96 protein-coding genes, 13 pseudogenes and 1 other annotated feature (2 of these 110 only partly in view) are annotated in these 115,343 nt (G+C 66.8%); of the genes and pseudogenes, 58 read left to right on the top strand and 51 right to left on the bottom strand.

Annotation, left to right across the window (positions count from 1 at the left end):
• Positions 1-1,016, bottom strand: the 5' portion of a protein-coding gene (locus MSM1_RS03650) for an alpha-keto acid decarboxylase family protein (protein ID WP_213440212.1). The gene continues 667 nt to the left of window position 1, outside the view; only the first 1,016 of its 1,683 coding nucleotides appear in the window; the start codon lies at positions 1,014-1,016; the stop codon falls past the left edge of the window.
• Between the two features lie 66 nt (positions 1,017-1,082).
• Between MSM1_RS03650 and MSM1_RS03645 the strand changes: the two genes are divergently transcribed.
• Positions 1,083-1,526, top strand: coding sequence for an SRPBCC family protein (locus tag MSM1_RS03645; protein ID WP_213440211.1), 444 nt, complete (start codon positions 1,083-1,085; stop codon positions 1,524-1,526).
• Here MSM1_RS03645 and MSM1_RS03640 read toward each other — a convergent pair.
• Together MSM1_RS03640 and MSM1_RS03635 are read right to left on the bottom strand one after the other, a co-directional pair.
• On the bottom strand, positions 1,523-3,139 hold the full coding sequence (locus MSM1_RS03640) for a HAMP domain-containing sensor histidine kinase (protein WP_213440210.1): 1,617 nt from the start codon (positions 3,137-3,139) through the stop codon (positions 1,523-1,525). The genes MSM1_RS03645 and MSM1_RS03640 overlap by 4 nt on opposite strands.
• Positions 3,136-3,852 (bottom strand): response regulator transcription factor, encoded by a 717-nt coding sequence (locus MSM1_RS03635; protein WP_307857333.1) that lies wholly within the window; start codon positions 3,850-3,852, stop codon positions 3,136-3,138. The genes MSM1_RS03640 and MSM1_RS03635 overlap by 4 nt, the downstream gene beginning before the upstream one ends.
• Before the next feature lie 197 nt (positions 3,853-4,049).
• On the opposite strand from MSM1_RS03635, the gene MSM1_RS03630 reads away from it, so the two are divergent.
• The 4 genes from MSM1_RS03630 (at position 4,050) to MSM1_RS03615 (ending at position 6,451) form a co-directional block, all read left to right on the top strand.
• The gene (locus MSM1_RS03630; protein ID WP_213440208.1) at positions 4,050-4,349 is read left to right on the top strand and encodes a PE family protein; all 300 of its coding nucleotides are present in this window, start codon (positions 4,050-4,052) and stop codon (positions 4,347-4,349) included.
• A gap of 50 nt (positions 4,350-4,399) precedes the next feature.
• Positions 4,400-5,716, top strand: coding sequence for a PPE family protein (locus tag MSM1_RS03625; RefSeq protein WP_213440207.1), 1,317 nt, complete (start codon positions 4,400-4,402; stop codon positions 5,714-5,716).
• Positions 5,717-5,831: 115 nt separating this feature from the next.
• On the top strand, positions 5,832-6,128 hold the full coding sequence (locus MSM1_RS03620) for a WXG100 family type VII secretion target (RefSeq protein ID WP_213440206.1): 297 nt from the start codon (positions 5,832-5,834) through the stop codon (positions 6,126-6,128).
• Positions 6,129-6,166: 38 nt separating this feature from the next.
• Entirely contained in the window at positions 6,167-6,451 is a 285-nt protein-coding gene (locus MSM1_RS03615; protein WP_213440205.1) for a WXG100 family type VII secretion target, read from the top strand.
• Positions 6,452-6,474: 23 nt separating this feature from the next.
• Here the strand turns inward: MSM1_RS03615 and MSM1_RS03610 are convergent, their stop codons facing one another.
• Positions 6,475-7,674, bottom strand: a complete 1,200-nt coding sequence (locus MSM1_RS03610; protein ID WP_213440204.1) for a pyridoxal phosphate-dependent aminotransferase — start codon at positions 7,672-7,674, stop codon at positions 6,475-6,477.
• 171 nt (positions 7,675-7,845) lie between these two features.
• Here MSM1_RS03610 and MSM1_RS03605 point away from each other — a divergent pair, with 171 nt between their 5' ends.
• Together MSM1_RS03605 and MSM1_RS03600 are read left to right on the top strand one after the other, a co-directional pair.
• Complete coding sequence (locus MSM1_RS03605) at positions 7,846-9,057, top strand: acetyl-CoA C-acetyltransferase (RefSeq protein ID WP_213440203.1); 1,212 nt, start codon at positions 7,846-7,848, stop codon at positions 9,055-9,057.
• A gap of 82 nt (positions 9,058-9,139) precedes the next feature.
• Entirely contained in the window at positions 9,140-11,275 is a 2,136-nt protein-coding gene (locus MSM1_RS03600) for a 3-hydroxyacyl-CoA dehydrogenase NAD-binding domain-containing protein (protein ID WP_213440202.1), read from the top strand.
• 61 nt (positions 11,276-11,336) lie between these two features.
• Here the strand turns inward: MSM1_RS03600 and MSM1_RS03595 are convergent, their stop codons facing one another.
• The gene (locus MSM1_RS03595; RefSeq protein ID WP_213440201.1) at positions 11,337-11,957 is read right to left on the bottom strand and encodes a class I SAM-dependent methyltransferase; all 621 of its coding nucleotides are present in this window, start codon (positions 11,955-11,957) and stop codon (positions 11,337-11,339) included.
• Between the two features lie 333 nt (positions 11,958-12,290).
• Between MSM1_RS03595 and MSM1_RS03590 the strand changes: the two genes are divergently transcribed.
• Entirely contained in the window at positions 12,291-13,280 is a 990-nt protein-coding gene (locus tag MSM1_RS03590; protein WP_213440200.1) for an LLM class F420-dependent oxidoreductase, read from the top strand.
• 188 nt (positions 13,281-13,468) lie between these two features.
• On the opposite strand, the gene MSM1_RS03585 is transcribed toward MSM1_RS03590, so the two are convergent.
• Together MSM1_RS03585 and MSM1_RS03580 are read right to left on the bottom strand one after the other, a co-directional pair.
• Complete coding sequence (locus MSM1_RS03585) at positions 13,469-15,121, bottom strand: DNA repair helicase XPB (RefSeq protein WP_213440199.1); 1,653 nt, start codon at positions 15,119-15,121, stop codon at positions 13,469-13,471.
• Positions 15,122-15,191: 70 nt separating this feature from the next.
• The gene (locus MSM1_RS03580; RefSeq protein ID WP_213440198.1) at positions 15,192-17,453 is read right to left on the bottom strand and encodes a helicase-associated domain-containing protein; all 2,262 of its coding nucleotides are present in this window, start codon (positions 17,451-17,453) and stop codon (positions 15,192-15,194) included.
• Between the two features lie 65 nt (positions 17,454-17,518).
• Between MSM1_RS03580 and MSM1_RS03575 the strand changes: the two genes are divergently transcribed.
• Genes MSM1_RS03575 through MSM1_RS03560 form a run of 4 tightly spaced genes read left to right on the top strand, consistent with a single transcriptional unit; the run spans position 17,519 to position 19,134 of the window.
• Positions 17,519-17,719: a hypothetical protein gene (locus tag MSM1_RS03575; RefSeq protein ID WP_213440197.1), complete on the top strand. Its 201-nt coding sequence runs from the start codon at positions 17,519-17,521 to the stop codon at positions 17,717-17,719.
• Between the two features lie 10 nt (positions 17,720-17,729).
• Positions 17,730-18,233, top strand: a complete 504-nt coding sequence (gene moaC / locus MSM1_RS03570) for a cyclic pyranopterin monophosphate synthase MoaC (RefSeq protein ID WP_213440196.1) — start codon at positions 17,730-17,732, stop codon at positions 18,231-18,233.
• Positions 18,230-18,712: a molybdenum cofactor biosynthesis protein B gene (locus tag MSM1_RS03565; RefSeq protein ID WP_213440195.1), complete on the top strand. Its 483-nt coding sequence runs from the start codon at positions 18,230-18,232 to the stop codon at positions 18,710-18,712. The genes moaC and MSM1_RS03565 overlap by 4 nt, the downstream gene beginning before the upstream one ends.
• Positions 18,709-19,134, top strand: coding sequence for a molybdenum cofactor biosynthesis protein MoaE (locus MSM1_RS03560; protein ID WP_213440194.1), 426 nt, complete (start codon positions 18,709-18,711; stop codon positions 19,132-19,134). The genes MSM1_RS03565 and MSM1_RS03560 overlap by 4 nt, the downstream gene beginning before the upstream one ends.
• Before the next feature lie 44 nt (positions 19,135-19,178).
• Here MSM1_RS03560 and MSM1_RS03555 read toward each other — a convergent pair whose 3' ends face one another.
• From MSM1_RS03555 to MSM1_RS03540, 4 genes are all read right to left on the bottom strand, one after another.
• A complete protein-coding gene (locus MSM1_RS03555; protein WP_213440193.1) occupies positions 19,179-19,874 on the bottom strand; it encodes a transglycosylase family protein in 696 nt (231 codons plus the stop codon).
• Between the two features lie 434 nt (positions 19,875-20,308).
• The gene (locus MSM1_RS03550; protein WP_213440192.1) at positions 20,309-20,569 is read right to left on the bottom strand and encodes a MoaD/ThiS family protein; all 261 of its coding nucleotides are present in this window, start codon (positions 20,567-20,569) and stop codon (positions 20,309-20,311) included.
• Position 20,570: 1 nt separating this feature from the next.
• A complete protein-coding gene (moaA, locus tag MSM1_RS03545; RefSeq protein WP_213440191.1) occupies positions 20,571-21,653 on the bottom strand; it encodes a GTP 3',8-cyclase MoaA in 1,083 nt (360 codons plus the stop codon).
• Positions 21,650-21,865: a hypothetical protein gene (locus MSM1_RS03540; RefSeq protein WP_213440190.1), complete on the bottom strand. Its 216-nt coding sequence runs from the start codon at positions 21,863-21,865 to the stop codon at positions 21,650-21,652. Before MSM1_RS03540 ends, moaA begins: the two co-directional genes overlap by 4 nt.
• Positions 21,866-22,028: 163 nt before the next feature.
• Between MSM1_RS03540 and MSM1_RS03535 the strand changes: the two genes are divergently transcribed.
• Together MSM1_RS03535 and MSM1_RS03530 are read left to right on the top strand one after the other, a co-directional pair.
• Positions 22,029-22,436: a cold-shock protein gene (locus tag MSM1_RS03535; RefSeq protein ID WP_213440189.1), complete on the top strand. Its 408-nt coding sequence runs from the start codon at positions 22,029-22,031 to the stop codon at positions 22,434-22,436.
• A gap of 127 nt (positions 22,437-22,563) precedes the next feature.
• Entirely contained in the window at positions 22,564-24,507 is a 1,944-nt protein-coding gene (locus MSM1_RS03530; RefSeq protein ID WP_213440188.1) for an acyl-CoA dehydrogenase family protein, read from the top strand.
• A gap of 98 nt (positions 24,508-24,605) precedes the next feature.
• Here the strand turns inward: MSM1_RS03530 and MSM1_RS03525 are convergent.
• Positions 24,606-24,985: pseudogene (locus MSM1_RS03525) on the bottom strand (ATP-binding protein); the annotation flags it as partial.
• A gap of 46 nt (positions 24,986-25,031) precedes the next feature.
• Between MSM1_RS03525 and MSM1_RS03520 the strand changes: the two are divergent.
• Both MSM1_RS03520 and MSM1_RS03515 read left to right on the top strand, forming a co-directional pair.
• Positions 25,032-25,322, top strand: a complete 291-nt coding sequence (locus MSM1_RS03520; RefSeq protein WP_213440187.1) for a transposase — start codon at positions 25,032-25,034, stop codon at positions 25,320-25,322.
• On the top strand, positions 25,319-26,212 hold the full coding sequence (locus MSM1_RS03515) for an IS3 family transposase (RefSeq protein ID WP_213440186.1): 894 nt from the start codon (positions 25,319-25,321) through the stop codon (positions 26,210-26,212). Before MSM1_RS03520 ends, MSM1_RS03515 begins: the two co-directional genes overlap by 4 nt.
• Positions 26,213-26,360: 148 nt before the next feature.
• Here the strand turns inward: MSM1_RS03515 and MSM1_RS03510 are convergent.
• A protein-coding gene (locus tag MSM1_RS03510; protein ID WP_213440185.1) for an IS3 family transposase occupies positions 26,361-27,631 on the bottom strand; the annotation gives its coding sequence in 2 pieces (ribosomal slippage) (positions 26,361-27,358 and positions 27,358-27,631; 1,272 coding nt in all).
• Positions 27,231-27,362: a sequence feature (AL1L pseudoknot), on the bottom strand. Its footprint overlaps the gene before it by 132 nt.
• Positions 27,632-27,756: 125 nt before the next feature.
• Between MSM1_RS03510 and MSM1_RS21480 the strand changes: the two genes are divergently transcribed.
• The 4 genes from MSM1_RS21480 to MSM1_RS21465 are packed head-to-tail and all read left to right on the top strand — an operon-like array spanning position 27,757 to position 29,291.
• A complete protein-coding gene (locus tag MSM1_RS21480) occupies positions 27,757-28,329 on the top strand; it encodes a site-specific integrase (protein WP_236054733.1) in 573 nt (190 codons plus the stop codon).
• Positions 28,316-28,510 carry a hypothetical protein gene (locus MSM1_RS21475; RefSeq protein ID WP_236054732.1) on the top strand — a complete coding sequence of 65 codons (195 nt, stop codon included), beginning with the start codon at positions 28,316-28,318 and terminating at the stop codon, positions 28,508-28,510. The genes MSM1_RS21480 and MSM1_RS21475 overlap by 14 nt, the downstream gene beginning before the upstream one ends.
• Positions 28,507-29,097: a hypothetical protein gene (locus MSM1_RS21470; protein ID WP_236054731.1), complete on the top strand. Its 591-nt coding sequence runs from the start codon at positions 28,507-28,509 to the stop codon at positions 29,095-29,097. The genes MSM1_RS21475 and MSM1_RS21470 overlap by 4 nt, the downstream gene beginning before the upstream one ends.
• 38 nt (positions 29,098-29,135) lie before the next feature.
• Positions 29,136-29,291, top strand: a complete 156-nt coding sequence (locus tag MSM1_RS21465; RefSeq protein WP_236054730.1) for a hypothetical protein — start codon at positions 29,136-29,138, stop codon at positions 29,289-29,291.
• A gap of 787 nt (positions 29,292-30,078) precedes the next feature.
• Here MSM1_RS21465 and MSM1_RS03495 read toward each other — a convergent pair.
• Positions 30,079-30,999, bottom strand: a complete 921-nt coding sequence (locus tag MSM1_RS03495; RefSeq protein ID WP_213440184.1) for a helix-turn-helix domain-containing protein — start codon at positions 30,997-30,999, stop codon at positions 30,079-30,081.
• 263 nt (positions 31,000-31,262) lie between these two features.
• On the opposite strand from MSM1_RS03495, the gene MSM1_RS03490 reads away from it, so the two are divergent.
• The 10 genes and pseudogenes from MSM1_RS03490 to MSM1_RS03450 form a co-directional block, all read left to right on the top strand.
• Positions 31,263-32,933 carry an NAD(P)/FAD-dependent oxidoreductase gene (locus tag MSM1_RS03490; RefSeq protein WP_213440183.1) on the top strand — a complete coding sequence of 557 codons (1,671 nt, stop codon included), beginning with the start codon at positions 31,263-31,265 and terminating at the stop codon, positions 32,931-32,933.
• On the top strand, positions 32,930-33,991 hold the full coding sequence (locus MSM1_RS03485; RefSeq protein ID WP_213440182.1) for an alpha/beta fold hydrolase: 1,062 nt from the start codon (positions 32,930-32,932) through the stop codon (positions 33,989-33,991). The genes MSM1_RS03490 and MSM1_RS03485 overlap by 4 nt, the downstream gene beginning before the upstream one ends.
• Positions 33,992-34,227: 236 nt before the next feature.
• A complete protein-coding gene (locus MSM1_RS03480) occupies positions 34,228-35,142 on the top strand; it encodes a transposase (RefSeq protein ID WP_213440181.1) in 915 nt (304 codons plus the stop codon).
• Complete coding sequence (locus MSM1_RS22860; RefSeq protein ID WP_213440180.1) at positions 35,025-35,474, top strand: transposase; 450 nt, start codon at positions 35,025-35,027, stop codon at positions 35,472-35,474. Before MSM1_RS03480 ends, MSM1_RS22860 begins: the two co-directional genes overlap by 118 nt.
• Positions 35,435-35,707, top strand: a pseudogene (locus tag MSM1_RS03470) (transposase); the annotation flags it as partial. The gene MSM1_RS22860 and the pseudogene MSM1_RS03470, both read left to right, overlap by 40 nt.
• A gap of 840 nt (positions 35,708-36,547) precedes the next feature.
• Positions 36,548-37,075, top strand: a pseudogene (locus MSM1_RS21455) (reverse transcriptase domain-containing protein); the annotation flags it as partial.
• Positions 37,061-37,522 carry a group II intron maturase-specific domain-containing protein gene (locus tag MSM1_RS21450; RefSeq protein WP_307857332.1) on the top strand — a complete coding sequence of 154 codons (462 nt, stop codon included), beginning with the start codon at positions 37,061-37,063 and terminating at the stop codon, positions 37,520-37,522. The pseudogene MSM1_RS21455 and the gene MSM1_RS21450, both read left to right, overlap by 15 nt.
• Before the next feature lie 214 nt (positions 37,523-37,736).
• Positions 37,737-38,573 (top strand): IS3 family transposase, encoded by an 837-nt coding sequence (locus MSM1_RS03460; protein ID WP_213440179.1) that lies wholly within the window; start codon positions 37,737-37,739, stop codon positions 38,571-38,573.
• An 8-nt stretch (positions 38,574-38,581) separates the two neighbouring features.
• Positions 38,582-39,673: an IS630 family transposase gene (locus MSM1_RS03455; RefSeq protein ID WP_213440178.1), complete on the top strand. Its 1,092-nt coding sequence runs from the start codon at positions 38,582-38,584 to the stop codon at positions 39,671-39,673.
• A 41-nt stretch (positions 39,674-39,714) separates the two neighbouring features.
• Positions 39,715-39,873 (top strand): annotated as a pseudogene (locus tag MSM1_RS03450) (ATP-binding protein); the annotation flags it as partial.
• Positions 39,874-39,900: 27 nt separating this feature from the next.
• Here MSM1_RS03450 and MSM1_RS03445 read toward each other — a convergent pair.
• Complete coding sequence (locus MSM1_RS03445; RefSeq protein ID WP_213440177.1) at positions 39,901-40,218, bottom strand: helix-turn-helix domain-containing protein; 318 nt, start codon at positions 40,216-40,218, stop codon at positions 39,901-39,903.
• A gap of 580 nt (positions 40,219-40,798) precedes the next feature.
• On the opposite strand from MSM1_RS03445, the gene MSM1_RS03440 reads away from it, so the two are divergent.
• A complete protein-coding gene (locus tag MSM1_RS03440; RefSeq protein ID WP_213440176.1) occupies positions 40,799-40,966 on the top strand; it encodes a hypothetical protein in 168 nt (55 codons plus the stop codon).
• A 113-nt stretch (positions 40,967-41,079) separates the two neighbouring features.
• Here the strand turns inward: MSM1_RS03440 and MSM1_RS03435 are convergent, their stop codons facing one another.
• The gene (locus MSM1_RS03435) at positions 41,080-41,373 is read right to left on the bottom strand and encodes a hypothetical protein (protein WP_213440175.1); all 294 of its coding nucleotides are present in this window, start codon (positions 41,371-41,373) and stop codon (positions 41,080-41,082) included.
• Between the two features lie 92 nt (positions 41,374-41,465).
• Here MSM1_RS03435 and MSM1_RS03430 point away from each other — a divergent pair, with 92 nt between their 5' ends.
• Positions 41,466-41,861 carry a hypothetical protein gene (locus tag MSM1_RS03430; RefSeq protein ID WP_213440174.1) on the top strand — a complete coding sequence of 132 codons (396 nt, stop codon included), beginning with the start codon at positions 41,466-41,468 and terminating at the stop codon, positions 41,859-41,861.
• 43 nt (positions 41,862-41,904) lie between these two features.
• On the opposite strand, the gene MSM1_RS21445 is transcribed toward MSM1_RS03430, so the two are convergent.
• The 12 genes and pseudogenes from MSM1_RS21445 to MSM1_RS03375 form a co-directional block, all read right to left on the bottom strand.
• Positions 41,905-42,321, bottom strand: coding sequence for a DDE-type integrase/transposase/recombinase (locus tag MSM1_RS21445; protein WP_307857271.1), 417 nt, complete (start codon positions 42,319-42,321; stop codon positions 41,905-41,907).
• A 3-nt stretch (positions 42,322-42,324) separates the two neighbouring features.
• Complete coding sequence (locus MSM1_RS21440) at positions 42,325-42,798, bottom strand: IS3 family transposase (protein WP_307857270.1); 474 nt, start codon at positions 42,796-42,798, stop codon at positions 42,325-42,327.
• Positions 42,795-43,085: a transposase gene (locus MSM1_RS03420; protein ID WP_213440173.1), complete on the bottom strand. Its 291-nt coding sequence runs from the start codon at positions 43,083-43,085 to the stop codon at positions 42,795-42,797. Before MSM1_RS03420 ends, MSM1_RS21440 begins: the two co-directional genes overlap by 4 nt.
• Before the next feature lie 117 nt (positions 43,086-43,202).
• Positions 43,203-43,388, bottom strand: a pseudogene (locus MSM1_RS03415) (ATP-binding protein); the annotation flags it as partial.
• A 30-nt stretch (positions 43,389-43,418) separates the two neighbouring features.
• Positions 43,419-43,946 (bottom strand): annotated as a pseudogene (locus MSM1_RS03410) (IS21 family transposase); the annotation flags it as partial.
• A gap of 43 nt (positions 43,947-43,989) precedes the next feature.
• The gene (locus MSM1_RS03405; RefSeq protein WP_307857269.1) at positions 43,990-46,263 is read right to left on the bottom strand and encodes a site-specific integrase; all 2,274 of its coding nucleotides are present in this window, start codon (positions 46,261-46,263) and stop codon (positions 43,990-43,992) included.
• Positions 46,264-46,409: 146 nt separating this feature from the next.
• Positions 46,410-47,582 carry a site-specific integrase gene (locus MSM1_RS03400; protein WP_307857268.1) on the bottom strand — a complete coding sequence of 391 codons (1,173 nt, stop codon included), beginning with the start codon at positions 47,580-47,582 and terminating at the stop codon, positions 46,410-46,412.
• A 237-nt stretch (positions 47,583-47,819) separates the two neighbouring features.
• A complete protein-coding gene (locus tag MSM1_RS03395) occupies positions 47,820-48,008 on the bottom strand; it encodes a hypothetical protein (protein ID WP_213441671.1) in 189 nt (62 codons plus the stop codon).
• Between the two features lie 24 nt (positions 48,009-48,032).
• A pseudogene (locus MSM1_RS03390) lies at positions 48,033-49,069 on the bottom strand (IS256 family transposase); the annotation flags it as partial.
• 177 nt (positions 49,070-49,246) lie between these two features.
• A pseudogene (locus MSM1_RS03385) lies at positions 49,247-49,732 on the bottom strand (DDE-type integrase/transposase/recombinase); the annotation flags it as partial.
• A gap of 46 nt (positions 49,733-49,778) precedes the next feature.
• Complete coding sequence (locus tag MSM1_RS03380) at positions 49,779-51,029, bottom strand: IS256 family transposase (protein WP_213441349.1); 1,251 nt, start codon at positions 51,027-51,029, stop codon at positions 49,779-49,781.
• 124 nt (positions 51,030-51,153) lie between these two features.
• Positions 51,154-51,630 (bottom strand): annotated as a pseudogene (locus tag MSM1_RS03375) (IS21 family transposase); the annotation flags it as partial.
• A gap of 199 nt (positions 51,631-51,829) precedes the next feature.
• Between MSM1_RS03375 and MSM1_RS03370 the strand changes: the two are divergent.
• Positions 51,830-51,913 (top strand): annotated as a pseudogene (locus tag MSM1_RS03370) (AAA family ATPase); the annotation flags it as partial.
• 123 nt (positions 51,914-52,036) lie between these two features.
• Here MSM1_RS03370 and MSM1_RS03365 read toward each other — a convergent pair.
• The 6 genes from MSM1_RS03365 to MSM1_RS03340 form a co-directional block, all read right to left on the bottom strand.
• On the bottom strand, positions 52,037-52,981 hold the full coding sequence (locus MSM1_RS03365) for an alpha/beta hydrolase (protein WP_213440170.1): 945 nt from the start codon (positions 52,979-52,981) through the stop codon (positions 52,037-52,039).
• Positions 52,982-52,992: 11 nt separating this feature from the next.
• Positions 52,993-54,651, bottom strand: coding sequence for an NAD(P)/FAD-dependent oxidoreductase (locus MSM1_RS03360; RefSeq protein WP_213441353.1), 1,659 nt, complete (start codon positions 54,649-54,651; stop codon positions 52,993-52,995).
• 98 nt (positions 54,652-54,749) lie between these two features.
• Positions 54,750-57,083: a LuxR C-terminal-related transcriptional regulator gene (locus MSM1_RS03355; protein WP_307857267.1), complete on the bottom strand. Its 2,334-nt coding sequence runs from the start codon at positions 57,081-57,083 to the stop codon at positions 54,750-54,752.
• Positions 57,084-57,466: 383 nt separating this feature from the next.
• On the bottom strand, positions 57,467-58,717 hold the full coding sequence (locus MSM1_RS03350) for an IS256 family transposase (protein WP_213441349.1): 1,251 nt from the start codon (positions 58,715-58,717) through the stop codon (positions 57,467-57,469).
• Positions 58,718-59,409: 692 nt separating this feature from the next.
• Positions 59,410-60,006, bottom strand: coding sequence for an IS3 family transposase (locus MSM1_RS03345; RefSeq protein ID WP_236054726.1), 597 nt, complete (start codon positions 60,004-60,006; stop codon positions 59,410-59,412).
• A gap of 164 nt (positions 60,007-60,170) precedes the next feature.
• Positions 60,171-60,470, bottom strand: coding sequence for a hypothetical protein (locus MSM1_RS03340; RefSeq protein ID WP_213441669.1), 300 nt, complete (start codon positions 60,468-60,470; stop codon positions 60,171-60,173).
• A gap of 347 nt (positions 60,471-60,817) precedes the next feature.
• Here MSM1_RS03340 and MSM1_RS03330 point away from each other — a divergent pair, with 347 nt between their 5' ends.
• The gene (locus MSM1_RS03330; protein ID WP_213440167.1) at positions 60,818-61,834 is read left to right on the top strand and encodes a glutathione S-transferase family protein; all 1,017 of its coding nucleotides are present in this window, start codon (positions 60,818-60,820) and stop codon (positions 61,832-61,834) included.
• A gap of 390 nt (positions 61,835-62,224) precedes the next feature.
• Here the strand turns inward: MSM1_RS03330 and MSM1_RS03325 are convergent.
• Positions 62,225-64,216: pseudogene (locus tag MSM1_RS03325) on the bottom strand (SEC-C metal-binding domain-containing protein); the annotation flags it as partial.
• A gap of 57 nt (positions 64,217-64,273) precedes the next feature.
• Positions 64,274-65,935, bottom strand: coding sequence for an MFS transporter (locus MSM1_RS03320; protein ID WP_374101687.1), 1,662 nt, complete (start codon positions 65,933-65,935; stop codon positions 64,274-64,276).
• Between the two features lie 142 nt (positions 65,936-66,077).
• Here MSM1_RS03320 and MSM1_RS03315 point away from each other — a divergent pair, with 142 nt between their 5' ends.
• Positions 66,078-66,854, top strand: a complete 777-nt coding sequence (locus MSM1_RS03315; RefSeq protein WP_213440164.1) for a DUF3027 domain-containing protein — start codon at positions 66,078-66,080, stop codon at positions 66,852-66,854.
• 39 nt (positions 66,855-66,893) lie between these two features.
• On the opposite strand, the gene MSM1_RS03310 is transcribed toward MSM1_RS03315, so the two are convergent.
• Together MSM1_RS03310 and MSM1_RS03305 are read right to left on the bottom strand one after the other, a co-directional pair.
• Positions 66,894-67,349: an SRPBCC family protein gene (locus MSM1_RS03310; protein WP_213440163.1), complete on the bottom strand. Its 456-nt coding sequence runs from the start codon at positions 67,347-67,349 to the stop codon at positions 66,894-66,896.
• Between the two features lie 52 nt (positions 67,350-67,401).
• Positions 67,402-67,677: a DUF2530 domain-containing protein gene (locus MSM1_RS03305; RefSeq protein ID WP_213440162.1), complete on the bottom strand. Its 276-nt coding sequence runs from the start codon at positions 67,675-67,677 to the stop codon at positions 67,402-67,404.
• Positions 67,678-67,832: 155 nt separating this feature from the next.
• Here MSM1_RS03305 and MSM1_RS03300 point away from each other — a divergent pair, with 155 nt between their 5' ends.
• Genes MSM1_RS03300 through MSM1_RS03290 form a run of 3 tightly spaced genes read left to right on the top strand, consistent with a single transcriptional unit; the run spans position 67,833 to position 69,437 of the window.
• Entirely contained in the window at positions 67,833-68,264 is a 432-nt protein-coding gene (locus tag MSM1_RS03300; RefSeq protein WP_213440161.1) for a MarR family winged helix-turn-helix transcriptional regulator, read from the top strand.
• Positions 68,261-69,148, top strand: a complete 888-nt coding sequence (locus tag MSM1_RS03295) for a TrmH family RNA methyltransferase (RefSeq protein ID WP_374101652.1) — start codon at positions 68,261-68,263, stop codon at positions 69,146-69,148. Before MSM1_RS03300 ends, MSM1_RS03295 begins: the two co-directional genes overlap by 4 nt.
• A 10-nt stretch (positions 69,149-69,158) precedes the next feature.
• Complete coding sequence (locus tag MSM1_RS03290) at positions 69,159-69,437, top strand: DUF2537 domain-containing protein (protein ID WP_213441667.1); 279 nt, start codon at positions 69,159-69,161, stop codon at positions 69,435-69,437.
• A gap of 48 nt (positions 69,438-69,485) precedes the next feature.
• Here MSM1_RS03290 and sepH read toward each other — a convergent pair whose 3' ends face one another.
• The 3 genes from sepH to serC form a co-directional block, all read right to left on the bottom strand.
• Entirely contained in the window at positions 69,486-70,253 is a 768-nt protein-coding gene (sepH, locus tag MSM1_RS03285; RefSeq protein WP_213440160.1) for a septation protein SepH, read from the bottom strand.
• A gap of 325 nt (positions 70,254-70,578) precedes the next feature.
• On the bottom strand, positions 70,579-70,920 hold the full coding sequence (locus tag MSM1_RS03280; protein WP_213440159.1) for a hypothetical protein: 342 nt from the start codon (positions 70,918-70,920) through the stop codon (positions 70,579-70,581).
• Positions 70,921-71,283: 363 nt separating this feature from the next.
• Positions 71,284-72,414 carry a phosphoserine transaminase gene (gene serC, locus MSM1_RS03275; protein WP_213440158.1) on the bottom strand — a complete coding sequence of 377 codons (1,131 nt, stop codon included), beginning with the start codon at positions 72,412-72,414 and terminating at the stop codon, positions 71,284-71,286.
• A 248-nt stretch (positions 72,415-72,662) separates the two neighbouring features.
• Here serC and MSM1_RS03270 point away from each other — a divergent pair, with 248 nt between their 5' ends.
• Together MSM1_RS03270 and MSM1_RS03265 are read left to right on the top strand one after the other, a co-directional pair.
• Positions 72,663-73,679, top strand: a complete 1,017-nt coding sequence (locus MSM1_RS03270; protein ID WP_213440157.1) for a diiron oxygenase — start codon at positions 72,663-72,665, stop codon at positions 73,677-73,679.
• A 44-nt stretch (positions 73,680-73,723) separates the two neighbouring features.
• Positions 73,724-75,415, top strand: coding sequence for an FAD-dependent oxidoreductase (locus tag MSM1_RS03265; RefSeq protein ID WP_213440156.1), 1,692 nt, complete (start codon positions 73,724-73,726; stop codon positions 75,413-75,415).
• Positions 75,416-75,591: 176 nt separating this feature from the next.
• On the opposite strand, the gene MSM1_RS03260 is transcribed toward MSM1_RS03265, so the two are convergent.
• The 3 genes from MSM1_RS03260 to MSM1_RS03250 all read right to left on the bottom strand — a co-directional run bounded on the left by MSM1_RS03260 (position 75,592) and on the right by MSM1_RS03250 (position 78,025).
• On the bottom strand, positions 75,592-76,041 hold the full coding sequence (locus MSM1_RS03260; RefSeq protein ID WP_213440155.1) for a VOC family protein: 450 nt from the start codon (positions 76,039-76,041) through the stop codon (positions 75,592-75,594).
• 118 nt (positions 76,042-76,159) lie between these two features.
• Positions 76,160-77,278 (bottom strand): citrate synthase 2, encoded by a 1,119-nt coding sequence (locus MSM1_RS03255; RefSeq protein WP_213440154.1) that lies wholly within the window; start codon positions 77,276-77,278, stop codon positions 76,160-76,162.
• A 123-nt stretch (positions 77,279-77,401) separates the two neighbouring features.
• Entirely contained in the window at positions 77,402-78,025 is a 624-nt protein-coding gene (locus tag MSM1_RS03250) for a transposase (protein ID WP_282100821.1), read from the bottom strand.
• Between the two features lie 273 nt (positions 78,026-78,298).
• On the opposite strand from MSM1_RS03250, the pseudogene MSM1_RS22855 reads away from it, so the two are divergent.
• The 4 genes and pseudogenes from MSM1_RS22855 to MSM1_RS03230 all read left to right on the top strand — a co-directional run.
• Positions 78,299-78,739 (top strand): annotated as a pseudogene (locus tag MSM1_RS22855) (transposase); the annotation flags it as partial.
• Between the two features lie 43 nt (positions 78,740-78,782).
• On the top strand, positions 78,783-78,938 hold the full coding sequence (locus MSM1_RS03240; protein WP_213440152.1) for a hypothetical protein: 156 nt from the start codon (positions 78,783-78,785) through the stop codon (positions 78,936-78,938).
• A gap of 46 nt (positions 78,939-78,984) precedes the next feature.
• Positions 78,985-79,608, top strand: a complete 624-nt coding sequence (pdxH, locus tag MSM1_RS03235; RefSeq protein WP_213441345.1) for a pyridoxamine 5'-phosphate oxidase — start codon at positions 78,985-78,987, stop codon at positions 79,606-79,608.
• Between the two features lie 339 nt (positions 79,609-79,947).
• Positions 79,948-81,249 (top strand): citrate synthase, encoded by a 1,302-nt coding sequence (locus MSM1_RS03230; RefSeq protein WP_213440151.1) that lies wholly within the window; start codon positions 79,948-79,950, stop codon positions 81,247-81,249.
• A 36-nt stretch (positions 81,250-81,285) separates the two neighbouring features.
• Here the strand turns inward: MSM1_RS03230 and MSM1_RS03225 are convergent, their stop codons facing one another.
• Together MSM1_RS03225 and MSM1_RS03220 are read right to left on the bottom strand one after the other, a co-directional pair.
• A complete protein-coding gene (locus MSM1_RS03225) occupies positions 81,286-82,863 on the bottom strand; it encodes an NAD(P)/FAD-dependent oxidoreductase (RefSeq protein ID WP_213440150.1) in 1,578 nt (525 codons plus the stop codon).
• Between the two features lie 14 nt (positions 82,864-82,877).
• On the bottom strand, positions 82,878-83,141 hold the full coding sequence (locus MSM1_RS03220; protein WP_213440149.1) for a DUF2630 family protein: 264 nt from the start codon (positions 83,139-83,141) through the stop codon (positions 82,878-82,880).
• 300 nt (positions 83,142-83,441) lie between these two features.
• On the opposite strand from MSM1_RS03220, the gene MSM1_RS03215 reads away from it, so the two are divergent.
• Complete coding sequence (locus tag MSM1_RS03215; protein ID WP_213440148.1) at positions 83,442-85,658, top strand: MMPL family transporter; 2,217 nt, start codon at positions 83,442-83,444, stop codon at positions 85,656-85,658.
• 140 nt (positions 85,659-85,798) lie between these two features.
• Complete coding sequence (locus MSM1_RS03210; RefSeq protein WP_213440147.1) at positions 85,799-88,261, top strand: PEP-utilizing enzyme; 2,463 nt, start codon at positions 85,799-85,801, stop codon at positions 88,259-88,261.
• Positions 88,262-88,288: 27 nt separating this feature from the next.
• On the opposite strand, the gene MSM1_RS03205 is transcribed toward MSM1_RS03210, so the two are convergent.
• The 4 genes from MSM1_RS03205 to prrA all read right to left on the bottom strand — a co-directional run bounded on the left by MSM1_RS03205 (position 88,289) and on the right by prrA (position 102,480).
• On the bottom strand, positions 88,289-94,744 hold the full coding sequence (locus tag MSM1_RS03205; RefSeq protein WP_213440146.1) for a type I polyketide synthase: 6,456 nt from the start codon (positions 94,742-94,744) through the stop codon (positions 88,289-88,291).
• A gap of 15 nt (positions 94,745-94,759) precedes the next feature.
• Positions 94,760-100,162: a type I polyketide synthase gene (locus MSM1_RS03200; RefSeq protein WP_213440145.1), complete on the bottom strand. Its 5,403-nt coding sequence runs from the start codon at positions 100,160-100,162 to the stop codon at positions 94,760-94,762.
• 248 nt (positions 100,163-100,410) lie between these two features.
• Positions 100,411-101,745: a HAMP domain-containing sensor histidine kinase gene (locus tag MSM1_RS03195; protein WP_213440144.1), complete on the bottom strand. Its 1,335-nt coding sequence runs from the start codon at positions 101,743-101,745 to the stop codon at positions 100,411-100,413.
• A gap of 24 nt (positions 101,746-101,769) precedes the next feature.
• A complete protein-coding gene (gene prrA, locus MSM1_RS03190) occupies positions 101,770-102,480 on the bottom strand; it encodes a two-component system response regulator PrrA (protein WP_213441342.1) in 711 nt (236 codons plus the stop codon).
• 189 nt (positions 102,481-102,669) lie between these two features.
• Here prrA and MSM1_RS03185 point away from each other — a divergent pair, with 189 nt between their 5' ends.
• The 12 genes and pseudogenes from MSM1_RS03185 (at position 102,670) to MSM1_RS03130 (ending at position 113,847) form a co-directional block, all read left to right on the top strand.
• Entirely contained in the window at positions 102,670-103,824 is a 1,155-nt protein-coding gene (locus MSM1_RS03185) for a glycosyltransferase family 4 protein (protein ID WP_213440143.1), read from the top strand.
• Entirely contained in the window at positions 103,821-105,950 is a 2,130-nt protein-coding gene (locus MSM1_RS03180; protein ID WP_213440142.1) for a glycogen debranching N-terminal domain-containing protein, read from the top strand. The genes MSM1_RS03185 and MSM1_RS03180 overlap by 4 nt, the downstream gene beginning before the upstream one ends.
• A gap of 25 nt (positions 105,951-105,975) precedes the next feature.
• Positions 105,976-106,707 carry an enoyl-CoA hydratase gene (locus MSM1_RS03175; RefSeq protein ID WP_213440141.1) on the top strand — a complete coding sequence of 244 codons (732 nt, stop codon included), beginning with the start codon at positions 105,976-105,978 and terminating at the stop codon, positions 106,705-106,707.
• Positions 106,708-106,712: 5 nt separating this feature from the next.
• Positions 106,713-107,825 (top strand): annotated as a pseudogene (locus MSM1_RS03170) (MBL fold metallo-hydrolase); the annotation flags it as partial.
• 366 nt (positions 107,826-108,191) lie between these two features.
• A complete protein-coding gene (locus MSM1_RS03165; RefSeq protein ID WP_213440139.1) occupies positions 108,192-108,629 on the top strand; it encodes an SRPBCC family protein in 438 nt (145 codons plus the stop codon).
• A 39-nt stretch (positions 108,630-108,668) separates the two neighbouring features.
• Positions 108,669-109,094 (top strand): hypothetical protein, encoded by a 426-nt coding sequence (locus MSM1_RS03160; protein ID WP_213440138.1) that lies wholly within the window; start codon positions 108,669-108,671, stop codon positions 109,092-109,094.
• 62 nt (positions 109,095-109,156) lie between these two features.
• Complete coding sequence (locus MSM1_RS03155) at positions 109,157-109,615, top strand: SRPBCC family protein (protein ID WP_213440137.1); 459 nt, start codon at positions 109,157-109,159, stop codon at positions 109,613-109,615.
• Between the two features lie 163 nt (positions 109,616-109,778).
• Positions 109,779-110,711: a DUF4129 domain-containing protein gene (locus MSM1_RS03150; protein WP_213441340.1), complete on the top strand. Its 933-nt coding sequence runs from the start codon at positions 109,779-109,781 to the stop codon at positions 110,709-110,711.
• Positions 110,708-111,190: a hypothetical protein gene (locus MSM1_RS03145; protein WP_213440136.1), complete on the top strand. Its 483-nt coding sequence runs from the start codon at positions 110,708-110,710 to the stop codon at positions 111,188-111,190. The genes MSM1_RS03150 and MSM1_RS03145 overlap by 4 nt, the downstream gene beginning before the upstream one ends.
• Entirely contained in the window at positions 111,187-112,155 is a 969-nt protein-coding gene (locus tag MSM1_RS03140) for a MoxR family ATPase (protein WP_213440135.1), read from the top strand. Before MSM1_RS03145 ends, MSM1_RS03140 begins: the two co-directional genes overlap by 4 nt.
• A 7-nt stretch (positions 112,156-112,162) precedes the next feature.
• On the top strand, positions 112,163-113,416 hold the full coding sequence (locus MSM1_RS03135) for a DUF58 domain-containing protein (protein WP_213441338.1): 1,254 nt from the start codon (positions 112,163-112,165) through the stop codon (positions 113,414-113,416).
• Positions 113,413-113,847: a hypothetical protein gene (locus MSM1_RS03130; protein WP_213440134.1), complete on the top strand. Its 435-nt coding sequence runs from the start codon at positions 113,413-113,415 to the stop codon at positions 113,845-113,847. Before MSM1_RS03135 ends, MSM1_RS03130 begins: the two co-directional genes overlap by 4 nt.
• Before the next feature lie 59 nt (positions 113,848-113,906).
• Here the strand turns inward: MSM1_RS03130 and nuoN are convergent, their stop codons facing one another.
• On the bottom strand, positions 113,907-115,343 hold the 3' portion of the coding sequence (gene nuoN / locus MSM1_RS03125) for an NADH-quinone oxidoreductase subunit NuoN (RefSeq protein ID WP_213440133.1). It continues 153 nt past the right edge of the window; only the last 1,437 of its 1,590 coding nucleotides appear in the window; its start codon lies beyond the right edge, outside the window — the gene reads right to left on this strand; the stop codon is at positions 113,907-113,909.

Raw genomic sequence — 115,343 nt, 5'->3', positions numbered from 1 at the left:
TTGAGGATGGTGGCCAAGGCATTCAGCGCGGCGGGCATCTCCAGCGGGGCAAACACCCGGCCGGCGACGGTGCTCTGGTACTGGCCGATGTCGATGGTCCGTGCCGGGTCGATGCGCTGGGTGAAGAACCCGCTGACCATATCGGTGAACACCACCCCCGCCGTCACCAGCACCGGGGCCTGCTCGATCGCTCGGCGCACCGGTTCGGCGCTGGACGCTCCCGCGTAGATGCCCAAAAAGTTGGGCGCGCTCTCATCGACCAGGCTTTTGCCCCACATCAGGGTGGCATAGGGAACCACGTCGGCCGCCAGTAACGCCTCGAGCTCCTTGACCGCATGCAGCCGATGGACCAGGAAGTCGGCCAGCACGGTCACCTGGTGGTCGGCGATGAGTTCGGTTGCGGCGTCGATGAACAACGACAGCGCCCGGGGGCTGGTGCCGCCGGGGTAGCGGGGAAGCGGGGCACTTGGCGGCTCGACCGGAAAACGCGCCACATCGGTGGCGATCAGCAGGTATCCCGGCCGCTTTTGCTCACGCACCTCACTGAGTACCCGGTCGATCTCTCTGGTAGCGGTAGCAGGCATGAGATTAGCTTGGGCACAGGTTATTTCACGGCTTATCCGCAGGAAATGATCGAAATCTCCGTCGCCGAGTGAATGGTGCAGGGCACGGCGCGTGGCCTGAGCGTCCTTGGACGGGCCGCCGACGATATGCACCACCGGCACGTGCTCGGCGTAGCTGCCCGCGATCGCATTGGCCACTGATAGTTCACCCACCCCGAATGTCGTGACCACGGCAGAGATTCCGCGCAGCCGCCCGTAGCCGTCGGCGGCGTAGCCGGCGTTCAGCTCGTTGACGTTGCCCACCCACCGGATGCGCGGGTGGGCCACGATGTGATCAAGAAATTCCAGGTTGTAGTCGCCGGGAACGCCGAAGACCTCCGAAACGCCGAGTTCCGCGAGGCGGTCGAGCAGGTAGTCACCGACGGTGTAGACGCGTTCGTTGGCATCAGTCACAACGACGACGGTACCGTCGGGCCGAAACCGCTCCGGGCAAGACGCGGCCTCGCTATGGTGCGGGCCATGGCAATCAGCGAATCGCGCGAAGTCGTCATCGAAGCCAGCCCGGAGGAGGTCCTGGACGTCATCGCCGATCTCGAGTCGCTGCCCGAGTGGTCCTCGGCGCACCAGAGCGCAGAGGTGATAGCGACGGGAGAAGACGGGAGGCCGACCGTGGCAAGGATGAAAGTCAAGGTCGCCGGTATCACCGACGAGCAGGTGGTGGCCTACACCTGGGGCGACAACACCGTGAGCTGGACGCTGGTCAGCGCCACCCGACAGCGTTCTCAGGACGCCGCCTACACCGTGACGCCCGAGGGCCAGGGCACCCGGGTGAGGTTCGATATCACCGTGGAGCCCTTGGTGCCGCTGCCCGGCTTCCTGCTCAAACGCGCCGTCAACGCCGTGATGGACACCGCGACCGCGGGCCTGCGTACGCGGGTCCTGGGCAGGAAAAGCAATCCCTAGGATCCCCTGGGGCGGCTGGTGGGGGGCGGTGGCGGCGTGAAGCCGCCCCGGCCGCGACGCCATTTGGGCGAAAGCGCATTTGACGGGCCCTCCGGCTCGCGGTCGCCGGCCGTGGCGGCAGCGGGTGTACGGGCTCCGCGAGACAGTGTCCGAGAAACTGTCCGAGGAATTGCCATGGACCCGCCGCCTCGAGGCGGCACCGCGGCCGGCGCCAACGGCAGGGTCAGTCGGAATTGTGCTCCGGTGGCCCGCGGAAGGCACTCCAGTGCACCGTGGTGCGCTCGAGCCAGCGCCCGCGCGATCGGCAGGCCGAGGCCGGCACCACCGGAATCGCGGCCCCGGGAGCCGTCGAGCCGGACCAGCCGGTCGAACACCCGCTCGCGGTCGGCGGGCGGAATACCGGGACCGGAGTCGGTGATCAGCACCTCGGCGTTGTGGTTGCGAACGGCGGTGCACACCGTGATTGCGCCGCCGGACGGGGTGTATCGGCGGGCGTTGTCCAGCACGTTGGACAGGATCTGCGAGACCCGGCTGGGGTCGGCGTAGATGGGCAACCGGTTACCGTCCCCGACGAGCCGCACGGTCAAGGCCGGGGCGAGCATGGCGGCTCGGTCCACTTCGGCCGCCACGATGTCCAACAGGTCAACCTCTTCGTCGGGCTGCACAATGCCCGCATCGATGCTGGCGATGTCGAGCATGTCAGACACCAGCCTGGCGGCTCGGCGGGCCTCGCGGTCCAGCAGCGCGGTGTAGCGGCGTCGTCGGGCGGTCGTCGCGTCGTCGGCGTCACCGGTTGCCTCGGTGGTGGCGGTCAGTTGCTGCACCACCGCCTGGATGCCGGCCACCGGGCTGCGCAGCTCATGCGCCGCGTCGGAGAGGAACTGGCGGGTCTTTGCCTCGGCTTGTTGAGCGTTCTCGGCGGCCCGGCGGGCGTTGATCTCGGCGTCCTCCAGGGCGTCGAGCATGTTGTCGAAGGCGGCGGCCGCGTGACCGAGTTCTGTTGTGGGCCGGTCCGGGTGAAGACGGCGCCCCCGGTCACCGTTGGTGATCCTTTCCGCTGTCGCGGTGATCCGCCGCAACGGCGCCAGCGCGCGCCCAACAGCGAGCCTGACCAGCAGCGTGACCACCACCAGCGCGGCGGTGCCGCCGACGAGCAAGTCGCGGCGCAACTCGGCCTGGCGGGCATGGATTCCGGTTGTGTTTGCCACCATGGTGAGTTTCGAGCCGTCCCGCAGAACGCGGGTCACCGTCTTGCTGGTGCGCTCACCCCGCGACGGTGGGGGCGGCGGCCCCACCCGCGGCAAGGGCGGTGACGAGACGGGCACCAGCGTGCGGTCACCGTAGCGGGTGCCGTCGCGACCGATCACCTGGACGCGAATCTGGTGGCCTTGCAATTGGGTGACCAGTTCGGCCGGCCCGACTCCGGCCTTCACCAGGTTGGCGGCGCGAACGATGTTGTCGCTCAGCCGGGCCTCCAGGTCGCGGTTGAGCTGCACGCCAACCACGTGGTCGATCGCCGCACCAAGCACGATCAGCAAGGTCGCGATCACACCGACCGTGGCGACCGTCACCCGTCGCCGCAGCGACGGAGTGGGTGTCGTCGCCGCGGTCATCGCTGACCTGCCGATAGCTGATAGCCAAGTCCCCGCACCGTGTGCAGTATCCGTGACCCGCGGGCCTCCAGCTTGCGCCGCAGCGCGCTGATGTAGACCTCGACGAGGTTGGTGTCATAGGCGTCGTATCCCCACACCGCCGTTAGGATCTGGTCCTTGCTCACCGTCCGGCCGCGCTGTTCAACGAGGTAACTGAGCAGCTTAAACTCGGTGGCGGTGAGATCCAGTACCACACCGGCACGGCTCACCACACCAGCCTCCACGTCTAAGACCAGGTCACCGACCTGCATGGCGGACGGCACTCGTCCTCGTCGGCGCAACACAGCGCCCACCCGGGAGATCAACTCGGCCACGTCGAACGGTTTGATCACATAGTCATCCGCGCCGGAGTCTAGCCCACGCACGCGATCCGGGAGCGCGTCTTTGGCGGTCAGCAAGACGATGCCGACGTCACCGTAGCCGCGCACCACGTCGATGAGGGCGAAACCGTCGCGGCCGGGCAGCATCACGTCAAGTACCACCAGGTCGGGGCGAAACGCGGCCAGCACGTCCTCCAGCCCCCGCCCGTCCGCCCGTCCGCCGCTGATGTAGCCGGCATCGGCAAGCGCCTCCACCACCATCTCGCGGATGGCGCCGTAGTCCTCCACCACCAGCACTCGGGGCGGGCGTATGTCCGGGTTCGGCCGATGCCGGGCGCCATGCACACCGCCTATTGTGCCGCCACCTTCCTGACGGGAGCCGCCACTTTCCTGAAGGGAGTCTGAGCAAAACGCCTCGTATCGCAGCTCTTTCAGCTCCGCTTCAGCCTCACCTCGCAGCGTTGGCGTCGAGCTCGCGACAACACCCCAGCGTCGGGGCCGCCACCACGTCCGACACCGCGAGTCTGACCCGGAGACAAGGAGGAACGCACGTGACATTCCTGACCATACAGCCGGAAATGCTGGCCGCCGCGGCCGGCAATTTGGAGGACATCGGCTCGGTGATCGCCACCGCCAACGCGGCTGCGGCACCACCCACCATCGACCTGGCGCCCGCCGCCGCCGACGAGGTCTCGGCGCTGACCGCGGCGCAGTTCGCCACGCACGCCGGCGTCTACCAGGCGGTCAGCGCCCAGGCAGCGGCGATTCATCAGCAGCTCGTGGCGGTCTTGGCGGCCAGTTCCCGGTCGTATGCCGCCACGGAGGCCGCCAACGCGATCGCGGCCGCCTAAAGACCGGCCGCCTAAAGACCGGGAGCCTAAAGACCGAGAGGAGTGTGGCGATGGATTTCGGTATGCTGCCGCCCGAGATCAATTCTGCCCGCATGTATGCCGGCGCGGGTGCGGGTCCGCTTTTGGCCGCCGCGGCCGCCTGGGAGGGGCTGGCCGCCGAGCTGCACTCCGCGGCGGCGTCGTATAGCGCGGTGATCGCGGGGCTGACCGCGGACTCGTGGCTGGGTCCGGCGTCGGTGTCGATGGCCGCCGCGGCCGCGCCCTACGCGGGATGGATGAGCACCACCGCCGCCCAGGCCGAGCAGACCGCCGTGCAGGCGCGCGCGGCGGCGGCCGCCTATGAGGCGGCGTTTGCGATGACGGTGCCGCCGCCGGTGATTGCGGCCAACCGCAGTTTGTTGATGTCGCTGATTGCGACGAATTTCCTCGGGCAAAACACCGCGGCGATCGCGGCCACCGAAGCCCAGTACGGCGAGATGTGGGCGCAGGATGCCGCGGCCATGTACGGCTACGCTGCGGCGTCGGCGGCCGCCTCGGCGGTGACGCCTTTTACGCCACCCCACCAGGCCACCAACCCGGCCGCACTGAGCGCCCAGGATGCGGCGGTCGCCCAGGCCACCGGAACATCGGCCACTGTGGGCACGCAGATGACGGTGTCTCAGGCGATGACGGCGACCCAGGCGATGTCGGCTTCCCAGGCGATGTCGGCGGTGCCACAGACGCTGCAGGGACTCTCCTCGCCCCTGTCAACGACGTCGTCCACGTCGTCTACGTCCTCGATGTCGTCCGATTCATCGCTTTCATCGCTTACGTCACCAATGAGCAGCCTGAAGTCCGCCATGTTCCCCATGTCGGAGCTATCGATGATGCCGATGCGGGGGATGTCGATGGCTAACATGTTCAAGTCTCTGCTGTCGACGACTGGCGCCGCCAAGGGGATTGCGCCGGTGGGATCGGCCCTGACGGGCGGGATGGGTTCAGGGGCAGACGCGTTGGGGTCCGTTAGCCCGGCAAGCCTGGGAATCGGCGGCAGTGGTGGAGCGGTGTCTGCGGGTTTAGGCCGGGCGACCTCGGTCGGCGCCCTCTCGGTGCCGCAGGCCTGGGGGGCGGCGGGTCGTGCGATCAACCCGGTGGCCGCCGAATTATCGCCCACCGGTCTCGGTATTGCCCCCTGGGTGGAGGCTGCCGCATCGCCCATGGCCCCGGTCAGGACGCTGGGCGGGCAGGGCATGCTGGGCAGCCTGAATCAGCTGCCCGAACAGCTCCATCGCGTGCTGGCGAGTTTGGCCGGACCCGGTGTGGGCGGTATTGCTCCGCGATACGGGTTCCGCCCCGAAGTGATCGCCCGCCCGCCGGCCGCCGGGTAGTCGAAGGGGGCCCATTCAGACTTCGCATTGACCGGTTGGGGCGCGCCACGCCCGCCGGGATGCCGGTGCTGACGACGGTGAGCACATAAGGCTTACCCAGGAAGGAGAGAGTCAAATGCCGACGCGTTTTATGACCGATCCGCATCAGATGCGGGCGATGGCGGGGCGTTTTGATGTGCACGCCCAAACGGTGGAGGACGAGGCCCGCAGGATGTGGGCGTCTAGCCAAAACATCGCCGGGGCGGGCTGGAGCGGGGCCGCGCAGGCCACCTCCTATGACACCATGGCCCAGATGCATCAGGCGTTTCGCAACATCGTGAACATGTTGCACGGGGTGCGTGACGGGCTGATCCGTGACGCCAACAACTATGAGGCCCAAGAGCAGGCCTCCCAGCACCTGCTGAGCAGCTAGCGGAGCCAAGACCTCTACACGACTTTCAGGAGAACACCATGACGATTAACTACCAGTTCGGGGATGTGGACGCCCACGGGGCCACGATTCGCGCCCAGGCGATGGCGCTGGCGGCCGAGCATCAGGCCATTGTTCGTGATGTGCTGGCCGCCGGGGACTTTTGGGGTGGGGCGGGCTCGACGGCCTGCCAGCAGTTCATCACCGAGTTGGGCCGCAACTTTCAGGTGATCTACGAGCAGGCCAACGCCCATGGCGCCAAGGTGCAAACCGCCGGCGCCAACATGGCCGACACCGACGCCGCCGTCGGCTCCAGCTGGGCCTGACCGCGATCCCCCGGCAGCTCCCGTCAGCCGGAGGAGATGGCTAATCCGTTACGCAGCAGGGCAAGGCGCCTGATACCCTCCTCGAGGGTATCGTCACGCTTGCAAAACGTGAAGCGCACCAGGTGATTCCACACATCGGCATGCTGGGACGCTGGATCGCAAAACGCTGACATCGGGATTGCCGCTACACCAATCTTTTCCGGTAGCATCCAGCAGAATGCCGTGCTGTCGTGGTAGCCCAGAGGCCGTGGGTCGGCGCACAGAAAATACGTGCCGAAGCTGTCGTGCACACCAAAGCCGATGTCGCTCAACGCGGCCGCCAGCCGATCGCGCCTGCCCTGCAGCAGGGTCCGTAGCGTGGCCACCCAGGCATCCTCGGTGTTCAGCGCCAACGCCACCGCGGGCTGGAACGGCGCGCCGCCGACGTAGCTCAGGTACTGTTTGGCCGCCCGCACTGCGGCGATGAGCTGCGCTGGCCCGCAGGCCCAGCCGATCTTCCATCCGGTGCAGTTGAACATCTTGGACGCACTGGAGATGGTGATGGTGCGTTCGGCCATGCCGGGGTAGGTGGCCAGCGGAATGTGACGATGCCCCGCGGGGGACGGGTAGACCAGCTGCTCGTACACCTCGTCGGTGATCACAACCAGATCGCCGGCCGTCGCAATCTCGGCGATCGCCGCCAGCTCCGCCGGGCCGAGCACCGTGCCGGTCGGGTTGTGCGGCGAGTTGACGATCACCGCACGGGCTCGGGGTGTCAGCGCGCGCCGCAGCGCGTCGGTGTCGAGGGCGAAGCCCCGGCCGTCGGGCACCAGCGGCACCGACACCCGGTCGGCGCCCGCCATCGCCACCACCGGCGAGTACGAGTCGTAGAACGGCTCGATCAGCAGCACCTGCGAGCCCGGCTCGACCACGCCGAGCACCGCGGCCGCGATGGCTTCGGTGGCCCCGACGGTCACCAGCACCTCGGTGTCCGGGTCGTACTCGACACCGAAATGCCGTTTGCGCTGGGCGGCGATCGCCTGGCGCAGCGGCGCGATGCCCATGCCGGGCGGGTACTGGTTGGCGCCCGCGGCGATGGCGTCTTGTGCGGCCTTCAGCATCGCCGGCGGTCCGTCCTCGTCGGGAAAGCCCTGTCCGAGATTCACCGCGCCGAGGCGCGCCGCCAGGGCCGACATCTCGGCGAACACCGTGGTCGCGTACGGCTGCAATCGCGAAACCGTCATGATCATCGAGCGTAAAGCGTTTGGGCCCTCGAACGCGCCGCGGTGCGCACCCGGCGCCCGGTGTCCCGGGCAGCCCGTTTCGGGCCGCAACCAAGCTCCCAACCAACAGGTTGATCGGGGATGCTGTTAGGGTGGCGATACGAAATACCGCACTCCGAAGAGGAGCCCGTCATGTCCGAGGAAGCCTTCATCTACGAAGCCATCCGCACCCCGCGCGGCAAGCAGAAAAACGGGTCGCTGCATGAGGTCAAGCCGCTGAGCCTGGTGGTCGGCCTGATCGACGAGATACGCAGACGCTTTCCCGATCTCGATGAGGGCCTGATCAGCGACGTCATCCTCGGTGTGGTGTCGCCGGTCGGTGATCAGGGCGGTGACATCGCCCGCGCGGCCGTGCTGGCCGCCGGACTGCCCGACACCACCGGCGGTGTGCAGCTCAATCGGTTCTGCGCATCGGGTTTGGAGGCCGTGAACATCGCTGCGCAGAAGGTGCGCTCTGGGTGGGACGACCTGGTGCTGGCCGGCGGCGTCGAGTCGATGAGCCGGGTGCCGATGGGCTCCGACGGCGGCGCGATGGCGCTGGATCCGGCCACCAACTATGACATCGGGTTTGTGCCGCAGGGCATCAGCGCCGACCTGATCGCCACCCTCGAGGGTTTCTCCCGCGAGGACGTCGACGCCTATGCGCTGCGCTCTCAGCAGCGGGCGGCCGCGGCCTGGTCGGGCGGCTATTTCGCCAAATCCGTGGTCCCGGTGCGCGACCAAAACGGCCTGGTCATCCTCGACCACGACGAGCACATGCGGCCCGACACCACGATGGAAGGCCTGGCCCAGCTGAAGCCCGCCTTCGACACCATCGGCGCCATGGGCGGTTTCGATGATGTCGCGCTGCAGAAGTACCACTGGGTGGAGAAGATCAACCACGTGCACACCGGCGGCAACAGCTCCGGGATCGTCGACGGCGCGGCCCTGGTGCTGGTTGGTTCCGAGGCCGCCGGCACGTCACAGGGCCTGACACCGCGCGCGCGTATCGTCGCCACCGCGACCAGCGGAGCCGAGCCGACGATCATGCTGACCGGTCCGCAACCGGCCACCCGCAAGGTGCTCGACCGGGCCGGCCTGACGCTGGATGACATCGACCTGATCGAGCTCAACGAGGCGTTCGCCTCGGTGGTGTTGAAGTACCAGAAAGACCTGGGCGTCCCCGACGAGAAGCTCAACGTCAACGGCGGGGCGATCGCGATGGGCCACCCGCTGGGGGCCACCGGCGCGATGATCCTGGGCACCATGGTCGACGAGCTCGAGCGCCGCAACGCCCGGCGTGCCCTGGTCACACTGTGCATCGGCGGCGGCATGGGGGTCGCCACCATCATCGAACGAGTCTAGGAAACACCGGCGCAGTTCCCGCATTGCTTTGCATTGCCGCCGCCAGTATCGGATAGCCTCGCGAAAGGGAAGCTGAAAGCCAATGCCCGACAACACTATTCAGTGGGACAAAGATGCCGACGGGATCGTCACGCTGACCATGGACGACCCGTCCGGGTCGGCCAACGTGATGAACGAGGCCTACATCGAGTCGATGGGCAAAGCCGTCGATCGCCTTGTCGCCGAAAAGGATGCGATCACCGGCGTGGTGATCACCAGCGCGAAGAAGTCGTTCTTCGCCGGCGGTGACCTCACCACCATGGTGCGGGCCAGACCGGAAGACGCCGGGCAGTTCTTCGACACCGTGGAGACGGTCAAGAAGCAGCTACGCACGCTCGAGACCTTCGGGAAACCGGTGGTGGCGGCCATCAACGGCGCTGCGCTCGGCGGCGGACTGGAGATCGCGCTGGCATGTCATCACCGCATTGCCGCCGACGTCAAGGGCAGCCGGATCGGCTTGCCGGAGGTGACGTTGGGCCTACTCCCCGGCGGCGGGGGTGTCACCCGCGCGGTGCGGATGTTCGGCATCCAGAACGCCGTTGTCAACGTGCTCGCCAGCGGCACCCGGTTCACGCCGGCCGAGGCCAAGGACATGGGGTTGGTCGACGAGGTATTGCCCACCGTCGGCGAACTGGTGCCCGCCGCCAAGGCGTGGATCAAAGCCCATCCCGATGACCACGTGCAGCCATGGGACAAGCCGGGCTACAAGATACCCGGCGGCACACCCAGCTCACCATCGCTGGCGGCTATCCTGCCGTCGTTCCCGGCGAACCTGCGCAAGCAACTCAAGGGGGCACCGATGCCCGCGCCACGCGCCATCCTGGCCGCCGCGGTCGAGGGCGCGCAGGTCGACTTCGACACCGCCACCCGCATCGAAAGCCGCTATTTCGCCCAGCTGGTCACCGGCCAGGTCGCCAAGAACATGATCCAGGCGTTCTTCTTTGACCTGCAGCACATCAACTCCGGGGGCTCGCGGCCATCCGGCTACGAAAAGACCACGTTTAAGAAGGTCGCGGTGCTCGGCGCCGGAATGATGGGCGCCGCCATCGCCTACGTGTGCGCCAAGGCCGGTCTCGAGGTGATCCTCAAAGACGTCAGCCTGGAAGCCGCGCAGCGGGGCAAGGGATACTCGGAAAAGCTGGAAGCCAAGGCGCTTTCGAAGGGCAAGACCACCCAGGAGAAATCCGGCGCGCTCCTCGCTCGCATCCACCCAACCGCCGACGTCGCCGACGCCACCGGCGCCGACCTGGTAATCGAAGCGGTATTCGAGTCGGTGGAGCTCAAGCACAAGGTGTTCGCCGAAATCGAGCCGGTGGTGGCACCCGATGCGGTGCTGGGCACCAATACCTCCACGCTTCCGATCACCGAGCTGGCCACCGGGGTCAAACGGGCCGGGGACTTCATCGGCCTACACTTTTTCTCCCCCGCGGACAAGATGCCGCTGCTGGAGATCATCAAGGGGCAGAAGACCTCTGATGCCACACTGGCGAAGGCGATCGACCTGGCGTCACAGATCGGCAAGACCCCGATCGTGGTCAACGACAGCCGCGGTTTTTACACCTCACGGGTGATCGGCACGTTTCTCAACGAGGCGATCGCGATGCTCGGCGAAGGGGTGGAGCCGGCCAGCATCGAACACGCCGGGGGACAAGCCGGCTACCCGGCGCCGCCGCTGCAGCTCTCCGACGAGCTCAACCTGGAGCTGATGGCCAAGATCGCCAAGGCCACCCGCGAGGGTGTCGAGGCCGCGGGGGGAACCTACACCCCACATCCGGCGGAAGCCGTCATCGCTACAATGCTCGAGCTCGGGCGGCCCGGCAAGCTCAAGGGCGCGGGCTTCTACGACTATGCCGACGGCAAGCGGATTCGACTGTGGCCCGGCCTGCGGGAGACGTTCAGCTCGGGTTCATCGAAGCCGCCGCTACAAGACCTGATCGATCGGATGCTCTTCATCGAGGCACTGGAAACCCAGAAGTGCCTCGATGAGGGCGTGCTGACCTCCACCGCCGACGCCAATATCGGATCGATCATGGGGATCGGGTTCCCGCCCTGGACCGGCGGCACCGCCCAGTACATCGTCGGCTACCCTGGGGGCCGGGAAGGGTTCGTCGCGCGGGCTCGCGAGCTGGCGGCCAAATACGGCGACCGCTTTTTGCCGCCGGAGTCGCTGACTTCTTAGCGCGCGAAGACCCAAAAGCCCCGCAACAGCGAGGTTTGGGGGTTTCGCGTCCGCTAGCGCGCTACCCGTTGCGCCGCAGCAGATACGCGCGCGCCTGAAATCGCGCCGCAAATCGCGCCGCAAACCCGTTTCCGTTTGCCCGCCGCGGTTCATCGGTCGCCGACAGCAGCGCCCATGCGGGCGTGAACCGGCGCTCGATCTCGGGTTGCTCGACTCCCGCCGGTCCGAAGCGGCCGCTGGGTTTGAAGGCGACCATGACCAGCCGTGCGTCGGGGGCGGCGGCCGCGGTGATCTGCTGAACGTAAAGATCGCGATCGGCGGCACTCATGCCGTGGAAGCAACCGTTGTCCACGATCAACCGGAAGCCTCCGTCGATGCCGGCCCGACTCAAATGGGTGACGTCGGCGCGAACAAAGTTGACTTCCACGCCGGCGGCGCGGGCCTTGGCGCGCGCCTTGTCGAGCGCCTTTGGCGTGAAGTCAACCCCGGTGACTTGCCAGCCGTGTTGGGCGAGATAGATCGACGCGTCTCCGGTGCCGCATCCGACATCAAGCGCCGACCCCGACGGCAGCGCATCGGCTCCCTCGATGAGCTCCCGCAGCGTCGCGGATTGCGGATGACCGTCCCAGGGAGTAAACCCGAGCCCGTAGAAGATCCGAAACAGTGTCTGTCGAGAGGCCATAACATCACGGTATTCCCCGGCCGCCGTTGATTACAGCGTGCCAGGTCGGCTCGTCTCGACGCGCTGCTCATCGGTGCCGGACGTGGCGCGGCCGCGGGAATGCCGCCTGGTCGGCCGCCGACACCTGGACGCAGAGATGGCAATGCCGAACACGCGCGGAGCCACCTGCCGACAATTGCCCGACGCACCCTGCGAGGAGTTGCGCACGACCTCGGCGCCGGCCGCGCTAGACCGATGGCACCGCTCGGCGACCGGGTCACTGCCCGCCTAAAGTGGCCCCGTCCAGAGTGGGCAGCCTACACGTCCAGAGTGGGCAGCCTACAGTAGCAAGCTATGCGTTTCGGACTGTACATCCCGCAAGGCTGGCGATTGGATCTGGTCGGCATCGAGCCCGAAAAGCACTGGGCGGTGATGCGCAATCTGGCCAACTATGCCGACGCCGGCGCGTGGGACTCGCTGTGGGTGTATGACCACTTTCACACGGTGCCGATGCCGACCGGGCAGGCAACGCATGAAGCGTGGTCGCTGATGGCGGCGTATGCGGCGACCACATCGCGGATCAAGCTGGGCCAGATGTGCACGGCGATGAGCTACCGCAACCCCGTCTACCTGGCCAAGGTGGCCGCCACCGCCGACATCATCTCCGGCGGCCGAATCCAAATGGGCATCGGCGGGGGCTGGTACGAGCACGAGTGGCGGGCATACGGCTACGGTTTCCCGCCGGCGCGGGTGCGCCTGGAGCGGCTGGACGAGGGTGTGCAGATCATGCGCGACGCCTGGCGCGACGGCACAGTCAGCTTCACCGGTAAGCATTATCAAGTCGCCGGTGCGATTGTGCAGCCGAGACCACTGCAGGACCAGGGAATTCCTCTATGGATCGCCGGCGGTGGAGAAAAGCGGACCCTACGCATCGCGGCGAAATACGCGCAGTACACCAACTTCTCCTGCGAGCCAGAGGATTTCGCCCGCAAGTCCAGTATCCTCGCAGCACACTGCCGCGATGTCGGCACCGACTTCGATGCGATTGTCCGCTCGGCCAACTTCAACGTTGTCATCGGTTCGTCGGAGGCTGACGTTCAATCGCGTCTGCGGCGGATACGTGACCGGATGGCCTCCTATATTCCTGCGGCTGCGGCAGATTCGGTGGTGGCCGGCGTCAGCGGGTCGCAGTCGGCGACGGGCACGCCGGCGCAGGTGATCGAGCGGCTGCGGCGCATGCGCGATCTCGGGTGCGACTATGCGATCTGTTACTTCCCCGAGGCCGCCTATGACCGCTTCGGCATCGAGTTGTTCGAACGAGAGGTGATTGCCGAGTTGAGCTAGCCCAGCAGGCGGCTAGTGATACTCTCCCGGGGAATGGGCTCTTGCCCGGTTTTACGCCGGCCGCCGCGTCTCGCGGGTGTGCCTCGCGTGGCCCGATCCGGCCAGCCGGCAGGACGACCTAGGGTGAGCAGACGCAAAAGCCGCCGGAAACGCGCCTTTCGGGGGCTTTTGCGGCTGCTCGCCACGATCTAAATCGCAGGTCCTAGCAGGTCGTCAGCGTCACGAATGATATAGCCGTAGCCCTGCTCGGCGAGGAACCGCTGGCGGTGCGCCGCGTACTCGGCATCCTGGCTGTCGCGGGCGACCACAGAATAGAAGATGGCGCCGCCGCCGTTGGCCTTTGGCCGCAGCAGCCGGCCCAGTCGTTGGGCCTCCTCTTGACGCGAGCCGAATGTTCCCGAAACTTGCACCGCCACGGAGGCTTCGGGTAAGTCGATGGCGAAGTTCGCCACCTTGGACACCACCAGCGTGGACAATTCGCCACGGCGAAAAGCCTCAAACAGCGCCTCGCGCTCGGCGGTTTTGGTGGCACCCTGAATCACGGGGGCGCCCAGCACCGCGCCCAATTCATCGAGCTGGTCGAGGTATGCCCCGATCACCAGTCGCTGATCGTCGGGATGTTTCTCCAGAATCGCCTTGACCACCGCGATTTTGGTATGCGCTGTCGAGCACACCCGGTAGCGTTCCTCTGGTTCGGCGGTGGCATACATCATCCGCTCGCTGTCGGTCATCGTCACGCGCACTTCGACGCATTCCGCCGGCGCGATCCACCCCTGGGCCTCGATGTCTTTCCAGGGCGCGTCATAGCGTTTGGGTCCGATGAGCGAGAACACGTCACCCTCGCGACCGTCCTCGCGGATCAGTGTCGCTGTCAGCCCGAGCCGGCGCCGCGACTGAAGATCGGCGGTCAGCCGGAACACCGGCGCCGGAAGCAGATGCACCTCGTCGTAGATGATCAGTCCCCAATCGCGACTGTCGAACAGCTCCAGGTGGCGGTACTCGCCCTTTCTGGAACGCCGGGTCATCATCTGATAGGTGGAGATGGTGACGGGCCGGATTTCCTTGCGCTCGCCGGAGTATTCTCCGATTTCGCCCTCCGTTAGCGATGTGCGCCTGACAAGTTCGCGTTTCCACTGCCGCGCGGCAACGGTGTTGGTGACCAAGATCAACGTCGTCGCGCTGGCCTTTGCCATCGCCGCCGCTCCGACGAGTGTCTTGCCGGCGCCGCACGGCAGCACCACCACCCCGGAGCCGCCCGACCAGAACGACTCGGCCGCCATCTGCTGGTAGTCGCGCAGGTGCCAGCCGTCTTGCCGCAGGCTGATCGGGTGCGCCTCACCATCGACATAACCGGCGAGATCTTCAGCAGGCCATCCTATTTTGAGCAGCATCTGCTTGACACGGCCACGCTCGCTGGGGTGCACGACCACGGTGTTGTCGTCGATGCGTGTGCCGAGCATCGGTGCGATCTTCTTGTTGCGCAAGACTTCTTCGAGCACCGGGCGATCGAGGCTGACCAGCGTTAGGCCGTGCGCGGGATTCTTGACCAGCTGCAGCCGGCCGTAGCGGGCCATGGTGTCGACGATGTCGACCAGCAGCGGCTGCGGTACCGCGTAGCGCGAGTAGCTGACCAGCGCGTCGACAACCTGCTCGGCGTCGTGCCCGGCGGCACGGGCATTCCACAAGGCCAGCGGGGTGATGCGGTAGGTGTGCACATGCTCGGGCGCGCGTTCCAACTCGGCGAACGGCGCGATGGCGGCTCGCGCGTCACCGGCCAACTCGTGGTCCACCTCGAGCAGCACGGTCTTATCGGACTGCACGATCAGCGGGCCGTCGCTCATCCGCGCCGCTCTTCCCCGCGCGCGGGAGATGCCCCCGCCTCATCGCTGCGCTGTGTGTCCATAAAGCCGATTATCCGTCGTCGGCCGGCACCACTGAGGTGATGCGATGGATGGCGAAATCACGCAGCCGCCCGGAGGTCAAATCGAAGGCGACCAACTGGCCGCCGTGCAGGGTGATCGGCGCGACCGCCCGCTGGGTGGGCACACCCGCGCTATCCACGTAGCCGATCACCAGCGTGGCCTGGTGACGCGCGGCCCGCTGCAACCGCGACATCGCGACCGTTGCGTCAACGTGCCTATCGGCCAAAGGCGCGGCGGACACCCTGCGCAGAACCGCGACGATTGCGCTTAGGGCTTCACGGCTCGGGCGTGGCGTCAACCGGGGCGCGCGGCGGCGCTGCGGTGTGGTTATCCGGGCTCCCCGACTCCGGATGTCGACGATGGCGCCCGAGGAGTCCTCGGCGGCGGGGGCAAAGCCTGCGCCGCGCAGCGCGCCGAGCACCTCGGCGACCGGCGCGGGAGACACCGCCACCGTTGGCGCCAAGACCCGCAGGTGCAGCCGTTCGGTCAGGGAGGTGACCGCGGCGGCCAGCAGTGCCGGGTCGTCACATCGCACAAACGATGCCACCGCGCCGATCCGAAGCTGCCCATGGCGACGTGCCACATCATCAATGAGGTAGGTAAGCCCTTGCGGCACCGGTGTTTTGGAATGCCTCTCGAAAAGCGCATGAAGGGATTCGGCGGTCTTGCCGATATCCAGGGCGTGCCGGATCGACTGCTCGCTAACTCGGTACACCATCGCGGTGCCAGCCGATTCAACGGTGGCGACAGCGGCCAGCTCCTGGGCCACCCGACGCTCCAGCGGACCGGGAACCACGACCGTCAGGTCGGCCTGCACCAAAAAGTGCGTGATCGGCCTAGGCAGGGCTTGTGCCATCGCCGTGACGGCAGCGTCGTCGCTGTCGTCGGCCAGCAACGCGCGCCCGGGCGTGCTGATAGCCCCGCGCCCCACCAATCCCAGGCGATGCGCCTCGTCCAGCAGATCGGCTACCGGTCCGGGCTGCAGCCGCGCCGACCAGCGCGGCCGCCGCCACACCAGCGCCTTCGACGCTGAGATGGTGTCGACACCAACCCCCGCCGGCAGTTCGGCGAGCATGCTTAAAAGCAGCCGGCGGTCTAAGGGAGCCGCCGTCGAATATACCGAATCTGACAGCGCGCCATAGGGTTTGGCGTCAGGACCGCGAGTGCCGATCAACCCCGGCCGAGCCGGCAGATCCAGCCAGGCGCGGGCCAGCAGCCGCCAGCGGTCGGCGGTGGGCGCCTCGGCGAAGCGGTCGGCGGCCACCGTCGGCGCCCAATAGGACTCCTCAAGGCGCCGGCCGTCGAGTGGTCGCGGATCGGGTGTGCCGCAGGCGATCAGGCCGGCAGCGGCCGCGACCTCCAGGATGAGCCCCAGCCGCGCGTCGCCGATACCGATTGCCTTCGCCAGCCGCCTGACCTCACGCACCCCCAGCCCGCCGCTTCGCAGCGCTGCAACCGGTGCGGCGCCCAGGTTTTCCAGCACCACGTCGAGCTCGCGCAGCAGATCGATGACGGCCCCGGCCGCCGCGGCGTCGACGTCGGCTTGGGTGGTCCTGACAACTACCGGATCGGGCGCGCTGAGCTGCGTCGGGCCGGGTTCCTGGCCGCGCAGCACGTGCCCAACCAGGCGGGGCACGATCACCGTCTCGGCATCGATTCGCCGCAACAACCCTTTAGCCAGCAACCGCGGCACCGGGCGGTCCGGCGGCGCCCCGGGCGCGGCATCGCGGGTGCGTCCCAGCGGCGACCCGTCCCGCAGTTTGTCAAGCACGGCGAGTTCTTGATCATCGAGCTCTGCGATCAGCCTTCCGATCTGCTCGCCGGTCTGGGAGTCGTCCTCCAGGGTCACTTGCCCCGGATGCCACGGCAGGCCCGCGGCCGCGTCGGCGGCCACCCGAAGCTGGGGATCTCCCCACACCAGGGCGCGGTCCTTAAGGTCATCCAGCGCCCCGAGGACCTCGCTCTCCGGGGCGCGCCGGCCGATCAGCGCCAGCAGCTTGGCGACCGGCACCGGGGCGGTGTCGGCGTGCAGCACCAGCAGCGCATCGAGCAGCGCCAGCCGCAGGAAGTCGAGGTCATCGGTAGCCGCCCTAATCGATTGCCGGGCCTGCGCGCGCGCGGCAAGCGCTGCGATACTGCCCGGCGCTGGCTGGGCGAGATCGGGCCGCAACTCCAGCAGACGCACCAGCCGCTGGTCGGGCAAGTCGGCCAGCCAGGACCCCAGCGGGATGTCCGGGGTGTGTTCGGTCATCGCCGACCAGCGTACGGGCACGACGGCAAGCAGCACCGCCGCCCATGACCTGTCAGAATGGAGCCGTGACCGACAACGCCGAGAACAAAGCGCATAAGACCAGGTATATCGACAATGGCTGGCCGACGACGGATCCCAGCGACCATGCGGTGAGCGAACTGCGAACCGACCGGACCGGTGCGCTGTCGCCCTACGGTGACCTGGTGTTCCCGTTGCCGTCCGACGAACTGCCCTACGTGCACCCGGTCACCGTCGTCAATCGATAGGTTTGGCGAGATGCCCAGGGCCTCGGTGACACCGCAACCGGACACGGGTGCGCTCTCGCACCTCGATGAGCGGGGGGCGGCGCACATGGTCGATGTCAGCGGCAAAGGAGCCAGCAAGCGCACCGCCGTCGCCGCGGGGGTCGTGCGCACGTCGGCGCACGTCGTGTCGCTGATCTCGGCCGCCGGTCTGCCCAAGGGCGACGCGCTGGCCACCGCCCGGGTCGCGGGGATATTGGCCGCCAAACGCACCAGCGAGCTGATCCCGCTGTGTCACCAGCTCGCGCTCACCGGCGTCGACGTCGATTTCACCGTCGGCGAGACCGATATCGAGATCACGGCGACGGTGCGCAGCACCGACCGCACCGGTGTGGAGATGGAGGCCCTGACCGCGGTCGGTGTCGCGGGCCTCACGCTCTACGACATGATCAAAGCGGTCGACCCGGCGGCTCGTATCGACGACATCCGGGTGCTGCGCAAGGAGGGCGGACGCAGCGGAGCCTGGGTGCGGCCATGAGCGCCCGCTCGGCACGGGTCGTGATCGCCTCCACTCGCGCTTCGACGGGGACCTATGACGACCGGTGTGGCCCGATTATCGTGGAATGGCTTGGGCAGCACGGATTTTCGCCCGTACAGCCGGAGGTGGTCGCCGACGGGGAGCCGGTGGGCCGGGCACTGCGCGAGGCCGTTGCCAGCGGAGTTGACCTGGTGATCACTTCCGGTGGCACCGGCATCTCACCCAGCGACGACACTCCCGCCCAGACCATGGCGGTGCTGGACTACGAGATCCCCGGACTGGCCGACGCCATCCGGCGTGCGGGTTTGCCGAAGGTGCCCACCGCGGTGCTGTCGCGCGGGGTGTGTGGGGTAGCCGGCCGGACCCTGATCGTCAACCTGCCCGGGTCACCCGGCGGGGTGCGTGACGGCCTTGCGGTCCTCGCCGATGTGCTGGACCACGCGCTGGACCAACTCGCCGGCAAAGATCACCCACGATGACGTCGGTCCTTCGGGCGACGGTGACCGACCAGCCGATCGTGCTCGCCGAGCACCAAAAACTGGTGAGCCAGCGGGCCGCCGGGGCTGTCGTCGGGTTCGCCGGCGTGGTCCGCGACCACGACGGCGGGCGGCAGGTGGCGCGACTGGAGTATTGCGCGCATCCGTCGGCCGAGCAGGTCATGGCCGAGGTGCTGGCGGAGATTGCCCAGCGGTGTTGTGGTGTGCGGGCCATCGCGGCAAGTCATCGGATCGGCACCCTGGAGGTCGGGGAGGCGGCCCTGGTGGCCGCGGTCGCCGCCGACCATCGGCAGGCGGCGTTTGACACCTGCGCGCGTGTGGTGGACGCCATCAAGGCCCGGCTGCCGGTGTGGAAGCATCAGTTCTTCGCCGACGGGACCACCGAATGGGTGGGCTCGGCCTGACCCGCCGTATACGGGAGTGTGGTCGAGCGCACCCGACCGGTGCGCTAGCGAACCGGCGTGGCCGCGGTCGGCTCGTCCGACGGCGGCGGGGCCAGTGCGGTGAGCGCGTCGTTGTCGCCGACACCCTGCGCCCGGATCGCCTGCCACAGCCGATCCAGATAGCCGGGGGCGTCCGCAGGGCCGGACGTGTCGTCGGCGGCCCAGCCCACCTCCTCGGCGGTGGCCCCATGATCGTCTGCGCCATCCGCGGCTTCGGCGTCGGGAGCCGCCGAAGTGTCATCGGGTGCGGTGACCGCCACCGGCTCGCCGGTGACCGCCGGCTCATCCACCGCCACGTCCGCCGGTGGTGGGTCGGCGAGGACCAGCCTGCGCGGCGTCGGGCCCGACAGCACGCCCCCGCAGGCTGGCCACGCGCCGCGTCCCTGGGTCGCCAGAACCCGCTCGGCGACGATGATCTGCTGTTCGCGGCTGGCCATGTTCGCCGCCGGCGCGAACTCCCCGCCGCCGTGGGCCGCCCAGGTGCCTCGGGTGAACTGCAGTCCACCCTGATAACCGTTACCGGTGTTGATCGACCAGTTGCCCCCGGATTCGCAGCGGGCGACTTGATCCCATTCGCCGTCGGTCGCGGCCGATGCCTGGCCCGCGAGGGCGATACCGCCGCCGCCGATCACCGCACCGGTGACGGCGACTTTGGCGACACGGACAGCGGGTTTGGTGGGCCTACGATGCCGTCCACTCATGCGTCGAAAACGTCCTCCTCGGTGGGCGCCCGCGAGGCCGGCTGTCGGGTTCGGGCCGCAGAAAATGCCCGGCCCCGTCGTGCTTTTCGCCACCGGCGTCGGCGTCGCCCGGGCAGCCACGACCGGCTTCATGTCCGTATCCGGTGGGCCCGGTGGATCCCTCGCCTCCATCCGCTGTTCGGTGTCCCCGCGCTTACCGGATGGAGCTCGGCGCTGTAGGCGCGGGGCGGCCGGCCACTCGGCAGGTGTGGCGAGCCGGGCATGAGGCTAGCGGGTCACTATGCCGTCGTCATGTCGGGGCGAGTTCGGCGTGGCGTTCGCCTGCGGCCGGTGAAAACGCCAGCAAAGGCGGTCATCGCCGCAGGTCATTTGGCATCGCAATCGGTTCGTTGCTGGCCCGTGATCTTCCCGTTATGTGACGAAGATCACATGCTTTAGCCCCCGGCGAAGGGCGGCAAAACGTCGATGGTGTCGTCGGGGCGCAGCGGTGCCGCGTCATCGCGCACGGCGATTCCGTCGCAGAGGTAGGAGCAACGGGTAAGCACCGTAGCCAGCCGGGCATTGCGCTGGGCGAGGCCGTCGACCAGCTCGGCCAGCGTGGCCCCGGATGGCAGCGTCACGGTTTCCGCTTCGGTGCCGGCAGCCGCCCGCGCGGCCGCGAAGTAGCGGACGGTGACCCGGATTTCCGCGGACACCTCAACCGCCGATCGCGCTCATCGGGCGGTCGGGCTGGACGAAGTCGGGGTCGTTGATGCCGTGCCCCGCAGGTTTGCCCCACATCGCGGCGCGCCACGCCGCCTCGATCGCGTCGTCGTCCGCGCCGCCGCGCAACAGCCCGCGCAGGTCGGTTTCCTCGGTGGCGAACAGGCAGCTGCGGATCTGGCCATCGGCCGTCAACCGGGTGCGGTCACAGGACGAGCAGAACGCGTGCGACACCGACGCGATGACGCCGACTTTTCCGGCCGGCCCGTTCGGGCCCGGATCGACCAGCCAGAGCTGGGCGGGAGCCGAGCCGCGCGGCGCCGGGTCCGGCTCGAGGTGGAAGTGGGCCCGCAGTGCCGTCAGCACGTCGTCGGCGCTCAGCACCGCGGCGCGGCGCCACTGGTGCCCGGCGTCCAGCGGCATCTGCTCGATGATCCGCAACTGGTAGCCGTGTTCGAGGCAAAACCGCAACAGGTGCACCACGTCGTCTCGGCCCGTTGCGGGGTCGAGCACCGCGTTCACCTTGACCGGCTCCAGACCGGCGGCCTTGGCGGCCGCCAAACCCGCCAGCACATCGGCTAGCCGGTCGCGGCGGGTGATGGCCGCGAAGTGCTCACGGCTCACGGTGTCCAGCGACACGTTGACCCGGTCCAGGCCCGCTTCGGCCAGGGCGGCTGCCCGGTGCTCGAGCCCTAGGCCATTGGTGGTCAGCGAGATCTCCGGGCGCGGCCGCAGGCTCGCCGCTACCGCTACCACCTCTTCGAGGTGACGGGCCAGCAACGGCTCGCCGCCGGTGAATCGCACGCTGGTGATACCGAGGCGGCTGACGGCGATGTGTAACAACCGGGCCAGCTCGTCAGGCCGCAGCAACTGCTCGCCGGGAAGCCACTCCAGGCCCTCCGCGGGCATGCAATACCGGCACCGCAGGTTGCACCGGTCGGTCAGCGACACCCGCAGGTCGGTGGCGATCCGCCCGAGAGCATCTATCAGGGGGCCGGCGGGGGGGACGGCGCCATGCACGGCCCCCTCGCCGTGGTGGTGCCCTATCCTCGGCAAACCGAGGGCGGTCAGTGTCATCTGCGGACCCGTTCGGAGGGGAGCATGCTGGTACCGGCGGTGATCAGCGCTCCGCGGGGCGTGGGCCGGGCCGGCCATGGAGCGAACCGCGCGATTGGTGCCCCGGCGCCGGGTGGGGCGGTGCTGCTGGGCGGGAAGCAGACACGCCCCACGCGCAGGTAGCCGATGACCACCCCGAAACCGCCGCAAAGCCGCCACATGGCGTTCATCATCGGGCGCATATCTCCTCCAGCCGTATCGTCAGCCTACCGACTACCCGGAACGGTGCTCGGCGGGCCGCCATCCGGGTAGGATCGGCACTATCGCGCCCTGCGCAGGTAGGGCGCGTCCTTTTGTTGTCCGCCCAGTGGTCTGTCAGACAAGCAGGTGAGACCAGTGCCGACTGGCAAGGTGAAGTGGTACGACCCTGAAAAGGGGTTTGGCTTCCTGTCCCAAGAGGACGGCGAAGACGTCTACATCCGGTCTTCGGCGTTACCGCCGGGTGTCGAGGGGCTCAAAGCGGGGCAGCGCGTCGAATTCGGCGTGGCCACCGGTCGCCGTGGCCCGCAGGCGTTGAGCGTCAAGCTGATCGAGCCGCCTCCCAGCCTCGCCCGGGCGCGTCGTGAGGGCCACGCCGAACACAAGCACAGCCCCGATGAGCTGCACGGCATGGTCGAGGACATGATCAAGCTCTTGGAGAGCGCGGTGCAACCCGAGCTGCGCAAGGGCCGCTACCCGGATCGAAAAACGGCCAGGCGGGTTTCGGAGGTGGTCAAGGCGGTCGCCCGGGAGCTTGATGCCTAGCGGCCGGCGTGATGCCTAGCGGCCGGCGCCGCCGCTGGGTCATCCCGGTGTGCCGGCGAGCGCGCAGACTGGGAGCTGAAGCCTCGGCTAAGAGGCAACAGGCCGGCCAACACGAGGGAGTGTCCCGATGGCACAACAAGCACAGGTCACCGCGGAGCAGGCGAGAGCGGTGGCCGAGGAGTCACGCGAAACCGGTTGGGAGAAGCCCTCCTTTGCCAAGGAGCTGTTTTTGGGCCGTTTCCAGCTGGGGTTAATTCACCCCTTTCCCCGGCCATCCGATCACGAGGACGCCCGGACCCGGGAGTTTTTGGGCAAGCTACGGGAATTCCTCGAAACGATCGACGGCAGTGTCATCGAGCGCGATGCCCGGATTCCCGACGAATACGTCAAAGGCTTTGCCGAACTGGGATGCTTCGGGTTGAAAATTCCCGCCGAGTACGGCGGCCTGAACCTGTCGCAGGTCGCCTACAACCGCGCACTGATGATGGTCGCGACCGTTCATCCCAGCCTCGGCGCGCTGCTGTCGGCGCATCAGTCGATCGGGGTACCGGAGCCGCTCAAACTTGCGGGGACCGAAGAACAGAAACGGAAGTTCCTGCCCCGATGCGCCGCCGGCGCGATATCGGCCTTTTTGCTCACCGAACCGGATGTGGGCTCGGACCCGGCACGGCTGGCGTCGACGGCGACGCCGGTGGACGACGGGGCCGCTTACGAACTCGACGGCGTGAAGTTGTGGACCACCAACGGCGTGGTCGCCGATCTGCTAGTGGTCATGGCCCGCGTGCCCAGCGGTGCCGGGCACCGGGGTGGCATCAGCGCTTTTGTCGTCGAAGCGGATTCCCCGGGGATTACCGTGGAGCGGCGCAACCAGTTCATGGGACTGCGCGGTATCGAAAACGGCGTGACCAGGCTGCACAAAGTCCGCGTTCCCCGGGAAAACCTGATCGGCCGGGAGGGCGACGGCCTCAAGATCGCGCTAACCACCCTTAACGCCGGGCGGCTGTCCATTCCCGCGATGGCAGCCGGATCGGGCAAATGGTCGCTGAAAATAGCGCGCGAATGGTCGCGGGAACGGGTGCAGTGGGGCAAGCCCATCGGCAAACACGCGGCGATCGCCCGCAAGATCGCGTTTATCGCCGCGAGCTGTTACGCGCTGGAAGCGGTGCTGGAGCTGTCCGGCCAGATGGCCGACGAAGGCCGCAATGACATTCGCATCGAGGCGGCCCTGGCGAAATTGTGGTCCAGCGAGATGGCTTGCGTCATCGCAGATGAGCTGGTGCAGATCCGCGGCGGCCGGGGCTATGAGACCGCCGAGTCGCTGGCCGCACGTGGGGAGCGGGCCGTGCCGGCGGAGCAGGCGGTGCGTGACCTGCGCATCAACCGCATCTTCGAAGGCTCAAGCGAGATCATGCGGTTGCTCATCGCGCGTGAGGCGGTCGATGCCCACCTGAGTGCCGCGGGGGATCTGGCCAACCCCAAAGCTGATCTGCGGCGCCGGGCCAAGGCGGCCGTCGGCGCCACCGGGTTCTATGCGAAATGGTTGCCGCAATTGGTCTTTGGTGAGGGACAGCGGCCAACGTCCTATCGTGAGTTCGGCAGATTGGCGAGCCATTTACGCTTTGTCGAGCGCTCTGCGCGCAAGCTGGCGCGTAACACCTTCTTTGGGATGGCGCGCTGGCAGGCCGGCTTGGAGCACAAGCAGGGCTTCCTCGGGCGCATTGTCGACATCGGCGCGGAGCTGTTTGCCATGTCAGCGGTGTGCGTGCGGGCTGAGGCCCAACGGGCAGCGGACCCGGTCGAGGGTGAGCAGGCCCACGAACTGGCCGACGCGTTCTGCCGCCAGGCCGCCCTGCGGGTCGAGGCGCTGTTTCACGCGTTGTGGACCAACACCGACAGCACCGATGTGCGGCTGGCACACGATGTGCTGGAGGGCCGCTACATCTGGCTGGAAGAGGGGATACTCGATCAGTCGGAGGGCACCGGCCCCTGGATCGCGTCGTGGGAGCCGGGGCCTTCCACCGAAGCCAACGTGGCGCGGCGGTTCTTGAGAGTCCCAGAAGCAAAGCCCTAAGCCGCCCTACCCCGCCTCAGCTGCCAAAGCCACCGTCCTAAGCCGCCCTGAGCCAGATTTAACCAACAGGCAAACAGTCACTCCACCCGCGCCCAGCATCAGTAGTGTCTAATCAAGACGGTTTGCGTTCCGTTGGTGTTGATGACGACTGAGCGGTGCAGGAGTCGCTCGAGCATGGCGGCGGCGACGATGGTGTCGCCGAGGAGGACCTCTCCCCAGGAGCCAACACTTCTGTTGGTTGTGATAATGATCGAGGATTTCAAATATCGTTGGGAGACAACCTGAAAAACAGCGCGGATGCGGCCTCGGCGGGCAGCGGAAGGTACCCCAGTTCGTCGATGACGAGCAGGTTGGGGCCGTTGTAGAAGCGCATGTTGATGGCCCAGCGTCCCTTGATGGCCGCCTGGTGGCAGCGGGCGGCCAGGTCGGCGGCGGTGGTGAAGCAGGTGCGGCAGCCGGCGGGGGCGGCGACTCGTGCGGGAAATCCCCCGAAAGTGTGGAGGCATGCACTATGAGGTAAGGGCATGTCAGAGACGCGCAGGAAGTTCGACCGGGAGTTTCGGGAGGGAGCGGTACGGATAGTCCGGGATACCGGTAAGCCGATCGCGCAGGTGGCCCGAGACCTCGGGATCCATCCGGGCACCCTGGGTAATTGGGTTGCCAAAGATCGTGCTGAACGGGAAGGCGCCCAGGGGCTTTCCACCGGTGATATCGCCGAGTTGAAGCGGCTGCGCGCCGAGGTCGCCGAGCTGCGCATGGAGCGTGATGTGCTCAAGCGATCCGTGGTCGGCTGGGTCAAGGAGGCGAGCAGGTGAGTGTGGCCCGCTTTATCGCCGACCAGAGGACCGTGCATCGGGTGCCACACACGGTGTGCTGCGCGCTTTTGGGGGTCAGCGTTTCCTGGTTCTATAAGTGGGTGGACCGCGAGCCCACTGAGCGGCAGCGACGCCGCGCGCGGCTGGATGCGCGAGTGGCGGAGCTGTTCGAGCGCTCCCAGCGCACGTACGGCTCGCCGCGGATCCACGCCGACCTGCTCGCTGAAGGCTGGAAGGTCAGCGTGAACACGGTGGCCGACTCGATGCGCCGGCACGGGCTGGCCGGGCGCAAGCCTAAGCGCCCCAGGGGGTTGACCCGCCAGGACAAGAAGGCGCCTCAGTTCCCCGACCTGCTCAAACGGGACGTCACCGCCGCAGCGCCCAACCGGGCGTGGTGCGGTGATATCACCGAAATCCCCACCGATGAGGCCAAACTGTATTTGGCTTCGGTCCTGGACCTGTGCGGGCGACGTTTGCTGGCTTGCCCGATGTCGGAGCACCCCGATGCGGAGCTTGCCAGCGACGCGATCAAGATGGCCGTCGCAGTACGTGGCGGGCGCGCAGCGATCGCTGGCGTGATCTTTCACACTGATCGCGGATCTACCTACACCGCCAATGATTTCACTAAGCTGTGCCGCAAGCTCGGGGTGCGCCAATCGATGGGACGTGTCGGGTCGTGCTTCGACAACGCCGCCAGCGAGGCGTTCTTTTCCACCCTCGAACACGAGGTGCTGTCCCGCCACCACTTCGCCACCAAGGCACAGGCACGCGAGGCCATCACCACCTGGTGCTACGAGTTCTACAACACCCGACGTCGGCACAGCTCAGCCGGGTTGCTGCCACCCGTCGAATACGAAAAAATCACGGCCATCCAACCGGAGGCCGCATAACGGAAACCTCCACGTTTTCAGGGGAAACACATGCCAGGCCGATCGCCAGGTGCGTCTTACCGGTCCCGGGTGTTATCAGCATGTGCCGATAGCTCGCATCCATGTCTGCGACGAGGGGTGAAGCATCCCCGGTTTCATGCACACCTGGTTACGTGTGACCGGTGTGCTTTCCGGCCTGGAGTCGAGCGTAGTGCTCGGCCTCGGCTTCCGCGGGCGGGATGCGGCCCAGGCGGTGCATCAGCCTGCGGTCGTTGTACCAGCTGACCCACGCCGAGGTCATGTTCTCCAGGTCGGAGAGGGTGCGGATCGGGCCGGTGCGAAACGGGGAGCCTGGGCGCACGCACTCGGTTTTGTAGAGCCCGATCGTGGTTTCGCAGAGCGCGTTGTCCAGGGCGTCGCCGACGGTACCGATCGACGGTATCAGCCCCTCAAGCATCAGCGTCTCACCGTAATGTATTGCGGTGTACTGGCTTCCGGCGTCGCTATGATGGATCGTGTCGTTGAACGGATAGCCTTGACGGGCGCGGAACGCCGCGGCGTGGCGCAGGGCGCGCTCGACGAAGCCGGTGTCTTTGGTCATCGAGCACTCCCAGCCGGGGATCAGCCCGGCGTAGGCGTCGACGACGAACGCGGTGTAGCCGAACCCGCCGGTGTCGAGCGCGACGTAGGTGAAGTCAGCTACCTCCAGTAGGTTGGGTGCGGCAACGCGCCACCGCCGGCCCACCAGGTCCGGCGCTCGGGCCGCGGCCGAGTCGCGCTCGGTGGTACGCGGCGGGCGGCGAGCACGGGTGACACCCCGCCAACCGTTGCGGCGCATGATCCGTTCCACCGTGCGCCGGGCCACCGGGATGCCCTGCCGCTGCAGATGCGCCCACATCTTCAAGCTGCCGTAGAGGCTCTCCGGTGGGCGTTTCCCGTCGGCGTCAGGCTCGTAGTAGCCGGCCAGGATCTCGGTGATCGTGGTGTCCCACAGGGCCCGTTTCGACGGCGCCGACGAGCGGTGCGCCCAGTAGGTGCGCGGGGCGATCGCCACGCCCTGGATACCCAGGGCGCGGCAGATCGGTACGACCCCGAATTCCTTACGATGTTCGTCGATGAACGCACAGATCAGCGGTGTAGCGGGTCGCACTCCCGCGCGAAGAAACTCGTTGCGGCCTTGAGTATTTCGATAGTCTGCTCAAGCTCCCGGTTCTTCTTACGCAGCTCCCGCAGCTCCCGGCTCTCCTCGCTGGACATCCCCGCTGCTTCACCGGCGTCGATCTCGGCTTGACGCACCCACTTGCGTAGCGTCTCGGTATGCATCCCCAGCCGGCCGGAGATCGCCTTGAGCGCCGCCCACTCTGAGTCGTAGTCGTCGCGGTGTTCGCGCACCAACCGCACGGCCCTGGTCTTGGTGTTCTCGTCGTACTTGCTCGGCATCGCGCCATCCTTCCCAACAAAGGAAGTGCGCATAAAACCGGGGACGGTTCAGGGGTTATCAGGGCTTCGTCATTGTTGTTGCCGGTTTATCGGCGGGTGTTCTTTGACGTGAAGGAACGACAGCAATGGCGTATCCGGTGGCGCTGGCCCCGGCGGCTGGGCAGCGGACTTGGACGGTGCTCGGGGAGGACTGTGCGACGGTCGAGGCCGTGGAGGAGTGGATCGAGGCGCATCGGCACTTATGGTCGCCGAACACTGTTCGCGGGTATGCGACCTCGCTGGCGCAGTGGTGGAGCTTTCTGGAGCAGCGGGGGCAGGCCGACGGTTGGCGTGATGTCGGGGTGCCGGCGGTCACGGCGTTCCTGTCGTGGCAACGTAACGGCCGAACGGTCGAAACCAGCCTTGCCGAGTCAGGCGATGCGCCGTCGGCTGTGACGCTGGAAGCCCGGCTGGCCGCGCTGATTTCGTTCTATCGATGGCACCAGGCGGTGTCCGGGGTAGAGGTGGCAGGTCGGCTGCTGCGCGGAACACCGCGCCGCCGACCGGCGCGAGGGCTGCTGGCGCACCTTGATGCGCGTTCTGCCCCTGCGGCGTCGTCGCTGGTGCGGGTGCGCCGCGTTAGGGCACGGGACAGGCCCCGCTGCTGCGCCGCAGCAGATCCAGGCGATTCTGGACGGTTGCGCGGTGTTCGACCCTGACGCTGGATTGTGGCGAGGCAATCTGCGTGACCGGTTCCTGTTGGCATTGCTGGCCGAGACCGGCCTACGTTTAGGCGAGGCGTTGGGGCTGAGAGTCGGCGAGTTCGTGCTCGGCCGCGGCGGCACCGCCTATGTGGAGATCGTGCCTCGAGAGGGTGGCGTCCCAACGGGGCGCGGGTGAAGATGATGCGGCGCCGCAGGGTGTATTTCGGTGCTGACTTGGAGCGGTTGTTCGCCGACTATCTCACCGATATCGCTTGCCGGGTAGCTGAAGCCGGTATCGCACTGACCGAGCAGAGCCCGCTTCTGGTGAACGTGGCGCGCCCACCGCTGCTTGCCGCGATGCGTGAGACGACGGTACGGGAGAAGGTGTCGGCGCTGCGGCGACACGGGATCGGCCCGACTTCCTGGACTCCGCATTGGTTTCGGCACATTGTCCCCGCATTGCTGCTGGCCGGGATCCCGGAATGGGTGGTCTCTCGTCGGCTGGGCCACGCCCACGCGCAGACCACCCTTGACCTCTACGGGTGGGTCCGTGAGGACGAGGCGCTGCGGGTTGCGGCGAACTGGACCTCCTACGCCAGCGGCTGGCAGGTCAGCGAGGGACCAATGAGCAGGGGCCCCAGCATCTTCGGCTGGTCGGTGACACCGATCCGATTTGGCGGTTGTGGCAGGCACTGCCACCGCAGTGGCACGGTCCCGTCATCGGCGAAGGCATCCCCACCTGGGCGTTTATCACCCAAAACGACTGGGCACAACTCGATCTGAGCGGATTACCCGATCCCTTCGCGCCCGAGCTGGCGTGGATGGCGCACTGGCAGGCCAGTGATGGCACCCGCGTGTCGGTGCTGGCGATGGCGCAACTGGCCAACATCCTGCGCTATGCGATTCGTGAGGCCCATCCGATCCCACCATCGATCCGCGCGATGGACTGGGACACTGCCGCCGCGTTGCAGGGCTAGCTCTATGCCAGCAGGTGGAAGCGGTTGGTGTCACGACAAGCCCGCGCCCGGATGCGCATCGTGTTCGGGTTCGCGCGGCTGGCGCTGATCGCTGCCTGCCATGACGACCCGTGGTGGCAGCTCGACGAGTGGCACCCGCGCTGCGACCCGCGCATCCCACTAACCAATCGTGAGCCAGTCGCAAACCATGGCTACACACTAGGGCAGATTACCCAGCCCTGGCTGCGGGACGGTTCAATGGCACCTGGGCACGATGCTCGAATCCGGTGCGCTGCGCTGGACCACCGTCAGCCAGGAAAGGCTGCCCAGCCTTCGTCGCTTCGATAAGTGGCTGACCGCCTGCTACACGGATCCAGCCGAGGTCCTCATTGACCCGCAGTGGCGGTCGAGCAGGCCGCAGCGTTCGCGCGCTGGACCCCGACTCCCGTAACCGTGCCACCCGAGAATCCGACACTCGCCACATCGGCAAGCGCGTTCCTGCAACTACATCGACGAGCACGCGCTGGCCCAGTGTCGACCGTCACGCTGCCGTTGATCGGGATGCCCCGCACCGAGCAGATGACCCTTACCCGCGGCGACGGCCAGACCATCACCGCCGACGGACTCGACGACCGGCAGGCCATGCGGATGCTTCTGTTGCAGATCCTCACCGGTCGTCGCGCCAGCGAGATCCGCACTTGTCTACCAGTTGTGTCATACAACCACTTCATAGCGTATGACATCACACCGGTCAGCCGCCGGCATCGACGGACCAAGTACCTGATTTTGTGCAAGCACCGCATCTGTACTACGACGCTGGCGTCGTGCAATCAGGATTCAGCACGTTTCCACAGGTGGCTCGATAACGACCCGGGGTGACGCTGACATATTTGCTGAACACGCGGGTTAAGTGGCTCTGGTCGGCGAAGCCGCAGCGTGTCGCGATGTGCGCCAGTGGGTCACCGGTGCGGGCCAGCAAGATTTTGGCCCGCTCGACTCGCTGCCGAAGCACGAAATCATGCGGACTGGTGCCCGTGGATTGTCGGAAGCGCCGGGCGAAGTGATACCGGCTTAATGCCACTGACGCGGCGAGGTCGTCTAGTGTGATTGCTTCACTGAGGTGCTCTTGGATGTAGTCATAAACGGTGCGCTGCTGAGCGAAGGTCAGGCCATCGTGCCCGGCCGCGTCTCGGAAGATCACATCGGCGTGGCGGCGCAGGATGTGCACGCACAGTTGCACAGAGAGCGAGTCAACCAATAGCTGGTCGCCGACGCCACCGTGGGTGGCCTCGTTTGCGAGAGCCACCGAAACGTGATGGATAGCGGGATCATCAGCTCTGACCTCGTCACGCAATTCGACCTCTTCGACGTCGCGCTCATACATCTGCCGGCAGGTGGCTGCGAGTTCGTCGCGGGTGAGATAGACATGGACGACTTCGATATCGTTCGGCCAGATCCAGTGTGACGCTGCCGCACGCGTCAACAGCGAGACGTCACCGGGGCGTAGCGTTTCGTTAACCCACGCACCGTCGACGCGGCGGCGCATCGCGGTACTTCCCCGTAGATAGGCGACGATCAAAAAGTCCCGCAACGGCGGTACTTCGACGTCCGAGCTCCGGTAGCGGTAGCCCCGTACCGACAGACCACGCCATATCGTCGGGCTGCGTACGGTGAGCTGGCCGGGCACCCAGAGCGGAACTTGTTCCGGAACGATCAGAGGCGGGGGCATTGGCTGGTCTCCTAGTCCTGGCAAGTGGGGTGAAACCACCGATCCACGGTGCCAGGCTAAGACCAGAGTGAGCTAACGCACAACGATTTTTGGTTGGGTTGCTCACTGGCGGACCTGTCGGACTGCGCACGTTTGTTCAACGGCTTCGCCCGGACGTTCAAGATTCGAATGGCGCCGAACCACCACAATCTGTTTCCAACGTCGCTTTCAGCGGGTGACGAAGCTGCGTCGCTCATTTTGTTCGGACGCGTAGGAGGTGAAGGATGACTGCAGCCACACCACGTACCTGCCGACAGCACACGAGTGCAGACGTCGATTTCGATGCCATCGTCATCGGCGCTGGATTCTCCGGCGTCTACGCGCTGCATCGGCTACGCAACATTTTAGGTTTGTCGGTCCGAGTCCTTGAGGCTGGTGACGGTGTCGGTGGAACCTGGTATTGGAATCGGTATCCCGGGGCGCGGTGTGACTCGGAAAGCTATGTTTACTGCTTCATGTTCGACAAAGAGTTGTGGCAGCAGTGGGAATACAGTGAGCGCTACCCCGAGCAAGACGAGATCCGCTCCTACATCGAGCATGTCGCCGAGCGGTACGATCTCTACCGCGATATCCGATTTAACACCCGGGTCACGGGGGCCCGATTCGACGAGCGTAATAGTACTTGGACGGTGACCACTGCAAGTGGTGAGCGCCTAACCGCGCGTTTCGTGATCGCCGCTGTCGGCACGCTCTCGGTGCCCAACACGCCGCAATTCCCGGGCTTGGGCGCGTTTCGCGGCGAGGCCTATCATACCGGGCGCTGGCCGCACCGGCCAGTGCGCTTCGTCGGCAAGCGGGTGGCCGTCATCGGCACTGGTGCCAGCGCTATCCAGGCCATACCACGTATTGCGCAGGAAGCCTCAGAGCTAACAGTGTTTCAACGCACCGCCAACTACACTCTTCCGGCTGCTCATGGCCCGGTGCCCGAGGTGATCAAGCAAGCCCGCAAGGCCGATTACGAGGGGATAAAGCAGAGGATCCGTGAGTCCGCGACCGGGTTCGAACTTTACTTCCTGGAAAAGGGGGCTTCCGAGTCCACTCAGGAGGAGGTTAACGCCGAAATGAGGGTCCGATACAACCAGGGCGGATTCGGGGGCTGGCTTGGCTGCTATCTAGATATCCTAGTCTCCGATGAGGCTAACGCCAAGGTTCGCGCGTTCTTGGAAGAGCGAATCCGAGAACGGGTCAACGATCCGACCACCGCTGAGTTGTTGGTGCCCAAGGGGTATCCGTTCGGTGTCAAACGGGTTCCGCTGGAATCCAATTACTACGAGACGTTCAATCTTCCGCACGTACGCCTGGTCGACGTGAAAGCTAACCCAATTGCCACTATCACTGATACCGGGTTGCGGTTGTCTGACGGCACCGATTACGAATTCGACATGATTGTATTTGCGACCGGTTTCGACGCGCTCACCGCGCCATTTACCGATATCGATTTTCGTGGTCGCGGAGGCGTGGGATTGAAAGAAAAATGGGCGGAGGGCCCGCGCACCTATCTGGGCTTGATGACCGCCGGGTTCCCCAATCTGTTCTTAATCACGGGCCCGCAAAGCCCGTCGGTGCTGTCGAACATGACGGTCTCTATCGAACAGCATGTTGAGTTAGTCTCTCGCATCATCTCTGACATGGCCGATCGGGGCGCAGGCACTATCGAAGCCACTCGCGAAGCCGAAGACGCCTGGGTGACCCACAACCAAGAGGTCGCCGAGGCAACCCTGTTCACCACCGCCGCCACTTGGTATATGGGCGCCAACATTCCCGGAAAACCCCGTGTATTTTTACCCAACCTCGATTTCGTCGGACCCTACCGAGCCAAATGCGATGAGATCGTTGCCAATGGCTATGAGGGTTTCACCTTCGACGCAACCGTCACCCAAGAGGTCGTCGCATGATCGACAATCCATTCTATAGCCATGAGGTTCACGGCGATTATGACCTGATCAGCGTCGGGGCACTCGACCTCGAAGACGGTGGTGTGATCCCCGACTGCCAGCTTGCGGTGGCGACTTTCGGGCAGCTTAACGCGGGCAAGGATAATGCCATCTTGATCCCAACCTGGTACTCGGGCACCCATCAGATCTGGCGTGACATTTATATCGGACCCGATCACGCGCTCAATCCTGAGCAGTATTTCATTGTCTGCGTCAATCAGATCGGCTCAGGTCTGTCGACGTCGCCGCATAATGCCAGCGGCGCAAATGCGCGCATCGCCATGTCGAAATTTCCGAACGTGCGTATCGGGGACAACGTGGTCGCCCAGGAACGGCTGTTGCGAAATCACTTTGGGATTGATCAGCTTGCCCTGGTGGTTGGTGGCTCAATGGGTGCCCAGCAAACCTATGAATGGGCGGTTCGGTTCCCGCATAAGGTGCGGCGTGCTGCACCGATCGCTGGTACCGCGCAAAATACCCCCGGTGATTTTCTAATCGCGCAGATCCTACGCGAGGCCACCCAGTCCGACCCGGGCTGGGCTGGTGGTGAATACACGTCCAACACCGACGTATTCAATGGTCTCGTCAGGGAGGCCCACATCTGGGCCGTGGTCGGTCTATCTACCGAGTTCTGGAAACAAGAAGTGTGGCGCGGTTTAGGGTTTGAGACCAAGGAGACATTCCTGAGCGGGTTTCTGGAGCCTTATTTCACCGCAATGGACCCTAACGATCTGCTTACCCAGTCCTGGGCTTGGCAGCGTGGCGATGTAGCCCGCCATACCGGTGGTGATTTGGCCGCTGCTCTCGGGCGGATCACGGCTAAAACCTTTGTGATGCCCATCGACGAGGACCAGCTGTTCCCGGTCCGTGACTGCCGAGCCGAACAAGAGATGATCAAAAACAGCGAACTGCGGGTAATCGAAGATCTACTCGGCCACTTGGCCCTGTTCGGCCTCACTCCCACATACATGCCCCAGATTGACCGGCATCTTGGTGACCTGCTCGCGGTCGATATCTAGGCCTAAATCGGTGTGTGTCACGAACGTCGAAGGGGGCGTGATAGGCGAGCTTCTGAGGACGGCGTGAATCGCCCCGGATTTCGTGCACACCGGTTATCTGGCTCTTCTCCACGAACCTGGGAATGGGGAGGCTCGGGCGACACGCCGTGGGCCCTGAAATGACCTGATTGTGGGCCTGGGGCTCGCACGATCCGTGGTCACAACCAAGATCACACGGATTGCCGAGGAGTCCCAGGTTGCAAGCAGAGGGTACCGGTTCGGTTGTTGCGGCGTTGTTCGGATTGGACGGTTTTCGCGTGCTGGTCGCCGCCGATGCCGGCGGTGAGCTGAAGCTGCTGGTGGAGACCATCGCTGAGGTCATACCCTGCCCCGAATGCGGCGCGGTGGCGCGGGCCAAGGATCGCCGCCCGGTGTGGGTAGGCGACCTGCCGATCGGCGGGCGACCGGTCGTGGTGTGCTGGCATAAACGCCTCTGGTGTTGTCCGCGCGCATTGTGCCCCAAAAAGACCTGGACGAAGCGGCATCCTGCGATCGCGCCCCGCGCGGGTGTGACCGAGCGCGCCCGGGCGTGGGCGTTCGAGCAGGTCGGCGCCCGCGACGGCGCCGCGTCACGGGTCGCCTCGGCGCTGGGTGTGGGCTGGGCGACGATCATGCGGATCGCCAGCACGCGCGGTGAGCCGATCATCGACGACCCGGCACGGTTGGACGCGCCGAGGGCGATCGGGGTGGAGGAAACCTCGTTCCTGCGTGCCAGCGGGCAGCACCCAACCAGGTATGCGAGCGGTATCGCCGATTTGACACCGGGTCGGCCCGCGCGGCTGCTCGACGTGGTCGACGGGCGCTGCGGCGTGGTGTTGGCCAGCTGGCTACACCAGCGCGAGGACACGGGCAAGGCGCAGATCACCACCGCATCACTAGACCCATGTCGCGGCTACGCTACCGCGTTGAACCAGCCACTGCCGCAAGCGGTTGGCGTGCTCGACCCGTTCCATGTGACAAAGCTGGCGCTGACCGCGCTCGACCGGGTGCGCCGTTGCGCTGCCGCGCCGAGCGGCTCTCCCAACGGGCCTGGGACCGCCTACGAAACGGACTCCTCGCCGGCGACCCGGGCGGGCAGCTCACCGCAGCCTGCAGCATCGCCCAGGACTTGATGCGTTGCTATCAGCTCCGTGACGCCAGCGCCGCGGCAGCGGTCATCACCGCAGCCCGCGACTGCCCAGCTCCCGAAATCGCCCGCCTGGGAAAGACATTGCACTCCTGCAGGGCAGAGTTTCTCGCATACTTCGCCCACACCGACGTCTCAAACGGGCCAACCGAATCCTTGAACCTGAAAATCAAAAACACCAAGCGCACAGTGGGGTTGACCCCTGATGGTGGACACCTGACTGGTGGGACTGCTGGTCCCGCGGGAAGGATGTCCGTGTCTCGGGCAAGCGTGGCAAGTACACCCCGGAGTTTGGGGAGCAGGCTGCCCGCCTGGTGATTGAGACCGGCCGGCCGGTGGCTCATGTGGCCGCCGAGATCGGTGTTGGTGAACAAGTGCTGGGGCGTTGGGTGCGCCTGCAACGCCGAGCCCTATCGGCTGGCGATGCTGGCGCGGTGTTCGATGCTGATGAACGCGCAGAGCTGGAGCGGCTGCGCCGCGAAAACGCCGAATTACGTGTGGACCGTGAGTTTCTGAAAAAAGGTGCGCCACGAACACAGGAGGTGGCATGAGGTAGGTCGCGTCGCTGAACGTGGTGCTGTGCGAATGATGAAGGGGTTGTGGCCCTTCGAAGTCGCCCGTTCGGGGGAGGCTTCAAATCACCTCATGCTGCGTTGGCTGAAGACCGTCGTGGTGAGCGATGAGGAAAAGGCGCTGGTAGAGGCGTCAGATGGGGATCAGCAAGACGAACGCAAGTGAATCGCTGAGGACATGTCGAAATTAAATTATGTGGCATCGAAACCGGGGCGTCTTTTTGGCTCCGGGACGAGTCTGGCGGGTGTCCGAACTTCTGGCCAGGAGGTGTCCGGCATGGAGGCGACGTGAGTCTGATCTGCGGCGTTCGCACGGAACGTGGGAAGGCGCGCTCCGATAATGCTGCCGGGCGGTAGCGAGAGGGAGCGCGTCGAGCAGCAGAAACTGTGAGGCGTGGAGTACCGATGCGGGGCGGGCCGGCGGACCGGCTCGTAGTAGCGAGGAAGCGTCTGTAATGGGCGTGGAGCCAAGGGGCCGGACCATTCGGGTTGGTGAAGCAGTCAACCGGCGTGTGCCGGGAGGAGCTGGATGAGTCAATCAAGGTCGTCGGGCAAGCCGTTCGAGATTTCGAAATGGGCGGTGCGCGAGGCGTATTGCAGGGTGAAGGCGAACAAGGGTGCGGCTGGGGTCGATGAGGTGTCGATCGAGGAGTTCGAGGCCGACCGGAAAAACAACCTTTACAAGGTGTGGAATCGGATGTCGTCGGGGACGTACTTTCCGCCGCCGGTGCGGGCGGTGGAGATCCCGAAGGCAAGCGGCGGGGTCCGCACTCTCGGGTCCCCACGGTCGCTGACAGGGTCGCGCAGACGGTGGTGGCCATGGAGCTCGAAAAGCGGGTGGAGCCGATGTTTCACCCCGACTCCTACGGTTATCGCCCGAAGCGCTCGGCGCTGGATGCGGTCGCGGCCTGCCGGGAGCGGTGTTTTAAGAACGAGTGGGTGATCGATCTGGACATCGCGAAGTTCTTCGACACCGTGGACCACGAGCTGATGGCTAAGGCGGTTCGGGCCAACACCGATCAGGCCTGGGTGGTGTTGTATGCGCAGCGGTGGCTTTCGGCGCCGTTGCAGCGCCCGGACGGGACGCTAGAACAACGAGACCGCGGAACCCCGCAGGGGTCGGCGGTCTCACCAATTCTGGCGAACCTGCTCATGCACTATGCGTTCGACACCTAGATGACACGGGAATTTCCGACCGTGCGGTTCGAACGCTACGTGGACGACGCTGTCGTGCACTGCGCCAGCGAGAAGCAGGCGCTGATGGTGCGCGACGCCATCGCCGAACGCCTGACCGAAGTCGGGCTAAGGCTGCACCCGAAGAAGACGAAAGTCGTGTATTGCCAGGACTGGAATCGGCGCACACGCTCCTATGAGCATACGTCGTTCACGTTCTTGGGGTACGAATTCCGGGCGCGGACCGCGCGGGACCGACACGGACGTAAGTTCGGCTCGTTTCTACCCGCGATCAGCAAGGAAGCCGAGAAGCGGATCAACCGCGACGTGCGCGGTTGGAGGCTACATCGGCACACCGACTGGTCCCTGGGCCAGATCGCACGGTGGATCAACCCGATCGTGCGGGGCTGGCTGCAGTACTACGGCCGGTTCTACCGGTCGAAACTGTATGCGCTGTGCAAACGCATCAACACCTACCTGATGCGGTGGGCTCGCAAGGAATACCGGCGGTTGCACGGGTTCAAGAGAGCGCACGCGTGGTGGAAAGCCTTGGGCGAGCACTACCCTCGGCTTCTCGCGCAGTGGCAATACACCCGCGGCTTCATGGCGACTGGATGGTAAGAGCCGTGTGACGGGAGACTGTCACGCACGGTTCTGTGAGGGCCCGGGGGTGCGATTCCCCCGGGCTACTCGACCCGCGGCCTTCTTCGCCTGCGAGCAGCACCGGTAGCAGCCTAGTGGGTGATCGAGGCGCAGCAGGCCACCGACCCGATCAAGCGGATGTGCGAGCTGCTGGAGGTGTCGCGCTCGGGGTACTACAAGTGGCGCACATCCCGTGATCGCGTACCGAGTCCAGGCTCAGCGGCGGCGCGCCGAGCTGGACGCCAAGGTCGCGACGTTTCACGCGGCCTTTGACGGTGTGTCCGGCGCCCCACGCATCCTGGCCGATCTAGGCGACGACGGTGAGACGGTGTCACGGAAAACGGTGGCGGCCTCGCTGCGCCGGCGGGGTTTGGCCGGGATCAGCCCCCGCCGGCTCGCGCCGGCGACCACGGTGGTTGACCTGGCTGCTGCGGTGCCCAAAGACCCGCTCACGCGCCGTTTCGACACCGCGATCCTCAACCGGGTGTGGACCAGCGACATCACCTATTTGGGCACTGGTGAGGGCTGGCTGTATTTGTGTGCCGTGCGCGATGGCTGCTCACGAAAGGTGATCGGCTGGGCCATCGACGATTGCCTGCGCACCGATCTGGTCCAGGGCGCTTTGGAGATGGCCGTGGCGATGCGCGGCGAGCCCGCCCAGCAGGTCGTGGTGCACGCTGATCGCGGCTGCCAGTACACCTCAGCGCAGCTCGCGCGGTTGGCCCGCGAGCACAACCTGGCCCGCTCGGTTGGCCGTACAGGGGTGTGTTGGGACAACGCCCAGCAGGAATCATTCTGGGCGACACTGAAAGTCGAGTTCTACGACCGCTACGTGTGGCCCACCAAAGCCGCCGCCAAACTCGCCGTCGGCGATTGGATCGAGCGGGTCTACAACCGACGCAGGCGCCATTCATCCCTGGGTATGATTTGCCCCGTCGAGTTCGAGAACCGACTCACTCAGACGGCACAAGCCGCCCGACCGTGTGTCCACCAAACGGGTCAAGCCCAATTACGTTGGGCTATAGAATAATTCAATCTATGACGCGACGTGGACGGCCAACAGCAGAACTGGTGCTCAGCGACGAGGAACATCAGACGTTGACGCGGTGGTCGCGGCGGCGGAAATCCTCGCAGGCGTTGGCGTTGCGGTCGCGGATCGTACTGGCCTGCGCGCAGGGCCTGGCCAACAAGCAGGTGGCCGCCCAAGAGCACGTGTCGCAACCAACGGTGGGTAAGTGGCGCAGCCGGTTCCTCGAGGCGCGCTGTGACGGGTTGGTCGACGAACCGCGCCCGGGTCGACCAGCCACGATCACCGCTGAACAGGTCGAAGACGTGGTAGTGGCCACCTTGGAGTGCGCCCCGGACAACGCCACGCACTGGTCGGGCGCATCGATGGCCACGCGGTCGGGCTTGAGCAAGTCGACGATCGGGCGCATCTGGAAGGCCTTCGAGCTGCAACCACACCGCAGCGAGCATTACCAGCTTTCAAACGACCCCCTGTTCGTGGAGAAGGCCTACGACGTTGTCGGGCTCTACCTGGACCCGCCCGAGTCGGCAGTGGTTTTGTGCGTGGATGAAAAGTCCCAGATCCAGGCGCTGGCCCGCAGCCAGCCAGCATTTCCGATGATGCCCGGCATGCCCGAAAAGCGCACCCACGACTACGTCCGCAACGGCACTACCAGCCTGTTCGCCGCGTTCGACATCAGCGGCGGCACTGTCATCTCCTCACTGCACCGCCGCCACCGCGCTGTGGAGTTCAAGAAGTTCCTGACAAAGATCGACACCGCGGTCCCCGCCGAGCTGGACGCGCACCTGGTCTGCGACAACTACGGCACACACAAAGCGCCCACCATCATGGCCTGGCTAGACAAGCACCCCCGATTCCACATGCACTACACGCCAACTTATTCCAGCTGGATCAACCAAGTTGAGCGTTGGTTCGCCGAACTCACTCGCCAACTGGTCGAACGCGGCGACCACCGCAACGTGCAAGCCCTGGAAAAAGACATCCGGGCCTGGGTCGCCAACTGGAATGACAATCCAAAACCGTTCGTGTGGACCAAAACCGCTGAACAGATCCTCCAGTCCATCCAACGATTATTGAAACGAATTAACGGCGCGGGACACTAGCAGCAGGAATCCGAGGAGACGAACATATGCGAGCTCCAAATCGCTGGGGCGAGGTCTTCGGCGGCGACGACGTCGTGGCCGCCGCCATGATCGACCGCCTCGTCCATCATGCTGAAGTCGTCGCGCTCAAAGGCGACAGCTACCGGCTCAAAGACCGCGACCTCGGCCGCGTCCCACCAGCCGCAACCACCGAAGAATAACCACCAACCACCCGGACCTAGGGGGGGTCAATTTTCAGATGCCGCCAGGGGGTCAGTTTTCACATGCCGTTGACACAGCGTCACCGACGGACGCCCCAGTTCACGGTGCACATGCTCGAAATCCGGCACCACACGGTCTGAGTCCGGTCTGGCAGGTTCGCCCAATAACAGACGACGGACCTCATCGGCGGCGAGGTCGGTCACCTCCCCGAAACCCACACCGGCAGCACTCGCGGCAGAAAACACCGCCGCCACCGTGTTCCGGGAGCAGCCCAACACATCCGCGATACCGCGCTGGCTCACCCCTTCGGCGCATAGCCGCAGGATCTGTTTGTAGTCGACCATCGAAGGTGACCCCTTTCGTCACGTCCGCGCCCCAGCGACACGGACCGACGAACGGTCGCACCTTGAACACCAGCAGCGGTGCCACGGCTCACCCGATAACGTCGCAGTGGCTCACCAGCCAACGGAACAGTGGCTCACCCCACAGCGGAACACCGGCTCTCACCAGCCGCAATATCCAGTGGCTGCTGGGGTTCGCCCCGGCCCGGCACAACCTTGCCACGGAGATGGCCCGCACGCGTGACCCCTCGGGTGCGTTCGCCGCGCTGAGCGCGTTGTGTCGCACCGGCCAGATCGGATTGCAGAGCCAGCAGCAGGCCCTGACCAATGTTGCGATCATCCTGGCGGCCAAGGGCGGCCCAGTCGAGCGGGTGCGGGTCGGCGACTGCGTGGAGCTGCTCGCTGCCGCGGCCCGCGCCCGGGCCACCACCCCCAGCCATCTCAACAGCCCGCTGTTCTATCAACTGCTGCGCGCGCACGGCGACCTCGGTCCCGATGCGCCCGCCGCCATCGAGATGTTCTCCGGCCGTGGACACTCCAGCTGTGAGCACTCATCGACCGCTACCGCATCGCGTGCCGCCCGGTGCGCGACGTGCTTGTGGACTACTTGCGGGAACGTCAGCCGTCGATGGAGTTCTCCTCGCTGCAACACCATGCCTACCTGCTGGGCAAGCTCTTCTGGGCCGACCTGGAGGCCCACCACCGCGGCATCGACTCGCTGCAACTGTCCCGCGAAGTCGCCGCGGCGTGAAAGCAGCGGGTGATGTTCCGCTCCCGTACCACGACCACACCCGAGCGCGAACACCTCACGATGACCGCGCCGCGATTAGACGGGCGCAGCGTGCTCACCGCGGTGCGGGCCTTCTACCTCGACATCGCCGAGTGGGCCGACGACGACCCGGCCCGATGGGGCCCGTGGGCGGTGCGCTGCCCGGTCAGCGCCAGCGATGCCTCGCACACGAAGGACCGCCCCCACCGCAAGTCGCGCATGGACGCGCGCACCCGCGAGCGGCTCCCGGTGCTGCCCGCGCTGATGTCCTGGGTGGCGGCCGAATGCACCCGCGGCGTCGAGCTGCTCGCCGCCGCCGAGCAGGCCCGGCCCGGCGAGGTGTTCACCGCCGCCGGGGTGACGTTGCGCCGGTCGGTGATGAAGACCAAGACGAGCGGGCGCGTGTGGGCCGAGGATCCCGACAGCGGTCGGCGCCGCGACCTCAGCTTCGAAGAACACCGCGGGTTCTGGAACCTGGGCCGTGGTAGAAGTACTGCGCCACACCGTGATTCGAATCGAGGAACTGACCGAGCTGTCACACCACAGCCTCATCCAATACCGGCTGCCGGCCACCGGGGAGCTGATCCCGTTGCTGCAGATCACCCCGTCGAAGACCGACGCCGAGAGGCTGCTGGTGATTTCACCGGAGCTGGCGGAGGTGTTGTCAACCATCGTGGCCCGTATCCGCGGCGATCGGCCCGACGTGCCGCTGGTGGTGTCCTCCGACAACAACGAACGCGTCTACAATCCGCCCCTGCCGCTGCTGTTCCAATGGCGCCGACGGCTAGAAAGCCGCACGGTGTCTAAGCGGGCGCTCCGCAGCTACCTCGACCATGCGCTGACTGCCATCGGCGTCAAAGTGTCGACCGTCACATAATTCCCCAGGGGTTGGGTTTCCCCTGAAAACGTGGAGGTTTCCGTTATGCGGCCTCCGGTTGGATGGCCGTGATTTTTTCGTATTCGACGGGTGGCAGCAACCCGGCTGAGCTGTGCCGACGTCGGGTGTTGTAGAACTCGTAGCACCAGGTGGTGATGGCCTCGCGTGCCTGTGCCTTGGTGGCGAAGTGGTGGCGGGACAGCACCTCGTGTTCGAGGGTGGAGAAGAACGCCTCGCTGGCGGCGTTGTCGAAGCACGACCCGACACGTCCCATCGATTGGCGCACCCCGAGCTTGCGGCACAGCTTAGTGAAATCATTGGCGGTGTAGGTAGATCCGCGATCAGTGTGAAAGATCACGCCAGCGATCGCTGCGCGCCCGCCACGTACTGCGACGGCCATCTTGATCGCGTCGCTGGCAAGCTCCGCATCGGGGTGCTCCGACATCGGGCAAGCCAGCAAACGTCACCCGCACAGGTCCAAGACCGAAGCCAAAGACAGTTTGCCCTCATCGGTGGGGATTTCGGTGATATCACCGCACCACGCCCGGTTGGGCGCTGCGGCGGTGACGTCCCGTTTGAGCAGGTCGGGGAACTGAGGCGCCTTCTTGTCCTGGCGGGTCAACCCCCTGGGGCGCTTAGGCTTGCGCCCGGCCAGCCCTTGCCGGCGCATCGAGTCGGCCACCGTGTTCACGCTGACCTTCCAGCCCTCAGCGAGCAGGTCGGCGTGGATCCGCGGCGAGCCGTACGTGCGCTGGGAGCGCTCGAACAGCTCCGCCACTCGCGCATCCAGCCGCGCGCGGCGTCGCTGCCGCTCAGTGGGCTCGCGGTCCAGCCACTTATAGAACCAGGAAACGCTGACCCCCAAAAGCGCGCAGCACACCGTGTGTGGCACCCGATGCACGGTCCTCTGGTCGGCGATAAAGCGGGCCACACTCACCTCGTCGCCTCCTTGACCCAGCCGACCACGGATCGCTTGAGCACATCACGCTCCATGCGCAGCTCGGCGACCTCGGCGCGCAGCCGCTTCAACTCGGCGATATCAGCGGTGGAAAGCCCCTGGGCGCCTTCCCGCTCAGCACGATCTTTGGCAACCCAATTACCCAGGGTGCCCGGATGGATCCCGAGGTCTCGGGCCACCTGCGCGATCGGCTTACCGGTATCCCGGACTATCCGTACCGCTCCCTCCCGAAACTCCCGGTCGAACTTCCTGCGCGTCTCTGACATGCCCTTACCTCATAGTGCATGCCTCCACACTTTCGGGGGATTTCCCGGTTGCCGTCACGGAATTCCCCAGGTGCGGGCCTCGATGGTAGGTCTTACCGTGCCCCGCGGTGGTGTTGTCTAGCCGGTGTTGCGTCCGGGCCGTTTACGGGGCCGGTAGCTGGGTCCATCCATGAGGATCTGGTGACTGGTGTTGACGATGCGGTCAAGTAGTGATTCGGCGACGACGGGGTTAGGAAACAGGCCGTACCAGTCGCTCGGGGCACGGTTGGAGGTCAGTATCAGCGGCTTGCCGCTGACTGCACGCTTGGGTTAGATTCCGGGATTGGTTGATCTTCAGGCGACGCCGGTGGTGTCGCCTGCGCCGAACTGGTCGGGGCCGCGCAGGAACGCTGCGGTGGCGGCGGCGCCGGTTGCCGGTTGGGTGGCGCCGTCGTGTTCGGTGCCGGCGGTGAGGATGCCTTTGATGGTCCGATACGCCGGATCGCCGACGGTGAGCGCGCGAGCGCAGGCGGCCTCGAGGCGGTCACAGCCGTGTTTGTCGCGCAGCCCGAGCACTCCTTGCGCGGCCCGCAGGTGGTGGATTGCGTTGTCGCGCATGAATTCGGCGATCACGGCCTCACAGTGCGGCCCGATCTTGGCGGCGGTGTGCCGGCACCGGGTTGGGGTTTTCATCGCGAAGGCGGCCTTTTCCGGCGGGTGGTGGGCGAAGTCGGTGGAGCGCCCGGAGGGCCGCCGCGCGTGGGTGGCGACGACCTCGTTGCTGGCGAAGATCTGCACGATGTCACCGGCGGTGCGGGCGTGCAGGCGCTGCCCGATCAGCCGCCACGGCACGCTGTAGAGGGCCTTGCCGACTTTGAGGTGTTCTCTGAACCGAACAGATTTTCGAGATTCTGGTTGCGGTTCGTCAGTCTGTGAAGGGTCGTGGGATGCCGAGGTCCGTTTTGTGGTGGCGTCTTTCGATCTGGGCGAGTTTGTCTTCGGCGCCGGCGACGCTGACCCGGAGTCCTTCGACTTCGCCGAGCCAGCCTTCGCGTTCGGCCTCGGCGATGCGGGCTTTGAGGTTGTCGCGGATCTCGAGCAGTCGGGCTCGTTGGGCAGGGTCGGGCCAGAGCAACGAGCATCTGACACAAGCGTGTTCATGGATGCAGTTGGTGCCGAACGCGCGACCGCAGGTGCCGACGGAGACCTTGCGTCGTTCGAAGTGGCCGAGGAACTGCTGCCATTCCTCGTCGGTGGGCTGACGGTATTCCTCGGTGGGGCGCAGCCTGCGGCGGCGGGCGAGGAAGGCTAGGTGGGTGGTGATGGCTTCGTCGGGATAGACCGCCTTGTATCCCATGGTGACGCCGATGTCGCGATGGCCAGCGATGATTTGGGCGATGTGGGGTGGCAGCCCATTGAGGACGGCGTCGGTGATGAAGATGCGGCGGAAGTCGTGAGCGGTGAACCGCAGCGGTTCGCCGGTGGCGGGGCCGGTCAGCCCCGTTCTGGCGAGGGCCTCATCCAGTAGATCGCTGACGAATGCATGGCTAAACGAGTGGTTTTCGCCCCCGATGGGGTGTTGGAACAGTAGTGCGGCCGGTGGCATCCATATCCGTTCGTGGCTGTCGCGAGCTTTCACCAGTGGGACTGTTCCGTCGGGCCGGCGGATGCGGCAGATGATTGCGCTGAAGACATCGGCGAGTTCGGGACTGATCAACAGCAGCCGCTCGGCGTCGGTCTTCGACGGCGCGATCTGTAGCAGCGGCACGAGTTCGCCGGTGCTGGGTAGGCGGTATTGAACGAGGCTGTGATGGGTGAGTTCGAGCAGTTCCTCGACGCGGATTCCGGTGTGCCGCAACACCTCGACGACCGCCCAGGCCCAGAACGCATGCTCCTCGGCCCGATTCAGCAGTAACAGCTTGCCGGTGTCAGGTTCGCGAGCCCAGATATTGCGGGCAGGCGCGTGGGGCCGATCGACCCGGGTGAAGGTCCTTCCCGCGACGGTGAACGCCTGCCCGGGCGGGGTCTGCTGGCCGGCGGCGAACAGCTCTTGAGATTCGCGGCGCCAGCGGTCGGTGGTTTCGACGAGGATCGGCAGCACAGGTAGCCGGTCGCGGGTTCGGCTGTCCATGCGGGCCTTGCGGCGGCGGACGAACTTGCGGCGGACGAGGTCTTCCTGGCTGATCGGACACGGCGCGACCCACGGGCCCCAGCGAGCCGGATCTTCCAGTGCCCATTCCGCCAGATCCAGGTAGAACGCCCGAACCGAGGAGAGCACGTCGAGATAGCCCATCCGCTCGCGAACGACCTCAACGCGTTGCCCGTCGCGAATCACCGTGGTCGTCTTAGTGCGCAGTCGCCGCTTCCACGCTCCGGCCACGTCGCGCGGCAGCTTGAGCGAGTCGATGCCGGGGTGGTGTTGTTCCAGATCGACCCAAAAACATGGGACCAGGTGATGAACCAGCCCGGTCAGCCGGGAGTAGTCGACGGCGGGTTGGCGGTCACGCAGATAGTCCACCAGCAGATCCCGCATCGGTTGACAGGCGATCGGATATCGGTCGACGAGCTGCTCAACCGTGCGCTGACCGAAGCTGCGGATCTCACGCAGTGTGGGCACGTCGGCGCCGAAAATGCCTGCTTTGCGCAGCATCCGAAACGTCGCAATCGCCGAACTGGCCCGGCCACGGATTTCACGTTCGGCATCGAGGATCTCAAGGACGTCACCGACGGTGACATCCGACAGGCATCCGCCCTTGGCGGCGACGATCACAGCGGATCGGAACAGGACGTCGACTCTGACGTCTTTGCGCAGTGCGGGATCCTGTTCGCAGCGCTGCCGCAGCATGTCGAACCCGGCCCGGTCGCGGCCGTGGACCATGTTGCGGACCAGTTTGCGTTTCTTGCCCGCGGTCAACAACCAGTGCAGGGAGGGCCGGATCACATCGGCGCCAACGACGAGCAGCAGCGAGCTGGTCATCAACCCCAGCCTGTGCCCGGAGTATTGACCGCGGCTGCGCAGCCACTGCCCAGGGATCTGTGCCCAGTCCTCGCCGGCGTCGTCAGCGCCGCTGGCCAGCCAGCGGTCCTGCCAGGTGTCGCCCGGCTGCTCGTCAAGCCAGTCCAGTAGCAGTGGCAGACCCAACCGGCGGTTGTCCCGCACCCGCTCCGAGGCCATCGCTCTGGTCGCTGAGGCCACCACCCGATCGACGTTTGCGCGGTCGAGCTGGGTCGTCGCCCATGCCGATCCGACTGCCCGAGCGGGGTAACGGTCCCGCCAATGCGGCTGTGCTTCACTAGATTCCGATGTTGGTATACGGGTCGCTGTCGCTTCGACGCCGGCAATGGTCACCGCTTGCTCCGTCCGAACAGCACCTCCATGGTCTCCGCCCGGTAACCCGGGGCCGGTGGCGCAGGTGGCAGGCTGGCTTTACGGGTTCGCTCGGCATGATGAGCCAACACTCGGGCGATGACGTCCTCCTGCCGGGGTGTCGTATAGATCTGGGTAGTGGTCAGCCGAGCATGCCCCAACACGTACTGGACATCGGTCAACGGCATCGCTGGATCGTCGGCCATCCGGTAGGCGGCGGTGTGTCGCAACGCGTGCAATGTCGCCGACGTGCCCGCCTCGGCGTTGACCCGCTCGAACATCCGGTGCACCGCATGGTAGGTCAGCGGGCGAACCGGCTGCCGCCGAGTCCACCACAGCGGCTTGGTGCGCCCGCGCGGGATCAGCCCCTCCATCTCAACCTGATACAACCGCAGCCACACAAACGCATCCGACGACGCCGGCAACTCCTGGAGTTCTCGGGTTCCCTTGCGCACCACCGCAATCAACTGACGCCCGGGATCCACCCCGCCCTGGGTCGTCGACAACAACTCCGATGCCCGCGCCCCGGTGGAGACGTAGAACGCCACTAGCGCCCGGTCCCGATGCGACGGCAACCGGGTGAAGATCTCGTTGAACTGTGCATCGGGAATACTTCGCGGAATCCGCCGCGGCAGCCGCGGCCGATACAAGCCGAGCTTCTCATTGCCATATGGCTCCATCGGATTGTGGTGCGCATGCGCTCGACCACCGCGCCGGGACCGGTCCAGCGGAAACGGGTTCAGCATCGGCCCCGTGCCGATATCACGGTGAAAGTCGTAGAACCCGCGGAGCACCGTCTCGCTGTGCGCGCGCACCGACGCCGAGTACGGCCCACCGCCGCGACCGGCGATCGCCAACCAACGGCAGAAGTCCCGCGACTCGACCCGGGTCGCCCGATCCCACGACACCCCGAACACCCATAAGAATCGAAACCAGCGCAGCAAGTCCATCCCATACGAACGAACCGTCGCCCCGCTGCGCCCCGCCGCCAGGAGGTCACCAAAGAAGGCCGTTGCCGACTCCACCGGTTCCCCAGCCGGGTCGAGCAACCGATACGGCTCCCACTTCGAACCGGTCGCAACAACTGACCCGACCGCCGGAATTCGTAAGCCGGCCAGATCCCTGGACACCTCTGATGCTTCGTCGAACACGGCCACAGACGGTAAGCACCTGTCCGGCCGCAACCCCGCCGACATGCCCAGAGGCTGTGATTAGTTCAGTCAATAGGTGCGTGTCGACACCGACGGTGCCGATGGACCAGGTGGCGAGTTCGAACGCGTCGCGCGGCGATGGCTTCAATGCTTGTGCCTCGAACGCCTCGAACAGGTGGCGTCCCAATCGCGGTGTAAAAGTTCGGGCATAGATTCCGCTCACTTGCGATTGTGATTTTATGCGATGGCGCCGACAGCATCGGCCGGCGCCGCTCCGGTTTCGGCGCGTACTTCCGAATTTCGTTGCGGCAGTTTGGTCGGTGGGTCATGCAACGACCTTCGCAGGTCCTGTAGTAGCCGTAGCCCGGCCGGTGTCATGGTGAACCCGCGCCAGCCGGCCGAGGCGCGGTCGAGTACGGCCCACACCAGCTTCAGGCAGGAGTGCTCGCCGGGCAGTCGGCCGATGACCTTGACTCGGCGGCGGGTCTCCCCGAAGGTGCGCTCGATGAAATTGGAGTGGCGCACCCGGGCCCAATGCTCCCGTGGGAACCGCAGGTAGACCGTCCGCGAGTCACGGTCATCAAGCAGCGCACCGCCGCCGGATACGAGTCGCGCCAACGCTTGGCGAACGCGTCGATCCTCTTGTGCACGTAGGTGACCGCGTCGCGGCCAGGCGCGATGTTCTCGGGCACATCGAAGATCGCCCAGTAGTCGGCCTTCACCTCGGCTTGGGCGTTTTTGGGCACTTTGGCAAGGATGTTTCTGGCGCGATGCACCAGACACCGCTGGCGCAGCGCGGCACCCATGGTGCGCTCCACCGCGCCGATCAACCCCGGTGCGCCGTCGCTGATCACCAGCAGCGGGCAGGCCAGCCCGCGCTCGCCGAGCCCGCGCAAAAACCCCTCCCAGGCATCCCCGGACTCGCTCGCGGCGGCCTCCAGCCCGACGAACACCGGTTTGCCGTCGGTGTCGATGCCCCACGCCGCGAGCACCGGCTCGGCCGAGGCGTTGGCGTGGTACGTGAAATGGCTGCCGTCCAAAAACAGGTAGTCCAGCTCCACCTCGTCGAGGCGCCGACGGCTCCAGGACTCGAACTGGGTCTTGATGTCCTCGCAGACCCGCGACACCGTCGACTTCGACACCGCCGCGCCCTCGCCGAGCGCCTCGACCAAGGTGGCCTCCACATCGCGGGTCGACAACCCGCGCACGAACCCGGCGATCACCAGCGACTCCAGCGCGTTGGTCTTGGTCACCCCCGTGCCGAACAACTGGCTGGCGAACCGCTCGGTGGTGCCGCGCACCTTCGGCCGGTGCAGCGTGATCGGGCCGGCGGTCGTTTTGACCGTGGTCGGGCAATACCCGTTACGCATCCCAGCCCGCGGATCCTCGCTGGTAGCGGCCCGCTGGTAGCGATCCCGGCCCAAAAACGCGCTCACCTCGGCCTCCAACGCGCACTGCAGCAGTAGCTGCGCGCCCAACTGGGCCACCCGCTCGACTGCACGCGACAAATCCTCACCACCGGCGAACACCCCATCAATCTCCGCGCGCAACCGCTCGGCAGGCGATACTCTTTTCGACACGGACGTAGGCTCCTTCCTTCAGACTTGCTGGTCTTCGAGGGAACCTACGTCCGAACCCTTTTACACCGCCGCAGGGACACGACCCTCGAACACCCGCAGTGGCTGACCGCGGTCGAGGGCGCGTGAATGCCGTAGCCCGGCCACCTCCCGGCTCCACCGCAGTGCTTCGGCCTGCATCTGGGCCAGTGAGGTGAACTGGCGGCCGCGCCAAAACGAGTCCCGCACATAGGTCATTGGCCGTTCGACGCGCGGTTTGTCCTTGGGTTTGAACGCTCTCGCCGGGTCGATCAAGCAGTCATAGTGGGCGGCGAGTTCGGCGTAGGCGCGATTGATTTTGATTTTGGGGTCATACAGGTCGGGCTTGTCCACCCCGGTCTTCAGGTTGTCACACACCAGCCGGGCCGGGACACCATCGAAGAATTCAAATGCCTCGACATGGCAAGCACACCAGGTAGTTTGGTCCATGCGGATCACGGGTCGCACGAACAGGTGCCGCGAGCACGCCAACACCATCACGAACGCCCACACCGCGACCCGCTTGGCTGTCGCCGGGTTCGGCCAAGTCCGGAGTGGTGGTGTATGAGTTCGCTCGATGCGTGACCCTTCGGGTGGGAGTTTAGGCCGTCAATGCCGGCGTGGTGGTGCCGGACTGGTCATCGACCGGTTGGTCGGTGGTGGCCAGCACTGCGCGGGATCGGGTGAGCACGTCGAGGCCAAGGTAGCGGCGGCCTTCGATCCATTCGTCGTGCTGTTCAGCTAACACCGCGCCGACGAGGCGGATGATCGCACTGCGATCGGGGAAGATGCCCACCACGTCGGTTCGGCGCCGGATCTCTTTGTTGAGCCGCTCCTGGGGATTATTCGACCAAATCTGGCGCCAGATCTGTTTGGGGAAGGCGGTGAACGCCAGCAGCTCGGCGCGGGCGGCATCAAGGTGCTCAGCCACTTTCGGCAGCTTGCCACTCAGCGCGTCGAGTACTCGATCATACTGAGCTGCAACAGATTCCGCGTCAGGCTGGTCGAAGATCGAGTGCAGCAGGGTGCGCACCCATGGCCAGGACGATTTCGGGGTGACGGTCATCAGGTTGACCGCGTAATGGGTGCGGCAGCGCTGCCAGGCCGCTCCGGGCAAGGTGGCGCCAATGGCCTCGACCAGCCCGGGATGGGCGTCACTGGTGACCAGGGCCACCCCGGACAGCCCGCGAGCCACCAGGTCGCGGAAGAACGCCAACCAGCCCGCTGCATCCTCGGCGGAGGTGACCTGCACGCCCAGGATTTCGCGGTAGCCCTCGGCGTTGACGCCGGTGGCGATCAGGGTGTGCACCCCGACCACCCGCCCGCCCTCGCGCACCTTGAGCACCAGGGCGTCCGCGGCCACAAACGTGTAGGGGCCGGCATCCAGTGGGCGGGTGCGAAACGCCTCCACCGCCTCATCGAGCTCGGCAGCCATGACCGAGACCTGCGATTTAGAAAGGCTTGTCACGCCGAGGGATTCGACGAGGCGCTCCATGCGCCGGGTGGACACACCGAGCAGATAGCAGGTCGCCACCACACTGGTCAGCGCCCGCTCGGCCCGCTTGCGCCGCTCCAGCAGCCAGTCCGGGAAATAGCTCCCCCGGCGCAACTTGGGAATTGCCAGCTTGATCGTGCCGACGCGGGTATCGAAATCCCGAGGCCGATACCCGTTGCGCCGATTGGTGCGACCCGGACTACGTTGCCCATAGCCAGCGCTGCACACCGCGTCGGCCTCCGCGCCCATCAGGGCCTGAATAAACGTCGACAACAGCGCCCGCAGCAAATCCGGGCTCGCCGTGGCGAGTTGCTCCTCCAACAGCTTCTCAACATCGATAGGGTGGTGGTTGGTCATCGCGTTGTTCTCCTTCGGGTGACTTGATCCGTCGTTTCGAAGGATCACGCGATGACCGCCCTCTACTGGGCTGCGACACACCCGCTAATCAGCGGGTCGTACACCACCTCCCTGGACGCAACTCCGGGTTCAGCCACATCCCCAGCTTGCCGTAGTCGATCTGCGCCTCACTGCCCGGTGGCACTTCACCACGCGGCACGGTTACCCGCGCCCGGGCCACCTCCTCAGCGAACTGCGTCGCCACCCAACGCCGTACCGATGACTCCGACGCTTCGACCCCGTGGTCATCCCGCAGCCGCTGCGCGATCGTCGCGACCGTGACATCGGCGTCCAACCAAGCCTTGATCCGGTCGCGATGCGGCTCGATAAGCGGCCATGTCGACGCCCGTGCACCCCGATCATCCAGTCCGGGAAACCATTCCGCGATCCGCTGAGCCCACTGCCCGGCGGTCAATGGTTCGCCGCCAGGATCGATGCCCTCGGCGATTGCCGGGGCCAGATACTTGCGGATCGTCTTGCGATCCATCCCCAGCGACTGCCACAACTGCACCTGTGAGCGGCCAGCTTGCCAATGCGTGTACAACTCGATCAGATCGAACATCTCGATATCTCCCCTCGCCATCAGCGCCCTTCCGTCCGCCGTTCTCCGACGACTTCAGAGCGAACTTGTGTGCGAGGCCCACACCCGGTAGACACGCCGCCCAGGGTGGGGAATTACCTGACAGCCAGGGTGGGGAATTCCGTGACGGACAACCCCTCAAACCTGGGGAATTGCGTGACCGCTGACATCAAAGACGCCGCTCGTCGCCGCGTTCGCCGCCGACAAAGCCATCGTCGACAAATCCTCCACCCGCACAGCGGTCGCCGAAGTCACGGCAGACTGAACACCAAACCAACACCCCAAACACCACTGACCCCGCCGGACGCCTTCCGGCGGGGCCATTTCATACCCACACATCCTCACCGTCAATGCCGCCATCGTGCTCATCCTGAGTGCCGGTCAACAGTCACACGTTGGCCTGATGGAATCGCCTCGACAGGAAGCCGCTTACCGCATCGTAGAGTTCACTGCTGCGCGGCACGGCACCAGACATCCAGTAGACACCATGGACGAGCCCATCGAACCGGATTAATTCACAGTAGACGCCAGAGTCGGCGAGCCGCTTTGCGTATGCCTCCGCCTCGTCTCGAGACACGTCATACTCGGCCGTAAGGACCAACGCAGGTGGCAGATCTGCCAGCGAGCTGGCCTTCGCCGGTGCCGCGAGTGGGTTCTCCGCCTCGGTCGGCGAATTTAGGTACTGCTTCCAAAACCAATCAACATCGGCGGCGGTGATCACATACCCCTCCCGGAACAAGTCCCGGGACGGTAGCCGTGCGGTCGGATCGATGATGGGATATATAAGGACCTGCGCTACTAACTGCGGCCCGCCTCCATCGCGGGCGCGTTGCGCGGCGATGGCCGCCAAACAGCCCCCGGCGCTGTCGCCCATCACGGCGATGCGGGACGGGTCGCCCTCAAAGTCTTTAGCATGCTCAGCGACCCACCGCAGCGCGGCGAACGTGTCATCGGTCGCCGCCGGGAACTTGTGTTCCGGTGCGAGGCGGTAGCTCGTAGTAACCACGATCGCGCCCACATCATTGGCCAGTGCCCGCGCGGGCTCGTCAACCACCGAAAGCCCGCCGCCGACGAACCCGCCGCCGTGGAAGTACACCACCACTGGCTGCGGGGCCTCGTTGTTCTCCGGAACGTAGATGCGCAATGGCTGTCCGCCCGCGGGTCCCAGGTAATCGCCATCGATCACCCGCGCCACAGCTCGCGCCGGGCGTTGCAGACCGGTGAAGGTCTCGATGACTTCGCGGGTCGTCGCAACGCCGGCCATTTCGAACGATTTCATTCCCTGCTCAGCCAGACCGTCGAGCAGCGTGCGAACTTGTGGGTCAATTGGCATGATCGTGCTCCTCAGATTCGGGCGGCCGCAGGCTGGGCGGCTGTAGTCAGGGTGAAGCCGTCCCAGCCTGCCGCAATCACCTCGTCCACCTTGGCACGGTAGGCCGGGGCACCGCCAAGGTAGACCAGCACGCGGCGTGGCTTGCCGGGGATGTTGGCACCCATATACCAGGAAGTGGGCGATTCAGGCATCAAGGTGGCCTGCGCCAACTCGTTGGTATGGGCGACCCAGGCGTCCTCCGCTTCGGGGCTCGGCTCGATGATATCGAGGTTATGCTCGCGCAGGTAGGTGATGGCCGCCACGGCATAATCGATGTGATCTTCGATGGCCAACGGCATGTTGTAGAGCACCGACGGGCTCTGTGGTCCGGTGATCATGAACAGGTTGGGGAAGCCAGCAGACATCCAACCGAGATATGTCTGGGGTCCATTCGCCCAGTGGTCGGCCAGGTGGTAGCCGTTCCGTCCGGTCACGTTCATGGCCAACAGCGGGCCAGTGCAAGCGTCGAACCCGGTGGCAAGGATCAGGATGTCCAGCTGATACTCGCGCCCATCGGCCAGTCGGACACCGTCGGGGACAACCTCGTCGATCGGATTCGTTTTCACGTCAACCAGCTCGACGTTGGGCCGATTGTAGGCCTCGTAGTAATCGGTCTCAAGTGGCGGTCGCTTGGTCCCGTACGGGTAGTCTTTCGGACACAGCAACTCGGCTGTTGCGGGGTCTTTCACGCGCTCCCGGATGCGTTCGCGGACATACTCCGCCACTGTGTCGTTAGCGGCCTTGTCAAACAGAATGTCCTGAAAGCTATCGCAGAACAGGCGGAAACCGCCGCGATTCCAGCGGTCGTCGAACACCCGCCGACGCTCCTCGGGGGTGACGGCCAATGCCGAAGGCTGCACGTCGCTATAGGGCACACCCAGCAAATGATTTCGGGAGGCATCACGGATCGCGGTATAATTCGCCTTCTCCCAAGCCTCCTGCCGCGGGTCGGTGGGTGCGTTGCCAATCGGCGTGGCGTAGTTAGGTGTGCGTTGAAAGACGACTAGGTGTCCGGCGGCCTTCGCGATCTCGCTGATCGCCTGAATACCGGAGCAGCCTACGCCGATAATGCCGACGCGCTTGCCCTCGAAGCTGACGTGCTTATGCGGCCACTTGCCTGTCATCAAAACTTCGCCGTTGAAGTCCTCGATTCCTGGGAACTCCGGCTTCTTGGGCACCGAAAGAGTGCCGACCCCGGAGATCACGTAGCGGGCGCGGTAGTGCTCGCTTGCGTCGGTAGTGGCGGTCCATAGCGACTCCCTGTCGTCCCAGGCCAAGGAGATGATCCGGGTGTTGAACAGGAAGCTGCGTCGCAAGTCGAACCGATCGGCCACGTGGTTCAGATAAGCCAGAATCTCGGGCTGGCTGGCGAACTTCTCCGTCCAGTGCCATTCCTGCTGCAGGTCGTCGTCAAATGAGTAGGAGTAGTGTACGCTCTCGATATCGCAACGGGCGCCGGGGTAGCGGTTCCAGTACCAGGTTCCCCCGACGTCGTTCGCAGCCTCGAATGCCCGGACATCGAAGCCCATTGTGTCGCGGAACCGGTGCACGGCGTACAAACCTGCGAACCCAGCACCGACGACAATAACATCATGGCAGTTATGGGCAGGCGGGGTATTTTGTACGGTCATTGGCGACCCTTTCCGGGTAGTGGAGCCAGTGATGGTGGTGCTGGCTTCCACTATCGGCTTTCCGGCCGCGAAGAACATGGGGCAAATCACCCCATTGACTACCCCCGTTCGATCAATGGGTGTGTGTTGGCACGACTTGCTACCCACGACGCGATCTGGGTGCGCGAGGTGAAGTCGAGCTTAGCCAGAATCCGCTCGACGTGCCCGTCTACGGTCCGCGGCGAGATGACCAACGCCTCGGCAATCGCTCGATTGCTCATGCCCTGCGCGATGAGCTCGGCGATCTCGCGTTCACGCTTGGTCAATGATGCGGGTTCGGTGATGCGCTGCACGGTGCGAACGCCGCCAAGGGCCAGCTCGATCGCTGCATCCTTGCCAAGGTTCGCACTCCGGGCGAAGACGTCGTCTATCCGCTTATGGCCCAATGCCCGGGTGATCTGCTCGATCGCAGTGACCGAATCGGTGCGGATGCCAGGCCCGAACGCGTCAACCGTCGTGCCGAGCCCGGTCCACACGGAGCGTGCCGCCCCAACCAGTTCGGCGGCACGCTGGACATTTGTCCGGGATACTTCAATCCAGGCGAGCAGCTCGATAGTGAGCGCCACGCATATACTGTCTTTGAAATCGCGCTGCAAGGTGAGTGCACTACGCGCGTTACGCTCCGCACCGTCAAGATCGCCGAGATGCCATCGGGTGACGCCACTTATCCACAGCGAGTAGGCATACGCCCACCGCTCACCGTGCGCGCTGCTCAACGCCTGAGCCTTGGCGCAGGTACGTAACGCATCTTGATGCCGACCATCATAGGTCTGCGCCGTAGCCAGCATGAACAATACGGCGAGGTGCGAGGCCTGATCACCCAGCTCGACAAAACGCGCGGCGGCCCGTTCAAACAGGTCAACCGCGGTGGCCGTGTCGCCCGAAAACAAACGGTGGAGGCCGGTCCAATGCTCGGTGTGGGCGGCCAAGCGGTCGTCGCAATTGGCTCGGGCCAACTCTCCGCTCTCGTCGAGCCAGATCGCGGCCGCGCCACGATCGCCCTGGATCAGTGCCACCCACGCCGAGACCCACAAGACCGCGCCGCGTTGAGGATTCGATGGTGCGACCACCGTCAAGATTTGTTCCAGCCAGCGACGCCCGTCGGCGAGGTAGCCCCCGGCGATCCAGTGATACCGCAGCATCGAGGCGAGTGCGGCGCCTGGGCCGAGCTGGCCGGATGTCGTAACCGACCACTCCAGCGCCGCCATCAGGTTCGGGTGGTCGCGTCGCATCGCCGCCAGCGCGTCGGCCTGTCCGGATCCACACCACCGATGCACCATATTGGTGGCACGGCGCAGGTAGTGGTCACGGTGACGTCGCCGCACCGTGGCTGACTCGCCAGTGCTTTGCAGCAGTTCACTTCCGTATTCACGAATGGTCATCAGTAGCCGATAACGAACGCACTCACCGTCGCGCTCGATGGCAAGAATTGACTTCGCAACCAGCCGGTCAAGCACGTCAACGACTTCCTCGCGCGCCAAGTCGCCGAATCCGCAAACCTGCTCGGCAGCATCCAAGTCGAAACTCCCGGTAAACACTGAAAGGCGTGCCCACAAAAGCTTTTCCGTGTCGGAGCACAATTCGTAACTCCAGTCGATGAGCGCACGTAGGGTCTGATGTCTGGGCAGCGCGACCCGGTTGCCTCCGATCAGCAGCCGAAACCGCTTGTCTAATCGTTGCACGATCTGCGTTACTGACAATGATCGCAGCCGGGATGCGGCGAGTTCGATGGCCAGTGGCATGCCGTCGAGTTGGTTGCACAGCTGCGCAATCTGCATGGAATTCTTCTGTGTCACGGCGAATTCCGGTATGACTTCACGAGCGCGATCGATCAGTAGACGCACTGCCTCGAATTGGTCGAGACTTTCCGGTGTTTGTTTCTTGTCGGGGGGCGGCGTTGTCATCGGTGGAATCACACAAAGGTGTTCGCCGGTGATGCCGAGGGGTTCACGGCTAGTTGCGAGGATCCGCAAGCCTCGCGATCCGGCAAGCAACTCGTACACCAATGCCCCGACTGCCGCGAGCAAGTGCTCGCAGTTGTCAAGCACGAGAAGCAGTTGCCGCTGGCGCAGGTGGTTGGTGAGCTTGTGGATCGCCGGACGATTGGACTGATCTGGCACCGCCAACGTCGACACGACAGCCAACGCGAGACTCGCTTCATCCTCCACACTTGCCAAATCAACGATCCAGACACCGTCGCGGAAAGCCCGGCGGGAGCGCTCGGCAAATTCGTACGCTATCCGCGTCTTTCCCATACCGCCGGGTCCGACAAGCGTGACGAGACGAGAGTCGGCTATCGCGGTCTTGACCTCCGCCAGTTCGCGGCGACGTCCGACGAATCTGGTAATCAGCGCCCGCGTAGCTGGCTTTCTGAGTTCGACACGCGCCTGCACAACGGACCCGCGACCGATTTCCTGGGCGTCTTGAAAAGCCAGGACATCCAGCTCGGTGGTTACGGGATCTTTCGTTTGCCGCTGTGTTAAAAGTGGTTCACACTGAGACATAGGACCCCAATATTCGTCGTTGAACTTTGAGAGCTATTTGGTGATTTTACGCTGAACCAATGACGTTGAGTTTCGCAGTTTGATCAGTGTGGCTGGTGTGATTTTTGGGCTCTTTAATAGCAGTAACGAAAGTTCTCACGCGCGAGGTCAGGGCCTGTTTCTGGTGTAGTTGGTGGTCTGCGGTGAGGCTGCGTGGCGGATGCAAAGGCCCGGGCCAAGTCCGGAGTGGTGGTGTATGAGTTCGCTCGATGCGTGACCCTTCGGGTGGGAGTTTAGGCCGTCAATGCCGGCGTGGTGGTGCCGGACTGGTCATCGACCGGTTGGTCGGTGGTGGCCAGCACTGCGCGGGATCGGGTGAGCACGTCGAGGCCAAGGTAGCGGCGGCCTTCGATCCATTCGTCGTGCTGTTCAGCTAACACCGCGCCGACGAGGCGGATGATCGCACTGCGATCGGGGAAGATGCCCACCACGTCGGTTCGGCGCCGGATCTCTTTGTTGAGCCGCTCCTGGGGATTATTCGACCAAATCTGGCGCCAGATCTGTTTGGGGAAGGCGGTGAACGCCAGCAGCTCGGCGCGGGCGGCATCAAGGTGCTCAGCCACTTTCGGCAGCTTGCCACTCAGCGCGTCGAGTACTCGATCATACTGAGCTGCAACAGATTCCGCGTCAGGCTGGTCGAAGATCGAGTGCAGCAGGGTGCGCACCCATGGCCAGGACGATTTCGGGGTGACGGTCATCAGGTTGACCGCGTAATGGGTGCGGCAGCGCTGCCAGGCCGCTCCGGGCAAGGTGGCGCCAATGGCCTCGACCAGCCCGGGATGGGCGTCACTGGTGACCAGGGCCACCCCGGACAGCCCGCGAGCCACCAGGTCGCGGAAGAACGCCAACCAGCCCGCTGCATCCTCGGCGGAGGTGACCTGCACGCCCAGGATTTCGCGGTAGCCCTCGGCGTTGACGCCGGTGGCGATCAGGGTGTGCACCCCGACCACCCGCCCGCCCTCGCGCACCTTGAGCACCAGGGCGTCCGCGGCCACAAACGTGTAGGGGCCGGCATCCAGTGGGCGGGTGCGAAACGCCTCCACCGCCTCATCGAGCTCGGCAGCCATGACCGAGACCTGCGATTTAGAAAGGCTTGTCACGCCGAGGGATTCGACGAGGCGCTCCATGCGCCGGGTGGACACACCGAGCAGATAGCAGGTCGCCACCACACTGGTCAGCGCCCGCTCGGCCCGCTTGCGCCGCTCCAGCAGCCAGTCCGGGAAATAGCTCCCCCGGCGCAACTTGGGAATTGCCAGCTTGATCGTGCCGACGCGGGTATCGAAATCCCGAGGCCGATACCCGTTGCGCCGATTGGTGCGACCCGGACTACGTTGCCCATAGCCAGCGCTGCACACCGCGTCGGCCTCCGCGCCCATCAGGGCCTGAATAAACGTCGACAACAGCGCCCGCAGCAAATCCGGGCTCGCCGTGGCGAGTTGCTCCTCCAACAGCTTCTCAACATCGATAGGGTGGTGGTTGGTCATCGCGTTGTTCTCCTTCGGGTGACTTGATCCGTCGTTTCGAAGGATCACGCGATGACCGCCCTCTACTGGGCTGCGACACACCCGCTAATCAGCGGGTCGTACACCACCTCCCTGGACGCAACTAAGGCCCGAGGCGGTGTGAGTGCGTGTTGCCGTCGTGGGCGTAGTGCTACTCTGAAGAGTTTTGACACGGCCGAACCGCAAGTTGGTTGGCGGGCGGCGAACGCAGGACGCGACGCAGCGACCGGCGCGGACGGGAGCGCCAGCGGACGGAAGCGAAGGGAGCACAGCGAAGCCCGGAGGGGCCGCCCGCCCTGTGGATCAGCTTGGGTGGGTGGTGTGCTGCGGGAGTTCCGTTGCGGGGCGGGGCTGCGGTGGCAGCGCCCGCCCGGCGTTGGTTACTGGCTGATGTGTCGGGGCCGTGCAGCATCTGGTCCGGTCAGCCGTAGAGGCGTTGTCGGAGTTCACGTAGGCCGGGTAGGTGCGCGCGTCGGTTGAGGACTTCGATGTCGTCGACGAGTTCAGTGACATGGGTGATTCGGCGAGTTCTTCAGGGGCTATCTGTTCGGCTTTGAGCAGGGCCAGCAGTGCGCCGCGCCCGCAGTGGGTCAGTAGGTGAGCGCGGGCAATTGGGCTGCCCCGCATTTTTCGGACTGCGGTTTTCTCGGTAGTTTACGCCGCGAGCTGTGAATTCAGGTATTCGGTGCGGACTTCATGCGGTGCCCGGTAGCCGAGTGCGGAATGAATTCTGCGTCGATTGGAGAACAGTTCGATGTAGCGGCAATATCCTCCTGCGCTTTCTTTCTTGTCGGATACACCATGTGATGCACCCGCTCGTTTTTCAGGCTGGCGAAAAAGGATTCCGCCAGCGCGTTATCCCAACACACTGCGGTCCGCCCCAGGGAATGGCGCAACCCGAGACGCTCGAGCGCCGCACGGTATTCGGATGACCTATATTGAGCGCCGCGGTCTGAATGCGTAATGCAACCGGGTTCAAGGCCGTGATCGCCAGCGGCCATCGCCAACGCGTCGGCTACCAGCTCGGTGCGCATGTGCTCGGCCATCGCATAGCCGACCACCTCCGTGTTGAAGCAGTCGATGACGGTCGCCACGCACAGCCAGCCCTGCCAGGTCGGGATGTAGGTGATGTCGCCGAGCAGCCCTACGCTGGGCCGTTGCGCGGTGACATCACGGCCCACCAGGTCGGGCACGTCGTGTTGGGTCTCACCAGGAATGGTCGTGCGTGTATATGGCCGCGGCCGCCCTGCAACACGATGCATTTCTCGCATGAGGTGGCGGAGCAACTCAGCGCCGACGCGCTCGCCGGCGCGGGGCAACTCGGCGCGTGGATGCGCCGATACCCCTAGACACCTGCGAAGCAGTCACACCGGGCCGTGAGTTTGGCGGCCAACTCCTCGCGGCGCCGCCAGGTGTGACTGGGCGAGCGGCCCAGTCACTCGCAGGAGCCCGACTTCGACACCCCGAGCAGCGTGGTCATCACCGCGATGGCCGGCCCAGCGGCGCCGGCGCGCACCCGGTCGGCGTGCTTCGCGGCCACCAACGCATACTGCTCGATCACCGTGGCTCCTTCGCGAAGTACGCCGCGCTTTTTTAAAAAGGCGCTTTCCATCTCCAGTTCCCGGGTGCGGCGTTCACGTTCCCGTAATCGGGCACGCTCAGACAACTCCACCTGCGGCTCGTCGGCGGCGTGCGCGGCGCGATACTTCTTTACCCACCCCCACCGTCGTCTCATTGAGCCCGTACTCGCGGGCCACCTCGGCGATCGACCTATTCGACTCCACCACGAGCTTCGCAATCTCGTCCCGAAACTCGGGCTTATCTTTCGTGTATTTCCCAAACAATTCCTCTCACCCTTTCCGGATCGAACCTTATTTGGTCCGCAGTCCGGAAAGTGGGAGGCACGCCAAATGTCGATCAGGTAGCTGGTTCAGCTCGACAGATCACCTCTGGCTACACCATCCCAAACGCCTCAACCATGCCGAAAATCAGGCCCGCGACCACACCAAACCACTGGTCCACAGGTTGAGGCGAAGCTGACGAGCGCAATCGCCGCATCGTCATCCGGGCACCATGGGAGGCATGGGATCCTATGTCGCCGAGGCGGGCGAGTTCACCCGCGACACCGACTACATCACCACCCGCATCACCGCAGACGGGCGCGACGGCTACCCCGTCGAGCCCGGCCGCTACCGGCTTGTCGTGGCCCGGGCCTGCCCGTGGGCCAACCGCGCAATCATCGTCCGACGGTTACTGGGGCTGGAAAACGCGCTGTCCATCGGGTTTTGCGGCCCGACCCACGACCAGCGCAGCTGGACCTTCGACCTCGATCCCGGTGGTGTGGACCCGGTGCTGAAGATCGCGCGGCTGCAAGACGCCTATTTCAAACGATTTCCCGGCTACCCGAAGGGGATCACCGTCCCGGCTATTGTTGACATCCCCACCGGCAAGGTGGTCACGAACGACTTCGCGCAGATGACCCTGGACTTTTCCACGCAGTGGACCGCCTATCACCGTGACGGCGCTCCGCAGTTGTATCCCGAGCCGCTGCGCGCGGAGATCGACGATGTGAGCAAACGGGTCTACGCCGACATCAACAACGGTGTCTACCGCTGCGGCTTCGCCGGCTCGCAGCAGGCCTATGACGCGGCCTACGACCGGCTGTTCACCGCGCTGGACTGGGTGAGCGATCGCCTGTCGGGCCAGCGATATCTGGTGGGCGACACCATCACCGAAGCCGATGTCCGGCTGTTTACCACGTTGGTCCGTTTCGACGCGGTCTATCACGGCCATTTCAAGTGCAATCGCTGCAAGCTCACCGAGATGCCGGTGCTGTGGGCCTACGCCCGCGACCTGTTCCAGACGCCGGGTTTCGGCGACACCGTCGATTTCGTCCAGATCAAGCAGCATTACTACGTCGTGCACGCCGATATCAACCCCACCCGCATCGTGCCCAAAGGCCCGGAGCTAGCTGGCTGGCTGACACCCCATGGCCGGGAGGCTTTGGGCGGCAATCCATTCGGTGACGGTTCGCCTCCCGGGCCGCCACTTGAGGCCGAGCGGGTGCCCGCCGGTCACGGCGTGGAGCCGCTGGCGTGAAACCGGTGACCGGATTTGTTGCCAGTTTCGCCGGGCGGGTTTGTTGGCCAATGCTTTTCGGTACCAGTCGATCTGGATGTCCCACCGGCAGCCGATCCCCAGCGGGTTTCACACCCAACCGCCTTGCTGCCCGGGGTTTGCCTGCGACGGCATCCGGCTCGTCGATCCGCAAGATCGATCGCCCACCAGCACTGTGCCCATCCGGTGTGTCGGCCAGCCAAACGTCCACCGCCCATATGCCGGTGTCCCCGGCACCCGTTACTGCCGGACAGGTCCGACGACCGCCACCCGGTCACCACCGGCCACCACAATCGCGAGCTGCCACCACCCGTTGGGTGCCGCCGTCGCTCATCAGGCCGGCCCGGATGCGCGCCGGACCTCGTTCCCTTCGGCATCCCCCTCGGTGCTGGCAAACGCCGGTGGCGTGCATCGACGGCTCAGCGTTGCCACCAGCGTCACCGCGTCAGCTTTGGCGTCGAGCAGATCGATCAGGTGGTCGCGCTCGTGCAGCGCGACCGGTTCCAGCCCACCGACGAACCGCTCGCCGTCCCCGGTGGGCAGCACCCGGGCGCAGATCAGCTGCCCCGGCCGAAGACCGCGGCCGCCCTCCCGAACCTCGTGGCGGTCGCCGCTACGGACATCGCGTACGGTGACACTCTGCCCGGCCCGCACCCGCTCAACCTCGAACACCGAGCGCTCCACCAGCAGCCATTGCTCGGCCAGCAGCCGCTCGTCCTCGGGCAGCAGCGACCCGCGCGCCGCCACGAACTCCGCGAACGCGCCACCCTCAAATAGCACCGCGTCGATCACCAGGGGGTCAGCCAGCGCCGCGGCCAGCGCGTCGGGATCCTGGTGGGTGTAGCGGTAGCGTTGGTAGCCCGCCTCGACCAGCAGGCCGTTCCACCCGCCGAGCAGCGCGTGCTGGATCGCCTTCGCATACAGCCAGTCCGCGCGCCCGGCCAGGGGCAATCGCTCGCGCCCGAGATGACACTTTTTGTACTTGCGTCCAGAGCCGCACCAGCAGGGCTGATTTCGGCCCAGGTCGCGCCGCGGTTCGGGTCGGTGCCGCTCCAGCAACTCCGCCAGCGGGTGGTCCGGCTCGGCGCCGGCACGGCGCAGCAACGCCAGCCCACGCTCGGCGTCGCCGCGGTCGGAGGCGATGCGGGCCAGATCGAGTAGCGGCAGCGGCCAGCCCGGATCCATCGACTCTGCCGCCAGCAGGTTACGTTCGGCCGCTTCGAGATCGCCGAGCCGCTCCAGTGCCACCGCCCGCAGCCAGCGGCACGCCACCCGCGCCGGGCGCGGTACCCGGGGTTCCAGCGCCTCGGCAAAGACGCCCAGCGCGACCGCTCCGGCGTGGCCGGCACCGACCGTCTCGGCCACCAGCAGCTCGGCCAGCCGCGGCTCGGCGAGCGCGGCCCCAAGCTCACCCACCAGCTCGAGGAAGCGCTCCGGCGCGGATGGTTCCGCGGCCATGGTGGTGGCGGGGCCGTCATGCGGCGGGGACTCGTGCGCCGCGGCCGCCGCCATCAGCAGCAGCGCCATCTGGTCATACACCAGGAGCAGGGCGTATAGCGCGACCGCGTCGGCGGCTTCCAGCTCGTGCCGCTCGGCCAGGGCGGCGCACCCGCGCTCGAAAAACCATCGGTCGAAATCGAATCCGCCGGATGCGAGCCACTCGCCGCGATGCGACAACCCGTGTTCGCCGATGAGCTCGCACAACGGCGCCAGCGGCTCGGTGAACCCCTTCGGCTCCTCGACGCATGCCGTCCACACCGCCGCATCGAAATACACCGGCTCATCGTCGCCGAGCGTCGCGGCCAGCCGCCGGCCCACCAGGGGGGCGTCCGCGAGCGCGGTGACCCGCTCAAGCACCAGCCCCTCTTCGCTGAGCCGCACCCCGACCAGATCCCCTGCGGCCACCCCCAGCGCCCCCAGCGTGCCCGGCGCCAACAACAGCGCCCCGTTCCGGTCGACGGCTTCCGCCGGGACACCCCGCTGCTCGAGGAGTTCCCCGTCGAACCCGGCCAGCACGATCAGCACGGGTGACCCGTCGGCGAGCCGCCGGTACCGCTCGTGCCCGCAGAGCGCGGTGATCGGGTCCAAATCCGGGGTTACGGTGAGCAGGTCGTGCGCCGCCTCGTCGGCGCTCAGCCGGTGGGTGAACACCCGCCCGGCCAGCACCCTCGGCAGCCACACCCACCGGTCGTCAACCAGCTGCCCTGCCGGACATTCGGTTTCATCGAGAAGCTGATCCAGCACCCCGTCCGGATCAGCGACCCCGCACTCGTGCAGCCGGCGTGCGATCTCGTCTTCGTGCAATGGACCGTGTGCGGCCAGAACATCTGCGAGGATCGCCCCGGTGTCCAGGGTTTCAGCCACGGCGACCACCCTACGCGGTAGGTGCGGGGCTGCGGGGGCGCCACGCGAAAGCCTGCCTCACTCAAAGGGCACCGTTGCGCCGTTGCCGCCCCGGTGGGCCCCCTGCCGCTCAACCAGAACGGGCCGGTTGCCTCCCAAGCCGGGAATCAGCGAGTCGCCGCGGAAGCTGACAATCGTCTGGGCCAGGCCCAAGATCAACAACGCGGTGACCACGGTGAAGCCGACCCATAGCTCGGTGTACACCAGCACGCCCAGCGCGCCGCCCAGCACCCAGGCCAGCTGCAATATCGACTCCGAACGCCCGAACGCCGATGCCCGTGACTGCTCGGGAAGATCATCCTGCAGCGAGGCGTCCAGCGAGGCTTTCGCGATAGCGCTCGCGCCGGCGGTGATCAGCGTGGCACCGGCGGCCACCACCCAGCTTGCGGTCACCGCAACCGCCAGCGCGGCCGCGGTAACCGCCACGGTGCAGCGCACCACCAGCACCGTAGGCCTGCCCAGCCGCAGCCGGGCACTGGTGAAATTGCCGGCGAAATTGCCGATCGCGGCGGCGGCGCCGATGAGGCCCAGCATGCCCAGCTGCACCCATCCGCTGCTGTCGTGCGCTTTGGCGACGAACGCCGGGTACAAAAACAGGAAACCGACCATCACCTTGATGGTCGCGTTGCCCCACAATGCGGTAATGATGTTGCGGCCCAAGGGTTGTCGAACGCCGGCTACCCGCCTGACTTCTTCCGGCCAGCTGCCGCGGGGCCGATCGCGGCGACGCCGATAGCTCAAGGTGGCCGGCACCTCGCCGGCGGTCACCTCGACCCAGCGGGGAATCCGCATCGATAGCCAGGCCCCGGCAGCGCTGACCGCCACGATGACAAACAGCGCACCGGGCAGCGCGAACAAATGGGTGAACACGAACTCCACCCCGGAGGCGATCGCACCGCCGCCGACGGTGCCTCCGAGCAGGCCGAACACCGTCAGGCGCGAGTTGACGCGCACCAAGTCGATCGTCGGCGGCATCACTCGCGGTGTCACCGCGCTGCGCAGCACCGAAAACGACTTCGAGAGCACCATCATCGCCAGCGCGCACGGGTAGAGCACCCACGACGGAAAGCTGCCGCTGGCCCCGTCGTAGTTCATGATCAACGTCAGCGCCAGCGCGGTTCGCAGTCCGAACGACGTCGCCAGCGCCACCCGGCGGCCATGCTGCAGCCGGTCCAGGGCCGGCCCGATCAGCGGCGTGATCACCGCGAACGGCGCGATCGTGATCAACAGATACAACGCGACCCGATCTTTGCTCTCCGCGGTGGCCGCAGCGAAGAACAGCGTGTTGGCCAGTGCGACCGCCATCGCGGAATCCACGGCAAAGTTCGCTACCACCGGCCAGGTCAGCGCCGTCAGCCCGGACTTGTCGGCACCGTCGGCGGTGGCGGCCTTCTGGACCAGCCAATACATTCGGGATCCCATTTCGCGGCTGCGCTGCGCCGCGGCCCGAGTGACGGTGGCGCGTTCGCCGGAACCGGAAGGTGGCGGTGGCTCGCCGCCGGCCGGTTCGGCCGAGCGGTGCAACGGCGGAAGGTAGCGATTGGCACTGGGCATCGGCGGCGGACGGCGCAGTCGCCGATAGCCCGAGGTGTCATCGGCCGCGGGAGCCGGATAGTTGGCCATGCCAGGGTGCTCGCCGAGGGGTCGGCTGCCACCGCGGCGCCCCGATGGAGCCGCCAGCCGACCCGGGGGATTGCGGCGCCGCGCAGTCACGCGTTCATTCTCCCCCATGCCGGCTGTCCGGGGCCGCAGGCGCCAGGGGTGTGGCTCGCTGGCCTGGTCGTCGGGCAGTATTGATGATGTACCGGAAAGAAGGACCATCGTGACCAGCCCCAGCGAGCAATCCACTGCACCGGCTGCCGCCGCGTGGCCGCAACGGCTCGCCGCAGTGCTCAAGGGCGCCGTTGCCCAGGCCCGGGCGGCCGTTGAGGAGTTCAGCGGCCCCGAGACGGTCGGCGACTATCTGGGAGTCAGCTACGAAGACGAGGTCGCCGCCACCCACCGGTTCCTCGCGCACCTGCCGGGCTATCGGGGTTGGCAGTGGGCGGTCGTGGTGGCGGCCTACCCGGGCGCTGATCATGCCACGATCAGCGAGGTGGTCTTGCTGCCCGGACCGACGGCGTTGTTGGCCCCGGAATGGGTGCCATGGCAGCGGCGGGTCCGGCCGGGGGATTTGGGCCCTGGCGACCTGCTCGCGCCGCCACCCGAGGATCCGCGGCTGGTTCCGGGGTACACCGCCAGCGGGGATCCCCAGGTCGATGACACCGCCGCCGAAATCGGGCTGGGCCGGCGCTGGGTGATGAGCGCCTGGGGCCGCGCGCAGGCGGCCCAACGCTGGCACGACGGTGACTACGGCCCCCGTTCGCCGATGGCGCAGTCCACCACGCGGGTGTGCCGCACCTGCGGTTTTTTCTTGCCGCTGGCCGGATCGCTGGGGGCGATGTTCGGGGTCTGCGGCAACGAGATATCCGCCGACGGGCACGTCGTCGATATCGAGTATGGCTGCGGGGCGCATTCCGATACCCCCGCCCCGGCCGGCAGCGGCTCACCGGTCTATGAGCCGTACGACGATGGTGTCCTGGAAATCGTGGACGGTTAAGCCATTGCGGCCAGCGTCGTGGGCCTGGGGGATGGCTGACTAACCGTTCTCGGCGGCGGCTTTGATGTTGGCCAGCGTGGCGTGCATCCCGTCGACGAGTTCACGCTCGAAGTTCGCGACCCCGCCAAAAAATGCGTTCACGGCCAGAGTCGACACCGGTTTGACGCCGGCTTCGGCGTGCCGGCTTTCGACCACCCGGGTTCCCTGGCCGGTCGGCTCCAGCTCATAGCTCCAGATCGTGCCGTTGGCGTTGACTTTGAACGCCAGCTTTTTCTCCGGGATGATCTCGGTGATCGTGCAGGTCGTGGGCCAAAAGAGGAACTTGCGGCGGTTCACGTTGACGGTTCGGGCACCCTGGCGCAACGGACCGAGCGGCATCATCCAGCGGCATTGCGGACTCCACTGCGGCATTCGGCGCACATCAGCTATCAGCGCCCAGACCTTCGCGACCGGCGCCGCGACATCGATCCGTGCTTGCAAGAGCGGCGCTGGCATCGGGCCCCACCTCCTGGTTACGGTCTGGTCACGGCCTGCACTCGGCCGCCGTTCATGTTCGGTCGCAAGGCGATTCCAGTCCGGTTTGCGCTCCCCGCGCGCCGCGGCGGACCGCGTCGCGCTGCCATAGGAAGATACCCGTCCCGAGCAACCCGACGCCGAGTCCGGCCAGCGTCACCGGCCGCCAGCTCTCAAACGTGGGGATGGCGAACGCGACCACCGCGGCCGCCAGCCAGCCCAGCGCGCCGACAGCGATGACCGGCCACACCGCCAGCAGCGCCGCGGGCAGCGGTGGCGGTTGGGGACTGCTACCGCGGTTCACAGGCATCGCGATCAACATATCGATATCGGCGGCGGCGCGGCGCCGGGGCCGCAAGGGGTGCCGGCGCCGCGCCGCGGGTATGCGCCCCGGGCGCATTAGCGCCTGCACGACCCTGCTCGTTAATACGCCCCGTTCTTTGATTCCGTTGTACCCTTCGCGCTGTGATGGATGCGGACACGCGGCTGGCCAGCGACTTGTCGCTGGCGGTCATGCGGCTGGCCCGTCAGTTGCGGTTCCGCCGCTCCCAGTCGCCGGTGTCGTTGTCGCAGCTGTCGGCGTTAGCGACGTTGGGCACCGAGGGCCCGATGACACCCGGCGCACTCGCGGTCCGAGAAAGGGTGCGTCCGCCGTCGATGACTCGGGTGGTTGCGTCGTTGGTGGAGCTGGGCTTGGTGCACCGCAGCGCCCATCCGGTCGACGGCCGCCAAGTCCTGGTCTCCGTATCCACTGCCGGTGCTCAGCTGCTAGAGGCGGAGCGCCGCGCCGGTCGCGAGTGGCTGGCCCAACGCCTTGCGTCCCTGGACAGCGCCCAGCGCGACACGCTACGCCACGCCGCCCGGCTGATCTTGGCGCTGGTTGACGAAAGCCCGTGAGCACACGGGGTGCCGCTGCGGACACCGGGAGCGTTGCGGACGGGGACAGCGTGCGGGTCCTCGACGTGAGCGACCCGGCCGATCCGCGGCTCGACGATTTCCGCGACTTAAACAGTGTTGACCACCGTCCCGATCTGCCGACCGGCAGGGGCTTGGTGATCGCCGAGGGCGTGCTGGTGGTGCGGCGTATGCTCGCGTCTCGGTTCAGGCCGTTGGCCCTGCTCGGCACCGACCGCAGGCTCGCCGAACTCAAAGCTGATCTGAAGCGCAGCTGCGCGCCGTATTACCGGGTGTCTGCCGAGGTGATGGCGCAGGTGATCGGCTTTCACCTCAACCGCGGGGTGCTGGCGGCCGCACGGCGGGTGCCGGAGCCCTGTGTTGCCCAGGTGGTCGACCGAGCGCGCACCGTCGCGGTGCTCGAGGGCGTCAACGACCACGAGAATTTGGGCGCGATTTTCCGTAACGCGGCCGGCCTGGGTGTGGACGCGGTGGTGTTGGGCAGCGGCTGCGCTGATCCGCTGTACCGTCGGGCTGTCCGGGTTTCGATGGGCCACGCGCTGCTCGTGCCGTATGCTCGCGCCCGCGATTGGCCGGCGGATCTCATGGCGCTGCGCCAACGTGGCTTTCATTTGCTGGCGATGACACCACACGGTGCCGCCCTCCCGCTGCCGGAGGTCATGGCTACCCGGCGGGACCATCGGGTCGCGGTGCTGGTGGGCGCCGAGGGTCCGGGGCTGACCGCGGCCACCATGCGGATCTGCGATGCGCGGGTGCGCATCCCGATGTCACGCGGCACCGACTCCCTCAACGTCGCCACCGCGGCCGCGCTGGCGTTCTACGAGCGCTCCCTGGCGGCCCCGGGACGAGCCGGCCACCCCAGTTAGGCTCGCGTTGGTGAGCGACGAGCCCACGCCGTGGGGAACCGGGCTGACGGTGGCGGGGTTTGTCGCCGCGGTGATCGCGGCGGCAGTGGTGGTGTTGAGCCTGGGGCTGGTTCGGGTGCACCCGCTGGTAGCCGTTGGCCTCAACATCATCGCGGCCGCTGGGCTGGCGCCGACCCTGTGGGGTTGGCGGCGCATCCCGGTACTGCGCTGGTTTGTACTGGGAGCGGCGACCGGGGTGGCCGGCGCCTGGCTGATATTGCTCGCTCTTGGGGCGTCGGGCCAACTCTAAGCCTGACCTAGCCCGACCTTGGCCGTGCCAGGGTGTGGGCTGACCGGTTTACCGTGGGCTTCCCGAGCGCACCCCCAGCAACACGTCCTCCCATGCGGGAACCGGCGGCCTGCGGCGGCGGGCGCGTGTCGGCTCGGCCTTCCCGTCGGACGGCGCGTCGGGGGCCGGCGCGGCACCGGGCTCGTCGAAGTCGAGTTGGGCGACGGTGGCCAGTGGCCGCAGCGGGCGGTCGAAGTCCGGGTCGATGAGCTCGCTGGCCGCGTCGTCGACGGCGGTGATTGTTCCCCCATGGGCACCGGGGGTGAAACGGAAATGCGCGACATTGTCAGACCGGCCGGCCTTCCAGGCCAACTGCACCGTCCAGCACCCGTCTTCGTTGCGCCACGCGTCCCAGCTGGTGTCATCGGGGTCCAGGCCACGGGCCGCCAGCGCGGCGGTGACGGTCTCCAGCAGCGTCATCACCGCGGGACCGTCGGCGAGCACCGGATGTGCGGCCATTGCCAGCTCGGCAGCGCGGGAACGTTCAAGCAGCACCGGGTGGGCAAACCGCGCGACCCGACCGACATCGGCCCCGGCCGCCGCCGCCACCTGCTCAACAGAGGCGCCGGCCCGGATTTTCGCTTGAATCTCCTTGGGACTCAACATATTGGGAACCTCGATGCCGATCTGGGCGTGCCGTGAAGCCATTCCGTCGCCGCACACGGCCGCGCGCAGCCGATCGTCCGCGCGCAGCCTGAACTTCTCGGCTGGGTCATCACCCTCGCAGATGATGTGTTTGCCGTCGACATCAAGGCCGACGACTTTGAGTTCCCGCATGGCTTCTCCTCGGGAGGCTCTTGGCAGACCAGCGCCGGGCCTGTGAGCGCACTGTAACGCACGGAATGGCCGGAGCCGCGCTGACACGCGGGGCAGGCGGCTGGTGCGAGTTGAGTGCTCGGGAGTTCTCATCCCATGCCCACAGCAACGCCGCCCCGAGCGATTATGTGGTCGGGGCGAGCGCCCGCTTACGGAGGCACTCGTCGAGGCCGGGCGATCGCCGCTGCGTCTCGCACCTGAGGAACGGCGTCGTCAACCCGGCGTCAGCGGGTGGTCATGCTGCCGGGCCTGTCGAGCGCGGCCTGCACCGGGGAACGGGCTCGTATTACGCGGCCAGCGCTGGGGCGGCTTGGGCCTGGGTGAGGTGCGGGGCACTCTCTGCTGGTTGGGTGGTCGGTCGCGCATTCACCCGTTGCACCACAACGGCCATGCTCGCGCCGACTACCAGCGCCGCCGGCCAGTTGATGGCGATCGCAGCCGCCAAAACGCCGAGCGCCCCAAAGAGGGCAAGCTGATCGGGCGGAGGCACCGGCACCCGGCCTGCCACCGGAACGCGCACCGACCGGTGCTTTGCCGGCTGCACCTGCCGCAAAGCTTCTCCTTGGCGGCCCGGCGGGAAGGATCGTGGCGTTGCGGCCATGTCATCTCCCGGCAGTTCGGTGTTCATATATCGTTAGTCGCTGTTATCCGCGGGACAGTTCCGTTGCCGTGGTGTGTTTTGAGTTGCACATGCTCATGAGCGGGCTTGCCAGCCATTGTCAACGGCCCACGGAACGCTAACTCGCCCAAGAGATCCGAGTGATCGCGCGCCGGAATTGGCCCGGCTCGAAGGCTGTCGGCCACACACGTATTTATCACGTATTGTTGGTGCAAGGGCTGCGGGGAAGAGGCCAGTACGCATCGGTCCGACCTGGCCGCCAGACGAACCAGACGAATAGGAATCCGCCGGCCGATTGCTTCCGGTCGATCGAGTTACCGTCCGCCGTGATGTGACACGTCAACGGTTCGCTTCAGGGCCGTGGTGGGGCCGTTAAAGCCGCTCGACCACCCAGTCGACACAGTCGGTCAGCGCGCTGACGTCGTCGGGATCGACCGCAGGAAACATGCCAACCCGCAATTGGTTGCGGCCAAGCTTGCGGTACGGCTCGGTGTCGACGATGCCGTTGGCGCGCAGCACCTTGGCGACCGCGGCGGCGTCCACGCCGTCGACGAAGTCGATGGTGCCCACCACCTGGGAGCGCAGCTGAGGGTCGGCAACGAACGGCGTGGTGTAAGGGCGCGCCTGCGCCCAAGAGTAGAGCCGTTGCGAGGAGTCCGCGGTGCGTTTGACCGCCCACTCCAGCCCACCGTTCTCGGTCAACCAGTCGATCTGTTCGGCGAGAAGCACCAGCGTCCCGATCGCCGGGGTGTTATACGTCTGGTTTTTCAGGCTGTTCTCCACCGCGATCGGCAGCGACAGGAAGTCGGGCACCCATCGCCCACTGGCGGCGATCGTCTCGATCCGGCCCAGCGCCGCCGGGCTCAGGATGGCGACCCACAGTCCCCCGTCACCGGCGAAGTTCTTTTGCGGCGAGAAGTAGTACGCGTCGGCTTCGGAGATGTCGACCGGCAGGCCGCCAGCACCCGAGGTGGCGTCGATGACAACCAGCGCATCCCCGGCGTCGACGGGCCGGCGTATCGGTACCGCCACCCCGGTAGACGTCTCGTTATGCGCCCACGCGATAACGTCGACCGACGGATCGCTGCGCGGTTCGGGGGCGCTGCCAGGAGCAGACTCGATGATGATTGGGTCGCCGACGAACGGATTCTTGGCGACACCCTTCGCGAACTTCGACGTGAATTCGCCATAAGCCAGGTGTAGTGAGCGCTGGTCTATGAGCCCGAACGCCGCGGCGTCCCAAAACGCAGTCGCGCCGCCGTTACCCAGGATCACCTGGTAGCCGTCGGGCAGGGAGAAGAACTCGGCGAGCCCCGACCGCACCCGGCCGACCAGATCCTTAACCGGCGATTGCCGGTGTGACGTGCCAAACAGTCCGGCTGCGGTGCCCGTCAGGGCCTGCAGTTGTTCGGGCCGGACTTTTGATGGGCCGCAGCCGAAGCGGCCGTCGCGGGGTTTGATGGTCTCGGGAATTTGGAGGGGAATCGTCAGCGGGTCAGCCATGATCTCAGGGTAGTGTGGGGTGCCCACCCGGGGGCGACCCGGCCCGGGGCAGTCGGGTAGGAGCCCGGCAATCCGCGCCTAAGCCACGCCTAAGCCCGCCCCCGCAGCACTGTGAGCCAGCCCACACCGATGGCCTTTCGGGGCGGTTTCGTCACAGCAGCCCGACGAGATCTGGCTAATTGCCGATACCGGCGGTACCGTGTCCGCATAACACGCCTAGTTTTCAACGTTACCTGGGGACTGCTGACATGGCTCGGACGAAAATGGTGCACCGGTGGCGCCGCAACATGGAGGTGCGCGACGACGCCGAGTATGTGGCTCTGTTGACCACCCTGTCCGAGGGGTCGGTGCGGCGCAATTTCAACCCGTACACCGACATCGATTGGAAGTCGCCAGAATTCGCGGTGACCGAGAACGACCCGCGGTGGATTCTGCCGCAGACCGACCCGCTGGGCCGCCACCCCTGGTACCAGGCGCAATCGCAGGAGCGCCAGATCAAGATCGGCAGGTATCGGCAGGCCAACGTGGCCAAGGTCGGCCAGCAATTCGAGAACATCTTGATTCGGGGCCTGATGCAGTACTCGTTTTGGGTGCCCAACGGGTCGCCCGAGTACCGCTACTGCCTGCACGAGGCGGTCGAAGAGTGCAACCACACCATGATGTTTCAGGAGATGGTGAATCGCATCGGTGCCGACGTGCCGGGCATGCCCCGGCTGCTGCGCTGGGCGGCACAGGTGATCCCGCTGGTCGCCGGCCCGCTGCCGATTCCGTTCTTCTTCGGCGTGCTGGCCGGCGAGGAGCCCATCGACCACACCCAGAAGAACGTGCTGCGCGAGGGCAAGACGCTGCACCCGATCATGGAGCGGGTGATGGCGATCCACGTGGCCGAGGAGGCCCGGCATATCTCGTTTGCCCACGAGTACCTGCGCAAGCGGGTTCCGCATCTGCCGCCGCGCAAGCGGTTCTGGCTGTCGCTGTACGTCCCGCTGGTGATGCGGGTCCTGTGTTCAGCGATCGTGGTGCCGCCGAAGGCTTTCTGGCAGGAGTTCGGCATCCCGCGCGAGGTCAAGAAGGAAGTGTTCTTCCGCGCACCGGAGTCGCGCCAGATGCTGCGCGACATGTTCGCCGACGTCCGCATGCTCTGCTACGACACCGGACTGATGAACCCCGCCGCCAAGATCGTGTGGCGGATCTGCAAGATCAACGGCAAGCCGTCCCGTTATCGCAGCGAACCACAGCGGCAACACCCGGCCGCGGCCGCGTAGGACGCCTGCGGACGCGCTACGGAAGCTAGGAGACACGCCGGTCCATGCCGCACGTTATTACCCAGTCGTGCTGCAACGACGGATCCTGTGTCTTCGCCTGTCCGGTGAACTGCATTCACCCGACCCCCGACGAGCCGGGGTTCGCCACCGCCGAGATGCTCTACATCGACCCGGTTGCCTGCGTGGACTGCGGCGCCTGCGTAAGCGCCTGCCCGGTGGGCGCAATCGTCCCCGACACCCGCCTGCAGCCCGAACAGTGGCCGTTCGTGGCGCTCAACGCGTCGTTTTATCCGCCGCGTCCGGCCGGCGTGAAATTACCGCCGACATCGAAACTGGCGCCGGTGATGCCGGCCGCCGAGGTGCGCACCGGCCGCCGGCCGCTGACCGTGGCGATCGTGGGCTCCGGGCCCGCGGCGATGTACGCCGCCGACGAGTTGCTCACCCAGCACGGTGTGCGGGTGAATGTCTTTGAAAAGCTGCCCACGCCCTACGGGCTGCTGCGGGCCGGGGTGGCGCCCGATCACCAGAACACCAAGCGGCTCACCCGGCTTTTCGACCGGATCGCCGGCCTGCGTGGCTTTCGCTTTTTCCTCAACGTCGAGGTCGGCAAGCACCTGAGCCACGCCGATCTGCTGGCCCACCATCACGCCGTGCTGTATGCCGTCGGCGCGCCCCATGACCGGCGGCTAACCATCGACGGGATGGGCTTGCCCGGCACCGGCAGCGCCACCGAATTGGTCGCCTGGATCAACGGCCATCCCGAGTTCACCAGCCTGCCAGTCGATTTCAGCCACGAACGCGCCGTCGTCATCGGCAACGGCAACGTTGCCCTCGATGTGGCCCGGGTGCTCACCGCCGACCCGGGTGAGCTGGCACGCACCGACATCGCCGACCATGCGCTGGAAGCGTTGCGCGCCTCGGGAATCCGCGAGGTGGTGATTGCGGCGCGGCGCGGCCCAGCGCACTCGGCGTTCACGCTGCCGGAGTTGATCGGGCTGACGAGCGCCGCCGATGTCGTGATCGACGCCCCCGACCGCAAGCTGGTGCTGCGCGATCTGACCATGGTGTCCGACCCGTTGACCAGAGCCAAGCTGCAGATCCTCAGCAAACTTTCTGACGGCTCGGCTCCGGCGCTTAGGCCGCGAATCCGGCTGGCCTACCAGCTCACGCCCAGGCGTGTCCTCGGTGAGCAGCATGCCAGCGGCATAGAGTTCACCGTCACCGGCACCGACCGGGTGCACTGGCTAGACGCAGGCCTGGTTCTGACGTCGATCGGATACCGCGGCAAGCCGATTCGCGATCTGCCGTTCGACGAGGCCGGTGGCGTAGTTCCCAACGACGGTGGTCGTGTGATCGACCCTGGCTCTGGCCGACCGGTGCGCGGTGCCTACGTGGCGGGCTGGATCAAACGGGGGCCAACCGGATTTATCGGCACCAACAAGTCCTGCTCGCTGCAAACCGTGCAGGCCCTGGTGGCCGACTTCAACGATGGCCTGTTGTCTGATCCGGTGGCCGGGCCGGGCGCACTAGCCAAACTGGTCCGGGAACGGCAGCCGGACGTCGTGGACGCCGCGGGATGGCACGCCATCGATTCCGCCGAGATCGCGCGGGGCAACCTCGCGGGGCGCCCCCGCAACAAGTTCACCGATGTCGCCGACATGCTGGCGGCCGCGGCGACCGCGCCGGCGCCGCCGCTGCGGCGCCGGCTGGCCGACAGGCTGCGCCAATTAGCTTAGCCCCATCTGGCACACGAGCCTAGCTTAGCCACATCTGGCACACGAGCCCCACTCAGACGGGAATGCGCTATGCCCGTCTCCGAGCGAGTCCGCCGTGAAATCGCTCGGAGACGGGCATATAGCGCATCTTCTGTCCGGCGACGCATGTAGCCGATGTGACCATCGCCATCGTGGGGTTAAGACCCGGCCATCGCCGCGGCGATCTCGTCCATGCTGACCTCGCGTACCGGCTGTCCCAGCGACCAGCGGTGGCCGAACGGATCTTCCAGCACACCGTAGCGATCGCCCCAGAACTGATCCTGTAACGGCGCTACCACGGTGGCGCCGGCGTCAAGTGCGCGCTGGAACTTCGCGTCGACGTCGGTGACCGTAAGGTGGATGGTGACTGGGGTGCCGCCCAGTGATTTCGGCGTCATCGATTTGCCGCCACACACTTCCGGGAAATCGTCGTTGAGCATCACCGTGAAACCGTTGACGCGCAGCGCGGCGTGGATCAGCTTGCCGTCGGGGCGGGGCACGCGCCCCAGCTCGACGGCGTCGAATGCTTTGACGTAGAAGTCGATCGCCGCGGCGGCGTCGTCGACGACGAGGTGCGGGGACAGGGCGGGTTCAACATGGATCGCCATAATGGCCTCCTGGGTGTGGGCGTGGTGGCCCTGGCGGGCCTACGGGTATTGACCCCGCCCGCGATGAACTGTTATCGCGGCGTGGCCTAGCCAACCAAGGGGCACCGACAACCGAGCCTCAGGGCATGCGAACCTCGTTCCAGCCCTCGACGGACTCCAGGCTGCGGGGGCCCGGGCCCACATAGATCGCCGACGGGCGCACCAGTTTGCCCAGCCTTTTCTGTTCAAGGATATGAGCGCACCATCCGGCGGTGCGGCCACAGGTGAACATCGCGGGCATCATCTTGGCCGGCACCCGGGCGAAGTCCAGCACCACGGCCGCCCAGAACTCGACGTTGGTTTCAATCGCCCGGTCGGGACGCCGCTCCCGCAACTCGGAGAGCGCCGCCTGTTCCACGGCCAGCGCCACTTCATAGCGCGGCGCACCCAACCGTTTAGCGGTTGCCCGCAATACCCGCGCCCTGGGGTCCTCGGCACGGTAGACCCGATGCCCGAACCCCATCAGCTTTTCTCCGCGGTCCAGAATTCTCTTGATCAGGCCGCGGGCGTCACCGGTCCGTTCAACTTCCTCCAGCATGGGCAGCACCCGGGCCGGTGCACCCCCGTGCAGCGGGCCGCTCATCGCGCCGATCGCTCCGGACAACGCCGCTGCCACGTCCGCACCCGTCGAGGCGATCACCCGTGCGGTGAACGTGGAGGCGCTCATCCCGTGCTCAGCGGCCGACACCCAATACGCGTCGACGGCCTCGATATGGCGTGGGTCGGGCTCCCCCTGCCAGCGTGTCATGAAACGTGCTGTGACAGTTGGGCACTCGTCGATGATCCGTTGTGGAACCGCCGGTTGGTAGATGCCGCGCGCTGACTGCGCGACATACGACAGCGCCATCACCGATGCCCGGGCTAGCTGCTCGCGGGCGGTGGCGTCATCGACGTCAAGCAGCGGCTGATATCCCCAGATGGGTGCCAGCATCGCCAGCCCGGCCTGGACGTCGACGCGCACGTCGCCGCTGTGGATCGGCAGCGGGAACGGCTCGGCCGGGGGCAGCCCGCGACCGAATTTGCCATCCACCAGCAACGCCCACACATCGCCGAAGGTGACCTGTCGGCTCACCAAATCCTCGATGTCGACGCCGCGGTAGCGCAGCGCGCCGCCGTCCTTATCCGGCTCAGCGATCTCGGTGGTGAAAGCCACCACCCCGTCCAGGCCGGCGACAAAATTCTCAGGGACAACCGTCATACGGGGATTCTCGCACCCCGCTCTTCGACCATCGCTACCGGTCCGGTCGAGGATAGCGGCCGCTAAAGCGTGTCGAACAACTGGGTTGAGGTTCGGCGCCGCCATTCTCGGGCGTTCCTGGGTTCAGGCCGCGGGCGCGGTGTGAAGGTCGGTTCCCGCGTCATCCGGGCTGGTTTTCACCAACACGTGGGTGTTGGCCAGCGCCGTCCCGTCGGCGGGCAGTGGTGGCCCGGCCTCCTGCTTGGGGGCCCGGGGATCGGTTCGGGTGATGGGTGCGGCCCCGGCGGGCCAGATTCGTCGCCGCGTTGGTGTCTGGGTCGGCGGTATGCCCGCACCCACAGCTGAACACCCGATCGGCCAGGGCCAGCTCGGTGTTTGACCGCCCCGCGTCAACGGGCACAGCCGGGTCGAGGGATGCCAGCGGTCGGCCTCGACGAGCCGCCCGCCGCGCCAGGCCTGCTGGTAGCGCGGCATTCGAGCGAACTCTGACCAGCCGGCATCGCAGATCGCGCGGGCCAGCCGGTGGTTGGCCAGCATTCCTGTCACGTTCAGGTTTTCGATGACGATCCGGTCGTGGGTCTTGACCAGCCCGCCGGGTAGGTGGTGCAGGACATGGCGGCGCACATTGGCCACACGGTGGTGACGCCGGCCCAACCGGGCGGCGGCATCCTTGCGGTTGCGTGATCCTTTCTTCTTGCGTGACAACGACTTCGACAAGCGTCGTTGCTGTTTGAGCCCGCTGGCCAAGGCCCTTGCCCAAATCGACGGCGGCTTCCTCGAATACTTGCTGGCACACCGCGTCCCGCCAGCACAAGCCGGTCACCACCACCTCGACCCCGCCGTGAGCATCGACGGCGAGGACCCGGCCGGCGTCTTCGGACCGCGCCATCGCCGACCAGCGTCTCACACGACACCGACAACACGGCGCAAGCGTGTCGGTACTCCTGATGGCGATGTGCGCTCATGTGACCCCAAACCTGGCTCGCGGCGCTGGTACCGCTCGGATCTGTCCGATACCGCGTGGGCGCGCATCGCCGGCTTCCTGGTGCCCACACGCCCCAAGGGCGCTCGGCCCCGCCCACCGCAGCGGTGGCGCGAATCCCCACCACGGTCGGCGGCGAGGTCCGCGCCCGATCGGGGCGGCGCCGACGACGCAGCGCAGCCGTCGGTGATTCCTCCAGCCTCAAAGCGTTCCCGGTGGCCGGGCCACGCGGGCTCGACGGCGCCAAGAAGGTCGACGGTGTCAAACGCCATGTCCTCGTCGACACCAACGCTGTGCTGGTCGCCGCTATCGTCACCGCAGCCGACGTGCAGGACCGGGCAGCATTCCCCACGCTGCTGGGTAAGGCCAAGCGGGTCGCGCCGACCATCAGCCACGTGTGGGTGGACAAGGGCCACACCGGCCAGTCGGTGACCCGTGCCGCCGCCGGGCCCGGCGCCAGGGTGGATGTGGTGTCCGGGCCCAAACCCGGTCACGGGTTCATCGACCAACCCCGCCCGCTGGATGGTCGAACGCACCGACGGCTGGATCAACCACTGCCGCCGCCTCGACCGCCACTACGAAACCACGCTGGCCGCCCACGAAGGCTTCCTCTACCTCAGCCAAATCGCTTTACTGCTCACACGCCTCGATCGCAGCCAGTTGTTCGGCACGCTTTAGTAGCGTTGGGCTGGTGGCGGGTCCGGAGAGGGAGCGGCTAGCGGCAATGCGGGTGGAATATGGGCCGGAAAAAGACGGCTGCGGCGATCTCGACGTTAATTGGCTCGAGGACGGCTGGCTCGCGTTGTTCCGCCGGTGGATCGATGACGCCGAACGCGCCGGAATCGCCGAGCCCAACGCCATGGTGCTGGCTACCGTGGCGTCGGGTCGGCCGGTTACCCGATCGGTGCTGTGCAAAGACGCGGACGAGAGCGGCATCACCTTCTTCACTAGCTATGAATCGGCGAAGGCCGCCGAGCTGGCGGCGACGCCGTATGCTGCGGCGACGTTTCCCTGGTACCGGCTGGGCCGTCAATTCCACATCCGCGGGCGGGTCAGTAAGGTCAGCCGGCGGGCCACCGAGGAGTACTGGTCCAAGCGGCCGCGTGGCTCCCAGCTGGGCGCCTGGGCGTCACACCAGTCCCAGCCCATCGCGTCGCGCGAGGCGCTGCTCGATCAGTTGGCTGAGGTGACCGCACGCTTCGCGCGCGAAGAGCACATCCCGGTGCCACCGGATTGGGGCGGTTATCTCATCGCGCCCGACGTGGTCGAATTTTGGCAGGGCCGGGAAAACCGGCTGCACAACCGGATTCGGGTCATCGGCGATCGTGTCGAGCGGCTCCAGCCCTGAGCCGGGCGTGGCGACGATGCGCGCCGTGAAGCGGCGCGAGGAGGAGCTGCGCGATTGAGCCGGGCGTGGCGACGATGCGCGCCGTGAAGCGGCGCGAGGAGGAGCTGCGCGATTGAGCCGGGCGTGGCGACGATGCGCGCCGTGAACGGGCCTTACCCGGTCGGGCTGGGGATCGTCGGTGGTGCAGCTCAGACGGCGCTATCGCCGCCCCGGGCGGGCGCGCTGCCGCGACAGCGACTACCTTCGACGGTGCGCACCTAGTAAAACGCACCTGTAAAACCTAGTAAAACCTGGCAAGGCCAGCGTTGTCAGCAGTGAGACGAGCGCAAAGGGGTTGTTGTGGCCGCTACCGACGACACCGACACCGCCACCCTCCGGTACCCGGGAGGCGAGGTGGACTTGCCGATTGTCCACGCCACTGAGGGAGCCGACGGCATTGCGCTGGGCTCGCTGCTGGCAACGACCGGATACACCACCTTCGACCTCGGCTACGTCAATACCGCCTCGACCAAAAGTGCGATCACCTACATTGACGGCGACGCCGGTATCCTGCGCTACCGCGGCTATCCGATTGAGCAGCTCGCCGAGAAATCAACCTTCATCGAAGTCAGCTACCTGCTGATCTACGGCGAGTTGCCGAGCATGGAGCAGCTGGCGGCTTTCACCCGCCAAATCCAGCGCCACACCATGCTGCACGAGGACCTCAAACGCTTCTTCGACGGCTTTCCCCGCAATGCGCATCCGATGCCGGTGCTGTCCAGCGTGGTCAACGCATTGTCGGCGTACTACCCGGACTCCTTGGACCCGATGGATAACGGTCAGGTCGAGCTGTCCACGATCCGGTTGTTGGCCAAGCTGCCCACGATCGCCGCCTACGCCTACAAGAAGTCGGTCGGCCAGCCGTTCCTCTACCCGGACAACACCCTGACACTGGTGGAAAACTTCCTGCGGATGACGTTCGGGCTGCCGGCCGAGCCCTATGAGGTGGACCCCGAAGTCGCCCGGGCGCTTGACATGCTGTTCATCCTGCACGCCGACCATGAGCAGAACTGCTCGACCTCCACGGTGCGGCTCGTCGGGTCGTCGCGGGCTAACCTGTTCACATCCATCTCGGGCGGAATCAACGCGCTGTGGGGACCGCTGCACGGCGGCGCCAACCAGGCGGTGCTCGAGATGCTCGAGCAGATCCGCGAAAGTGGCGGCAACGTCGGCGAATTCGTCCGCAAGGTGAAGAATCGCGAGGCCGGTGTCAAGCTGATGGGCTTCGGCCACCGCGTCTACAAGAACTACGATCCGCGGGCGCGGATCGTCAAGGAGCAGGCCGACAAGATCCTCGCCAAGGTGGGCGGCGATGACGACCTGCTGCAGATCGCCAAGGCTCTGGAGGAAGCGGCGCTGTCTGACGACTACTTCATCGAGCGCAAGCTCTACCCAAACGTCGACTTCTACACCGGGCTGATCTACCGGGCTCTTGGGTTTCCTACCCGCATGTTCACCGTGTTGTTCGCGTTGGGCCGACTGCCGGGCTGGATCGCGCACTGGCGCGAGATGCACGACGAGGGTGACAGCAAGATCGGCCGTCCGCGCCAGATCTACGTCGGGCACCGCAAGCGCGACTACATCACCATTGACGCGCGGTAGTCGAAGCCGGCGGGCGGTCTACGCGCGGGCACCGCGTCAACGCGACGCGAGCACCGCCATCGCGGCGTTGTGACCGCCGATACCGGAGACCGCTCCGCCGCGGCGGGCCGCGGAGCCGCACAACAGGATCCGCTCGTGGCCGGTGGCCACCCCCCATCGCCGCGCCGGGGTATCCAGCGGCTCGTCGTCGTCGGCGAACGGCCAGGACAATGCGCCGTGAAAGATGTTGCCATTGCTCATCATCAGCGTGCGATCCAAATCCACGGTGGTCGTCGTCTCGACACAGGGCTGACCATGCGCATCGGCCATCAACACATTCTGAATCGGCTCGGCCAAAACGGAGTTCAGCGAGGCCAGCACCGACTCGGTGAGCTGCTGGCGCAACGAGCCGGGGTCGCTGTGGCTAAACACCGAATGCGGTGTGTGCAGGCCGAATACGGTCAGCGCCTGAGCGCCAAGGTCACGCAGTCGGGGCGACAGGATGCTCGGGTCGGTCACTGAATGGCAGTAGGCCTCGCACGGCAGCGGATCCGGCAGGCATCCGGCGGCGGCCCGCGAGTACGCGGTTTGCAGCTGGCTCCAGGCCTCGTTGACGTGGAATGTCCCCCCGAATGCCTGCTGCGGCGCCACCCGGTTGTCGCGCAACCGGGGCAGCCGCCGCAGCAGCATGTTCACCTTGACCTGCGACCCCTGGGCCAGCGGTGGCGGGGGGTCGCCCAGCAAACGCGCCAGCACCACTGGGGTGACACCGGCCAAGACGAATCGGCCATGGACCAGGTGCTCTTGGCCGCCGTGGCGGTAGCGCACCTCGCCGTCGGGGCTCACTGCGTAAACATCCGCGCCAGTGATGATCTCGGCGCCGTAGCCGATGGCCGCGGCCGCCAGGGCCGTCGTCACCGAACCCATCCCGCCGATCGGGACATCCCATCTTCCGGTGCCGGCGCCGAGCAGGTGATACAGAAAGCAGATGTTCTGCTGCAATGACTGGTCCTCAAGGCGGGCGAAGGTGCCGATCAGCGCGTCGGTGGCGATCACGCCGCCGACCAGATCATGGCCCACTGCATTGGCGATGGCATGCCCGATCGGCTGCTCGGTCATGGCGTGCCACGCGGCCGCGGCCCCGGGGTCGGCGTTCCCGAGGACATGCCGGCGGGCCTCGTGCCGGGTGCGCAGCGGCTCGGTCAGCGTCGGCCACAGCCGCTCGGTCACCAGCCGACAGCGCCGATAGAACTCGGCAAACGCGGGCTTGTCGGCGGCGGCGCCGATCGCCTCGAACGTTCCCATCGCCGGCGGTCCGATCAGTAGGCCCGTCTTGCCGCCGGTGGCCGGGTCGGGGGTATATGACGAATAGCCCCGCCGGGCTAACCGCACGGGAGCGCCCAGGTCGTCGATGATGCGTTGCGGCAACAGGCTGACGAGATAGGCGTAGCGCGACAACAGGGCGTCGACACCCTCGAACGCCCGCACCGACACCGCCGCGCCCCCGACATGGTCCAGCCGTTCCAACAGTCGCACCCGCAGGCCCGCCCGGGCCAGATAGCCGGCGGCCACCAGGCCGTTGTGCCCACCGCCCACGACAATTGCGTCGAAACCCCGTGCCGGGCCGGCTGCCATCCCCGGGCCGCTCCTCAGCCGCCGTAGTCCTCGACCTGGCCCGGCGGGCGCACGGTCGCCGAACTGGGGTCCCGGCCGGTCTCGCGCAGCGCCCGACGTTGCCGCAGCAAATCCCAGCACTGGTCGAGCTCGATCTCCACCCGGCGCAGCCGCTCATGCTCCTCGGAACGGGTGATCTCGTGGCGCAGCAACTGCTCCCGCAGCGCCTTCTCCTCGGCCACCAGGTCGCGGATGCGTGTCAGCGTGTCGCTGTCGGTCGGTTTCGGTTCGTCACTCACCGCTTCAGTGTGCCCGATGACTCTTGCCCGTATCGGCAAGAGCCCGTCTCGGGAACAGCCGCGCTCACCGGCGCGGTCAGCCTGGGTGTCACAGTGCCGGATATGCCAGGCTCGCGTGAGACGCGTGAGAAAAGTCTGCGGATGCGTGGCCCCGTGCCGTGCCAGCCCCGCCCGGTAGTCGCGCGGTCGCCGGCACGGCGGTTGCCCGAGCGTTAGCCGTCGGGCAGCCCCGGCGGGTTGCCGGAGGCGGACGCGCACCCGCGCATCGTTACCGTGCAGGTTAGACCGAAGGGGATTAGCGTGCTGGAAAGTATCGCTCGACTGGCTCTTCGCGCACCACGGCTGATCGTGGTCACGGCGCTGCTGGTGGCCGCCGGTGCCGCGGTGCTCGGCCTTCCGGTCACCGGCAGCCTTTCGGCGGGCGGCTTTCAGGACCCGACGTCTGAGTCAGCGCATGCCGCCGACCTGTTGTCCGCCAAGTTCGGCCGCGGCGACGTGCAGCTGCTCTTCGTGGTGACCTCGCAGGACGGCGCGCGAAGTCCCGCCGCTCGCGCGGTCGGCACCGAGATCGTCGAGCAGCTGAAGCATTCGCCTTTCGTCGGCGAGGTGATCTCGCCCTGGACCGTCCCCCCGTCCGCCGCGGCCGGGCTGGTGAGCAAAAGCGGCAAGTCCGGTCTGGTGATCGCCGGCATCAAGGGCGGGGGAAGCGGGGGCCAGAAGCACGCGGAGGCTCTGGCCAGACACCTTGTCGGCGATCACGGCGGCGTCAGCGTACAGGCCGGCGGCGCGATGGCCTACGTGGAAATCAACCATCAGTCCAAGCATGACCTACTGCTCTTCGAGACCTTTGCCATCCCGCTTAGCTTCCTGGTTTTGGTCTGGGTGTTCGGCGGCCTGGCGGCAGCCATGCTGCCGATCGCGGTGGGTATCGCCGCGGTGATCGGCGCGGTGGCGGTGCTGCGGGTCATCGCGTCCGCGACGCAGGTGTCGACGTTCGCGCTGAACCTCACCGTCGCCATGGGGCTGGCGCTGGCTATCGATTACACCCTGCTGATCGTCAGCAGATTCCGCGACGAACGGGCCGAGGGCGCCGCTTCCGACGACGCGCTGATCACCGCGATGGCCACCGCCGGGCGCACCGTGTTGTTCTCGGGGATGACGGTGGGCTTTTCGATCATCGCGCTGCTGCTTTTTCCGATGTACTTCCTCAAATCATTTGCGTTCGCCGGCATCGCCACGGTGACCCTCACCGTTACCGCCGCCCTACTGGTGACGCCGGCGCTCATCGTGCTCCTGGGCGACCGAATCGACGCTTTGGATCTGCGCCGGGCGGCCCGGCGGCTGTTGGGTCGCGCCGAGCCGGCCCCGCGTCCGGTGGAACGCTATTTCTGGTATCGCTGGACGAAGTTCGCCGTAAGCCACGCGGTTCTTCTCGGGGTGCCCGTGCTGGTGTTGCTGACGGTGCTTGGGGCCCCGTTTGTCGGCGCGCGGCTGGGCTATCCCGACGACCGGGTGCTGCCCCTCTCCTCGCCGGCCCGCCAGGTGGGCGATGAGCTTCGCCGCGATTTTGCCGCCGATCTGGCCGCCGCGGTTATCGCGGTCATCCCTGACGCCGCTGGTCTCACCCCCGGTCAACTGGACGGCTACGCGACGGCGCTGTCGCGGGTGCCCGACGTGGCGTCGGTGTCCGCGCCGGGAGGAACCTACGTCGACGGCGCCCGCGTGGGACCGCCATCCGCTCCCACAGCGATGTCGGGCGGCAGCGCGTTCGTCACGGTCACTAGCGCGGCGCCGTTGTTCTCGGCGGCATCCGATGCCCAACTTGACCGGCTGCACGCCATCCCCGGGCCCGCCGGGCGGCGGGTGCTGCTGACAGGGACGGCGCAGATCAACCGCGACAGCGCCGCAGCGATTAGCAGCCGCTTGCCGGCCGTGCTGGCGGTGATCGCGGCGATCACGTTCGTGCTGCTGTTCCTGCTGACCGGTAGCGTGATCCTTCCGGTAAAGGCGCTTGTGCTCAATGTGCTGTCGCTGACCGCGACGTTTGGCGCGCTGGTATGGGTATTCCAAGACGGGCACCTGGCCGGGTTGGGTACCACCAGGACCGGAACGTTGGTGGCTAATGTCCCGGTGTTGTTGTTCTGCATTGCCTTTGGCCTGTCGATGGACTACGAGGTTTTCCTGGTGTCCCGCATCCGGGAACACTGGCTGGCGCTACCCTTGGCCCGGCGAACGTCCGCCGACAACGACGAATGCATCGCTCTGGGTTTGGCGCGCGTCGGCCGGGTGGTCACGGCGGCCGCGCTGCTGATGTCGATTTCATTCGCGGTGCTCAGCGCTTCGAATGTGTCGATCATGCGGATGTTCGGTGTCGGTCTCACACTGGCGGTCCTGATGGACGCCACGCTGGTGCGGATGCTGTTAGTGCCGGCGTTCATGCATGTGCTGGGCCGGGCCAACTGGTGGGCTCCCAAGCCGCTGGCGGCGCTGGGCCGCAGCGTCAAGGCTCCTGCCTGAAAGCACCGAAAAGCCCGCCCTGGAGCTGGGTTCACCAGGATTGGCTGCCCCACGCCGGCAGGTACCGTGGATTGTCTGGTGTCAAAGGCTGGTGGTGGTTGCGCTTCGGATCGGCGGACGCTCGAACACAGGTGGGCAACATGCGGGTGGTGGTCACCGGCACCGCGGGAGATGTGGCCTCCTGCGTGGTCGATGAGTTATCGCGGCGAGGCAACGAGGTGTGGCACGACCGGCACTGGAGCGGGCCGCATCGTGGTCGGTGTGCGTGCGACGCTGTGGTACTCGTGGCAGCGGGTGCCGGCCGCACCGGTGACCGCGCCGCCGCCTTCGCCGCCGAGGTCGACGAGCTCCGTGCGGTGATCGGCGCCGCGGACCGCGGCGCAGTGCCCCGCATCGTGGTGATCTCATCGGCACCGGCCTCAAGGCCCACCGGCGATCGCGGGTGCGCCTGGGATTCGTTGTTGCGCAGCGAGAGTGCCAGGGCCAGCGCACTGTTGGCGCGGACGGCACACGTTATGGGCCGTGATACGGACGGCGCGGTTCGGCAGCGCTTCGCGGCCCCCATCGTTGTCGGGGTGAAGGGCCACCGAAACACCGTGCAGTTCATCCATCACGACGATCTGTCCCGCTTCATCGCCGACGCGGTGGAGCACCCGGAATGGACCGGTCAAGTAGACGTCGCTAACGCCGACGCTCTTCAACTTCGCGACGTGGCTGACATCTTGGGAAAGCCCTACATCGAACTCGACGCGACGCGATGGGCCCGCGCGGCGCGCTGGTTGAAAGCACCCCTTTTGGCGGCCACCCAGCCGCCGCTCGACACCACCCGGCTTGCCGAGCTCGGCTTTGCTCCGGTATGGACCAGCCGGGACTGTGTGGCCGACTTTCGGCTAGCCAACCGCGAGCATGTCTTCCTCGGCACCAGGAGGGTGGCCCTACCGTGGCGGCTGCCTTGGACGCCGACATCGCCGTCACGGCATGACGGGCCACACCGCCACCCCGCCAACGACAGTGGCGCCGGCGGCGAGTTCGACACCACCGTAGACCCGCAGTGGCCGGAATTCACCTGCGCCAATGTCGCCGAAGCATTCCCAGGGCCGATGACCCCGCTATCGCTGGAGCTGGCGATGGAGGCGATGCGCGCCACCGGAATCCTGGCCGCCCAAATCATGCAACTGACGGGGGCCATCCGCCGGGCGATGACCGAGGAGCATGTCGGCTGTTTCGGGCACAGCATCTACGTCAACCTCACGGTGTCACGCGTTCTCAGCGCAATGCTTCCCGGGGCCGATCCTGCGGCCTGGCGAGGCATACTGTTCGGGACCGCCTCCGGCATCGACGTTGGCGCGCCCCCCAAGATCAGCGCATGGGATATCGCCCGCCGGCTGCCGAAAATCGGCGTTCTCCTGGCAGCGGCTGGCCGGGAAACCCGCCGGATCGAGCGTGAGGCACGCCAGCGGCAGCGCGACGGCGCGTACTACTCGTCCTGCACCGACGTCGAGCTATATAGCCAATTACGTTGTGTCCGTGACGCAGTAGCCAACTCATGGGCGGTGGCCGCGCTCGGGTCAGCGGGAGTTGTTCCGGTCATGGCACTTATCGGGCGGCTAGGCGGCAAGCGTTTCGCCTTCCGGTTAAGGGGTGGTGCCGACAATTTGGCCAGCGCCGGGCTGATGCGCGGCGCGCACGAGTTGGGCAAACGTGCCCGCGCCGACGCGTCGATCGCCACGATCCTGCGGGAAACCGATGCCGCCCAGGCGTTACGGTTACTGCGCGTCAACCATCCGGAGTTCGCCGCGCGAGTGGACGCCGTTATCGCCGAGTGGGGCCACCGCGGACCCTACGAAACCGAGCTATCAAGCCCGGTGTTCGCTGACACACCAACGCGGTTGCTCGATATCGCCGCGAAACTCGCCGGCCTGCGCGAGCGGCCCGCGACACCGACGCCGTCGATGGGCCCGAGAATGCGCATTTTGGCACCCTTGGGCACCGCGTTCCAGCAGTCCCGGGAGCGGGCGCGAGACGCGGCCATGCGATATACGCACAATTACCGGCTGATCGCGCGCGAGCTTGGCTCACGGCTGGTCGCCCGCGGCATCATCGAGCAGCCCGGCGATGTCTGCTATCTGATCCGCGACGAGCTCATCCACCCCCCGGCCGATATCCGGGCCCGCATTTCGCGACGCAAAGCCGAGCGGATGCGGCTCGAGCAGTCGCGGCCACCGGCGTATTTTGTGCAGCGCTGGCAACCCCGCTGCGACACAACCGTGGAATTAAAGCCCGGAGAGTCATTGACCGGAATCCCGGTCTCGGCGGGCTTGGCCCAGGGACGCGCAAGGGTGCTGACGGCGAATTCGATCGACGATCTGCAGCCGGGCGAGGTGTTGGTGGCCGAGTCCACCGACACCGGCTGGACACCGTTTTTCAGCTATGCCGCGGCGGTGGTCGTCGACACCGGAGCTGAGATGTCGCACGCGGCGGTAGTGGCGCGGGAATTCGGGATTCCCTGCGTGGTGGGATCGACTGCCGCTAGCCGGGTGCTGCGCACCGGGCAGTTGGTCGAGGTCGATGGCTCAACTGGACGGGTCACCCGGATTACGTAGCACGGCGCGGGCATGGGGTTACCGCGCCTACTGGCCCAGTTCCTCGTCGAGGATAGCGAAAAGCTCCGTGTCGGTCGCTGATTGGATGTCTTGATCATCGGCGTGCCGATGGTCCTGACCATCGGTAGGCCTCAACGATGACAGCAGGGTCTCCAGCTGAGCGGCGATCTCCGATCGCTGTGCGGCGCTCCAGTCCGATTTGCCAGCAAGGGTTTTCAGATCATTGAGGATGGTGTGGATCTTCGTCATCCGGGTTTCACCGCCGTCGACGGAGCTGTCGATTCTGCTGTGCAGGTGCTCGGCGAGGCTGGCGGGTGTGGGGTAGTCGAAGATGAGGGTGGGGGACAAGGGGAGCCCGGTGGCGGTTTTGAGGCGGTTGCGAAGTTCGATGGCGCTTAGCGAGTCAAAGCCGAGGTCTTGGAAGGCCCGGGTGGCGTCGATGTCGGTGGGGTCGGGGCGGCCGAGCACCGCGGCGATGTGCGAGCGCACCAGATCCAGCAGCAGTTGGTGTTGCTGGTCGGTGGAAAGCCCGCGCAGACGCTGGACCAGGGTGGATCTCGCCGCCGCGGCGTCAGGGGCGAGCACCGCGCGGCGGGGCCGGCGGATCAGCTCGTTGAACAAGGGCGGCAGCAGGGCGCTGTGGGTGGGGTCGGTCAGGGCGGTGGCGTCTAGGCGGGCGGCCACCACGGTGGGGTGGCCCAGGGCGAGCGCGGCGTCGCACAACTCCACGGCCTGCTCGGCGCTCATGGGGAGCAGCCCGCCGCGCTGCATGCGGGCCAGATCGCGCTCCCGCAGCCGCCCGGTCAGCGCGCTGGGCCGCTCCCAAAGCCCCCACGCCAGCGACAGGCCCACCAGCCCGCTTGCGCGCCGGTGGGTGGCCAACGCATCCAAAAACGTGTTGGCCGCAGCGTAATTGGCCTGCCCGGGGGAGCCGATGGTGCCGGCCACCGACGAGCACAGCACAAACATCCCCAGATCCCGATCCCGGGTCAGCTCATGCAGATGCCAGGCCCCATCCACTTTGGCGCGCAACACCACGTCTAACTGCTCGGCTGTCAGCGAGGTGACCAGCGCGTCATCGAGCACCCCGGCGGCATGGATCACCCCCGTCAACTTCGGCAACCCGGCCACCAACCGCGCCAGCGCGTCCCGATCGGCCACATCGCAAGACACCACCCGGACCCGCGCCCCCGCCTTGGCCAGCTGGGCCACCACCTCGGCCGCCCCCGCGGCGCGCTGCCCAGCGCGGCTGGCCAACACCACATCGCGCACCCCATAACGGGTGACCACATGCCGCGCCAGCACCCCACCCACCAACCCCGTGCCACCCGTCACCAACACCGTGCCCGCGGCCAGTGCGGCGGGCATCGTTAGAACGACTTTGCCAATATGGCGCGCTTGGCTGACAAAGCGGAACGCCTCCGGGGCGCACCGCACATCCCAGACGGTCATGGGCAGTCGATGTAGGGCGCGCGTGTCGAACAGCCGCATCAACTCGGTCAGCATCTGCTCGATGCGCTGCGGACCGGCCTGCGCCAGATCGAACGCCTGATAACGCACGCCGGGATGTTGCTGGGCGATCATCTGTGCGTCACGGATATCGGTCTTGCCCATGTCGATAAAACACCCGCCGCGCGGCAGCAGCCGCAGCGAGGCATCAACGAAATCACCAGCCAGCGAGTTCAATACCACGTCCACACCACGTCCCCGGGTGGTGCTTAGGAATTTCTTCTCGAACTCCAGCGTGCGTGAGTCGGCGATATGGTCTTCGTCAAAGCCCATGCGCCGTAAGGTATCCCATTTGCCAACGCTAGCAGTTGCGAAAACCTCTGCGCCCCAATGGCGGGCCAGCTGCACGGCGGCCATACCCACTCCTCCGGTGGCGGCGTGCACCAGTATCGACTGACCGGGACGGATCGCCGCCAGATCCCGCAACGCGTAATAGGCCGTCAAGAACACCACGGGCACGCTGGCTGCCTGGGCAAACGACCAACCCAGCGGAATCGGGACGATCGCGCGGCGATCAACGACCGTCATCGAGGCCGCCGGGCCGAGCAACCCCATCACCCGATCACCGACCGCGACGCCGCTAACACCCGGGCCCAGCTCGACGACCACCCCAGCGCCCTCTGCGCCGAGCACCGCGGGCCCTGGATAGACCCCCAGGGCCACCAAAACATCCCGGAAGTTGAGCCCGACGGCCTGGACCGCCACCCGCAGCTGCCCGGCCTGCAGCGGGGCTTGGCCTTCCGGATGGGGCTCTAAAGTCAAGTCCTCGAACGTCCCCCCACCGCCGGTGTTCAACCGCCAGGCCGATTCGCCGGCAGGAAGGCGCAGCACGGGCTCGGTGGTGGCTGGCGCGAGCCGCGCGGCGTAGGTGGCGCCGGCGCGGATCAGCAGCTGGGGTTCACCGGTTGCGGCCAGGGCGGCAGCGTCGATGGGGGTGTCGCTGTCGACGAGCATGATCCGGCCGGGGTGTTCGCTTTGCGCTGACCGCACTAACCCCCAGACCGCGGCCCCGGCCAGGTCGGTGACGTCTTCGCCGGCCAGTGCCACCGCCCCGCGGGTCAGCACCACCAGCGTGCCGGCCCGGTCGCCGGCCAGCCAGGATTGCAGCACCTCGAGGGCGCGGTGAGTGGCCGCATAGACCGAAGACAGCGTGCCGTGCTGCTCAGCAGGTTCGGGCTTCCAGACCACCACGGCGTTCTCCGTGCCCCCGGGGCGCTCCCCGGCCCCGCAATGGGGGTTCCGGGTTTCCCAGGAGATCACCCGGGGGTCATCGGTGCTGGGGCCGGGCAGTGTGATCGGTGACCAGGTGAGTTCCATGAGCCCTAGGCCAGCGTTACCGCTGGCCCCGGCCGAGACCGCGGCCTGCAGTTGCTCGGCCGTGACCGGGCGGACCAGCAGTGAGCGCACCGACAGTACGGGTTGGCCGGTGGTGTCGGCCAATTCAACCGAGACGGCGTCCTCGTCGGCGGCGGCGGCGATGCGCACCCGCACCCGCGACGCACCGGCGGCGTGCAGCGATACTCCCTGCCAGCAAAACGATAACGCGGTCTGCTGGGCGTCGCCGATGCTCAAGATGCCCGCGTGCAACGCCGCGTCCAGCAGTGCGGGGTGAATGCCCACGCCGCTGGTTTGGACGCCGTCGGGGACGGCGGCTTCGGCGAAGATCTCCAGCCCGCGCCGCCACATCTTTTGCAGCCCCTGAAACGCCGGGCCGTAGTGGTAGCCTTGCCCGGCCAGGCGGTGATAGGCATCGGACACGTCCACGGGTATGGAATCGGGTGGGGGCCAAGTCGTCATCTGGGCTGCCGGTTGCGTGACGCCGGTGCCGAGCATGCCTTCGGCGTGCAGCACCCAGTGCGCGTCGGGTCGGCAGTCGCGCGAATATATCGACACTGTCCGCTGGCCGGAGTGGCCCGCGGCACCCACGATCACCTGAAGCTGTACCGCGCCGTCGTGGGATATGGGAAGCGGTGTCTGCAGCATCAATTCCTGCACCACCGTGCAGCCGACTTCGTCAGCGGCGCGAATCGCCATCTCCACGAAAGCGGCCCCCGGCAACATGGCCATTCCGGCCACCACGTGATCGGCCAGCCACGGGTGCGAGGACACCGCGAGTCGGCCGGTGAGCACCACCGCGCCGGAGTCGGGCCGCTGCACCACCGCACCCAACAACGCGTGGGCGCTGGTTTCGAGCCCTAACCCGGCCGCGTCGGCGCCCACCTCCTCCCTGCTGGGCAGCCAAAATCGCTTCCGCTCAAAAGGATACGTCGGCAGTTCGACAAACCTTGCCTTAGGCAGCAGGCCGCGCCAATCGACTGCCATGCCGGCGACGAACGCCTGCGCCGCCGAGGTGGCAAATCGTTGCATCCCGCCGTCGTTGCGCCCCAGCGATGGGATCACCACCGGGTTGCCGGCTGCGCTTTCGCTGCTGGCGGCGAACGTCATCGCAATATCGGTGAGCAACACCGGATGCGAGCTGGATTCGACAAACACCCCATAGCCCTGCCGGGCAGCGGCGCGCACCGCTGCCTCGAACTGCACCGGCTTGCGGATGCTCTGATACCAGTAGGCGGCATCTAAGCCGGCGGTATCGACCAGCTCGCCGGTCAACGTGGAGAAGAACTCGATCGTCGAGGACCGCGGCTCAATTCCGGCCAGCACCCTGATCAGGTCGTCACGGATGGCCTCTACCTGCGCGGAATGCGATGCATAGTCAACCTCGATGCGGCGTGCCCGCAGGCCCCGGTCAGAGCAGCGCTGGACGAGTTCATCCAGCGCGCTCACCGTGCCGGAGACCACCAGCGACGAAGGTCCGTTGCGCGCAGCGACGCTGATCCGGCCGTCGAATGGTGCCAATACCTCTCGGGCGCGTTCGGCATCACACGCCAGAGAAACCATGCCACCGTCACCGGGCAGTGCCGCCAAAAGTTTACTGCGCATGGTGACTATCCGTGCGGCATCGCGCAGCGACAACGCACCCGCCACGTAGGCGGCAGCAATTTCGCCCTGAGAGTGACCGATCACCGCATCCGGGCGCACCCCAACGGACTTCCACATTTCGGCGAGCGCCACCATTACCGCGAACAGCGCCGGTTGCACCACGTCGACGCGATCCATGCCAGGGGCTCCTGGCCGGCCGTGCAGCACCTCGGTCAGCGACCAGTCGACGAATTCTGCGAAAGCCTCAGCGCATGCATCGATTTGCTTAGCGAAAACCGGTGCAGCATTTAGCAATTCGACGCCCATTCCCACCCATTGTGAACCCTGGCCGGGAAATACGATGACGGTCTTGCCTACTGGTTGCGCACGACCCACTATCACATCGGACTGCGCCCGGCCGGACGATAACTCTGCTAACCCTGTCAGCAGTTGTTTCCGCTCGGCGCCAACCAGCACCGCCCGATGCTCGAATGCTGACCGCCTCGCTAGCGACACCGCGACATCGGCAACGCCCAACCGCTCATGGGCTCGCAGAAAAGCCGACAATCGGCTCGCCTGATGGGCCAGCGCCGTCGGTGTCCTGCCCGATAACACCCACGGCACCACGGGCCACCTCACACCACAATCGCTGACGTCTCCGTTACTTTCAGGGTCGTCGGGGGCCTGCTCTAAGATCACGTGGGCGTTGGTGCCGGAAATTCCAAACGAGGACACCCCCGCCCGGCGTGCTCGGCCCTCTCCCGGCCACGGCTGGGTCCGGGTCAAAAGCCGCACCGAGCCCGCGGACCAATCCACGTGCGGGCTGGGTGTATCGACGTGCAACGTCTTGGGCATCAACCCGTGACGCATCGCCTGCACCATCTTGATCACCCCGGCCACGCCCGCGGCCGCGGAGGTGTGACCTATGTTCGACTTGATCGAGCCCAACCACAGCGGCACGGCGCGGTTGTGCCCGTAGGTTGCCAACAGTGCTTGGGCCTCAATCGGATCACCCAACGTCGTGCCGGTGCCGTGTCCCTCCACCACGTCCACGTCGGCGGCGCTGAGTCCGGCGTTTGTCAACGCCGCCCGAATCACTCGCTGCTGGGAGGGCCCGTTGGGTGCTGTCAATCCATTGGACGCCCCATCCTGGTTGACCGCCGACCCGCGCACCAGCGCCAAGACCGGATGACCTAAGCGTTGGGCATCCGAAAGCCGTTCCAGCACGACGACTCCCGCCCCCTCCGAGAACCCGGTGCCGTCGGCGGCCGCCGAAAACGCCTTGCACCGCCCGTCGCCGGCCAGCCCCCGATGCCGGCTCAACTCGATGAAGACCGCCGGGGTCGCCATCACCGTGACTCCGCCGGCCAGGGCCAAGTCGCACTCACCCGAGCGCAGCGATTGCACCGCCAGATGCAGCGCTACCAGCGAGGACGAACACGCCGTATCCACCGACACCGCCGGGCCCTCCAGCCCCAGGACGTAGGCTATCCGGCCCGAGGCCACGCTCGAGGTCGCGCCCGTTAGCCGCAGGCCCTCCACCTCTGTCGCGCCGCGGCCCAGAAACGCGTAATCGGAATCCATGATTCCGATGAACACCGCTGTTGCCGAGCCCCGCAACGAATTCGGGTCCACTCCTGCCCGCTCCAGCGCCTCCCAGGACACCTCCAACATCAACCGCTGCTGCGGGTCCATCGCCAGCGCCTCACGCGGGGTGATGCCGAAAAACCCGGCGTCAAAACCTGTTACATCGTCCAAAAATCCGCCATAGCGGGTATAGGACTTACCCACCGCGTCGGGGTCTGGATCATACAGGGTATCCACATCCCAGCCCCGATCGCGGGGGAATTCCGATATCACATCACGACCTTCGGCCACCACCTCCCAGAGGTCCTCCGGCGAATTCACCCCACCCGGAAACCGGCACCCCATCCCCACAATCGCGATCGGCGCAGACGAACGCGAGATGAGGGCATGATTCTGCTCCCTCAGCCGCTCAAGTTGTGTCAGCGCCTTTTGCAGGGCTTTGGTTGCCATGGCAAGTTGGCTGTTCATCGCTGCGGCGGTTCCTCAGTCCTCGGTGCCCAGGGCAATGTTCACTAGTTCGTCGAGGCTCATGTCCGAGATGGCGGCTTTGTCGCTGCTGTGAGCCGTCTCGGGTCCGCGACCAGCCATGCGAAGCAAGATGTCGAGGACACCTTCCTCGCGAAGTCGCTGCACCGGAATGGATGCAACCAGCCGCTGGATTTCGGCGTCGCGGGCGTCGTCGGCGGCCCCGGAGTCCTCGCCGCCGACGAGTTGCCGCCCGATGTGCTCGGCGAGGCTGGCGGGTGTGGGGTAGTCGAAGATGAGGGTGGGGGACAAGGGGAGCCCGGTGGCGGTTTTGAGGCGGTTGCGAAGTTCGATGGCGCTTAGCGAGTCAAAGCCGAGGTCTTGGAAGGCCCGGGTGGCGTCGATGTCGGTGGGGTCGGGGCGGCCGAGCACCGCGGCGATGTGCGAGCGCACCAGATCCAGCAGCAGTTGGTGTTGCTGGTCGGTGGAAAGCCCGCGCAGACGCTGGACCAGGGTGGATCTCGCCGCCGCGGCGTCAGGGGCGAGCACCGCGCGGCGGGGCCGGCGGATCAGCTCGTTGAACAAGGGCGGCAGCAGGGCGCTGTGGGTGGGGTCGGTCAGGGCGGTGGCGTCTAGGCGGGCGGCCACCACGGTGGGGTGGCCCAGGGCGAGCGCGGCGTCGCACAACTCCACGGCCTGCTCGGCGCTCATGGGGAGCAGCCCGCCGCGCTGCATGCGGGCCAGATCGCGCTCCCGCAGCCGCCCGGTCAGCGCGCTGGGCCGCTCCCAAAGCCCCCACGCCAGCGACAGGCCCACCAGCCCGCTTGCGCGCCGGTGGGTGGCCAACGCATCCAAAAACGTGTTGGCCGCAGCGTAATTGGCCTGCCCGGGGGAGCCGATGGTGCCGGCCACCGACGAGCACAGCACAAACATCCCCAGATCCCGATCCCGGGTCAGCTCATGCAGATGCCAGGCCCCATCCACTTTGGCGCGCAACACCACGTCTAACTGCTCGGCTGTCAGCGAGGTGACCAGCGCGTCATCGAGCACCCCGGCGGCATGGATCACCCCCGTCAACTTCGGCAACCCGGCCACCAACCGCGCCAGCGCGTCCCGATCGGCCACATCGCAAGACACCACCCGGACCCGCGCCCCCGCCTTGGCCAGCTGGGCCACCACCTCGGCCGCCCCCGCGGCGCGCTGCCCAGCGCGGCTGGCCAACACCACATCGCGCACCCCATAACGGGTGACCACATGCCGGGCCAGCACCCCACCCACCAACCCCGTGCCACCCGTCACCAACACCGTGCCCGCCGGATCGCACACCGCCACCCCAGCGGTAGTGGCGTCTTCCGGCGTGGACTCCGAAGACGCCGGGACGGTGTGGGTGATTGCGGGGACGAGCCGAGCGGCGTAAATGGTGCCGCCGCGGATCAGCAGCTGGGGCTCACCGGTTGCGGCCAGGGCGGCCCGCGCCCCCGCCGGGCCGGGCGTGTCGAGGTCGGCGAGCACGATGCGGCCGGGATGCTCGGTTTGCGCCGAGCGCACCAGCCCCCACACCGCGGCCCCCGCCAAATCGGTGACATCCTCACCGGGTAAGGCCACCGCCCCGTGGGTGAGCACCACCAGCACCCCCTCGTGGTGGTCGGCCAGCCAGCACTGCAGCGCCGCGAGCACCTGATGGGTGCGCTCATAGACCCCGCCCAGCCCCTCGGCGGGCGGGCAGTCAACCACCTCGAACGCCACCGCGCCCGCGCTGCCGGCCGGCGGGGCCGGTGACCAGCGCAGCTCAAAAAGCCGATCCGGGCCCGCGGCCGACACCGCCGCCCGCAGCTGCTCTTCGGTGATGGGGCGGGCCCGCAGCGCCCCCACCGACAGCACCGGCAACCCCAGCTCGTCGGCGAGCTCCACGCTGACCGCCCAGGGACCCACCGGGGCCAGCCGCGCGCGCACCGCGGTGGCGCCCGCGGCGTGCAGGCACACCCCCTGCCAGGAAAACGGCACCACGACCGGCGCGTCGCCACCGGCCAGCAGCAGCGCATGCAGCGCGGCATCCAGCAGCGCCGGATGGATCCCAAACCCCTCGGCCCCCCCGGCCGCCTCCGGCAACCGCACCTCGGCGAACAGCTCCTCCCCGCGGCGCCACAGCGCGCGCAGCCCCCGAAACGCCGCCCCATACCCATAGCCACGCCCCGCCAACCGCGCATAGCCCTCGGCGAGATCCACCGCGACCGCCCCCGGGGGCGGCCAGGCCGACACCAGCTCCCCCGGGCGCCGCCCCCGGGGGCTTAGCAGCCCCTCGGCATGACACACCCACCCCGCCTCGGGGCGCTCCCGGGAAAACACCGCCACCCGCCGCTGACCACCCTCCCCGGGGGCCCCCACCAGCACCTGCAGCCCCACCGCGCCCGACTCCGGCACCCGCAACGGGGCGCGCACCGTCAACTCCTCCACCACCGGGCAGCCCACCTCATCCCCGGCGCGCACCGCCAACTCCACAAACCCCGCCCCCGGAAACACCCCCACACCAAAAACACGGTGATCCCCCAGCCAGGGCTGCCCACCCGGCCCCACCCGGCCCGTCAACACCACCGCACCCCCCTCGGGCACCTCGACCACCGCGCCCAACAGCGCATGCCCGCCCGCCTTTAGCCCCAACCCCGCCGCATCACCCCCGCCGCGCTCAGCAGACAACCAAAACCGCCGCCGCTCAAACGCATACGTCGGCAGCCCCACCAACCCCCCACCGGGCAGCACCGCCCGCCAATTCACCCCCACCCCCGCCACAAACCCCTGCGCCGCCGAGGCCAAAAACCGCCCCCACCCCCCGTCGTGGCGGCCCAAGGTGGGCAGCACCACCACCGCGCCGGCGCCGCCCAGGCAGTCAGCGGCGGTCTCTTCGATCCCGCTGATCAAGCCCGGATGCGGGCTGGATTCGATAAACCTGCGATAGCCCTGCGCGCACGCGCTGCGCACCGCGGCCTCAAACTGCACGCTTTGACGCAGGTTGCGATACCAGTAGGCGGCGTCTAACCCGGCGGTGTCTAACGCCGCGCCGGTGACGGTGGAAAAAAACACCGTCCGCGACGAGCGCGCCTCAATGCCCGCCAACAGCTCCCCAAGCCGCCCGGCGATGGCCTCCACCGCCGCGGAATGCGCCGCGTAGTCCACCTCGATGCGCCGGGCCCGCACCTGGCGGGCCGCGCAGCCCCCCAGCAGCTCCTCTAGCGCCTCGGCCTGCCCGGAGACCACCACCGCCGAGGGCCCATTGACCGCGGCGATACCCACCCGCCCCCCCAGCGGGGCCAGCAGCTCACGGGCCCGCTCGACGCCGCACGCCAACGCGGCCATGCCCCCCGGCCCGGATAACTCCCGCAACAACTGGCTGCGCGCCGTGACCACCCGCGCCGCATCCCGCAGCGACAACCCACCGGCCACATACGCGGCGGCGATCTCCCCCTGGGAATGCCCGATCACCGCATCCGGGCGCACCCCGATCGACTCCCACAACCCCGCCAGCGCCACCATCACCGCAAACAGCGCCGGCTGCACCACATCCACCCGATCCAGCCCCGGCGCCCCCGGCGCCCCCCGCAGCACCTCAAGCAGCGACCAATCGACGAACTCCCCGAAAGCCCGCGCGCATTCCTCCAGCCGCTCCGCGAAAACCGGGGCGCACTCCAGCAACTCCACCCCCATGCCCAGCCATTGGCAGCCCTGGCCGGGAAACACAAACACCGTCTTGCCCGCGGGCCCCGCGGCGCCGCTGATCACCCCCGGGCCCAGATCCCCGCCGGCCAGCCCCGCCAACCCGCCCAGCAGCGCCTCCCGATCGGCGCCGAGCACCACCGCGCGCCGCTCAAACACCGAGCGCCCCGCCAGCGACCAGCCCACATCCAGCGGATCCAGCTCCGGGTGCGCGGCCACAAACCCCCCCACCCGCGCCGCCTGGGCGCAAAGCGCCCCCTGGGTCTTCGCCGACACCACCCACGCCAGCACCGGCGGGCGCCACGGCGCCGGCGGGCGCGCCGGCGCCGGCGGGGCCTCCTGGAGGATCACATGCGCATTGGTGCCGCTAATCCCAAACGAGGACACCCCCGCCCGGCGCACCCGCCCCCCCGCCGGCCACGCCCGGCCCTCGGTCAACAACTCCACCCGCCCCGCCGACCAATCCACATGCGGGCTAGGCGCATCCACATGCAACGTCGCCGGCAGCCACCCATGGTGCAACGCCAACACCATCTTCATCACCCCCGCCACCCCCGCGGCCGCCTGGGTATGACCCATATTCGACTTGATCGACCCCAGCCACAACGGCTCCGCGGACTCCCCCCGATCCCGCCCATAGGTCGCCAACAACGCTTGCGCCTCAATCGGATCCCCCAACGTGGTGCCGGTGCCATGCCCCTCCACCACGGCCACGTCGGCCCCCGACAACCCCGCACCGGCCAACGCCGCGCGCACCACCCGCTGCTGCGACGGCCCATTAGGGGCGGTCAACCCATTAGAGGCCCCATCCTGATTGACCGCCGACCCAGCCACCACCGCCAACACCGGATGCCCCAGCCGCCGCGCATCCGACAACCGCTCCACCACCAGCATCCCCCCACCCTCGGAAAACCCCGCCCCGTCGGCCGCGGCGGCGAACGCCTTGCACCGCCCGTCCGGCGCCAACCCCCGCTGCCGGCTCAGCTCGACGAAAATCGCCGGGGTCGCGATCACCGTCGCCCCTCCCGCCAGGGCGAGGTCGCATTCACCGGAGCGCAGCGAGGCCACCGCCATATGCAGCGCCACCAGCGAGGACGAGCAGGCGGTATCCACCGACACCGCCGGGCCCTCCAACCCCAGCACATAGGCCACCCGGCCCGAGGCCACGCTGGAGGTCGTGCCGGTCAGGCGAAACCCCTCTAGGCTCGCCGAATCTTGGCCCGCCAGGCCGTAATAGGAGCCCATGATCCCCAGGAACACCCCGGTGGCGCTGCCCCGCAGCGATGTGGGGTCAATCCCGGCCCGCTCCAACGCCTCCCACGACAACTCCAAAACCAGCCGTTGTTGCGGATCCATCGCGAGCGCCTCGGCCGGCGACACCCCGAAAAAGGCGGCGTCAAAACCCGCGACGTCATCGACAAACCCCCCGTGGCGGGTGTAGGACGTGCCGCGCGCATCGGGATCCGGATCAAACAATCCCTCGACGTCCCAGCCCCGATCCCGCGGGAAATCCGACACCACGTCACGGCCCTCGACCAGCATCTCCCACAAGTCGTCCGGGGAATTCACCCCACCCGGGAACCGGCACGCCATCCCGATAATGGCGACCGGTTGTGAAGATTTTGCTTCTAACTCGGCGAGGCGTCGCCGTGTCCGGCGTAGATCGATGGTGAGGCGCTTGAGGTAATCAAGGTGCTTGGTGGTCTCTGGCATATGTAGTCCCCGCAGCGGGCAGGAGCCCTTCAAAAGTGCTTCAAAAGTCCTTCGCGGGCCCGTTCAAGAGCCCCTTCGCGCGGTGCGTAGGTAGATCGCCCGACCGTTGTTCCGCTCGCTTGCGCTCAAGAGTCTAGACGGCCTGCCAACCTGCCCTGGATCCGGCCGCTGCTGGGACATCTGCCGGGCGGCCCAGCACCGGGCCGTGCCGGTGCACCGCAAGACCGGACCGGGCCGGTTACCGGTTCTCAGCTCGGGCCGGGAAGTCGCAGCACCAGCCGCACCCCGCCGAGGGGGCTGTCCTCCAACGACGCCGTCCCGCCATGCAATTGGGCTTGCTGGGCCACCAACGCCAACCCCAGGCCCGAGCCGGAGTGCGAGGCCGTGGAGCCGCGGGAGAACCGCTTGAACACCATCTCGCGTTCCTCCTCGGGCACCCCGATGCCGTTGTCGTCGATGGCGATTTCCACCCCGGCGCGGGAACTGACCGCCGACAGCTGCACGTGGGTGGCGCCGCCGTGTTTCGCGGCGTTGGCGATGGCGTTGTCGACGGCGAGCCGCAATCCCGCGGGCAATCCCACGATGATGCAGGTCGGCGACGGCGCCAGTGAGACGTTGAGTTCGGGGTAGACCCGCATTGCGTCGTGAGCGGCGCGGTCCAAAAGCTCGGTGATGTCGACCGGCACATGATCCTCGGATGTCGACAGCTCACCCTGCGCGAGCCGCTCGAGCGCGCTGAGCGTGGCCTCGATCCGCGACTGGGTGCGAATCACGTCGTGCAGCACCTCTTTTCGCTGCTCATCGGGCAGCTCCAGGGTGGCCAGCACCTCCAGATTGGTGCGCATGGCGGTGAGCGGGGTGCGCAGCTCGTGCGCGGACACCGAGGCGAAGTCGCGCGCCGAGGCCAGCGCTTCCTTGGTGCGGTTTTGCTCTTTCCAGATGCGCTGCAGCATGCCCCGCATCGCCTCGCCGATCTCGACGGCCTCGGTGGCGCCGCGCACCTCGATCTCGGGCGCTTCGCCGCCGACTTCGATCGATCGGGTTTGCTGCGCGAGCCGTTTGAGCGGGCGTACCGCGAAGGCGGCCAGCAACCAGCCAAACACCGCGGCCGCGCCGATCGCGAGCGCGCAGATCAGGATTACCCGGCGATGCTGGTCGTTGGTTTCCTTGATGGTCTCGTCGTAGGTGGCGCCGACTTCCACCGACATCGGTCCCGGCCCGGGAATGTCGACGGTGCGCACCCGGTAGCGCTTGCCGTCGACATAGGTGTCGGCATAACCGGGAGGCAGCCGCGGCAGCGTGACCTTTGAATTGGATGTGACCTGATCGCCCTTGCGCACGGTGATGACGGCGCCCCGGTCGCTGGAGGATTTGGGCACCTCGCCGAGGCTGATGAACGGGATCGCGAAACCCGCCGCCTCGTCCAGGCGCCGGTCCAGCCAATACAGCCGGTCCTTGGTGATGCCGAACCAAACGTTGATGCCGACGATGAGCACCGCGATCGCCGTGCCCACGGCCACCGCCAGCCCCACCCGGGTGCGCAGCGACGGCGTGCGGGCGAAGATCCGCGATAGCAGGCTCATGGCTCGGCGCTCATCTGTTTCCCATCACTGCAGGCGCAGGACGAACCCCACTCCACGAACGGTGTGCAGCAGCCGCGGCGCGCCTCCGGCCTCGAGCTTGCGGCGCAGATACCCAATGAACACATCCACGACATTGGTGTCGGCCGCGAAATCATAACCCCACACCAGCTCCAGCAGCTGTGCTCGCGAGAGCACCGCCGCCTTGTGCTCGGCCAGCACCGCGAGCAGGTCGAACTCGCGCTTTGTCAGCTCGACGTCGACCCCGTTGACGCGGGCCCGCCGACCGGGAATGTCCACCTCCAGCGGGCCCACCGTGATGGTCTCCGAGGAGGACGTTGCCGTCGACCCGCGCCGGCGCAGCAGGGCCCGCACCCGCGCCACCAGCTCGGCCAGCACAAACGGTTTGACCAGGTAATCGTCGGCCCCAGCCTCCAGGCCCATCACCCGGTCGTCGACCGAGCTGCGGGCACTGAGCACGCACACCGGGACGTCATTGTCCATCGCGCGCAACGCGGTGACGACGCTGACGCCATCCAGCACCGGCATGTTGATGTCGAGCACGATCGCGTCCGGGCGGGTCTCGGTCGCACTGCGCAGCGCCTCGGCGCCGTCGGCGGCCGTCGACACCTCGAATCCGGACAGCCGCAGTCCGCGTTCCAGCGATGCCAGCACATCGGAGTCATCGTCGACAACCAACACGCGAGGCGAAGTCCCACCACTGTCCATGCAGCCTATCTTGCCTGATTGGCGCACATAGCGGTGGGAAGATCACCCGCCGGGTCGTCTGGCGCCCGGCTGGGCGTCGCCCGCCCGTTGCCGTCCCCAGCTGGCGCAAGCTCCCCCGAATGACCCATAATTAGCACTCGTTAGCGGAGAGTGCTAACTCGTGTGCTCGAGAGACTCGAGAGAAAGGATGAATTGGCGATGCGCGCCGGCGATTTCATCTCCGTGGTGTGCGACCCGCTGCGGATCGTGCTCGTCGTGCCCCCCTATTTCGATGTTCCCCCGAACGGGTATGGCGGCGTCGAAGCGGTGGTGGCCGATCTTGCCGACGCGCTCGTCGCGCGCGGTCATGACGTCACCGTGCTCGGCGCGGGCACATCCGGCACCGCGGCGCGCTTTGTCGCGTTGTGGGATCGGACCGTTCCGGATCGGCTGGGCGAGCCCTATCCCGAGGTGATGCACGCGCTAAAAGTCCGCCGCGCCATCGCCCGGATCGCCGCCACCGACGGGATCGACGTCATCCACGACCACACCTTCGCCGGCGCGCTGAACGCGCCGTCGTATCACCGTCTCGGGTTGCCGACGGTGGTGACGGTGCATGGCCCGATCGACGAGGACCTGTACCCGTACTACCGTGAGCTCGCCGACGACGTCGGGCTGGTCGCCATCAGCGATCGCCAGCAGGAATTGGCCCCGGACCTGAACTGGATTGGCCGCGTGCACAATGCGCTGCGGGTAGAGGAGTGGCCGTTTCAGGCCCAAAAGGGTGACTACGCCCTGTTTTTGGGCCGTTTCGCGCCCTACAAGGGGGCCCATCTGGCGGTGCAGGCCGCGCACGAGGCCGGTATCCGGCTGGTGCTGGCGGGCAAATGCACCGAGCCGGCGGAGAAAGCGTACTTCGAGGAATGCGTGCGCCCGCTACTCACCGAAAACGATCATGTGTTCGGGGTTGCGGATGCCGTCAGCAAGCGCAGACTATTGGCGGACGCGCAATGCCTGCTGTTCCCGGTTCAATGGGAGGAGCCGTTCGGGATAGTGATGATCGAGGCGATGGCTTGCGGCACACCCGTGGTGGCACTGCGCGGTGGCGCGGTTCCCGAAGTGGTCGTCGACGGGGTGACCGGGCTGATCTGCGAGGAGCCGGCCGAGTTGCCCGCGGCGATCGAGCGGTCCCGTGAGCTGGACGCGGCCGCCTGCCGACGGCACGTCGCGGCCAACTTTAGTGTGGCGCAGCTAGGTTCCGGATACGAAAGGATCTACCAGCAGGTGGCCGGTTCCCGCACCATGCCCAGCGCGCGCCCGGCCGCGGCGCGCGGGGGATTCTCCGACGAGGAAAGCCGGCGAGCCACCGCGTGACATTCCCGGCGGCGTTCAACAGTGGCGCACCGACCCGGATCGGGTCGGGCACCGAGACGGTGACGCTGGTGGAAGGCGCGACATTCTGCCTGTCGGACCTGTACGGCGATATGCATGTCGGCCGATCGCATGGGCTGTTCTTCCGGGACGCCCGGGTGTTGTCACGCTGGGAGCTGCGCGTCGACGGCCAAGTGGCCGAATCGTTGTCGGTGGAGTCCACCGAGGCGTTCGCCGCGCAGTTCATCCTGCGCCGGGCACCGCGTCCCGGGCGGATCGACAGCACCCTGCTGGTGGTCCGGGAGCGGCTCATCGCCGACGGGCTGCGAGAAACCATCTCGCTGCACAATCTCGACAAAGAAAGCACCGTGGTCTCCCTCGAACTGCACGTCGATGCCGACTTCGCCGACCTGTTCGCGGTCAAGGAGGGACGTGCTCCGTTGGGCGGCGCGGACATGTCGGTGGCCGACGGGGAGCTGGTGCTGGATGAGCGGGGAGAGCAGCTGCGCGGTCTGACGGTGACCGCGACCGGGGATCCGCTGGTGCTGCCGGGGTGGTTGAGCTGGCGGGTGGTGGTCCCTCCCGGCGAGCGCTGGCAAACCGAGATAGTCGCACAGCCGACGTGGGCGAAAAAGAAGATCGGTACCCGTTTCCGCCGCGGCGAGGAGGTGGGGGCGAGCGCGCCGGCCCGCAAGATCGAAGCGTGGCGCGACACCGCGACCAATGTCGAAACCGACCACCCGGTGTTGGCGCAGGTGCTGCGCCAGACCGAAAGCGACCTGGGGGCGCTGCTCATGCACGACGAGAGTGGTCACGGGAGGCGTTTCGTGGCCGCCGGCGCACCGTGGTTCATGACGCTTTTCGGCCGCGACAGCTTGCTGACTGCTTGGATGGCGCTGCCGCTGAATGTGGGACTCGCGGTTGGCACCCTGCAGCAGCTGGCGTCCGAGCAGGGACGGCGGGTCGACCCCATCACCGAGGAACAGCCGGGCCGGATCATGCATGAGATTCGCCGCGGCCCGGCCAGCGACGACGTGCTGGGCGGTGGCGGGCGCTACTACGGCTCGGTCGACGCTACGCCGTTGTTCGTGATGCTGCTCGGCGAGTGCTGGCGGTGGGGGGCCAGCCAAGCGACGGTGCGGGCGCTGCTGCCGGCGGCCGACGCCGCGGTGGCGTGGATGGAGCAGTACGGCGACCGCGACGGCGACGGCTTCGTCGAATACCAGCGAGCGACCGACCGAGGACTGATCAACCAGGGCTGGAAGGACAGCTTCAACGGCATCAACGACGCCTCCGGGCGCGCCGCCGAGCCGCCGATAGCGCTGTGTGAAGTGCAGGGCTACGTGTATGCCGCACTGCTGTCTCGGGCCGAGCTCGCCGACGCCTTCGGCGACGCCCCCACCGCGGCGCGGCTGCGCGAGCGCGCCCAGGCGCTGCGGGCGCGGTTTCTCGACGCGTTCTGGTTGCCGAAACAGGGCTGGTACGCGATAGCGCTGGACGGGCATAAGCGTCCGGTGGACGCGCTGACCAGCAATGTCGCCCACTGCTTGTGGACCGGTATCGCGTCCGAGGAGCACGCCGCCACCATCGTCGAGCGGTTGTCCGGGGCCGAGATGGACTCCGGATTCGGGCTGCGGACGCTGGCCACCACGATGGGGGCCTACAACCCGATGAGCTATCACAACGGCTCGGTGTGGCCGCACGACACCGCGATTGCCGTCGCAGGGTTGCTGCGCTACCGGCAGGTCGCCGGCGCGGTGGCGCTGGCCGAGCATCTGGCGACCGGTCTGCTCGACGCGGCCGAGGCATTCGGCGCCCGTCTGCCCGAGCTGTTCTGCGGATTCCCGCGGTCCCAGTTCCGCTTTCCGGTGCCCTATCCCACCTCGTGCTCACCGCAGGCGTGGGCCAGCGCCGCGCCGCTGCTGTTGGTGCGCTCGTTTTTGGGACTTGAGCCGCATGTGCCCCAGCGCACCCTGTCCGTGTCGGCGCGCCTGCCGGCCGCGTGGGGCCGGATCGCCCTGACCGATCTGCGGCTGGGCGGGCTGACCGTGCACTTGGAGGCCGAGGGCACGCAAGTCAAGACCCACGGGTTGCCGGTCGACTGGCACCTGGTGACACCGTCGGGCTGAGGGCGGGTCTGGCTATCGTGGTGCCATGATCGGTATCACCCAGGTCGACTCCGTCACCACCATCGAGCTGCAGCGCCCCGAGCGGCGCAATGCGCTGAATACCCAGCTTGTCGAGGAGCTGCGGGAAGCCGTGGAGAAGGCCACCGCCGAGAGTGTGCGGGCCGTCGTGCTGACCGGTCAAGGCACGGCGTTTTGCGCGGGCGCCGACCTGAGCGGTGACGCCTTCGGCGCCGACTATCCCGACCGGCTGATCGCGTTGCACCAGGCGATGGACGCCGCGCCCATGCCGATAATCGGCGCCGTCAACGGACCCGCCATCGGCGCCGGTCTGCAGCTGGCGATGCAGTGTGATCTGCGAGTGGTGTCCCCCGGCGCGTTCTTTCAGTTTCCGACATCCAAATACGGTTTAGCCCTTGATAATTGGAGTATCCGCAGGTTGTGTTCGCTGGTTGGCCACGGCCGTGCCCGGGCGATGCTGCTGGCCGCGGAGAAGCTGACCGCGGAGGCGGCCCTGCAGACCGGGATGGCCAATAGGATCGGCACCGTGGCCGACGCGCAGGCCTGGGCCGCCGAAATCGCCGGCCTGGCGCCGCTGGCGTTGCGGCACGCCAAACGAGTGCTCAACGATGACGGCGCCATTGAAGAAGCCCTGCCCATCCACAAGGAGCTCTTCGACAAGGCGTGGGCCAGCCAAGACGCGATCGAAGCGCAGGTGGCCCGCATGCAAAAACGACCACCGAAGTTCCAGGGGGTCTGATCGGCATGCTGCGGAGCGCGGTGCGGCTGGGACTCGGTAGCGCCGCTGTGGCGACCGGTGGCTGGGTGCTACGCGCCTTGCACGGCGCGTCCGCCGCCCTTGGCGCCAGCCCAATGGAAATTCGCGCGGTGTGCCGGCGCTCGCCGAACTATCGCGGCGGCGTGTTTGTCAACATCGATCCGACGTCGGTGTTTGAGCTGGACCGCGAGCGGGGGTGGCTGCTGCTGCGCGAGGTGATCGACGGCCGGGTGACGAGCCGGCCGCCGGCGCCCATCCCGCTGGCCACACCGGTCCCGGTGACCGGTGGCCCAACCGATTTGGCAGTCAGCTGGTTTGGCCACTCGACGACGTTGGTGGAGATCGACGGCTATCGGGTGCTCAGCGACCCGGTGTGGAGCACGCGCTGCTCGCCGTCGGGAGCCATTGGCCCACGGCGCACGCACCCGGTCCCGACGCCGCTGGAGACGTTGCCCGCGATCGACGCGGTGGTGATCAGCCACGACCACTACGACCATCTCGACTTCGACACCGTCGTCACGCTGGCGCGCATCCAGCGGGCGCCGTTCGTCGTGCCCCTGGGTGTGGGGGCACATCTGCGCAGTTGGGGTATCGACGAGGCCCGCATAGTGGAACTGGACTGGGGGGAAAGCTATCGATTGGCGAAGCTGACGCTGACCTGCAGCCCGGCGCGGCATTTCTCCGGACGCTTCCGCCAGCGAAACAACACCCTGTGGGCATCATGGGTGCTCACCGGGCCGGGCCATCGGGTCTATTTCGGCGGTGACACCGGGTACACCACCAGTTTCGCGCGGATCGGCGCCGAGCATGGACCATTTGACCTGACGTTGATGCCGATCGGCGCCTACAACTCGGCATGGCCGGACATCCACATGACCCCGGAGGAAGCGGTCCGCGCGCATCTGGATGTCACCGATAGCCGGTCAGGACTTTTGGTCCCGATCCATTGGTGCACCTTCCGGCTGGCCCCTCACCCCTGGGCCGAGCCGGTCGAGCGCCTGCTGGCCGCCGCCGCCACCGCGCACGTGCGGGTGGCGGCGCCCAAGCCGGGCGGGCGGGTGGATGCGGCTGAGCCCGGGACATTCGACCCGTGGTGGCGCCGTGAGTGCGCGGCGGGGTCCAAGCCGGCCCGGCTGACCGCTCCGCCCGGCGGCGCAGACACCCACCAGTCACCTGGCGGCCGGTCCGCCGGTGCGCCGCCGCCGCGCACGGCCGTGGAAGAATGTCGCGCTGACGCTCCGCTTCCCGACGCGCCACGCGGGAAACCCGGGGCGGTGACGGGAAGGGACGAACGCATGGGTATCGCGGATACGAGGCACTGGGAGGCGCGGCACTCCGAGGGGATCGACTCGGTAATCGACACCGCGGACACAAGCGCTGATGACCGCTGCGACACCATCGACACGACGCCAGCGGCCGAACCGGCCGTTGATGACGGGCTGCGCATCGACCGGCAGAACTGAGCCATGGCGAAACTTTCCGGATCCATTGACGTACCGTTGCCGCCCGAAGAGGCCTGGTCGTGTGCCGCCGACCTGTCCCGCTACCACGAGTGGCTGACCATTCACCGCGTCTGGCGCAGCAAGCTGCCCGAGGAGCTGCAGAAGGGCACCGTTGTCGAGTCGATCGTCGAGGTCAAGGGCATGCTCAACCGGATCAGATGGACGATCGTGCATTACAAACCGCCGGAAGTGATGACGCTCAACGGTGACGGCAAGGGTGGCGTCAAGGTCAAGCTGCTCGCCAGGGTGACGCCCAAGGGCGACGGGTCGGTGGTCAGCTTCGACGTGCATCTGGGTGGGCCGGCGCTGTTCGGTCCGATCGGGATGGTGGTTGCGGGCGCCTTGAGAAGCGATATCCGCGAATCGCTGCAGAACTTTGTCGCGGCTTTCTCGCCGCTTTGACCGGTGGTGCGCGGCGGCCGGCGCGCTAATCTCCCAGCGATGACCCGCCCGCGGCCGGGCTGGCTGGTGGCGCTGTTCGCGGTGATCCTGGCGGTCAGTGCCTGGCTGCCGTGGCTGACGACCTCCGTCAACGGTGGGGGGTGGGCAAATGCCGTTGGCGGTAGCATCGGCAGCCTGGAACTTCCGCCGGGATTCGGCGCCGGCCAGCTGATCGTGCTGCTGTCTGCGGCGCTGCTAGTCGCCGGCGCGATGGTCGGTCGCGGCCTATCGGTCAGGCTGGCATCCGCCGCCGCGCTTATCATCTCGCTGCTCATTGGCGCGCTCACGGTGTGGTACTACACCCTCAACGTCCGTCCGCCGGTCTCGGCCGCCTATGGGCTTTATGTCGGCGCTGCGAGCGCGCTGGGCGCGGTGATCTGCTCGTTCTGGGCGCTGATCACCTCCTGGGTTGCCGGTCGCCACTGAGGCGAGTCAGCGGCTAAGGCGAACGCGTGGACAGGACAACGGCCCCGTGCTTTGCTCGGGCTATGACGGATGACTCCGACGTACCCCGGGTGGTAAGCGCGAGCCGTGAGATCGCCGCCGCGGCGGATCGCATCTTCGAGTTGATCGCCGATCCGTCGCAACAGCCCCGATGGGACGGCAACGACAACTTGGCAACGGCCGAACCGGGACAGCGTGTCCGCAGGGCCGGTGATGTGTTCGCCATGAGGCTCACTCTCGGCAGCATCCGCGAGAACCACGTCGTGGAGTTCGAGGAGGGGCGTCGTATCGCGTGGCGTCCGGCGGAGCCCGGTCGTCAGCCACCGGGACACCTGTGGCGCTGGGAACTGGAGCCCACCGACGACACCCATACCCGCGTGACGCACACCTACGACTGGTCGCAGCTAACCGACCCGAACCGCCTGCCGCGCGCTCGCAGCACAACCACCGAGAGGCTGCGGGCATCCCTGGACCGGCTGGCCGAGATCGCCGAGCGCAGCTGACCGCGGCCCACCCGGCTCCGTGGCATCCGCGCCGTAGCCCAGCCGCTGATGTCGATGATTGCGCACTTCACGACGGCCATGTGCTGGCGGCACGGTCGGCGGGCATGCCAGGATGAGACAGGCCGCCGCAACGGCGGCGGGCAACCCGTCGAGTGGGGCGCCGATGCCCGGCATGGACAAGCCTACGTGGCGCGTGATCGCGCTGATCGTGCTGTTGATCCTGGTTGCTGCCGCGCTGCGCGGCTATCTTCCGGCCCCCGAGCGCGCTGCGCACCGGGCGCCGCCCTGGCATCCGGCGGCCCTGGTGATTGTTGCCGTGCTGCTGGGTGTGTCGCTAGTGCTCATGGCGATGTCGGTGGTTGCGGGGCTGCATACGCCGCGAGCCAAGCCCGCCCGCAGCGGAGCTCGTGTGGAGAGCGTGGGCGCTCTTCGCGGGCGACCGAGCTGGCGGGTGCTGCTGATCGGACTGGGGGTGATCCTTGCCTGGTTGGTGATCGTGATGCTCATGACCCGATTGGCAGCCCAATACCGTGTCGCTCAGCTTGTGCCCGCGCCGCCAACGGGGGCCCCGACACCTGAAAGCCCCGCCGCCCCTGCGGCTGCGCCCGGGTATCAGAGCACCGGCGCTGACGCGATCGGCTACCTTGCCGCGAGCACGGCCGTGCTGCTTCTCCTCGCCGCGTCCGCGGTTGTCGTGCTGCGCCGGCGGCAACGCATTCTCCCCTCGGCGATCACCGCCGCCTGTGGCGCCGGCGCGGCCGGCCCGGAAACGCTTGCGCGGGCAGCGGAGCAGGGGCTGGTCGAGATCGGCAACCTGAGCCGTGAACCCCGCGATGCGATTATCGCCTGCTACACGGCGATGGAACGCGCGCTCGCGCGGGTCCCCGGCGCCGGCCCCCGGGACTTCGACACCCCGACCGAGGTACTGGCCCGAGCCGTTGCACACCGTGCGCTGCAAGCGCAGCACGCCGCCGCGTTGGTCGGCGTGTTCGAAGAGGCGCGGTTCAGCCCGCACGTGATGGACGAGGGGCATCGCGCAATTGCCGTGCATGCCCTCCGGCAGGTGCTCGCCGAACTGCGGAGCGCCGCAGCATGATCAGGCTGATGACCTCAGGCATCATCCTTGTCATCGGAGGCGAGCTGGTCGCGCTGCTCTTGCCCGATCGCCGGCTGGTGCTCTGGGCGTCGGGCGCCGCGGTGGCCTTGGTGCTGGTAGCGGTCCGCCGGTACCTGGGGCGCGACCGTGAGCCCGTGGCCCAACCGGACTCGGATGCTCTGGGGGAGGCGTTGCGCCGCTGGGTGGCTAACACCGAGACCCTGATCCGCTGGTCGGAATCCACCCGAGCGAATTGGGACCGGCACCTGCGTCCGATGCTCGCGCGTCGCTTCGAAATCGTGACCGGCCAGCGGAGGGCAAAAGATCCGGAAGCCTATCAAGCCGTGGGCCGAATGCTGTTTGGCCCGCAACTGTGGGAATGGGTGAATCCGGACGGCGTCGCCGGCGCCGGCGGCCACCGGCCGGGTCCGGGCCGGACGGTACTCCAGGAAATTCTGGAACGCTTGGAGCAGATATGACGATGCCGGCCGCGGCGACCACCGCCCGCTGCGAAGCGGTGCTCGACGAGATCGAACGTGTCGTAGTCGGAAAGCGTTTCGCGCTCACCCTCATCCTCACCGCGGTGCTGGCGCGCGGCCATGTGCTCATCGAGGATCTTCCCGGCCTGGGCAAGACGCTGATCGCGCGGTCTTTCGCCGCGGCGCTGGGGTTGGGATTCACTCGCGTGCAGTTCACCCCCGACCTGCTGCCGGCGGATTTGCTCGGCTCCACCATTTACGACATGCAGTCGGGCCGTTTCGAGTTTCGTCCCGGGCCCATTTTCACCAATCTGCTACTCGCCGACGAGATTAACCGGACTCCGCCCAAAACCCAGGCGGCGCTGCTGGAAGCCATGGCTGAGAACCAGGTCAGTATCGACGGTGAGACCCACAGGCTGCCAACGCCATTCATCGTTCTGGCCACCGACAATCCGATCGAGTACGAGGGCACATATCCGCTGCCCGAGGCCCAGCTGGACCGGTTCGCGATCCGGCTTGAGCTGCGGTACCTCTCCGAGCGCGACGAGGCCTTGATGCTGCGCCGGCGCCTGGAGCGAGGTTCGGCCGTGCCGACGGTGAACCAGGTGGTGGACGCCCATGATGTGCTGGCAATGCGCGAATCCGTGGAGCAGGTGAGCGTGCACGAGGACGTGCTGCGCTATGTGGTGGCGCTGGCCAACGCCACGCGGCACCATCCTCAAGTCGCCGTTGGCGCCAGCCCGAGGGCCGAGCTCGACCTGGTCCAGCTCGCCCGGGCGCGCGCCCTGCTGTGCGGCCGCGATTATGTGATCCCCGAGGACATCAAGGCGCTCGCCACCCCGGCCATGGCGCACCGGATAACCCTGCGGCCCGAAATGTGGGTCCGAAAGATTCAAAGCTCTGACGTGGTGGAGGAATTGCTGCGCCGGGTACCGGTGCCCCGGGCACGCGGGGACGCCGGGTAGGGGTATGGTGACCGAATCTCGTGACGTCGGATTACGCTGGCGCGCATCGCCGCTAACGCTAGCGATCGCCACCTGTGCGGGGGTGGCGTTGGCGGTGGCCGTGATCGCGTCTCGCTGGGAGCTGATCGCGTTTGCCGCACCGTTGCTGGGTGTGCTGGGCTCGATCGGCTGGCAGCCGGCGGTTCCCGTTGTCAGGGTGCACTGCGAGCCGAGCGTGCAGCGCTGCTTTGAGGCCGAGAAGGTGCGGCTGAACGTCTGGGTCACAACGGAATCCAAGGCCGCCACCTTGGCTTTCACGGTTTCTAGTGCCTCCGGGATGCGACTCGAAGTCGCCGACTCGGCATCCCCCCAGCGGCAGGCAGTGACCGCGGTGGCCGGCCGCTGGGGACGATTTCCGATCCGGGTGCAAATCGACGCCGTTGGGCGGGGTGGATTGGTCGCGGGTACGGCAACGGTGGACGCCGCCGAGGTGATCGTGTTCCCGTTGGCGCCACCGCAGCCGACGCCGACCCCGCAGACCGAGTTGCTCGAACGGCTGGGCACCCACCTGACCCGCCGCATCGGGCCGGGCGTCGAATACGCCGACATTCGCCCCTACGTGTCCGGTGACCAGCTGCGCAGCATCAATTGGCCGGTGAGCGCGCGGCGCGCCAAATTGCATGTGACGCAGCGGCAGAGCGAACACGCCGCCGACGTGGTCGTGCTGATCGACACGTATCCTCAGGCTCCGGGACCGGCGACGCTGGCCACCGAACGAGTCGCGCGCGGCGCCGCTCAGGTGGTGCAAACCGCGCTGCGAAACGGCGATCGGGCCGGAATCGTCGCACTCGGAGGCCGCCATCCCCGATGGCTTGGTCCGGACCTCGGGCGGCGCCAGTTCTACCGCGTGCTCGACACCGTGCTCGGCGCCGGCGGCGTTTCCGAAACCACCACCGGGACACTGGCGCCGCGCGCGGCAGTGCCTCCCGGCGCCATCGTCGTGGCATTTTCTACGCTGCTGGAAACCGAGTTTGCGCTCGCGCTGATCGACTTGCGCAAGCGTGGTCATGTCGTGGTTGCCGTCGATGTTCTCGGGCGTTCCCCGTTCGCGGAACCGCACGATCCGCTGATCGATCGGATGTGGCAGTTGCAACGCTCGGCCATGTATCGCGACATGGCGACCATCGGCGTGGATGTGGTGGCTTGGCGTGACGATCGCGCGCTGGAGCAAGCAATGCGCCTGGTACCTGAGCGCCGCCGTCGGCTGCGGGGACGGCGATGACAGCGATCATCCGGGTCTTCTCGACCGCGTCAGGGCTGCTGATGGTGGCGCTAGCGGCGGCCGGATCGCACGGGCCGGCGGCCGGGGCCCAAGCACTCGGGGTGATTGCGGTGCTAGCGGGGACGGTGTATCGCCCGGCCGCGACGCTTGCGGTGCTGTTCAGCGTGGCCGCGATGGTGCTCTCAAACCAACTGTCCCCGGTGCTTGCCGCGTGCTCCGGGCTGTCCGCCGCTAGCTATCTGGTGGCGCGGTATGCGCACCGCGGGCCCACCGGTGTCGTCACCACCCCGACGATCGTCGCCGCCGTAGGCTTCACGTTCGTGGGCGTGGTCGCAGCGTCGTTTCCGTTGCAGCTGGCGTGGTTGCCGCTGCTGGCACCGCCGGCGGTGTTAGGGATCTACGTCCTGGCCACCCGGCCATTCCTGGAGTGATACGGGAATACCGGCGGGCCGCGGCGTCGCGGCGCCGCCGGTGAGGCGGTGCGGCATCATCAGCGCACCAATTGGGCGGCGTGGTCGGCGAGGTCGAGCACCGGCTGCGGCAGGACGCCGAGGATTATCGTGACGACGGCGCACACCGCGATGGCGGCCGTGCTCAACCCGCCGGGTGCCGTCACGTGGGCCATGTCGGTGGACGGCTCGGTGAAGAACATCTGCACGATCACCCGCACGTAGAAATAGGCCGCCACCCCGCTGGCCACCACACCGATGATCACCAGCGGCACCGCCCCGCCCGCGGCCGCGGCCTGAAACACCACGAACTTGCCGACGAATCCACTAGTCAGCGGGATCCCGGCGAACGCCAGCAAGAACAGCGAAAACAGCGCGCCCACAATCGGTGAGCGTCGCCCCAGCCCGCGCCAGTGGGTCATGTCGGCGTCCTCGCGGCCGTTGGCGTCGCGCACCAGGCCCAGAACGGCGAACGCGCCCACCGTGCTGAAGCCGTAGGCGAGCAGGTAGAACATCGTTGATGACACCCCGGCGGGGTTGTCGGCGATCACCCCGGTGAGAATGAAACCGACGTGCGAGACCGACGAATAGGCCAGCAGCCTTTTGACGTCGCTTTGGTTTAGGGCGGCGACGGTGGCGATCGTCATGGTCAAAATGGCGATCGTCCACAACACCGGCCGCCACTGATGGTGCAGCGGGGGCAGCGCGACATAGACCACCCGCACCAGCGCGCCGAACGCCGCGACCTTGGTGGCTGCCGCCATGAACCCGGTGATCGGTGTCGGCGCGCCCTGGTAGACATCGGGAATCCACGAATGGAACGGGACCGCGCCGGCTTTGAACAGCAGGCCGACCGCCAGCAACGCCACACCGAGCAGCGCCAGCGCGTTGCTCGGGCGCGCCGCCAGCCCGTCGCGAATCCCCGCCAGCGCGAGCGTGCCGGTCGCGCCGTAGAGCAACGCCACCCCGTAGAGGAAAAACGCGGACGAGAACGCACCCAGCAGAAAGTATTTCAGTGCCGCCTCCTGGGAGAGCACACGGCGGTGGCGGGCCAGACCGCACAGCAGGTACAGCGGCAGTGACAGGACTTCCAGGGCAACGAACATCGTCAGCAGGTCATTGCTGGCCGGGAACACCAGCATTCCACCGACCGCCAGCATGGTCAGGGGAAACACCTCGGTCTGGATCATCCCCGCCCGCATCGCCTGAAGCTCGGCGACACCGCCGGGAACCGCCGAGGCCTGCGGGGTGAATGCGTCCAAACCCGCCGGGCGGGCGACGGCCGGGGCGGCCGCGGCGCCCGGGCCGTTCACCCCGGCGCGGCGCTCGGCGATGAACACGACCGCCATCATCGCGACCAACAGCACGGTGCCCTGCAAAAACAGCGTCACTCGGTCGACGGCCATCGCCCCCAGCACCGCGGTGCGACCGGGCGGAGCCATCCTGCTGGCAAGCCTGACGACGGCGGCGAAAGCGGC

This window comes from Mycobacterium sp. SM1, assembly GCF_018361265.1.
Lineage (GTDB): Bacteria > Actinomycetota > Actinomycetes > Mycobacteriales > Mycobacteriaceae > Mycobacterium.
This window is presented reverse-complemented; position numbering and strand designations above follow the sequence as displayed.

What these genes read in the sequence shown, in the direction of transcription:
- MSM1_RS03645 (WP_213440211.1), top strand. Translation starts at nt 1,083, where the DNA reads ATGGCAATCAGCGAATCGCGCGAAGTCGTCATCGAAGCCAGCCCGGAG.
- MSM1_RS03640 (WP_213440210.1), bottom strand. Translation starts at nt 3,139, where the DNA reads ATGACCGCGGCGACGACACCCACTCCGTCGCTGCGGCGACGGGTGACG.
- MSM1_RS03625 (WP_213440207.1), top strand. Translation starts at nt 4,400, where the DNA reads ATGGATTTCGGTATGCTGCCGCCCGAGATCAATTCTGCCCGCATGTAT.
- MSM1_RS03620 (WP_213440206.1), top strand. Translation starts at nt 5,832, where the DNA reads ATGCCGACGCGTTTTATGACCGATCCGCATCAGATGCGGGCGATGGCG.
- MSM1_RS03615 (WP_213440205.1), top strand. Translation starts at nt 6,167, where the DNA reads ATGACGATTAACTACCAGTTCGGGGATGTGGACGCCCACGGGGCCACG.
- MSM1_RS03610 (WP_213440204.1), bottom strand. Translation starts at nt 7,674, where the DNA reads ATGACGGTTTCGCGATTGCAGCCGTACGCGACCACGGTGTTCGCCGAG.
- MSM1_RS03605 (WP_213440203.1), top strand. Translation starts at nt 7,846, where the DNA reads ATGTCCGAGGAAGCCTTCATCTACGAAGCCATCCGCACCCCGCGCGGC.
- MSM1_RS03600 (WP_213440202.1), top strand. Translation starts at nt 9,140, where the DNA reads ATGCCCGACAACACTATTCAGTGGGACAAAGATGCCGACGGGATCGTC.
- MSM1_RS03595 (WP_213440201.1), bottom strand. Translation starts at nt 11,957, where the DNA reads ATGGCCTCTCGACAGACACTGTTTCGGATCTTCTACGGGCTCGGGTTT.
- MSM1_RS03590 (WP_213440200.1), top strand. Translation starts at nt 12,291, where the DNA reads ATGCGTTTCGGACTGTACATCCCGCAAGGCTGGCGATTGGATCTGGTC.
- MSM1_RS03585 (WP_213440199.1), bottom strand. Translation starts at nt 15,121, where the DNA reads ATGAGCGACGGCCCGCTGATCGTGCAGTCCGATAAGACCGTGCTGCTC.
- MSM1_RS03580 (WP_213440198.1), bottom strand. Translation starts at nt 17,453, where the DNA reads ATGACCGAACACACCCCGGACATCCCGCTGGGGTCCTGGCTGGCCGAC.
- moaC (WP_213440196.1), top strand. Translation starts at nt 17,730, where the DNA reads ATGCCCAGGGCCTCGGTGACACCGCAACCGGACACGGGTGCGCTCTCG.
- MSM1_RS03565 (WP_213440195.1), top strand. Translation starts at nt 18,230, where the DNA reads ATGAGCGCCCGCTCGGCACGGGTCGTGATCGCCTCCACTCGCGCTTCG.
- MSM1_RS03560 (WP_213440194.1), top strand. Translation starts at nt 18,709, where the DNA reads ATGACGTCGGTCCTTCGGGCGACGGTGACCGACCAGCCGATCGTGCTC.
- MSM1_RS03555 (WP_213440193.1), bottom strand. Translation starts at nt 19,874, where the DNA reads ATGAGTGGACGGCATCGTAGGCCCACCAAACCCGCTGTCCGTGTCGCC.
- moaA (WP_213440191.1), bottom strand. Translation starts at nt 21,653, where the DNA reads ATGACACTGACCGCCCTCGGTTTGCCGAGGATAGGGCACCACCACGGC.
- MSM1_RS03540 (WP_213440190.1), bottom strand. Translation starts at nt 21,865, where the DNA reads ATGATGAACGCCATGTGGCGGCTTTGCGGCGGTTTCGGGGTGGTCATC.
- MSM1_RS03530 (WP_213440188.1), top strand. Translation starts at nt 22,564, where the DNA reads ATGGCACAACAAGCACAGGTCACCGCGGAGCAGGCGAGAGCGGTGGCC.
- MSM1_RS03520 (WP_213440187.1), top strand. Translation starts at nt 25,032, where the DNA reads ATGTCAGAGACGCGCAGGAAGTTCGACCGGGAGTTTCGGGAGGGAGCG.
- MSM1_RS21480 (WP_236054733.1), top strand. Translation starts at nt 27,757, where the DNA reads ATGGCGTATCCGGTGGCGCTGGCCCCGGCGGCTGGGCAGCGGACTTGG.
- MSM1_RS21465 (WP_236054730.1), top strand. Translation starts at nt 29,136, where the DNA reads ATGGCGCACTGGCAGGCCAGTGATGGCACCCGCGTGTCGGTGCTGGCG.
- MSM1_RS03495 (WP_213440184.1), bottom strand. Translation starts at nt 30,999, where the DNA reads ATGCCCCCGCCTCTGATCGTTCCGGAACAAGTTCCGCTCTGGGTGCCC.
- MSM1_RS03490 (WP_213440183.1), top strand. Translation starts at nt 31,263, where the DNA reads ATGACTGCAGCCACACCACGTACCTGCCGACAGCACACGAGTGCAGAC.
- MSM1_RS03485 (WP_213440182.1), top strand. Translation starts at nt 32,930, where the DNA reads ATGATCGACAATCCATTCTATAGCCATGAGGTTCACGGCGATTATGAC.
- MSM1_RS03455 (WP_213440178.1), top strand. Translation starts at nt 38,582, where the DNA reads ATGACGCGACGTGGACGGCCAACAGCAGAACTGGTGCTCAGCGACGAG.
- MSM1_RS03445 (WP_213440177.1), bottom strand. Translation starts at nt 40,218, where the DNA reads ATGGTCGACTACAAACAGATCCTGCGGCTATGCGCCGAAGGGGTGAGC.
- MSM1_RS03420 (WP_213440173.1), bottom strand. Translation starts at nt 43,085, where the DNA reads ATGTCAGAGACGCGCAGGAAGTTCGACCGGGAGTTTCGGGAGGGAGCG.
- MSM1_RS03380 (WP_213441349.1), bottom strand. Translation starts at nt 51,029, where the DNA reads ATGACCAACCACCACCCTATCGATGTTGAGAAGCTGTTGGAGGAGCAA.
- MSM1_RS03365 (WP_213440170.1), bottom strand. Translation starts at nt 52,981, where the DNA reads ATGCCAATTGACCCACAAGTTCGCACGCTGCTCGACGGTCTGGCTGAG.
- MSM1_RS03360 (WP_213441353.1), bottom strand. Translation starts at nt 54,651, where the DNA reads ATGACCGTACAAAATACCCCGCCTGCCCATAACTGCCATGATGTTATT.
- MSM1_RS03350 (WP_213441349.1), bottom strand. Translation starts at nt 58,717, where the DNA reads ATGACCAACCACCACCCTATCGATGTTGAGAAGCTGTTGGAGGAGCAA.
- MSM1_RS03345 (WP_236054726.1), bottom strand. Translation starts at nt 60,006, where the DNA reads ATGCGAGAAATGCATCGTGTTGCAGGGCGGCCGCGGCCATATACACGC.
- MSM1_RS03340 (WP_213441669.1), bottom strand. Translation starts at nt 60,470, where the DNA reads ATGAGACGACGGTGGGGGTGGGTAAAGAAGTATCGCGCCGCGCACGCC.
- MSM1_RS03330 (WP_213440167.1), top strand. Translation starts at nt 60,818, where the DNA reads ATGGGATCCTATGTCGCCGAGGCGGGCGAGTTCACCCGCGACACCGAC.
- MSM1_RS03310 (WP_213440163.1), bottom strand. Translation starts at nt 67,349, where the DNA reads ATGCCAGCGCCGCTCTTGCAAGCACGGATCGATGTCGCGGCGCCGGTC.
- MSM1_RS03305 (WP_213440162.1), bottom strand. Translation starts at nt 67,677, where the DNA reads ATGCCTGTGAACCGCGGTAGCAGTCCCCAACCGCCACCGCTGCCCGCG.
- sepH (WP_213440160.1), bottom strand. Translation starts at nt 70,253, where the DNA reads ATGCGGGAACTCAAAGTCGTCGGCCTTGATGTCGACGGCAAACACATC.
- MSM1_RS03280 (WP_213440159.1), bottom strand. Translation starts at nt 70,920, where the DNA reads ATGAACACCGAACTGCCGGGAGATGACATGGCCGCAACGCCACGATCC.
- serC (WP_213440158.1), bottom strand. Translation starts at nt 72,414, where the DNA reads ATGGCTGACCCGCTGACGATTCCCCTCCAAATTCCCGAGACCATCAAA.
- MSM1_RS03270 (WP_213440157.1), top strand. Translation starts at nt 72,663, where the DNA reads ATGGCTCGGACGAAAATGGTGCACCGGTGGCGCCGCAACATGGAGGTG.
- MSM1_RS03265 (WP_213440156.1), top strand. Translation starts at nt 73,724, where the DNA reads ATGCCGCACGTTATTACCCAGTCGTGCTGCAACGACGGATCCTGTGTC.
- MSM1_RS03260 (WP_213440155.1), bottom strand. Translation starts at nt 76,041, where the DNA reads ATGGCGATCCATGTTGAACCCGCCCTGTCCCCGCACCTCGTCGTCGAC.
- MSM1_RS03255 (WP_213440154.1), bottom strand. Translation starts at nt 77,278, where the DNA reads ATGACGGTTGTCCCTGAGAATTTTGTCGCCGGCCTGGACGGGGTGGTG.
- MSM1_RS03240 (WP_213440152.1), top strand. Translation starts at nt 78,783, where the DNA reads ATGGTCGAACGCACCGACGGCTGGATCAACCACTGCCGCCGCCTCGAC.
- pdxH (WP_213441345.1), top strand. Translation starts at nt 78,985, where the DNA reads ATGCGGGTGGAATATGGGCCGGAAAAAGACGGCTGCGGCGATCTCGAC.
- MSM1_RS03225 (WP_213440150.1), bottom strand. Translation starts at nt 82,863, where the DNA reads ATGGCAGCCGGCCCGGCACGGGGTTTCGACGCAATTGTCGTGGGCGGT.
- MSM1_RS03210 (WP_213440147.1), top strand. Translation starts at nt 85,799, where the DNA reads ATGCGGGTGGTGGTCACCGGCACCGCGGGAGATGTGGCCTCCTGCGTG.
- MSM1_RS03205 (WP_213440146.1), bottom strand. Translation starts at nt 94,744, where the DNA reads ATGAACAGCCAACTTGCCATGGCAACCAAAGCCCTGCAAAAGGCGCTG.
- MSM1_RS03200 (WP_213440145.1), bottom strand. Translation starts at nt 100,162, where the DNA reads ATGCCAGAGACCACCAAGCACCTTGATTACCTCAAGCGCCTCACCATC.
- MSM1_RS03195 (WP_213440144.1), bottom strand. Translation starts at nt 101,745, where the DNA reads ATGAGCCTGCTATCGCGGATCTTCGCCCGCACGCCGTCGCTGCGCACC.
- MSM1_RS03185 (WP_213440143.1), top strand. Translation starts at nt 102,670, where the DNA reads ATGCGCGCCGGCGATTTCATCTCCGTGGTGTGCGACCCGCTGCGGATC.
- MSM1_RS03175 (WP_213440141.1), top strand. Translation starts at nt 105,976, where the DNA reads ATGATCGGTATCACCCAGGTCGACTCCGTCACCACCATCGAGCTGCAG.
- MSM1_RS03165 (WP_213440139.1), top strand. Translation starts at nt 108,192, where the DNA reads ATGGCGAAACTTTCCGGATCCATTGACGTACCGTTGCCGCCCGAAGAG.
- MSM1_RS03160 (WP_213440138.1), top strand. Translation starts at nt 108,669, where the DNA reads ATGACCCGCCCGCGGCCGGGCTGGCTGGTGGCGCTGTTCGCGGTGATC.
- MSM1_RS03155 (WP_213440137.1), top strand. Translation starts at nt 109,157, where the DNA reads ATGACGGATGACTCCGACGTACCCCGGGTGGTAAGCGCGAGCCGTGAG.
- MSM1_RS03150 (WP_213441340.1), top strand. Translation starts at nt 109,779, where the DNA reads ATGCCCGGCATGGACAAGCCTACGTGGCGCGTGATCGCGCTGATCGTG.
- MSM1_RS03145 (WP_213440136.1), top strand. Translation starts at nt 110,708, where the DNA reads ATGATCAGGCTGATGACCTCAGGCATCATCCTTGTCATCGGAGGCGAG.
- MSM1_RS03140 (WP_213440135.1), top strand. Translation starts at nt 111,187, where the DNA reads ATGACGATGCCGGCCGCGGCGACCACCGCCCGCTGCGAAGCGGTGCTC.
- MSM1_RS03130 (WP_213440134.1), top strand. Translation starts at nt 113,413, where the DNA reads ATGACAGCGATCATCCGGGTCTTCTCGACCGCGTCAGGGCTGCTGATG.